General features: G+C 66.9%; 110 protein-coding genes, 2 tRNA genes and 1 pseudogene (2 of these 113 running past the window's edge). 48 read left to right on the forward strand and 65 right to left on the reverse strand.

Annotated features, from left to right (window positions below):
- Window positions 1-315 carry the beginning of a molecular chaperone HtpG gene (gene htpG, locus ACSFA7_RS09255; RefSeq protein WP_435499108.1) on the reverse strand. 1722 nt of this gene lie to the left of the window's left edge, so the window shows 315 of its 2037 coding nt (coding positions 1-315); the start codon lies at window positions 313-315; its stop codon lies off the left edge, out of view.
- A gap of 282 nt (window positions 316-597) precedes the next feature.
- On the opposite strand from htpG, the gene ACSFA7_RS09260 reads away from it, so the two are divergent.
- The 6 genes from ACSFA7_RS09260 (at window position 598) to ACSFA7_RS09285 (ending at window position 6224) form a co-directional block, all read left to right on the forward strand.
- A complete protein-coding gene (locus ACSFA7_RS09260; protein WP_435499109.1) occupies window positions 598-2880 on the forward strand; it encodes an SdrD B-like domain-containing protein in 2283 nt (760 codons plus the stop codon).
- 64 nt (window positions 2881-2944) lie between these two features.
- Window positions 2945-3556: a hypothetical protein gene (locus ACSFA7_RS09265; RefSeq protein WP_435499110.1), complete on the forward strand. Its 612-nt coding sequence runs from the start codon at window positions 2945-2947 to the stop codon at window positions 3554-3556.
- Window positions 3556-4215 (forward strand): hypothetical protein, encoded by a 660-nt coding sequence (locus ACSFA7_RS09270; RefSeq protein ID WP_435499111.1) that lies wholly within the window; start codon window positions 3556-3558, stop codon window positions 4213-4215. The genes ACSFA7_RS09265 and ACSFA7_RS09270 overlap by 1 nt, the downstream gene beginning before the upstream one ends.
- A 7-nt stretch (window positions 4216-4222) precedes the next feature.
- Window positions 4223-4708 (forward strand): hypothetical protein, encoded by a 486-nt coding sequence (locus ACSFA7_RS09275; protein WP_435499112.1) that lies wholly within the window; start codon window positions 4223-4225, stop codon window positions 4706-4708.
- Window positions 4705-5544 carry a COG1470 family protein gene (locus ACSFA7_RS09280; RefSeq protein ID WP_435499113.1) on the forward strand — a complete coding sequence of 280 codons (840 nt, stop codon included), beginning with the start codon at window positions 4705-4707 and terminating at the stop codon, window positions 5542-5544. The genes ACSFA7_RS09275 and ACSFA7_RS09280 overlap by 4 nt, the downstream gene beginning before the upstream one ends.
- The gene (locus ACSFA7_RS09285) at window positions 5541-6224 is read left to right on the forward strand and encodes a hypothetical protein (RefSeq protein WP_435499114.1); all 684 of its coding nucleotides are present in this window, start codon (window positions 5541-5543) and stop codon (window positions 6222-6224) included. Before ACSFA7_RS09280 ends, ACSFA7_RS09285 begins: the two co-directional genes overlap by 4 nt.
- 123 nt (window positions 6225-6347) lie before the next feature.
- Here the strand turns inward: ACSFA7_RS09285 and ACSFA7_RS09290 are convergent, their stop codons facing one another.
- Entirely contained in the window at window positions 6348-7385 is a 1038-nt protein-coding gene (locus ACSFA7_RS09290) for an ABC transporter substrate-binding protein (RefSeq protein ID WP_435499115.1), read from the reverse strand.
- Between the two features lie 72 nt (window positions 7386-7457).
- Window positions 7458-8369 carry a LysR substrate-binding domain-containing protein gene (locus ACSFA7_RS09295; protein WP_435499116.1) on the reverse strand — a complete coding sequence of 304 codons (912 nt, stop codon included), beginning with the start codon at window positions 8367-8369 and terminating at the stop codon, window positions 7458-7460.
- Between the two features lie 101 nt (window positions 8370-8470).
- Here ACSFA7_RS09295 and ACSFA7_RS09300 point away from each other — a divergent pair, with 101 nt between their 5' ends.
- Both ACSFA7_RS09300 and aqpZ read left to right on the forward strand, forming a co-directional pair.
- Window positions 8471-9481 carry a zinc-dependent alcohol dehydrogenase family protein gene (locus ACSFA7_RS09300; RefSeq protein WP_435499117.1) on the forward strand — a complete coding sequence of 337 codons (1011 nt, stop codon included), beginning with the start codon at window positions 8471-8473 and terminating at the stop codon, window positions 9479-9481.
- 180 nt (window positions 9482-9661) lie between these two features.
- Entirely contained in the window at window positions 9662-10369 is a 708-nt protein-coding gene (gene aqpZ, locus ACSFA7_RS09305) for an aquaporin Z (RefSeq protein WP_206176048.1), read from the forward strand.
- A 25-nt stretch (window positions 10370-10394) separates the two neighbouring features.
- Here aqpZ and ACSFA7_RS09310 read toward each other — a convergent pair whose 3' ends face one another.
- From ACSFA7_RS09310 to ACSFA7_RS09330, 5 genes are all read right to left on the reverse strand, one after another.
- Window positions 10395-10733, reverse strand: a complete 339-nt coding sequence (locus ACSFA7_RS09310; RefSeq protein WP_435499118.1) for a hypothetical protein — start codon at window positions 10731-10733, stop codon at window positions 10395-10397.
- A 124-nt stretch (window positions 10734-10857) separates the two neighbouring features.
- Complete coding sequence (locus tag ACSFA7_RS09315; protein ID WP_435499119.1) at window positions 10858-12252, reverse strand: sensor histidine kinase; 1395 nt, start codon at window positions 12250-12252, stop codon at window positions 10858-10860.
- The gene (locus ACSFA7_RS09320; RefSeq protein ID WP_013544025.1) at window positions 12249-12905 is read right to left on the reverse strand and encodes a response regulator; all 657 of its coding nucleotides are present in this window, start codon (window positions 12903-12905) and stop codon (window positions 12249-12251) included. Before ACSFA7_RS09320 ends, ACSFA7_RS09315 begins: the two co-directional genes overlap by 4 nt.
- Window positions 12906-13028: 123 nt before the next feature.
- Window positions 13029-14132, reverse strand: coding sequence for a winged helix DNA-binding domain-containing protein (locus ACSFA7_RS09325; RefSeq protein ID WP_435499120.1), 1104 nt, complete (start codon window positions 14130-14132; stop codon window positions 13029-13031).
- A 10-nt stretch (window positions 14133-14142) separates the two neighbouring features.
- Window positions 14143-14976 carry a pseudouridine synthase gene (locus ACSFA7_RS09330; protein WP_435499121.1) on the reverse strand — a complete coding sequence of 278 codons (834 nt, stop codon included), beginning with the start codon at window positions 14974-14976 and terminating at the stop codon, window positions 14143-14145.
- A gap of 81 nt (window positions 14977-15057) precedes the next feature.
- Here ACSFA7_RS09330 and ACSFA7_RS09335 point away from each other — a divergent pair, with 81 nt between their 5' ends.
- The 9 genes and pseudogenes from ACSFA7_RS09335 to ACSFA7_RS09375 all read left to right on the forward strand — a co-directional run bounded on the left by ACSFA7_RS09335 (window position 15058) and on the right by ACSFA7_RS09375 (window position 22792).
- Complete coding sequence (locus tag ACSFA7_RS09335) at window positions 15058-16128, forward strand: bifunctional nicotinamide-nucleotide adenylyltransferase/Nudix hydroxylase (RefSeq protein ID WP_435499122.1); 1071 nt, start codon at window positions 15058-15060, stop codon at window positions 16126-16128.
- 142 nt (window positions 16129-16270) lie between these two features.
- Window positions 16271-16450: pseudogene (locus ACSFA7_RS09340) on the forward strand (nicotinamide phosphoribosyltransferase domain-containing protein); the annotation flags it as partial.
- 332 nt (window positions 16451-16782) lie between these two features.
- Window positions 16783-16902, forward strand: a tRNA-Arg gene (locus tag ACSFA7_RS09345).
- Window positions 16871-17638: a hypothetical protein gene (locus tag ACSFA7_RS09350; protein ID WP_435499568.1), complete on the forward strand. Its 768-nt coding sequence runs from the start codon at window positions 16871-16873 to the stop codon at window positions 17636-17638. Before ACSFA7_RS09345 ends, ACSFA7_RS09350 begins: the two co-directional genes overlap by 32 nt.
- A 319-nt stretch (window positions 17639-17957) precedes the next feature.
- Window positions 17958-19112: an MGDG synthase family glycosyltransferase gene (locus tag ACSFA7_RS09355; protein WP_435499123.1), complete on the forward strand. Its 1155-nt coding sequence runs from the start codon at window positions 17958-17960 to the stop codon at window positions 19110-19112.
- Window positions 19109-19603 (forward strand): hypothetical protein, encoded by a 495-nt coding sequence (locus ACSFA7_RS09360; protein ID WP_435499124.1) that lies wholly within the window; start codon window positions 19109-19111, stop codon window positions 19601-19603. The genes ACSFA7_RS09355 and ACSFA7_RS09360 overlap by 4 nt, the downstream gene beginning before the upstream one ends.
- A complete protein-coding gene (locus tag ACSFA7_RS09365; RefSeq protein ID WP_435499125.1) occupies window positions 19600-20145 on the forward strand; it encodes a dual specificity protein phosphatase family protein in 546 nt (181 codons plus the stop codon). Before ACSFA7_RS09360 ends, ACSFA7_RS09365 begins: the two co-directional genes overlap by 4 nt.
- A gap of 90 nt (window positions 20146-20235) precedes the next feature.
- Window positions 20236-21366, forward strand: coding sequence for a zinc-binding dehydrogenase (locus ACSFA7_RS09370; protein ID WP_435499126.1), 1131 nt, complete (start codon window positions 20236-20238; stop codon window positions 21364-21366).
- 235 nt (window positions 21367-21601) lie between these two features.
- Complete coding sequence (locus ACSFA7_RS09375) at window positions 21602-22792, forward strand: tetratricopeptide repeat protein (protein WP_435499127.1); 1191 nt, start codon at window positions 21602-21604, stop codon at window positions 22790-22792.
- Here ACSFA7_RS09375 and kdpE read toward each other — a convergent pair.
- The 9 genes from kdpE to ACSFA7_RS09420 all read right to left on the reverse strand — a co-directional run bounded on the left by kdpE (window position 22789) and on the right by ACSFA7_RS09420 (window position 31490).
- Window positions 22789-23487 carry a two-component system response regulator KdpE gene (kdpE, locus tag ACSFA7_RS09380; protein ID WP_435499128.1) on the reverse strand — a complete coding sequence of 233 codons (699 nt, stop codon included), beginning with the start codon at window positions 23485-23487 and terminating at the stop codon, window positions 22789-22791. The two genes, ACSFA7_RS09375 and kdpE, sit on opposite strands and share 4 nt — an antisense overlap.
- Window positions 23488-23491: 4 nt before the next feature.
- Window positions 23492-26236, reverse strand: a complete 2745-nt coding sequence (locus ACSFA7_RS09385; protein WP_435499129.1) for a DUF4118 domain-containing protein — start codon at window positions 26234-26236, stop codon at window positions 23492-23494.
- 15 nt (window positions 26237-26251) lie between these two features.
- Window positions 26252-26386: a hypothetical protein gene (locus ACSFA7_RS09390; RefSeq protein ID WP_257864064.1), complete on the reverse strand. Its 135-nt coding sequence runs from the start codon at window positions 26384-26386 to the stop codon at window positions 26252-26254.
- Window positions 26376-26678 carry a hypothetical protein gene (locus tag ACSFA7_RS09395; protein ID WP_435499130.1) on the reverse strand — a complete coding sequence of 101 codons (303 nt, stop codon included), beginning with the start codon at window positions 26676-26678 and terminating at the stop codon, window positions 26376-26378. Before ACSFA7_RS09395 ends, ACSFA7_RS09390 begins: the two co-directional genes overlap by 11 nt.
- A 65-nt stretch (window positions 26679-26743) precedes the next feature.
- Window positions 26744-27340, reverse strand: coding sequence for a potassium-transporting ATPase subunit KdpC (gene kdpC, locus ACSFA7_RS09400; protein ID WP_435499131.1), 597 nt, complete (start codon window positions 27338-27340; stop codon window positions 26744-26746).
- Window positions 27341-27352: 12 nt separating this feature from the next.
- The gene (gene kdpB, locus ACSFA7_RS09405; RefSeq protein ID WP_435499132.1) at window positions 27353-29452 is read right to left on the reverse strand and encodes a potassium-transporting ATPase subunit KdpB; all 2100 of its coding nucleotides are present in this window, start codon (window positions 29450-29452) and stop codon (window positions 27353-27355) included.
- A gap of 10 nt (window positions 29453-29462) precedes the next feature.
- Window positions 29463-31271: a potassium-transporting ATPase subunit KdpA gene (kdpA, locus tag ACSFA7_RS09410; protein WP_435499133.1), complete on the reverse strand. Its 1809-nt coding sequence runs from the start codon at window positions 31269-31271 to the stop codon at window positions 29463-29465.
- Between the two features lies 1 nt (window position 31272).
- Window positions 31273-31371, reverse strand: coding sequence for a K(+)-transporting ATPase subunit F (kdpF, locus tag ACSFA7_RS09415; protein ID WP_019657711.1), 99 nt, complete (start codon window positions 31369-31371; stop codon window positions 31273-31275).
- Complete coding sequence (locus ACSFA7_RS09420; protein WP_435499134.1) at window positions 31368-31490, reverse strand: hypothetical protein; 123 nt, start codon at window positions 31488-31490, stop codon at window positions 31368-31370. The genes kdpF and ACSFA7_RS09420 overlap by 4 nt, the downstream gene beginning before the upstream one ends.
- Before the next feature lie 308 nt (window positions 31491-31798).
- Here ACSFA7_RS09420 and ACSFA7_RS09425 point away from each other — a divergent pair, with 308 nt between their 5' ends.
- From ACSFA7_RS09425 to ACSFA7_RS09445, 5 genes are read left to right on the forward strand one after another with little or no spacing between them, the layout of a single operon-like run.
- On the forward strand, window positions 31799-32902 hold the full coding sequence (locus tag ACSFA7_RS09425) for an efflux RND transporter periplasmic adaptor subunit (RefSeq protein WP_435499135.1): 1104 nt from the start codon (window positions 31799-31801) through the stop codon (window positions 32900-32902).
- A complete protein-coding gene (locus ACSFA7_RS09430; protein ID WP_435499136.1) occupies window positions 32899-35979 on the forward strand; it encodes a MexW/MexI family multidrug efflux RND transporter permease subunit in 3081 nt (1026 codons plus the stop codon). Before ACSFA7_RS09425 ends, ACSFA7_RS09430 begins: the two co-directional genes overlap by 4 nt.
- Window positions 35980-35981: 2 nt before the next feature.
- Window positions 35982-37415, forward strand: a complete 1434-nt coding sequence (locus ACSFA7_RS09435; protein WP_435499137.1) for an efflux transporter outer membrane subunit — start codon at window positions 35982-35984, stop codon at window positions 37413-37415.
- 32 nt (window positions 37416-37447) lie between these two features.
- Window positions 37448-38113, forward strand: coding sequence for a helix-turn-helix transcriptional regulator (locus ACSFA7_RS09440; protein WP_435499138.1), 666 nt, complete (start codon window positions 37448-37450; stop codon window positions 38111-38113).
- A 41-nt stretch (window positions 38114-38154) separates the two neighbouring features.
- Window positions 38155-38736, forward strand: a complete 582-nt coding sequence (locus tag ACSFA7_RS09445) for a superoxide dismutase (protein WP_093436500.1) — start codon at window positions 38155-38157, stop codon at window positions 38734-38736.
- A gap of 4 nt (window positions 38737-38740) precedes the next feature.
- On the opposite strand, the gene ACSFA7_RS09450 is transcribed toward ACSFA7_RS09445, so the two are convergent.
- Window positions 38741-39118: a VOC family protein gene (locus tag ACSFA7_RS09450; protein ID WP_435499139.1), complete on the reverse strand. Its 378-nt coding sequence runs from the start codon at window positions 39116-39118 to the stop codon at window positions 38741-38743.
- A 212-nt stretch (window positions 39119-39330) separates the two neighbouring features.
- On the opposite strand from ACSFA7_RS09450, the gene ACSFA7_RS09455 reads away from it, so the two are divergent.
- Both ACSFA7_RS09455 and ACSFA7_RS09460 read left to right on the forward strand, forming a co-directional pair.
- Window positions 39331-40311 (forward strand): Bug family tripartite tricarboxylate transporter substrate binding protein, encoded by a 981-nt coding sequence (locus ACSFA7_RS09455; RefSeq protein ID WP_435499140.1) that lies wholly within the window; start codon window positions 39331-39333, stop codon window positions 40309-40311.
- A 60-nt stretch (window positions 40312-40371) separates the two neighbouring features.
- The gene (locus ACSFA7_RS09460; RefSeq protein ID WP_435499141.1) at window positions 40372-41412 is read left to right on the forward strand and encodes an MBL fold metallo-hydrolase; all 1041 of its coding nucleotides are present in this window, start codon (window positions 40372-40374) and stop codon (window positions 41410-41412) included.
- A gap of 179 nt (window positions 41413-41591) precedes the next feature.
- Here ACSFA7_RS09460 and ACSFA7_RS09465 read toward each other — a convergent pair whose 3' ends face one another.
- From ACSFA7_RS09465 to ACSFA7_RS09485, 5 genes are all read right to left on the reverse strand, one after another.
- Window positions 41592-42782 carry an NHL repeat-containing protein gene (locus ACSFA7_RS09465; RefSeq protein ID WP_435499142.1) on the reverse strand — a complete coding sequence of 397 codons (1191 nt, stop codon included), beginning with the start codon at window positions 42780-42782 and terminating at the stop codon, window positions 41592-41594.
- 530 nt (window positions 42783-43312) lie between these two features.
- The gene (locus tag ACSFA7_RS09470; protein ID WP_206176078.1) at window positions 43313-43570 is read right to left on the reverse strand and encodes a hypothetical protein; all 258 of its coding nucleotides are present in this window, start codon (window positions 43568-43570) and stop codon (window positions 43313-43315) included.
- 30 nt (window positions 43571-43600) lie between these two features.
- Window positions 43601-44371 carry an SDR family NAD(P)-dependent oxidoreductase gene (locus ACSFA7_RS09475; RefSeq protein ID WP_435499143.1) on the reverse strand — a complete coding sequence of 257 codons (771 nt, stop codon included), beginning with the start codon at window positions 44369-44371 and terminating at the stop codon, window positions 43601-43603.
- Between the two features lie 59 nt (window positions 44372-44430).
- Entirely contained in the window at window positions 44431-44901 is a 471-nt protein-coding gene (locus ACSFA7_RS09480) for a hypothetical protein (RefSeq protein WP_435499144.1), read from the reverse strand.
- On the reverse strand, window positions 44898-45677 hold the full coding sequence (locus ACSFA7_RS09485; protein WP_435499145.1) for a Crp/Fnr family transcriptional regulator: 780 nt from the start codon (window positions 45675-45677) through the stop codon (window positions 44898-44900). Before ACSFA7_RS09485 ends, ACSFA7_RS09480 begins: the two co-directional genes overlap by 4 nt.
- Window positions 45678-45761: 84 nt before the next feature.
- Here ACSFA7_RS09485 and ACSFA7_RS09490 point away from each other — a divergent pair, with 84 nt between their 5' ends.
- The 7 genes from ACSFA7_RS09490 (at window position 45762) to ACSFA7_RS09520 (ending at window position 54126) form a co-directional block, all read left to right on the forward strand.
- The gene (locus ACSFA7_RS09490) at window positions 45762-47717 is read left to right on the forward strand and encodes an AMP-binding protein (RefSeq protein ID WP_435499146.1); all 1956 of its coding nucleotides are present in this window, start codon (window positions 45762-45764) and stop codon (window positions 47715-47717) included.
- The gene (locus tag ACSFA7_RS09495; RefSeq protein WP_257864045.1) at window positions 47714-48499 is read left to right on the forward strand and encodes an ABC transporter ATP-binding protein; all 786 of its coding nucleotides are present in this window, start codon (window positions 47714-47716) and stop codon (window positions 48497-48499) included. The genes ACSFA7_RS09490 and ACSFA7_RS09495 overlap by 4 nt, the downstream gene beginning before the upstream one ends.
- 2 nt (window positions 48500-48501) lie before the next feature.
- Complete coding sequence (locus ACSFA7_RS09500; RefSeq protein ID WP_307687156.1) at window positions 48502-49431, forward strand: branched-chain amino acid ABC transporter permease; 930 nt, start codon at window positions 48502-48504, stop codon at window positions 49429-49431.
- A 3-nt stretch (window positions 49432-49434) separates the two neighbouring features.
- A complete protein-coding gene (locus ACSFA7_RS09505) occupies window positions 49435-50499 on the forward strand; it encodes a branched-chain amino acid ABC transporter permease (RefSeq protein WP_013544061.1) in 1065 nt (354 codons plus the stop codon).
- Window positions 50500-50572: 73 nt separating this feature from the next.
- Window positions 50573-51904, forward strand: a complete 1332-nt coding sequence (locus ACSFA7_RS09510; protein ID WP_435499147.1) for an ABC transporter substrate-binding protein — start codon at window positions 50573-50575, stop codon at window positions 51902-51904.
- An 87-nt stretch (window positions 51905-51991) separates the two neighbouring features.
- The gene (locus tag ACSFA7_RS09515; protein WP_042577514.1) at window positions 51992-52804 is read left to right on the forward strand and encodes an ABC transporter ATP-binding protein; all 813 of its coding nucleotides are present in this window, start codon (window positions 51992-51994) and stop codon (window positions 52802-52804) included.
- Between the two features lie 74 nt (window positions 52805-52878).
- Entirely contained in the window at window positions 52879-54126 is a 1248-nt protein-coding gene (locus ACSFA7_RS09520) for a phenylacetate--CoA ligase family protein (protein WP_435499148.1), read from the forward strand.
- On the opposite strand, the gene ACSFA7_RS09525 is transcribed toward ACSFA7_RS09520, so the two are convergent.
- Window positions 54117-55136, reverse strand: a complete 1020-nt coding sequence (locus ACSFA7_RS09525; protein WP_435499149.1) for a hypothetical protein — start codon at window positions 55134-55136, stop codon at window positions 54117-54119. The genes ACSFA7_RS09520 and ACSFA7_RS09525 overlap by 10 nt on opposite strands.
- 110 nt (window positions 55137-55246) lie before the next feature.
- A complete protein-coding gene (locus tag ACSFA7_RS09530) occupies window positions 55247-56362 on the reverse strand; it encodes a citrate synthase/methylcitrate synthase (RefSeq protein ID WP_435499150.1) in 1116 nt (371 codons plus the stop codon).
- Between the two features lie 82 nt (window positions 56363-56444).
- Between ACSFA7_RS09530 and ACSFA7_RS09535 the strand changes: the two genes are divergently transcribed.
- Entirely contained in the window at window positions 56445-57608 is a 1164-nt protein-coding gene (locus tag ACSFA7_RS09535; RefSeq protein WP_435499151.1) for a citrate synthase, read from the forward strand.
- A 9-nt stretch (window positions 57609-57617) separates the two neighbouring features.
- On the opposite strand, the gene ACSFA7_RS09540 is transcribed toward ACSFA7_RS09535, so the two are convergent.
- A complete protein-coding gene (locus ACSFA7_RS09540) occupies window positions 57618-58190 on the reverse strand; it encodes a type 1 glutamine amidotransferase domain-containing protein (protein WP_435499152.1) in 573 nt (190 codons plus the stop codon).
- Between the two features lie 181 nt (window positions 58191-58371).
- On the reverse strand, window positions 58372-59556 hold the full coding sequence (locus ACSFA7_RS09545; protein ID WP_435499153.1) for a M48 family metalloprotease: 1185 nt from the start codon (window positions 59554-59556) through the stop codon (window positions 58372-58374).
- Window positions 59557-59758: 202 nt separating this feature from the next.
- Here ACSFA7_RS09545 and ACSFA7_RS09550 point away from each other — a divergent pair, with 202 nt between their 5' ends.
- Window positions 59759-60733, forward strand: a complete 975-nt coding sequence (locus tag ACSFA7_RS09550; protein WP_307612861.1) for a tripartite tricarboxylate transporter substrate-binding protein — start codon at window positions 59759-59761, stop codon at window positions 60731-60733.
- Window positions 60734-60884: 151 nt separating this feature from the next.
- Here ACSFA7_RS09550 and ACSFA7_RS09555 read toward each other — a convergent pair whose 3' ends face one another.
- The gene (locus ACSFA7_RS09555; protein WP_435499154.1) at window positions 60885-62993 is read right to left on the reverse strand and encodes a PQQ-dependent dehydrogenase, methanol/ethanol family; all 2109 of its coding nucleotides are present in this window, start codon (window positions 62991-62993) and stop codon (window positions 60885-60887) included.
- A 134-nt stretch (window positions 62994-63127) separates the two neighbouring features.
- On the opposite strand from ACSFA7_RS09555, the gene ACSFA7_RS09560 reads away from it, so the two are divergent.
- Complete coding sequence (locus tag ACSFA7_RS09560) at window positions 63128-64390, forward strand: helix-turn-helix domain-containing protein (protein ID WP_435499155.1); 1263 nt, start codon at window positions 63128-63130, stop codon at window positions 64388-64390.
- Between the two features lie 11 nt (window positions 64391-64401).
- On the opposite strand, the gene ACSFA7_RS09565 is transcribed toward ACSFA7_RS09560, so the two are convergent.
- The 7 genes from ACSFA7_RS09565 to ACSFA7_RS09595 all read right to left on the reverse strand — a co-directional run bounded on the left by ACSFA7_RS09565 (window position 64402) and on the right by ACSFA7_RS09595 (window position 72433).
- Window positions 64402-66861 (reverse strand): glucose/quinate/shikimate family membrane-bound PQQ-dependent dehydrogenase, encoded by a 2460-nt coding sequence (locus tag ACSFA7_RS09565; protein ID WP_435499156.1) that lies wholly within the window; start codon window positions 66859-66861, stop codon window positions 64402-64404.
- Between the two features lie 71 nt (window positions 66862-66932).
- Window positions 66933-68090 (reverse strand): ROK family transcriptional regulator, encoded by a 1158-nt coding sequence (locus ACSFA7_RS09570; protein WP_435499157.1) that lies wholly within the window; start codon window positions 68088-68090, stop codon window positions 66933-66935.
- A 13-nt stretch (window positions 68091-68103) separates the two neighbouring features.
- The gene (locus tag ACSFA7_RS09575) at window positions 68104-68904 is read right to left on the reverse strand and encodes an ATP-binding cassette domain-containing protein (RefSeq protein ID WP_435499158.1); all 801 of its coding nucleotides are present in this window, start codon (window positions 68902-68904) and stop codon (window positions 68104-68106) included.
- A gap of 1 nt (window position 68905) precedes the next feature.
- A complete protein-coding gene (locus ACSFA7_RS09580; RefSeq protein WP_435499159.1) occupies window positions 68906-70096 on the reverse strand; it encodes a sugar ABC transporter permease in 1191 nt (396 codons plus the stop codon).
- 108 nt (window positions 70097-70204) lie between these two features.
- Entirely contained in the window at window positions 70205-71227 is a 1023-nt protein-coding gene (gene xylF / locus ACSFA7_RS09585; protein WP_435499160.1) for a D-xylose ABC transporter substrate-binding protein, read from the reverse strand.
- Window positions 71228-71339: 112 nt separating this feature from the next.
- A complete protein-coding gene (locus ACSFA7_RS09590; protein WP_435499161.1) occupies window positions 71340-71969 on the reverse strand; it encodes a CHAP domain-containing protein in 630 nt (209 codons plus the stop codon).
- Between the two features lie 2 nt (window positions 71970-71971).
- Window positions 71972-72433, reverse strand: a complete 462-nt coding sequence (locus ACSFA7_RS09595; RefSeq protein ID WP_435499162.1) for a hypothetical protein — start codon at window positions 72431-72433, stop codon at window positions 71972-71974.
- A 153-nt stretch (window positions 72434-72586) separates the two neighbouring features.
- On the opposite strand from ACSFA7_RS09595, the gene ACSFA7_RS09600 reads away from it, so the two are divergent.
- Both ACSFA7_RS09600 and ACSFA7_RS09605 read left to right on the forward strand, forming a co-directional pair.
- Window positions 72587-73609 (forward strand): thiamine pyrophosphate-dependent dehydrogenase E1 component subunit alpha, encoded by a 1023-nt coding sequence (locus ACSFA7_RS09600; RefSeq protein WP_435499558.1) that lies wholly within the window; start codon window positions 72587-72589, stop codon window positions 73607-73609.
- Window positions 73600-74565 carry an alpha-ketoacid dehydrogenase subunit beta gene (locus tag ACSFA7_RS09605; RefSeq protein ID WP_435499163.1) on the forward strand — a complete coding sequence of 322 codons (966 nt, stop codon included), beginning with the start codon at window positions 73600-73602 and terminating at the stop codon, window positions 74563-74565. Before ACSFA7_RS09600 ends, ACSFA7_RS09605 begins: the two co-directional genes overlap by 10 nt.
- Before the next feature lie 40 nt (window positions 74566-74605).
- On the opposite strand, the gene ACSFA7_RS09610 is transcribed toward ACSFA7_RS09605, so the two are convergent.
- Window positions 74606-75376: an SDR family oxidoreductase gene (locus ACSFA7_RS09610; RefSeq protein ID WP_435499164.1), complete on the reverse strand. Its 771-nt coding sequence runs from the start codon at window positions 75374-75376 to the stop codon at window positions 74606-74608.
- A 124-nt stretch (window positions 75377-75500) separates the two neighbouring features.
- On the opposite strand from ACSFA7_RS09610, the gene ACSFA7_RS09615 reads away from it, so the two are divergent.
- A complete protein-coding gene (locus ACSFA7_RS09615) occupies window positions 75501-76427 on the forward strand; it encodes a LysR family transcriptional regulator (protein ID WP_435499165.1) in 927 nt (308 codons plus the stop codon).
- A 64-nt stretch (window positions 76428-76491) separates the two neighbouring features.
- Window positions 76492-77508 carry a Bug family tripartite tricarboxylate transporter substrate binding protein gene (locus tag ACSFA7_RS09620; protein WP_435499166.1) on the forward strand — a complete coding sequence of 339 codons (1017 nt, stop codon included), beginning with the start codon at window positions 76492-76494 and terminating at the stop codon, window positions 77506-77508.
- Window positions 77509-77517: 9 nt separating this feature from the next.
- Here the strand turns inward: ACSFA7_RS09620 and ACSFA7_RS09625 are convergent, their stop codons facing one another.
- Together ACSFA7_RS09625 and ACSFA7_RS09630 are read right to left on the reverse strand one after the other, a co-directional pair.
- A complete protein-coding gene (locus ACSFA7_RS09625; RefSeq protein WP_206176114.1) occupies window positions 77518-77841 on the reverse strand; it encodes a DUF1840 domain-containing protein in 324 nt (107 codons plus the stop codon).
- Window positions 77842-77853: 12 nt separating this feature from the next.
- A complete protein-coding gene (locus tag ACSFA7_RS09630) occupies window positions 77854-79125 on the reverse strand; it encodes a class I SAM-dependent methyltransferase (RefSeq protein ID WP_435499167.1) in 1272 nt (423 codons plus the stop codon).
- A gap of 116 nt (window positions 79126-79241) precedes the next feature.
- On the opposite strand from ACSFA7_RS09630, the gene ACSFA7_RS09635 reads away from it, so the two are divergent.
- From ACSFA7_RS09635 to ACSFA7_RS09660, 6 genes are read left to right on the forward strand one after another with little or no spacing between them, the layout of a single operon-like run.
- On the forward strand, window positions 79242-81626 hold the full coding sequence (locus tag ACSFA7_RS09635; RefSeq protein WP_435499168.1) for a bifunctional salicylyl-CoA 5-hydroxylase/oxidoreductase: 2385 nt from the start codon (window positions 79242-79244) through the stop codon (window positions 81624-81626).
- A 1-nt stretch (window position 81627) separates the two neighbouring features.
- Complete coding sequence (locus tag ACSFA7_RS09640) at window positions 81628-82107, forward strand: MarR family winged helix-turn-helix transcriptional regulator (protein WP_176661739.1); 480 nt, start codon at window positions 81628-81630, stop codon at window positions 82105-82107.
- Window positions 82104-82958 (forward strand): enoyl-CoA hydratase family protein, encoded by an 855-nt coding sequence (locus tag ACSFA7_RS09645; RefSeq protein WP_435499169.1) that lies wholly within the window; start codon window positions 82104-82106, stop codon window positions 82956-82958. The genes ACSFA7_RS09640 and ACSFA7_RS09645 overlap by 4 nt, the downstream gene beginning before the upstream one ends.
- Before the next feature lie 4 nt (window positions 82959-82962).
- Window positions 82963-84156 carry an acyl-CoA dehydrogenase family protein gene (locus ACSFA7_RS09650; RefSeq protein WP_435499170.1) on the forward strand — a complete coding sequence of 398 codons (1194 nt, stop codon included), beginning with the start codon at window positions 82963-82965 and terminating at the stop codon, window positions 84154-84156.
- Between the two features lie 5 nt (window positions 84157-84161).
- On the forward strand, window positions 84162-85784 hold the full coding sequence (locus tag ACSFA7_RS09655) for an AMP-binding protein (RefSeq protein ID WP_435499171.1): 1623 nt from the start codon (window positions 84162-84164) through the stop codon (window positions 85782-85784).
- Entirely contained in the window at window positions 85781-86179 is a 399-nt protein-coding gene (locus ACSFA7_RS09660) for a RidA family protein (RefSeq protein WP_125950506.1), read from the forward strand. Before ACSFA7_RS09655 ends, ACSFA7_RS09660 begins: the two co-directional genes overlap by 4 nt.
- Before the next feature lie 27 nt (window positions 86180-86206).
- Here ACSFA7_RS09660 and ACSFA7_RS09665 read toward each other — a convergent pair whose 3' ends face one another.
- Window positions 86207-87181, reverse strand: coding sequence for a GlxA family transcriptional regulator (locus tag ACSFA7_RS09665; protein ID WP_435499172.1), 975 nt, complete (start codon window positions 87179-87181; stop codon window positions 86207-86209).
- 118 nt (window positions 87182-87299) lie between these two features.
- Here ACSFA7_RS09665 and ACSFA7_RS09670 point away from each other — a divergent pair, with 118 nt between their 5' ends.
- Window positions 87300-87947 (forward strand): HD domain-containing protein, encoded by a 648-nt coding sequence (locus tag ACSFA7_RS09670; RefSeq protein WP_435499173.1) that lies wholly within the window; start codon window positions 87300-87302, stop codon window positions 87945-87947.
- A gap of 110 nt (window positions 87948-88057) precedes the next feature.
- Here ACSFA7_RS09670 and ACSFA7_RS09675 read toward each other — a convergent pair.
- From ACSFA7_RS09675 to rplN, 18 genes are all read right to left on the reverse strand, one after another.
- A tRNA-Met gene (locus tag ACSFA7_RS09675) sits at window positions 88058-88134 on the reverse strand.
- Window positions 88135-88152: 18 nt separating this feature from the next.
- On the reverse strand, window positions 88153-88551 hold the full coding sequence (rplQ, locus tag ACSFA7_RS09680; protein ID WP_013544103.1) for a 50S ribosomal protein L17: 399 nt from the start codon (window positions 88549-88551) through the stop codon (window positions 88153-88155).
- Between the two features lie 87 nt (window positions 88552-88638).
- Complete coding sequence (locus ACSFA7_RS09685; protein WP_009124827.1) at window positions 88639-89628, reverse strand: DNA-directed RNA polymerase subunit alpha; 990 nt, start codon at window positions 89626-89628, stop codon at window positions 88639-88641.
- A gap of 139 nt (window positions 89629-89767) precedes the next feature.
- Complete coding sequence (rpsD, locus tag ACSFA7_RS09690; RefSeq protein ID WP_009124826.1) at window positions 89768-90391, reverse strand: 30S ribosomal protein S4; 624 nt, start codon at window positions 90389-90391, stop codon at window positions 89768-89770.
- Between the two features lie 129 nt (window positions 90392-90520).
- Window positions 90521-90925, reverse strand: a complete 405-nt coding sequence (rpsK, locus tag ACSFA7_RS09695; protein WP_009124825.1) for a 30S ribosomal protein S11 — start codon at window positions 90923-90925, stop codon at window positions 90521-90523.
- Between the two features lie 12 nt (window positions 90926-90937).
- Complete coding sequence (gene rpsM / locus ACSFA7_RS09700; RefSeq protein ID WP_013544105.1) at window positions 90938-91303, reverse strand: 30S ribosomal protein S13; 366 nt, start codon at window positions 91301-91303, stop codon at window positions 90938-90940.
- A 23-nt stretch (window positions 91304-91326) separates the two neighbouring features.
- Window positions 91327-91440 (reverse strand): 50S ribosomal protein L36, encoded by a 114-nt coding sequence (rpmJ, locus tag ACSFA7_RS09705; protein WP_013544106.1) that lies wholly within the window; start codon window positions 91438-91440, stop codon window positions 91327-91329.
- 64 nt (window positions 91441-91504) lie between these two features.
- The gene (gene secY / locus ACSFA7_RS09710) at window positions 91505-92818 is read right to left on the reverse strand and encodes a preprotein translocase subunit SecY (RefSeq protein ID WP_176661733.1); all 1314 of its coding nucleotides are present in this window, start codon (window positions 92816-92818) and stop codon (window positions 91505-91507) included.
- A 27-nt stretch (window positions 92819-92845) separates the two neighbouring features.
- Window positions 92846-93277 carry a 50S ribosomal protein L15 gene (gene rplO / locus ACSFA7_RS09715; RefSeq protein WP_435499174.1) on the reverse strand — a complete coding sequence of 144 codons (432 nt, stop codon included), beginning with the start codon at window positions 93275-93277 and terminating at the stop codon, window positions 92846-92848.
- A gap of 11 nt (window positions 93278-93288) precedes the next feature.
- Window positions 93289-93474, reverse strand: a complete 186-nt coding sequence (rpmD, locus tag ACSFA7_RS09720; protein ID WP_009124818.1) for a 50S ribosomal protein L30 — start codon at window positions 93472-93474, stop codon at window positions 93289-93291.
- A gap of 26 nt (window positions 93475-93500) precedes the next feature.
- Window positions 93501-94019: a 30S ribosomal protein S5 gene (rpsE, locus tag ACSFA7_RS09725; protein WP_013544109.1), complete on the reverse strand. Its 519-nt coding sequence runs from the start codon at window positions 94017-94019 to the stop codon at window positions 93501-93503.
- A gap of 18 nt (window positions 94020-94037) precedes the next feature.
- Entirely contained in the window at window positions 94038-94403 is a 366-nt protein-coding gene (gene rplR / locus ACSFA7_RS09730; RefSeq protein ID WP_041944073.1) for a 50S ribosomal protein L18, read from the reverse strand.
- 14 nt (window positions 94404-94417) lie between these two features.
- Window positions 94418-94951: a 50S ribosomal protein L6 gene (gene rplF / locus ACSFA7_RS09735; RefSeq protein ID WP_435499175.1), complete on the reverse strand. Its 534-nt coding sequence runs from the start codon at window positions 94949-94951 to the stop codon at window positions 94418-94420.
- A gap of 24 nt (window positions 94952-94975) precedes the next feature.
- Window positions 94976-95371, reverse strand: a complete 396-nt coding sequence (gene rpsH, locus ACSFA7_RS09740) for a 30S ribosomal protein S8 (RefSeq protein WP_013544112.1) — start codon at window positions 95369-95371, stop codon at window positions 94976-94978.
- 20 nt (window positions 95372-95391) lie between these two features.
- Window positions 95392-95697, reverse strand: a complete 306-nt coding sequence (rpsN, locus tag ACSFA7_RS09745; protein ID WP_435499176.1) for a 30S ribosomal protein S14 — start codon at window positions 95695-95697, stop codon at window positions 95392-95394.
- A gap of 7 nt (window positions 95698-95704) precedes the next feature.
- Window positions 95705-96244 (reverse strand): 50S ribosomal protein L5, encoded by a 540-nt coding sequence (rplE, locus tag ACSFA7_RS09750; RefSeq protein ID WP_009124804.1) that lies wholly within the window; start codon window positions 96242-96244, stop codon window positions 95705-95707.
- An 11-nt stretch (window positions 96245-96255) separates the two neighbouring features.
- Window positions 96256-96588, reverse strand: a complete 333-nt coding sequence (rplX, locus tag ACSFA7_RS09755; RefSeq protein ID WP_130427180.1) for a 50S ribosomal protein L24 — start codon at window positions 96586-96588, stop codon at window positions 96256-96258.
- 13 nt (window positions 96589-96601) lie between these two features.
- The gene (gene rplN, locus ACSFA7_RS09760) at window positions 96602-96970 is read right to left on the reverse strand and encodes a 50S ribosomal protein L14 (protein ID WP_435499177.1); all 369 of its coding nucleotides are present in this window, start codon (window positions 96968-96970) and stop codon (window positions 96602-96604) included.
- A gap of 215 nt (window positions 96971-97185) precedes the next feature.
- Here rplN and ACSFA7_RS09765 point away from each other — a divergent pair, with 215 nt between their 5' ends.
- Window positions 97186-98355, forward strand: a complete 1170-nt coding sequence (locus tag ACSFA7_RS09765; protein ID WP_435499178.1) for an esterase-like activity of phytase family protein — start codon at window positions 97186-97188, stop codon at window positions 98353-98355.
- Window positions 98352-99209: a pyrroline-5-carboxylate reductase gene (gene proC / locus ACSFA7_RS09770; protein WP_435499179.1), complete on the forward strand. Its 858-nt coding sequence runs from the start codon at window positions 98352-98354 to the stop codon at window positions 99207-99209. The genes ACSFA7_RS09765 and proC overlap by 4 nt, the downstream gene beginning before the upstream one ends.
- Window positions 99210-99215: 6 nt before the next feature.
- Here proC and ACSFA7_RS09775 read toward each other — a convergent pair whose 3' ends face one another.
- The 5 genes from ACSFA7_RS09775 to ACSFA7_RS09795 all read right to left on the reverse strand — a co-directional run bounded on the left by ACSFA7_RS09775 (window position 99216) and on the right by ACSFA7_RS09795 (window position 105461).
- Window positions 99216-99683, reverse strand: a complete 468-nt coding sequence (locus ACSFA7_RS09775) for a MaoC/PaaZ C-terminal domain-containing protein (protein WP_435499180.1) — start codon at window positions 99681-99683, stop codon at window positions 99216-99218.
- A 13-nt stretch (window positions 99684-99696) separates the two neighbouring features.
- Complete coding sequence (gene ubiA, locus ACSFA7_RS09780; RefSeq protein ID WP_435499181.1) at window positions 99697-100557, reverse strand: 4-hydroxybenzoate octaprenyltransferase; 861 nt, start codon at window positions 100555-100557, stop codon at window positions 99697-99699.
- A gap of 82 nt (window positions 100558-100639) precedes the next feature.
- Window positions 100640-101221, reverse strand: a complete 582-nt coding sequence (locus tag ACSFA7_RS09785) for a Dps family protein (protein WP_435499182.1) — start codon at window positions 101219-101221, stop codon at window positions 100640-100642.
- A gap of 134 nt (window positions 101222-101355) precedes the next feature.
- Entirely contained in the window at window positions 101356-102321 is a 966-nt protein-coding gene (locus tag ACSFA7_RS09790) for a LysR substrate-binding domain-containing protein (RefSeq protein WP_435499183.1), read from the reverse strand.
- An 89-nt stretch (window positions 102322-102410) separates the two neighbouring features.
- Entirely contained in the window at window positions 102411-105461 is a 3051-nt protein-coding gene (locus ACSFA7_RS09795; RefSeq protein WP_435499184.1) for an autotransporter outer membrane beta-barrel domain-containing protein, read from the reverse strand.
- Between the two features lie 310 nt (window positions 105462-105771).
- Between ACSFA7_RS09795 and ACSFA7_RS09800 the strand changes: the two genes are divergently transcribed.
- Window positions 105772-106404 carry a LysE family translocator gene (locus ACSFA7_RS09800; RefSeq protein ID WP_435499185.1) on the forward strand — a complete coding sequence of 211 codons (633 nt, stop codon included), beginning with the start codon at window positions 105772-105774 and terminating at the stop codon, window positions 106402-106404.
- Between the two features lie 6 nt (window positions 106405-106410).
- Here the strand turns inward: ACSFA7_RS09800 and recG are convergent, their stop codons facing one another.
- The 3 genes in view from recG to ACSFA7_RS09815 are tightly spaced (at most 5 nt apart) and all read right to left on the reverse strand, a layout consistent with a single transcriptional unit that may run on beyond the window.
- Window positions 106411-108543 carry an ATP-dependent DNA helicase RecG gene (gene recG, locus ACSFA7_RS09805; protein WP_435499186.1) on the reverse strand — a complete coding sequence of 711 codons (2133 nt, stop codon included), beginning with the start codon at window positions 108541-108543 and terminating at the stop codon, window positions 106411-106413.
- 5 nt (window positions 108544-108548) lie between these two features.
- Window positions 108549-110045 carry a TIGR01777 family oxidoreductase gene (locus ACSFA7_RS09810; RefSeq protein ID WP_435499187.1) on the reverse strand — a complete coding sequence of 499 codons (1497 nt, stop codon included), beginning with the start codon at window positions 110043-110045 and terminating at the stop codon, window positions 108549-108551.
- Window positions 110042-110103, reverse strand: partial view of a DUF4166 domain-containing protein gene (locus ACSFA7_RS09815; protein WP_435499559.1) — the 3' end only. The gene runs 610 nt beyond the window's last position; only the last 62 of its 672 coding nucleotides appear in the window; its start codon lies beyond the right edge, outside the window; the stop codon is at window positions 110042-110044. The genes ACSFA7_RS09810 and ACSFA7_RS09815 overlap by 4 nt, the downstream gene beginning before the upstream one ends.

Here is a 110103-nt window from a genome sequence, read left to right on the forward strand (position 1 = left end):
CTTGGTGCCGCTCTTGGCGATCGTGCCCAGGTTGTCGATGGCTTCCTGGCGCGACAGGCCGATGCCCTTGTCGGTGATGGTGAGGGTGCGCGCGGCCTTGTCGAACGTGAGGCGCACGTCCAGGTCGGGCTGGTCTTCGTAGAGCTCGGGGTGGTCGAGCGCCTCAAAGCGCAGCTTGTCGCACGCGTCGGACGCGTTCGAGATCAGCTCGCGCAGGAAGATTTCCTTGTTGGAGTAGAGCGCATGCGTGACGAGGTGCAGCAGTTGCGCGACTTCGGCCTGGAAGGGGAGTTTGGTATTGGAAGAGTCAGCCATGAGGGAGAAATGTCGAGATCGAAAAAATTCTAAGTCGGCGCAGCGACCGAAAGACGACGCGGCGCCAACTTCTTCAGCTGAGGCGCGGTGTTCCAAAAACAACGATTGGGTTCGTAAACAGAGCAGCTTTTCACATTCGGGCCGGAACAATTTGGCATCGGCCACCAAAATTAGTACTTTCTATTGCTCAAAGTTACTGAAATTAACATTTGTGAATTACTCTCCGCACCCTGTGATTTGCAACCGGGGCCGCACCGCCCAAAGGAACGGAGATGTTGTTGGATGACGAGCGTGGCACTGTCGATTGCCGCCGGCCCGGCCGGAATGCCGTGGCGCCTCGTCGTCGCGCGGCTGGGTGCCGGCTGTGCCGCAATGCTCGCCTGTCTTGCACAGGCGCAGACCGCCCCGGGGAAGGCGGCAGCCGTGCCAGCCGCCGTGGCTGATGCCCGCATCCAGCCGATAGACCGCGCCCAGGCCGAGCAGGCGCGCCTGAAGGCGCTCATCGAGGCCGCCCCCAAGGCTTACCAGGACAACTTCATGAGCGCGCCGGAAGCTGGCGCCGTATCCGCCGACGACACAGCCGAAGAGCCCGAACAGCCGCAGGGTTTTCGCGCCTGGCTGGTCGAGAGCCGCATCGGCTTCGGCGATTCGAAGACCTCCGGCTACGGCCGGCAGCGCGCGGCCGAGTTCGGCCAGCGCCTCGAATACCGCCGCGAGACGCTCAACTACGGGGAGTTCGTGCTGCAGGCCGACGGCCGCCACCTGAGCGGCAACAGCCTGGCGAGCGGCAGCAGCATCGGATCGCTCGGCTACGCGCGGGACGCGAGCAGTGGTCGCATCACGCTGCGCAACCTCGGCTTTCCGATCACCCCGGAGACCTTCGCCGACAGCGCGGTGGGCGACATCTACAGCGAACTGACCGAGGGCCTGGGCCGCAACTACCGCCTTTCGCTCGGCAGCACCACGGTGCGCGGCGCATCGACGCGCATCTTCAACAGCGGCACCGATCTGCGCGCCGGCTTCGGCGAACGCGGCGCCCTGACCGGCGGCCCGTATCCCGGTTTCGAGAAGAACCAGGGCACGCTCGGCTGGCTCGGCATCACCCAGCGCCTGGGCGACAAGTGGCTCGCCGCCGCGCAGGTGGACCAGGCGCGCGACATTCCGGCTTACTACATCGACCCGCTCACCGGCCAGGGCTTCGGCGCGAAGAGCGTCACGAGCTGGGCCACGTCGCTGGGCTACGGCCGCGAGGTGGCGCAGAGCGGCGACTTCAAGGCCCGTGCCACGCTGCTCGGCAGCCGCACCCGCTCGCAGACGCCGGGCGTCGCCACCGGCGATTCGCAGGGGCTCTTCGTCGAGGCGAGCGCGCGCACCGGCCTCTATCGCCACGAGTTCGGCGCCTACACGGCAAAGCCGAACCTGTACTTCGGCGACTACGCCGTGGCCACCGGCACGCGCGGCGCCTACTGGCGCGTGGACCGCAACACGAGCCGCATGAGCTGGGGCGGCGGCCTCGACCACGAGCGCGCGCAGCCCGATGCCAACTTCAATCTCTCGGGCTACAGCCGCACCGGTGCGAACGGCAATTTCCAGTACCTGTTCGATCGCAACACGTCAGCCGGTGGCAGCGTGAGCGTCTACCAGACGCGCTATGAAAAGACCCCGGCCGCATCGGCCGGCAGCAACAGCACTGCCGACTCGCGCAGCCTCTACGGCAACGCCTTCTACCAGACGCGTTTCTTCGACCTGCCGCGCAGCCGCCTGAGCCTCACGGTGCGGCGCAACGAGCTGATCGTGCTCGGCGACCAGGCGGCCACCGGCCAGGAAGTGCAGTGGGAGCAGGACTGGGTCGGCGGACGCTACGAGAACATGCGCCCCGAGCTCACCACCACCCTGGGCTACGCGCACGACAAGAGCGGCGGCGTGGCGCGCGACTACCCGACGGCGGGCGTGCAGTTCCGCTACTGGCTCGACAGCAGCTTCAACATCTCCGGCAACCTGCGCTACACCTCGCAAAGCGGCGGCCTGTACACCAGCCGCGGCCTGTCGGGCTCGCTCATGGCCGAGAAGGAACTCGCCAAGGGCTGGCGCGTGGGCTTCGCGGCCAACTTCAACCAGGCGCGCGCCGCCGTGGTGCCCACGTCCATTTCCGGCCCGCAGCTCTACCGCAGCAACGACAAGACCGCCTATATCTACCTGCGCTGGGAGGGCAGCGCGGGTGCCGCCTTCCAGACCGCCGGCATGCGCGGCACCGGTACAGGCGCGGGCGGCGGCAGCGTGGCTGGGCGCGTGTTCTTTGACGCCAACCGCGACGGCGCGCAGCAGTCCGGCGAAGGCGGAGTCGCCAACGTCGAGGTGCAGCTGGACGGCCGCTACCGCACCACGACCGACCGCGACGGTCGTTTCGAATTCCCGTTGGTGACGACCGGTCGCCATCAACTGACGCTCACCCTCGACAGCGTGCCGCTCCCCTGGGGGGCGGCCGGCGACAGCGGCGTGAGCGTCAATGTTCCCTTGCGTGGCCAGGCCACCGCCGAGATCCCCGTGGTCAAGGTGGGCGAATGAGCGACGCGTTTCCCCCGGTCTTTTTCGTATGTCTCCTTTCATCTTTCTCAATCAAGGCAATTTCATGATCCGCAGTTCCATCGCCCATCGCATGCTCGCCATTTCCGTGGCAGCCGTCTCCCTCTTCACCGGCGGCGCCGCCATGGCCGAAAGCCAGTACGGCTCGGGCACCGGCACCATCACGGCGCAGGCCAATGTCAAGCTGAGCGTGGTCGTGCCCAAGCTCATCCTGCTGCGCGTGGGCGCAACCAACACCACGCAAGACACGGTGAGCTGGACGTCGGCCCTGAGCATCCCCGGCGTTGCGCCGACCACCCCCCTGGCCACGGCCGCCAACACCAACGTGGACTGGAGCGGCGCGGCCCCGACCGTGACCACCACCACCGCCGCAGGCGCGCTTACCGTGTACGCCTGGACCAACGCCGGCGCCGGCACCATCAACTGCGCAGTTGCCGCATGGAACGCCACCGGCGGCCCGACGAACGCCAACTTCACGGTGGCGACGACCGGCACGCTGCCGCACCCCGGCGCCAACCTCGGTGCCTGCGCCTCGACGCCGTTCCCCTCCAACACGGTGGCCACGGGCACGTGGACGTACGCTCTGGGTGGCACGCCGGCCAGCTGGACCGCGAACACGTACACCACCACCATCACCTACACCGCACAGGGCATCTGATGCATTTCCGGGCAGCGCACGTCGACGGATTCGGCCGCAAGGCACGGAGCCGGTGGCGCGGCCTGCTCGGGGCCGCGGTGCTGGCGGCGGGTACCGCCATGCCCGCGGGCGCGGTCATCACGACGGTGTCGGACTCCGGCGGCGTCTATGCCATTTCGCTGCGGGTCGGCTCCCTGAGCGGCGTCGATACCGTGGCCTTCAACGTGACCGGCACCAACGTGGGCCAGGCGCCCACGGCTGTGACCGGCTCGCAGACCATCGACGTCTCGGTCACGCCGATCCGGCCCACGACGACGTCGGGCACGGCACGGCCAGTGACGCTCAAGGTCGATTCGGTGGCAGGCCTCTCGTGCCAGTCGGGCGGCTGCGGCAGCACCATCATTCCCTTCAGCCAGATCAGCTGGGTTGCCAGCAACAACGGCAACGCCGCTTCGGGCGACATCCAGAACGGCCGCTTCAACGACACCAACAACCAGCAGATCGCGAGCTTCAACGCCAATGCGACCTTCTGCTCGTTCTGGCTCATCTTCTGCCTGGGCTACACCTACCAGTCGAACGCGATGAACGCGACACGGCTGCAGTTCAGCTACGACAACGACGTCGTCTACCCGGCCGGCAACTACAAGGGCACCGTGCGCTTCACGGCGTCCATGGAGTGACGCGCGCATGCACACCCTCCTGAGAACCGCCGCATGCGCCGGCCTCCTGCTGTGCCTGGCGCTTCCCGCCAGCGCGCTGGTCGCCCGGCTGGACGACTCCACCTCGCCCCGCGCCCAGGTCAACACCGACTTTCGCAGCGCGCAATCCATCGACGGCACCAGCTTCAATCTGCCGTTCGGGCGCATCGAATACCGACTCGCCACCGGGTCCTACATCGGCCGACGCGCGCGCATCTTCTACGTGATTCCCGCGGGCATTCCCGGCCTGCGCTCGCCTTCGGGCCTGCAGGTGCAATGGCGCGGCAACGGCGCCTTCGCAAGCGGCACCGCCCGCCCGGGCGAGCGCGTGCCGGTCTGGAGCGGCACCGTCGCCACGGCGTGGATGAACGAAACCTTCGACCTCACACTGCGCATCGATCCGCGCGAACTCCGCCTGCCATCGGGCGCCTCCCTGAGCTTCGAATCGATCTTCGAAATCGAGACCCTGCCATGAACAAGTTTCTGCTTCACACCCGCACGCTGCCGCAATGGCTGCGCGCCTCCTCTTTCTTCTTGCTGCTGGCCTGCGCCGGCGCCGCGACGGCCGCGCCATTCGAGATCGCCGTCTCCCCCTCGCGCTTCGAGGTGTCGGGCAAGAGCGGCGTGCGCCTGGGTCAGTCGCTGGACATCCACAACCTCGCGTCGGCCCCCACCGAGGTGTCGGTGCGCACCATCGACTGGAGCTACTCGGCCGACGGCAACATCACCTACCACGACGACCTGCAGCCCGGCAGCTGCCGGCCCTGGGTGGCGCTGGAGCGGCGCAGCGTGACGGTGCCGGCGCGCGGCAAGAAATCGTTCCGCTTCCAGATCGATCCGCCGGCGGGTTCGCCGCGCGGCGAGTGCCGCTTCATGATCGCCATCGAGGGCACCGAGCCCGCGCAGCAGACCATCATCCAGGGCGGCGGCGCCAGTCTGAGCCTGCCGGTGACGGGACGCATCGCGGTGGCGGTGTACCTCATGCTCGACGGCGCCGAGCCCAAGCTCGAGATGAAGCAGATCGCCAGCAGCGTGGCCAGCGGCAAGCGCCGCACCGTCGTGACCGTGACCAACACCGGCGACGCGCACGGCCGCCTCGAAGGCAGCCTGGACGCCACCGACAGCAAGGGCCGCGCCTTCGAACTGGTGCCCGAGGGCACGCCGATCCTGCCGGGCCAGACCCGCACGCTCGCGCTGGTGCCCAAGGCCGAGAGCGGCCAGCCCGCGCCGGAGCCGGTCTATCCCGTGAAGACCAGCGGCACGCTGGACTGGGACAAGGGCAGCTTCAAGGTGGACGCGGAGCTCAAGTGACACTGCGCGCGGACATGCGGCGCACCCGACCCGCCCGCACCGCAGTTCGCGGCATGGCGGCGATCGCCTGCGCGACGGGCATCGCCGCGACGATGCCCGTCGCGCGGGCGGACTCCAGCACGTCTGCCGCCGGCGCCAACGTTCCGCGCAGCACACAGGCAAGCCTGGACTTCACGATCGGCATCCAGAAATTCATCTTCTTTCGCATCGGCAACGGCGAACTCCCCACGCCCGGCGGTTCACCCAGCACCGTGACCTTCATGCTCACGCCCTCGATTCCCGGCGTTCCCACCACGCCCGCCGCCGGCAACAACACGGCGGTGAACTGGAGCGGCGCGGCACCGAGCTTCACGGTCACCCCCAGCGGCAACATGCTGCCCGTGGAAGTGCGCAGCAATGCCGGGCAGGTCACCCTGCGCGCCACCGCGACGGCACCGCTCGCCAACGGCGCGAACACCATTCCGCTGTCGGAAATCACGATCGCCTCCAGCGACGCCAACCTGCCCGCGCCGGCGATCCCCAATAGCGGCACGGGCAGCCCTGTGAACGTTGTCGGTACCAGCTTCAGCAACCTGGTGACGCAGCGCAACGCGAACTGGACCTTCTCTTACCTGAACTCGGCCAGCCGCACCGCCGGGACCTACAGCGGCACGGTCACGTTCACGGCCAGCACGCCCTGATCCGCAAGGCACTCATCCCTTCGCGAAACACCGCGGAACCGGCTTCGCCGGGCCGCTGGTGCAGCCCCCGGCAAGGTGAAAGGAGAAGCGAGGCGAAGTGCGCGGAGCCTGGGAGAAAGCCTTCTACCTCGGTTGTGACTCGACTTCGCGCGTCCAGCGATCGATCAGCCGCTTGCGCTCGGCCGCCTGCCCGTACTTCTGGAAGTCGTACTTGATGAGCTTCACATCGGCCATCGACGGAATGCGCGCATCGGGCTTGAAGGTCTTGTTGGCCGGCGACTGCAGGCTGCCTACCGTGCCGCCGATGGCCTGGCCCTTCGGGCTCATGAGCCAGTCGTAGTAGCGCTTCGCGTTCTCCTTGTTGCGCGCGCCCTTCACCAGCGCGATGCCGCCGATCTCGTAGCCCGTCCCCTCGCACGGCGCGGCGGTCTTCACCGGAAATTTGTCGTACCGCCAGCGCTCGAAGCCGAAGATGAAGCTCACGCCGATGGCCACCTCGCCCTTGGCCACGTTGGGCGCCTGCGCCTGGCCGCTGCGGGTGTAGCTGGTGACGTTTTTATGCAGCTTCTTCAGGTAATCGAAGGCCGCGTCCTCGCCCATCTGCTGCACGAGGCCCGCGATGATGGTGTAGGCCGTGCCGCTGGACGCCGGGTGCGAGATCTCGATCTCGCCCTTGTATTCGGGCTTGACCAAGTCGGCCCAGCACCTGGGTTCATGCAGCTTCTTCTTTTTGAGCACGTCGGTGTTGAAGCCGAAGCCGATCGCGCTCGTGTAGAAGCCGCCCACCATGTTCTGCGACAGCGCGTACTGCCGCACAGCCCAGTCGTGCAGGTCGTTGATGTAGGCCGGGCGATACGGTTCGAGCAGGCCCTGTTCCGCCGCCTGCAGGAACGGGTCGCCGGTGCCGCCCCACCAGATGTCGGTCTTGGGGTTCGCGGCTTCGGCGCGCAGCTGCGCACCGATCTCGCCAGTGCCCTTGTGCGCCTGCTGCACCTTGATGCCGGTCTCGCGCGTGAAGGCCGTGGCGGCCGCCTCGCACCAGCCCGCGTCGGTGCTGCACAGCGCATTGACCGTGCCCTGCGCGGCTGCGTGTTGCGAAGGCAGGAGAAGCGCCGCGAGGGCAACGGTGGCTGCGATGTTCCGGATGGCAAAGAGGCGCATGCGTTTCTCCTCGGGATGACGTGTTGTTTGTTCGAAGACGCAGGATAGCGCCCGCGTTGCAGATCACGACGATCACGGCGCGACCAGCAGCGGCGGCAGGTGCTCGGCCAGCCAGTCGATCACCACGCGCGTCTTGAACGGGAGGTAGCGGCTGCGCGCACGGATCACGTTCAGCTCGAAGCCGAAGGGCCTGGGTTCCTCGAACACGCGCACCAGCGTGCCGGCGGCGAGCGCATCGGCCGCGAGCCATGCGGGCAGGCGCGCCAGGCCCATGCCGCCGATGGCCGCTTCGAGCAGCACTTCGGCGCTGTCGCAGCGCAGGCGGGAAGGCAGCGCCACTTCGACGAGCCGGCCTTCGGCGTCGTGAAAGCGCCAGGTCGAGACCTGCCCGTCGCGCGCATAGAGCACGGCCTCGTGCGGTGCCTGCAGCGCATCGACGCCGCGGGGATGTCCGCGCTCGGCGAGGTACGCGGGCGCAGCGCACAGCACCATCCACTGCACGCCGACCGGCCGCGCGATCAGGTCCGAGGTGTCGGGCAACTCGCCGCTGCGGATCGCGAGATCGAGTCCCTCTTCGACCAGGTCCACGCGCCGGTCGCTGAACCCGAGTTCGAGCGAAAGCCCCGGATGCCGCCGGGCCAGCGCCAGCAACAGCGGCCCGATCTTGAGCCGGCCGAGCATCGCCGGCATGCTCAGGCGCACGAGGCCCGCTGCGGTGCTGCGCGCCACGTCGGTGAGCGCCTCGGCCGCGTCCAGCTCGGCCAGCGCGCGGCGGCAGCGCTCGTAATAGCCGTGGCCTTCCTCGGTGAGGCTCTGGCTGCGCGTGGTGCGCAGGAACAGCCGCGTGTCCAGGCGCGCCTCGAGCCGCGCGATGCTCTTGGCGACCGCCGAACGGGTGACGTGCAGCCGCTGCGCCGCGAGCGCGAAGCTGCCCGCTTCCACCGCCGCGACGAATTCCTCGATGCCTTGCAGGCGTTGGCTCATTGGATACTTTCAGGCGCCATCAAAGAGAAAATTATCCGCCACCGGATAGTTTTCATCGTCAATAGCATCAAGGCTTCGCTTTTTTCCTGGAGCCTCTTTCGATGCAAGAACCTGAAACGCTGCGCCGCTGGCAGCTTCCCCAATTCGGCCGCGCCCACCTCGCACAGGCCGAAGCGCCGCTGCCCGTGCCGGGCGCGGGCCAGATCCTCGTGCGGGTGGGCGCCGTTTCGCTCAACTACCGCGACCTGCTGATGATTCGCGACGGCATGGGCATGAAGCTCGATATGCCCTTCACGCCCGGCTCCGACATGGCGGGCACGGTGGTGGCCACCGGCGCAGGCGTGACGCGCTTCGCCGTGGGCGACCGCGTCGTCAACACCTTCTGGGGCGGATGGATCGACAGCCACTGGCACAGCGACGCCGTGCTCGCCGGCGGGCCCGGGCCGGGCATGCTCGCATCGCATGTGCTGATCGATGCGGCGTGGGCCGTGGCCGCGCCCGAGACCCTGAGCCTGGCCGAGGCCAGCACGCTGCCCTGCGCAGGCCTCACCGCATGGTTCGCGCTCGCCGAGACCGGCGGGCTGCGCGCGGGCGAGACGGTGCTGATCCACGGCACCGGCGGCGTCGCGCTGTTCGGCCTGCAGATCGCGCGGCTGCATGGCGCACAGGCCATCGTGGTGACGGGCAGCGAGGACAAGCGAGAACAGACGCTCGCGCTCGACGCCTCGCACGTGCTGCTGCGCGACAGCGACTGGTCCGCCGAAGTGCGCCGGCTCACGAACGGACGCGGCGCGGACCACGTGCTTGAACTGTCGAGCGGCCCCCACCTCGATCGCTCGCTGCAGGCCACCAAGCAGGGCGGGCGCGTGTCGATCATCGGCATGCTCGGCGGTGAAACGCTGAGCGCATCGTTCTACGCGATGGTGCTCGGCCGCGTGACGGTGCAGGGCATCGGTGTCGGCCATCGGCGCGCGCTTGAAGACCTGGTGCGCGCCATCGACATCAATGCGCTCAAGCCAGTGGTTGCAGCGCAGTACGAATTCGATGCGCTGCCCGCTGCACTCGACCACCTGGAACGCGGCGCATTCGGAAAGATCGTCATCACACTTTGAAGTATTGAGTCCTTCCGTTCACATGCAACGCAGTTGCGGCAGCGCACAAAACTTGCGCGATCCGTGAAGAGATTCCGTTCGCTGCAACGAGGTGCTCGACGCTCTCCATTTCTCGTTTCAGAATGCGCCCGCGCCCGGTTCTGGACCGTGCGCGCTTTCTCAACTTCAGGATGGAGCGTTATGGAACACAGTACCTACAAAAAATGGTCGGCCGAGTTCATTGGTACTTTCTGGCTCACGCTCGGAGGCTGCGGAAGCGCGGTCCTGGCAGCGGCCTTTCCGGGTGTCGGCATCGGCCTGCTCGGGGTCTCGCTGGCCTTCGGCCTCACGGTGGTGACAGGGGCTTATGCGCTGGGGCCGATCTCCGGCGGCCACTTCAATCCAGCAGTGTCGATCGGCCTTGCCGCCGCGGGCCGCTTCAAGGCCTCGCAACTCGCGGGCTACATCGTGTCGCAGGTGCTCGGCGCCATTGCGGCGGCCGGCATCCTCTATCTGATCGCCACTGGAAAACCGGGCGCGGACATCGGCGGCTTCGCCACCAACGGCTACGGTGAACACTCGCCCGGCAAGTACGGCCTGTACGCCGCCGCGCTGTGCGAAGTGGTGATGACGGCCGTGTTCCTGATCGTGATCCTCGGCTCGACGGCCAAGCGCGCAGCCGGCGGCTTCGCGGGCCTGGCCATCGGCCTGTGCCTCACGCTGATCCACCTGATCTCGATCCCGGTGACCAACACGTCGGTGAACCCGGCGCGCAGCACGGGCCCGGCCCTGTTCGGGCCGTCCTATGCGGTGTCGGAACTGTGGCTCTTCTGGGTCGCCCCCATTGCGGGCGCGATCATCGGCGCGGTGATCTACCGCGCCTTGCTCAGCAACGGCAACGACGACTGAGCGTCGCCGTCCCCGTCGACCGCAATCAGCTGCCGTTGGCCGACTTCACCAGCGGCAGCGAGGTCGACTGGCCGATCGATTCGGTGCCGGCGGGGTGCGAGGCGGCATAGGCGCCGGCTTGCACTTCGGTGTCCGAGACCTTGGACAGCATCGCGGGCGCGCTGGTCGACTGGCCGACGGACTCGGTGCCGCTCGGACGCGCAGCGGCCATCGCACCCGCCTGGACCTCCGGCTTTTCGGCCGAGTTCATCTGCAGCGGATGGAAGTCGGAGCCATCGGTCGTTTCGGCCGATGCATGGACGGTGCCCAGCGCTGCGAGCGCAGCGAAGGAACCAACGGCGAGAAGCTTGAAGGAAGTGCGCATGGTGTGTTCTCCGAGGGCAGGTTGTCTCCGGTCTCGTGCCATCACGCGAACTGCGTGCAGCAGGACCTGAGCGCACTCTAGGCAGCCTGACTGAGATGAGAGTGAGCGAAGAGTTAGCTGCGGCTTAGCGGAGCGATGACGGCAGATGCACCCGCGCCATGAGCCCCGGGCCGTCGTCCCGGTTGCGCAACTCGATGCGCATGCCATTGCGCTCGGCAGCGGTTCGCGCAATCGCCAACCCGAGTCCGCTGCCGCCGGCTGCGGCGCCGGGCACGCGGAAGAAGCGATCGAACACACGACCCATCGCTGACGGTGGAATGCCCGGCCCGTTGTCCAGCACATCGACCACCGCATGGCCCTCGACCTCGTGCAGCCGCACGTCGACCACGCCGCCTTCAGGCGCATAGCGCAGCGCGTTGTCGATCAGGTTGTCGAACACGCTGCGCAGTTCGGGCGCCGGCGCGGACACCACCGGCGTGATGCTGCCTTCGAAGCCCACGTCCACGCGCCGCGCATCGGCCAGCACCATCAGCTGGCTCACGCTCTCGCGCAGCAGCACCTCGATGTCGATGGCCTCGCGCGCCATGGCGCGCTGCGGCGCGTCCTGCCGCGAGAGGCTGAGCAACTGCTCGATCAGATGCTGCGCGCGCGTGACACCCGCTTCGAGCTGGTTGAAACGGTCGGTGGCCTCGCCGGCCGGCACGTGCGCGCGCAGGTTCTCGATCTGCAGGCCTATCGCGGCCATGGGCGTGCGCAGCTCGTGGGCGGCGTCCTGCACGAAGCGCCGCTGCGTGGCGAAGGCGCTGCGCACGCGCGACAACAGGTTGTTGAAGGCGCTCACCAGCGGCGCGATCTCGTCCGGCACGCGCGCGAGCGACAGCTCGGTGGGACTGCGCTCGTCCTGCGAAGCCACGTCACGCGCCACCGCGCGCAGCGAGCGCGAGGCCGCCGACACGATGAGCCAGAGGATCAGCAGCGTCAGCGGCAGCAACACCGCGATCGGCAGGCCTTCGAGCAGCGCGCGCTTCAGCACGCGGCGCTTCCGATAGTCCTCGTTCTGCAGCACCTGCACGCGCGGCTGGTCGGCGCGGGTGCCGGGCTCGGCGGTGTAGGCGCGCCAGTTCGCGCGCAATCGCGTGCCGGCATCCACATCGCTGAAACCGGGCCGGGGCTGCAGCGCTACCGGCAGCAAAGGCCACGACGTCGCGCGCAGCGTGCCGTCGGCATTCCAGATCTGCACGACGATGGCACCGTGCTCGAAGATGTCGTCGGTATGGAGCGGCTGCGGCGTCTTCTGCGGATCGCCCCCCCCATAGGACTCGGCCACCAGCCGCATCTGATCGTCGAGCGCGTTGTGGACCAGGTGGCCGTAGGCAATGAAGGTGAACCAGCCCGTGAGCACCGCCGCTGCAAGATGCAGCGTGATGAGCCAGAGCAGCAACTGCGTGCGCACCGACTTCGGGCGCCGCGATGCCTTGCGCGCAATCGGTTCGGCAGGCGGGCCCGGCGCGGCGCTCATGCCGCCACGCGCCACCCGAGCCCGCGCACGTTGCGAATCGACTCGGCGCCGAGCTTGCGGCGCATGCCGTGGATCAACACGTCGATCGCGTTGCTCGTCACTTCCTCGCCCCAGCCGTAGATGCGGTTCTCCAGCTGTTCGCGCGAGAGGATGGCGCCCGGCCGTTCGAGCAGCGCATGCAGCAGCGCGAATTCGCGCGCGGTGAGCGCCTCGCGCGCGCCGTTCACCAGCACCTCGCGGGTCGTGAGGTCCAGCTGCAGCACCCCGCTGCCCACCAGCGAATGCGCCGCGCCGTCGCGGCGCCGCACGATGGCCCGCATGCGAGCGAGCAGCTCGCGAAATTCGAAGGGCTTGAGCAGGTAGTCGTCGGCACCGAGGTCCAGGCTGTTGATGCGGTCGTCCAGGCCGTCGCGTGCGGTGAGCACCAGCACCGGTGTCGCGTCGCCACGCTCGCGTGCGCGCCGCAGCACATCGGTGCCGTCCTGCTTGGGCAGGCCCAGGTCGAGCAGCACGCAGGTGTAGCCGCCGTCGCCCAATGCGCTCTGCGCGAGCTCGCCGTCGCGCACCCAGTCGGCGGACCAGCCCGCGCCCTCGAGCGCCTGTTTCAGGCTGCGCCCGATCATTTCGTCGTCTTCCACCAAAAGCACGCGCATTGCGGCGACTCCTTGGGCCGCAAGGTAGCACGCGATCGGGATGATCGGTAGTGGGCCCTGCGCCGAGGCGCAGCGTAGGGGCGCAGTCTTAGGCGAAGCTTAGGCGCCATGCGGGCGCAAGGGTCACAGCACGCGGACGTCGTGCCGCTCGCCCTCGCCGTCCGTTGCAAAGGCCAGCAGGCGCATCGCCTCCTCCTGCACGCCGAGCCGGTCGGACTTGGACCAACGCATGAAAGGCTCCAACACCACCGTGGCCGTGTTCTTCGCCCGCTCGATCTTCCAGGTGCCCGTGACGAAGCCGTCGAGCAGCACCGTGCCGCGCACGATGCCGTTGATGGTGAACACGCGGGCGCGGTGCGACTCGCTCAGCACGCGGCTGCGATCGGCGTGCGAGAGCAGCAGGTTGTCCCATTCGGCGACCAGGCGCGGCGGCGCGGGGGTGTCGGGGTCGGGACGCGGCGCGCGCGGAAGATCGAACAGTTCCTGGCCCTGCTCACCAGTGAACACGCGCAGCTGCGGGCGCAGGCGCTCGGCCACGGCCTTCCAACCAGTGAGGCCCGACCACGCACCGGCGTCGGCGAGCGTGGCGGGGCCGAAGGCGGCCAGGTAGCGCAGCAGCAGGTCGTCCTGCGTGGCGGAAGTGACATCGGCGGCGGATTCGCCGAGCCACTGCCCGATGGGCTGCAACTGCGCGTTCTGGTGCGAGTTCCAGTTGCCCGCGGGCGGCAGGTGCACCAGCGGCACGTTGTTGCGGATGAGCGCGGCGAGCGAGGCGGGCGCCCGGTCTTGCCAGCGCAACGCGAGCGCCTGCCCGAGCTCGGTGCTGGTCAGCGGGCCTTCGTCCAGCAGCGCCTGCCCGGCCTTCACCACGGCGGCACGATCGATGCCTTCGAGGGCCCGTGAATGTTCGCCCGACAGTCCCCGCTGATGCACGGGTTCGAGCAGCGGACGCCATGCCAGCGCATCCGACGCGGCCATCAGGTGCAGGGTCGCGCGCAGCGTCGACATGCGCACGATGCGGCGCTTCTTCAGCGCGTCGGTGAGTTGCTCGCGGCGGAAGCCTTCGAGCCGGCTCCAGAGACCGATGTAGGGTGGGTTCGGCGCCTGCGCCTGCAGGCCGCCCAGTTTTTCGATGGCCTGCACGACCGTTGCCTTGCGCCGCTCCAGCAGCATCTGCCGCGCCAGCGTGGCCCGGTTCAGCGCGCGCTGGCTCAGCAGGGCGGCCATCAGTGAGGGCTCAGAATTTCTCGTGCGGCCCGAGGTAGCGCCACTGCCCCACCGGCAGGTTACCGAGCATCACCTTGCCGATGCGCACGCGCTTGAGGCCCACCACCTTGAGGCCGACCAGCTCGCACATGCGGCGGATCTGGCGTTTCTTGCCCTCGGTGAGCACGAAGCGCAGCTGCTCGGGGTTCTGCCATTCGACCCGCGCGGGCTTGAGCGCCTGGCCGTCGAGGCTCAGGCCATGCCGCAGCTTCGCGAGCATCGCCAGCGGGAAGACCGCCTGCACGTTCTGCGTGACGGGATCGTCGTCGTCCATGCGGATGAGCTGTCCGGTGGGCGCGGGCTGGCCCAGGCCGTGATAGGCCACGCGCACCAGGTACTCCTTCTCCATCACCGAGTCTTCGCCGATCAGCTGGCGTGCGATGCGGCCGTCCTGGGTCATCACGAGCAGGCCGATGGAATCGATGTCGAGACGCCCGCACGGCGCGAGGCCGCGCAACTGCTGAGGGCTGAAGAAGAAGCGCGCGTTGTCGTCCGCCCAGCGGTTCTGCGGCGTGAACAGCGTGACGGCGGGCTCGTGGCCGTCTTCGGCCTGCCCGCTCACAAAACCGATGGGCTTGTTGATCAGGATGGTGACCTGGTTCGCCTGCTGGCCCTTGGCGGCCTTGTCGATCTCGATGCGGTCCGACGGCGTGACCTTCACGCCCATCTCGGCCGGCTTGCCGTTCACCTTCACCCAGCCGTTGGCGATCCATTCGTCGGCCTCGCGGCGCGAGCACATCTTGAGTTCGGCCATGCGCTTGTTCAGGCGCACGGGAGCATGGGGGGAAGTGGAGGGCTCGGTCATCGGGGGTTGATCAATGTGCGGCACCGATGCTATCCTGAACCCAAGCGCAAGTTGATTGCGCCAATTTTGGGGGATTCCCAAGTGAGCACACGCAAGTTTCAATACACCATCGTCATCGGGCGTTTCCAGCCCGTCCATTTCGGTCACCAACGACTCATCGAAGAAGGCCTTCGCGCCGCCGATCGGGTCATCGTGGTGGTCGGCTCCGACCGCAAGCCGCGGAGCGTCAAGAACCCCTTCACCTTCGACGAACGCGAACGCATGGTGCGCGCCTGTTTGCGCGGCACCGAGCAGATGCGGGTGAGCGTCGTCGGCGTGGGCGACTCGCCTTACAACGACCAGATCTGGATCGCCTCGATCCAGTCGGCCGTCGACCGGCTGATCCAGCAGGACGGCCATGCACCTGCCAAGGCCAAGGTCGCGCTGGTGGGGCACCTGAAGGACGCGTCGAGCTACTACCTCAAGCTTTTCCCGCATTGGGAGTTCGTCGGCCAGCACAGCGTGGAGAGCCTCAACGCCACCGACGTGCGCGGCCTCTACTTCGATCCCGAGAACCGCGGCCAGCTCGCACCGGCCGACCTGCCCGACGGCACCGCCGCATTCCTCGAACAGTTCACGCACACCGCCGACTACGCCGAACTCTGCGAGGAGCGCGCCTTCCTCGTCGACTACCGCGACAAGTACCGCTATGCGGGCAGCGACTTCCCGCCGATCTACACCACGGTCGATGCCATCGTGGTCGAGGCCGGCCACATCCTGTTGGTGCAACGCAAGTTCCATCCCGGCAAGGGCACCTGGGCACTGCCCGGCGGCTTCGTCGGCCAGCATGAGCGGCTGCAGGATGCGGCCATCCGCGAGCTGAAGGAAGAAACCCGCCTGAAGGTGCCCGTGCCCGTGCTCAACGGCAGCATGAAGGCGAGCCACGTGTTCGATGCGCCCGACCGCTCGCAGCGCGGCCGCACGATCACGCACGGCTTCTTCTTCGAGCTGGCGCACAACCAGTGGACCGGTCTTTCGGATGTGCGCGCCGACGACGACGCAGCCGAAGTGCGCTGGGTGCCGATCGCAGAGTTCCTCGACATGCAGGACCGCATCTACGAAGACCACTTCTTCATCGCGAATCATTTTTTGGGTGGCCTGGGCAAGAACTGAACGACCAGGCTTTGTCAGCAAGAACGGCCCCGGTTGACGGGGCCCACGTGAAAGGAGCTTTCACATGAACCGCAACCTCACCTCCTCGCCCCTGGGCAACAACCTGCTGCTGCGCACCGACTCCTACAAGGTGTCGCACTGGATGCAATATCCGCCCGGCACGCAGACCGTCCACAGCTACATCGAATCGCGCGGCGGCATCTTCAGCCACTCGCTGTTCTTCGGCCTGCAGGCGTATCTGCGCGAATACCTGCAGACGCCGGTCACGCTCGCCGATGTCGACGAAGCCGCGGCAATGATGGCCGTGCACGGCGAGCCCTTCAACCGCGAAGGGTGGCTGCGGCTGATCGAGAAGCACGGCGGTCTGATGCCGGTGCGCATCCGCGCCGTGCCCGAGGGCAGCGTGCTGCCGGTGCACAACGTGCTCGCGACCATCGAAAATACCGACCCCGAGTTCTTCTGGGTCACGAGCTTTCTCGAAACCGAATTGCTGCGCGCGATCTGGTACCCGACCACGGTGGCCACGCTTTCTGCAGCCGCGCGCACCACGCTGCTGCGCTACCTCGAAGCGACCTGCGACGACCCGCAAGGCCAGATCGCCTTCAGGCTGCACGACTTCGGCGCGCGCGGCGTGTCGAGCCTCGAATCGGCGGCGCTCGGCGGCATGGCGCACCTGGTCAACTTCATGGGCACCGACACCTTGGCCGCCTTGGTCGCGGCGCGTCGCTACTACGACTGCGACGTGGCGGGTTTCTCGATTCCCGCGGCCGAGCACAGCACCATCACGGGCTGGGGCCGCGACCATGAATCGGATGCGTACAGCAACATGGTCGACCAGTTCGGCAAGCCCGGCGCCACCTTCGCGGTGGTGAGCGACAGCTACGACATCTTCAATGCCTGCGCGCGCATCTGGGGCGACGAGCTGAAGGCGAAGGTGGTGGCCTCGGGCGCGACGCTGGTGGTGCGGCCCGACTCGGGCGATCCAGCCGAGACCACGCTCAAGGTGGCGCAGATTTTGGCCGACCGTTTCGGCACCACGACCAATACCAAGGGCTTCCGCGTGCTGAACAACGTGCGGATCATCCAGGGCGACGGGGTGAACCTCGACTCGTTGCGGCTGTGCCTGTCGAACTTCTTTCACAACGGCTTCTCGACGGAGAACATCTCCTTCGGCATGGGCGGCGGGCTGCTGCAGCAGGTCAATCGCGACACCATGCAATGGGCGATGAAGTGCTCGGCGATGCAGGTGAACGGCGAGTGGCGCGATGTCTACAAGTCGCCGGTGGGCGATGTGAGCAAGGCGTCGAAGAAGGGACGGCTCGCGCTGGTGCGGAACGCGCGCGGTGAAGTGGAGACGGTGCGCGAAGAAACGCTTGCGGATGGGCAGGTGGATCTGCTGCAAACGGTGTTCGAGAACGGGCGCATCGTCACGAACACCACGTTCGATGCGATCCGCGAGCGGGCGGCGATTGGGGTGAATCAGTTCGTCACCTCGCGGGCGCCGCTCTGAAGATTTTTCGGGGTGGTGCACAGGCCACCGGGTACTCCCCTCCGCGAATGTCCTCCGGCCTGCGGCCTCCCCCTTGATTTCGCTGCGGGGAGCACCCGATGCCCTGCGCCCTGGGGCACGCTGCTGGTGATCGGCGATCGACGACCGCTCTGAAGCGCTCGCGCTGATGGTGGGCTCTGTTTCGCGAAATCAAGGAGGAGGCGAAGCCGGGGGACATTCGCGAAACAGAGCCCACCGTCGGCGCGAGTGCCGCCCCGAACAGCAGGCCTCGAGGCAGTGCCACATGGCATGTCCATAATCCGCCCAGACAGCCGAACCCATGACCAAACTCCTGATCCTCAGCGTGAGCGCCGGCAACGGCCACGTGCGTGCAGCACAGGCGCTTGCCGCCACCGCCCAGTCCCTCGCCCCGCCCTGCACGGCGGTCCACACCGACGCCATGGCCCATGTGGCCGGCGGCTTTCGCAAGGTCTACACCGACTGGTACATCCAGCTCGTGAACCGCGCGCCCGAGCTGTGGTCGTACCTGCACCAGCGCACCGACACCACGCCGCACCATGCGCCCTCGCAGCGCCTGCGTCGCGGCATCGAGCGGCTGAGCACCGGCGCGCTGGTGCGCGAGATCCGGCGCGAGAAGCCCGATGCCGTGATCTGCACGCACTTCCTGCCCGCGGAGCTTTTGATGCGCGAACGCAACCGCGGGCGCATCGACTACCCAGTGTGGCTGCAGATCACCGACTACGACCTGCACAACATGTGGCTCGTGCCGGGCATGGCCGGTTACCTGGCCGCGACGGAAGAGGTCGCCTTCCGCCTGCGCGCGCGCGGCATTCCCGCGGACCGCATCCACGTGACCGGCATTCCCGTGATGCCGGCGTTCTCCGAGCCCGACGTGCCGGCGCTCGCGCGCAACACCTGCGCTACAGAACTCAGGCTCGATCCGTCGCGGCCCGTGTTGCTGATGGCCTCGGGCGGTGCCGGCGTGGGCGATCTGCCGAGCATGGTCGAGCGCGTGCTCGGTCTCGGCGGGCATGACGGAAAACAGGGCAACTTCCAGGTCATCGCGGTCGCGGGCCGCAACGTCGAAGCGCACGGCAAGCTGCAGGCGCTGGCGGCGCGCCATCCGGGCCGCGTGGTGGCCGTGGGCTTCACCAACGAGATGCACAAGCTGATGGCCGCAGCCGACCTGGTGGTCACCAAGCCCGGCGGCCTCACGGTGTCCGAGTGCCTCGCGCTCGGCAAGCCGATGCTGCTGATCTCGCCGATTCCCGGACAGGAAGAACACAACGCCGGCTTCCTGATGGAAGAAGGCGCCGCCTGGCTCGCCTACGACGCCATCGGCCTCGACTACAAGGTCGCGCGCCTGATGGCCGACCCCGCCAAGCTCGCGAACATGGCCGCGCGCAGCCGCGCGCTCGGCAAGCCGCAGGCCGCGCGGGCCGTGCTGCAGCACGTGCTGGGTGCCGTAGCGTGAGCGGCGAGACCGAAAAAACCGGCGTGGGCCGCACGCTGGGCTACCTCGTGTGGGTGGTCGTGATGGCCTTCTTCTTCGCCAACGCCGAGATCCAGATCGAAGGCGGCGCGGGCTGGGCCACGTCGCTGCCCACCTGGCGCATCGAGAACAGCATCTGGCTCGACCTGTTCTGGGGCGGCCGCGCGATGACCGGCTACCACGCCTGGGTGTTCACCTTCATGGCACTGGTGTTCTTCTCGCCGCTGGCGTTCAACGGCAGGTGGACCTGGCGCAACGTGGGGCTCGCGGTTGCGGGGCTGATCGTGTTCTGGGTCTGCGAAGACTTCCTGTGGTTCATGATCAACCCGGCCTTCGGCTGGGCGCGCTTCAACCCGGTCGATGCGTTCTGGCACAAGCACTGGCTGTGGGGCGCGCCGGTCGACTACTGGGGCGGCCTTGCGGTGGCGGCGTTGATCCTGACGGTGCGCCATTGGCGTCGTCGCACGCGATGACAGCGGCAACCGGTACCGACGACCTGCGCCCCGGCCACTGGGCCGATCCGCTGGACGAGCTTCAGGTCGAGAACCTGCACCGCATCACACCCACGCTCTACCGCAGCGCGCAGCCGCGGCGCGCGAACGTGGCGGCGCTGCAGTCGCTGGGCATCCGCACCATCGTGAGCCTGCGGTCGTTCAACGACGACAAGAAGGTGTTCGCGGGCAGCGGCATCCGGCTGGTGCGCGTGCCGATCAACACCTGGTCCATCGACGATGCCAAGGTGCTGCGCGCGCTGGTCGCCATTCGCGAAGCCGAAAAGCAGGGCCCGGTGCTGATCCACTGCATGCACGGCGCCGACCGCACGGGCGTGGTGGCGGCCGTCTACCGCATGGCGGTGCAGGACTGGGACAAGGACAGCGCGCGCCACGAAATGCTGCGCGGCGGCTACGGCTATCACACGCTGTGGCGCAACATCCCGCGCTACATCGAGCGGCTCGATCCGCTCAAGATGCGCCACGCATTGGCCCATGCCCCGGTGATTCCGGTGGTGTCCTGAAGGCGCCTGCAGCTTTCGCACCCCGCTCCTATACTGGCCGCCCCGTGGCCGATGGCCATCTCCGAACGACCTTTCACAGGGGCTTCTTCCATGGCACTCCAACTGCGCTCCCTCGTCCGCTCGAACGGCGAACTCGAACTCTCGCTGCACGACGAACCGATCCCCGAACCCAAGGCCGATGAAGTGATCGTGCGCGTCGAGGCGTCGCCGATGAACCCGTCGGACCTGGGCCTCCTGTTCGGCGCCGCCGACATGACCACCGCGAAGGCATCGGGCACCGCGGACCGCCCGGTCGTCACCGCTATCGTTCCCGAACGCGCCCGGCCTTCGATGGCAGGACGGCTCGACCAGTCGATGCCCGTCGGCAACGAAGGCGCAGGCGTGGTGGTCAAGGCCGGATCGTCACCGGCCGCGCAGGCGCTGCTCGGCAAGACCGTGGCCGCCATCGGCGGCGCGATGTACTCGCAATACCGCGCCTTCCCTGCCGCGCAATGCCTCGAACTGCCCGCGGGCACGACGCCGGCCGAAGGCGCTTCATGCTTCGTCAACCCGCTCACCTCGCTGGGCATGGTCGAGACGATGCGGCGCGAAGGCCACAAGGCGCTGGTGCACACGGCGGCCGCCTCCAACCTCGGGCAGATGCTCAACAAGATCTGCCAGAAGGACGGCATCGACCTCGTCAACATCGTGCGCAAGCCCGAACAGGAAGCGCTGCTGCGCGGCATCGGCGCGAAGTACGTGTGCAACGCGACCTCGCCGACCTTTCTGGAAGACCTGACGCAGGCGCTGGTCGACACCGGCGCCACGCTCGCCTTCGACGCCACCGGCGGCGGCAAGCTCGCGGGCCAGATCCTCGGCTGCATGGAAGCGGCGCTGAACCGCACCGCCAAGGAATACAGCCGCTACGGCTCGACCACGCACAAGCAGGTCTACATCTACGGCGGCCTGGACCGCAGCCCGACCGAGTTCGTGCGCAACTTCGGCATGGCCTGGAGCATGGGCGGGTGGCTGCTGTTTCCGTTCCTGCAGAAGCTGGGGGCGGAAGGCACGCAGCGGCTGAAGGCGCGTGTGGTCGCTGAACTGAAGACGACGTTCGCGAGCAAGTACACGCGGGAGATTTCACTGATCGAAGCGCTGCAGCTCGATGCGATCGGGGTGTATGGCAAACAGGCTACGGGGGAGAAGTTTTTGCTGAATCCGAACAAGGGAATGGCGGGCTGATTCTTTCCCTTGGCGAAGGGCGCCCGGTATGCGGTGCGCGGTGCGCGCCGCATACCGGGCTTGAGGGTGAGCGGGTGCCCTGCATCTCTCAAACCATCCTGCAAAATCGAAGCCGGAGGGAGTCTTTCCTTCCGCGCAGTGCATGAAGAAGAACAGACGAAAAAGCGCACTGCTTCTCCGGCAATCCGGTGGTGCCCTCGGCTCGCAGCAGCCTGCGCCACCTCAATGAATGATCATGAAATTCAAGACAAAGCAGCTCCTCAGGAGCCTCTTGCTTGCCGCGCCGCTGTGCGTGGCCACACTGCCCGCCACCGCCGGCTGGGACGAGGGCTATGCCGCCTACAAGAGCGAGAACTACGCAGCCGCGCTCAAAGAGCTTCGTCCGCTGGCCGACAAGGGCGACGCGAAGAGCCAGTTCACTCTGGGCCTCATGCATGAGCACGGCAGGGGCGTGGCCAGGAACGATCGCGAGGCCGCCGCGTGGTACCGCAAGGCCGCGGAGCAAGGCCATGACAGCGCGCAAGCGAACCTCGGCACGATGTACGGCGAGGGCCAGGGCGTCCCCGAGGACAAGCAGCAGGCCTTCGCCTGGACGCGCAAGGCGGCCGAGCAGGGCCTGAAGTCGGCGCAGTTCAACCTCGGCGTGATCTATGAGAAAGGCGAAGGCGTGACCGCGGACCCGCGCGAAGCAGCCGCCTGGTATCGCAAGGCCGCGGACCAGGGGCACCTGGGCTCGCAGTTCAACCTGGCGGTGATGTACGAAGACGGGGAAGGCATTGCCAAGGACGAGCGCGCCGCGGCGGCGTGGTACCTCAAGGCAGCGGCGCAAGGCCAGAAGGATGCACAGACCAATCTGGCCATGATGCTCAACGAGGGACGCGGCGTTCCGAAGGACGAGCGCGCGGCCGTGGCGTGGTCGCGCAAGGCGGCCGCGCAGGGGGTGGCCAACGCGCAGTTCAACCTGGCCGTGGCGTATCACAAAGGCACCGGAGGCCTCACCGCAGATGTGCGGGAAGCCATCGTCTGGTACCGCAAGGCCGCGGAGCAGGGCTCGCGCGATGCGCAGTTCAACCTGGGCCTGATCCTCGGCGACGGCCTGGGCGTGCCGCGAAACTACGCAGAATCTTCGGCCTGGTATCTGAAGGCTGCGGCGCAGGGCGACGCCGTCGCGCAGAGCAAGCTGGGCCAGGCTTACCGCGCCGGCCACGGCGTGCCGAAGAACATCGTCGCCGCCTACGCGCTCAACGACGTGTCGGCCACGCTGGACGACTCGGACACCAACGAGGCCCCACGCAACCGCGACAAGCTGATCAAGTTCATGAACCCCGGCGAACTCGCACAAGCCAGGGCACTGGCGCAGCGCATGTTGGATGCGAACGTCGGGCTGATCGCCGCACTCGACCAGCACTTGGCGGCCAAGCGCTAGACCACCAACCGATACCCCACCGCCGTTTCGGTCAGCAGATGCTTGGGCTGCGCCGGATCGGTCTCCAGCTTCTGCCGCAGATGCCCCATGTAGATCCGCAGGTAGTGGCTCTGGTCCGTGTGCGACGGCCCCCACACCTCGCGCAGCAACTGGCGCTGCGTGAGCACGCGGCCTGCATTGGCGACCAGCACGGAGAGCAGCCGGTACTCGGTCGGCGTCAGGTGCACTTCGGCGCCAGCGCGGCGCACGATGCGGGCGGCGCGGTCGAGTTCGATCTCGCCGAAGCGGAAGACGGCCTCGGCGGGCTCGTCGTTGCCGCCGCCGGCTGCGCGCGGGCGGCGCAGGTTGGCGCGCACGCGGGCCAGCAGTTCGCCGGTGCCGAAGGGTTTGGTCAGGTAGTCGTCCGCGCCGGCGTCGAGGGCGGCGATCTTGTCGGCCTCGTCGGTGCGGGCGGACAGCACGATGATCGGCACGGCCGACCAGCCGCGCACGTCGCGGATCAACGAGACGCCATCGCCATCGGGCAGGCCCAAGTCGAGCACCAGCAGATCGGGCTGCCGCGTGCCGGCTGCGGCGAGGCCGTCGCGCAGTGTGCCGGCCTCGTGCACCAGCCAGCCCTCGGCCTCGAGCGCGCCGCGCACGAAGCGGCGGATCTGCGGCTCGTCCTCGATCACGATGGCGGTGGGGGATGGCATGGCTTCAGAGTTGGGCTTCGGCGGGTTCGGGCGGCTCGCGGCGCGGCAGGGTCACGGTGAATTCTGCACCGCCGTCGCGCGCATTGGCAGCGGTGATTTCGCCGCCGTGCGCGCTCACCACCGCGCGGCAGATCGCCAGGCCCAGCCCGACGCCCGGCGTGGCCGATTCGGCTTCGCCGCGGGTGAATTTGTCGAACAGCTTCTGTTCGCGACCCAGCAGCGCGGCGGGCAGGCCGGGGCCGTGGTCGCGCACCGTGAGCACCAGCGTGCCGGGCTCGGCGCGTGCGCCCACCACGATGGGCGGCGCGCCGTATTTGGTGGCGTTCTCCAGCAGGTTGACGAGCACGCGCTCGATCAGCACGGCATCGAATTCGACCAGCGGCAAGTCCGCATCGAGCGCGGTCTGCACGACAGCGTCACCCAGCGACGTGCGCGCCGCGCGGATCGACGAGCCCACCACTTCCTCGACCGACTGCCAGTCGCGCCGCAGGTTGACCGCGCCGCCCGCGATGCCGCTTTCGAGCCGCGCCATGTCGAGCAGGTTGTTGACCAGCGCATGCAGCTCGTGCGCCTGCGCGACGATGGCGCGCGCCGCGTTGTTGTGTTCCTCGGGCGGCAGCGTCTGCAGCGATTCGGCCAGCGCGATCAATGCGGTGAGCGGCGTGCGCACGTCGTGCGAGATCGCGCCGAGCAGGGCGTTGCGCAGCCGCTCCGACTCCATCTCGACCACGGCCTGCTGCGCCACCTCGACGTAGTGCACGCGCTCCAGCGCGATCGCGATCTGCCGCGCCAGCGTGTCGAGCTGTTGTGCCTGCTCCGGAATCAGCAGCCAGCGCGGCTGCGAGGGCGACAGCGCCAGCACGCCGCGCACGCGCATCGGCGCCTGCAGCGGCACGTAGTGCCACGGCTGTGCAGCCAACGTGGCGGTCGCAAGGCCCGCGGGCTGGCCGTGGCGGAAGGCCCAGTCGGCCACCTGTGCGTCGAAGCCCTCCGGTGGGTCCTTCGGCAGCACGAGCTGGTCGGCCGCGTCGGTTACCAGCACCAGCGCATGGCCGCCGAAATGGCCCTGCACCGCTGCAGCGCCGAGCGTGACGACCTGCGTGCTCTCCAGCGCGGCCGAAAGCTCGCGCGTGAGCTCGAACAATGAGCGGGCGCGCCGCTCGCGGCTGGTCGATACGCCGGCCGCAAAGCGCAGCCCCGCGGTGAGCTGCCCCACCAGCAGCCCGACGCCCAGCATGATCGCGAAGGTCAGCACGTACTGCACGTCGCTCACCGCGAACGACAGGCGCGGCGGCACGAAGAAATAGTCGAATGCCGCGACGTTGAGCAGCGCCGCCAGCGCCGAAGGCCCGCGGCCGAAGCGCATCGCGACGCCGACCACGCCGAGCAGGAACAGCATCACGATGTTCGAGAGCTCGAGCACGCCGGTCAGCGGCGTGCAGACCAGCGTGAGCGCCACGCTGGTGGCCGTCGCCCAGGCGTAGCCGGGCCAGTGGATGGGCGCCTTCTCGTGATCGTCGTCGTCGGCACGCGGGGTGTTGAGCGGCGTACGCGCCAGGCGGCGCGCGCTGTCGGCGCGGCCGACCTCCAGGATGTCGAGCGCGGGCGCACGCTGCGCCAGCGCACGCGGCAACGGGATCGCTGCGGCCGGCCACCAGCGGCGCCAGCCGCTCGCCGGCTCCGAGCGTCCCATCACCAGCGTCGCGCAGTTGAGCCGGCGGGCCTGCTCGGACAGTTGCTCGGCCACGTCGGAACCCGTGAGCACCGCGGTGGCCGCGCCCAGTTCCTCGGCCAGCTTGAGAACCGCGAGGATGCGGTCGCGCTCCGCGGCGGCCAGGCGCTGCAGCCGGGGCGTCTCGACGTACGCCGCATGCCAGCGCACATTCAGCTGGCCCGCGAGCCGCGCCGCGGTGCGCACCGTCTGTGCCGCGCCTTCGTGCGGACCGACGCACGCGAGGATCGCGCCCGAGGTGTTCCAGGCCTGCAGCGCGCCGCCGTGTCCGTTGCCGGCCGCGCCCGATTGTTCGACCCGCCAGCCGCGCACGTCGTCTTCCACATGCTCGGCGGTGCGGCGCAGCGCAATCTCGCGCAGCGCGATCAGGTTGCCCTTGCGAAAGAAGTTCTGCGCAGCACGCTCGGCCTGCTGAGGCAGGTACACCTTGCCGGCTGCGAGCCGCGCGGTGAGTTCATCGGGCGTGACGTCGACCAGCACCACTTCGTCGGCCTCGTCGAGCACGGTGTCGGGCACTGTCTCGTGCACGCGCACGCCGGTGATCGCACCGACCGTGCCGTTGAGGCTCTCGAGGTGCTGCACGTTGAGCGCCGACCAGACCTCGATGCCCGCGGCCAGCAACTCCTGCACGTCCTGCCAGCGCTTGGCGTGACGGGAACCCGGGGCGTTGGTGTGGGCCAGCTCGTCGACCAGCAGCACGGCGGGCTTGCGCACCAGGGCGGCGTCGAGGTCGAACTCGGCAAGCGTGCGGCCGCGATAGGCCAACTCGCGCAGCGGCAGCGTGTCGAGCCCCGCGAGCAGTGCGGCGGTTTCGCTGCGGCCGTGCGTCTCGACCACGCCGATGAGCACGTCGCGCCCCGCGGTGCGCTCGCGCTGGGCGGCGCTCAGCATCGCCCAGGTCTTGCCGACGCCGGCGCTGGCGCCGAAGTAGATGCGCAGCTTGCCGCGCAGCGCACGCGCCTCGTCATTGCGCAGCTGCGCAATCAGGGCATCGGGGTCGGGGCGGGTGTCGGGCATGGATGGCTGCGCAGGTTATCGCATCGGACCGCCCTTGCGGCGCTTGGCCTCGTGCCGCCGCGCGGTGCGCGAGAGCACCCACCAGGCAAAACCAAGCGGCACGAACAGCGCCGCGAGCGCCAGCAGCGCGTGAAAGAGGTCAGTGACCATCGCGCAGGCCGCAGCGCGTCAGGTGCTCGCGCCAGCTCACGAGCCGGCCGATCTCGCCCGAGGGCACGCACTCGATCAGGCGGTGCAGCACCTCGGCGTAGCTGGTGATGGGCAGGCGGATCATCAGTCGCACGCAAGGTGCATCGCTCTCCTGCGAGCAGAGCGCGTGCAGCAACGGTTCGCAGCGCACCACGCCCGCATCGGGGCAGCCCGCGATGCTGCGGCGCACGCGCAGCGCGTCGGCGCAACAGACGGTGACGTCGAGCACGTAGAACGGGCTCGTGGCTGTCATGGGAGCGTGCGTTCGCAGCACGCCAGGGTGTTCACGATAGGCGGCATAGGCCATGTTTTTTCTCCTCAACGCGCAGTCGAAGAAGTTGAAGCATCGAGCGCGAGATTCAGTGCAAGAACGTTGACGCGCGATTCACCGAGCAGGCCCCAGAGCGCGCCCTGGGTGTTCTTCTCGATCAGCGCGTTGATCTGGTCGATCGGCACCCCGCGCACGCGCGCGATGCGGGCTGCCTGGTAGTGCGCGGCGGCGGGGCTGATGTCCGGGTCGAGCCCGCTGGCCGAAGCCGTGACGAGGTCGACCGGCACCGGCGCGGTGTTGCCCGGATCCGCGGCGCGCAGCGCTTCGAAGCGCGCCTTGATCGCATCGGTCAGCGCCGGGTTGAGCGGGCCCTGGTTCGCGCCACCCGAGGCGCTCGCGTTGTAGGGCTGCGGCGCGGTGGCCGACGGGCGGCCCCAGAAGTGCTTCGGATCGCTGAAGTTCTGGCCGATGAGCTTCGAGCCGACGGTCGTGCCGTCGAGCACGATCAGGCTGCCCGCCGCCTCCTTCGGAAACACCGCCTTGGCGGCGCCGGTGACGGCCATCGGATAGATGAGCCCGGTGAGTGCGCTCAGCAGTGCGAAGAGCACGATGGCGGGGCGAAGAATGCTGCTGTTGTTGTTCATGAGAAATGCTCCTCAGACCAGATGGACGGCCACAAGCAGCCAGTCGATCAACTTGATGCCGATGAAGGGGACGAGCAGGCCGCCCAGGCCGTAGATGGCCAGGTTGCGGCGCAGCAGCGCGGCAGCGCCCACCGGCCGGTAGCGCACGCCCTTGAGCGCGAGCGGGATCAAAAACACGATGACGAGCGCGTTGAAGATCACCGCCGAAAGAATCGCCGACGACGGGCTCGCCAGGCGCATCACGTTGAGCGCGCCCAGCTGCGGGTAGGTCGAGACGAAGATCGCCGGAATGATCGCGAAGTACTTCGCCACGTCGTTGGCGATCGAGAAAGTGGTGAGCGAACCGCGCGTCATCAGGAGCGCCTTGCCGGTCTCCACCACTTCGAGCAGCTTGGTCGGGTTGGAGTCCAGGTCGACCATGTTGCCGGCCTCCTTCGCGGCCTGCGTGCCGCTGCCCATGGCCACGGCCACGTCGGCCTGCGCGAGCGCGGGCGCATCGTTGGTGCCGTCGCCGGTCATCGCGACCAGGCGGCCTTCGAGCTGGTAGCGGCGGATCAGCGCGAGCTTGTCCTCGGGCGTGGCTTCGGCGAGGAAGTCGTCCACGCCCGCTTCGGCGGCGATGGCCGCGGCGGTGAGCTTGTTGTCGCCGGTGATCATCACCGTCTTGATGCCCATGCGGCGCAGTTCGGCAAAGCGCTCCTTGATGCCGGTCTTGACGATGTCCTTGAGCTCGACCACGCCGAGCACACGGTCGCCCTCGGCCACGGCCAGCGGCGTGCTGCCGCGGCGCGCGGTTTCCTCGGCGGCGCGCAGCATCTCGGCGGGCATGCTGCCGCCCATCGATTCGACATGCCGGCGGATCGCATCGACCGCGCCCTTGCGCAGCAGCACGGCGTCGGTGTCCAGGCTGTTGGGCGCGGCCGGCAGGTCCACGCCGCTCATGCGGGTCTGCGCGGTGAAGGGCACGTAGCGCGCGATCTCGACGGCAGAGACCTCCAGGCCATCGCGGCGCGCGAGCTCCACGATGCTGCGGCCCTCGGGTGTTTCATCGGCCATCGAGGCGAGCATCGCGGCGCGGGCGAGCCGGCCCTTCGGCACGCCCGGCGCGGGCAGGAAGGCGCTGGCCTGGCGGTTGCCGTGGGTGATGGTGCCGGTCTTGTCGAGCAGCAGCACGTCGACGTCGCCGGCCGCTTCCACCGCGCGGCCCGAGGTGGCGATCACGTTGGCCTGCATCATGCGGCTCATGCCGGCCACGCCGACGGCCGAGAGCAGGCCGCCGATGGTGGTCGGGATCAAGCAGACGAGCAGCGCCACCAGTGCGGTGAGCGACACCACGGTGCCTGCGCCCGCGGCCTCCACGCTGAACACCGAGAACGGCAGCAGCGTGACGGTGACCATCAGGAACACGAGCGTGAGCGCCACTAGCAGGATCGTCAGCGCGATCTCATTGGGCGTCTTCTGGCGCTTGGCCGCTTCGACCATGCCGATCATGCGGTCCAGGAACGACTCGCCCGGGTTCACCGAGATGCGCACCACCAGCCAGTCGGACAGCACGCGGGTGCCGCCGGTCACGGCCGAGAAGTCACCGCCCGATTCGCGCACCACGGGCGCCGATTCGCCGGTGATGGCGCTCTCGTCGACCGAGGCCACGCCTTCGATCACTTCGCCGTCCAGCGGGATCACGTCGCCGGTCTCGACCAGCACGACGTCGCCCTTGCGCAGGTTGGGCGCCTGCTCGGGCAGCCACTGGCCCCCGTGATGCGGCTCCGTCAGTTTCTTGGCCCAGGTGTCCTTGCGAAGACCGCGCAGCGACGCGGCCTGCGCCTTGCTGCGGCCTTCGGCGAGGGCCTCGGCGAAGTTCGCGAACAGCACGGTGAACCACAGCCAGATGGTCACGGCGAGCACGAAGGCGGGCTTCATGCCGGTGTCGCCCGGGAAGCTCAGCGCATGCACCCAGAGCAGGCTGGTGAGGATGCTCCCGATGTAGACGATGAACATCACCGGGTTGCGCCACTGGGTGCGCGGGTTCAGCTTGGCGAAGGCGCCCCAGAGGGCGGGCTTGACCAGCGCTGCATCGAACAGCGAGAGAGAGGTTTTGGTGTTGGCAGTCATGGTGGGCTCCTTATTTCCAGAGCACCAGGTGTTCGACGATCGGCCCGAGAGCCAATGCCGGCACGTAGTTGAGCAAGCCGACCAACAGCACGGTGCCGATCAGCAAAGAGACGAACAGCGGGCCGTGCGTGGGCAGCGTGCCGCTGGTGACGGGCAGGCGCTTCTTGGCGGCCAGCGAGCCGGCAATGGCCAGCACCGGCACGATCATCGCGAAGCGGCCGAGCCACATGGCCAGCCCGAGCAGGCCGTTGTAGAAGGGCGTGTTGGCCGAAAGGCCGGCGAAGGCGCTGCCGTTGTTGTTGGCAGCCGAGGTCAGCGCGTAGAGGATTTCCGAGAAGCCGTGCGCGCCCGGGTTCGCGATGCCGGCCTTGCCGGCGCCCGCGATCACCGCCACCGCGGTACCGGCCAGCACCAGGATGGGCGTGACCAGGATGGCGATGGAGATGAGCTTCATCTCGCGCACTTCGATCTTCTTGCCCAGGTACTCGGGCGTGCGGCCGATCATGAGGCCCGCGATGAACACCGCGAGCATCGCGAAGATCAACATGCCGTAGAGGCCGCTGCCGACGCCGCCGAACACCACTTCGCCGAGCTGCATGAGCACCATGGGCACCATGCCGCCGAGCGGGGTGAGCGAGTCGTGCATCGCGTTCACTGCGCCGCACGAGGCGGCCGTGGTCACGGCGGCGAAGAGGGCCGAGGCGTCGATGCCGAAGCGCACTTCCTTGCCTTCCATGTTGCCGCCGCTCTGCAATGCGCTGGACATCTGGTCGACGCCGAGCGCGCCGAACAGCGGGTTGCCTGCCTGCTCGGCCGGCGTGACCACCATCACCGCGACGACGAACATGATCGTCATCGCCGCGAGCACGGCCCAGCCCTGGCGCATGTCGCCGACCACATGGCCGAAGGTGAAGCACAGTGCCGCCGGGATCAGGAAGATCGCTATCATCTGCAGCAGGTTGCTGAGCGCTGTCGGGTTCTCGTACGGATGCGCCGAGTTGGCGTTGAAGAAGCCGCCACCGTTGGTGCCGAGCATCTTGATCGCTTCCTGCGACGCGACCGGACCCATGGCGAGGGTCTGCTTCTTCGTGGTGGCGTCTTCCATCACCGGGGCGCCCTTCTCGTCCTTGAGCGCCTGGCCGTCCGCGCCAGCCTTGGGCTGCTGGAAGGCGGTGGTCTCGACGGTGTCGACGGCCTTGTAGGCGTCGAAGTTCTGGATCACGCCCTGGCTTACGAAGAACACCGCGAGCACGAACGACAGCGGCACCAGCACCCACAGCGTGACGCGGGTGATGTCGGCCCAGAAGTTGCCGACCATGCCCTTGCTCCCCGCGCCGTCGCCCCGACGCGCGAAGCCGCGCACCAGTGCGAAGGCCACCGCGATGCCGGTGGCGGCCGAGAAGAAGTTCTGCACCGTGAGGCCGAGCATCTGCGTGAGATAGCTCATGGTCGATTCACCGGCGTAGCCCTGCCAGTTGGTGTTGGCGACGAAGCTCACGGCGGTGTTGAAGGCCGAGTCGGCCGACACTCCGCCCATGCCGGCCGGGTTGAGCGGCAGCACGCCCTGCAGGCGCTGCAGCGCGTAGACGACGATGGCGCCCACAAGGTTGAAGGCCAGGAGCGCCAGCGCATAGGTGCGCCAGTTCATCGAACGCTCGGGGGCGGTGCCCGCGAGCTTGTAGAGCGGCGCCTCGACGCGCTGCATCCAGCGCGGTACGCGCTCGTTGCAGAGCGCGGCGAGGAATTTGCCGACGGGCCAGGCCAGCATGGCGAGTGCGGCGAGGAAGAGGGCCAGCAGGCCCCAGGCGGACGCGGTCATTTCAGAATTCCTCGGCGCAGATCAGCGCGAAGACGAGATAGGCGAAGAGGACGACGGCGATGAGCGCGCCGAATCCGTAAAGGACTTCGAGGCTGATCACGATGCTTCTCCGTTGCCGGTTTTCGGCGGGTTCGGCCCCTCGAGCCTGTTCAGCCCGACGACCATGGCCGCCACCACGACCCATAGCGCCAGCAAGGCGCTCATCCAGACGATGTCCATTCAATTGCTCCTGGAGCGAAACACAAGGCTTCAGTCTCGGCAGACGTCCGTAAAAACGGGGAACAGAGTCGGCGGGGGCGCATAAAGAAAGCGTAAAAACGCGCGCCCTGCGCGCCGCTTCCACGTCTTTTCTCCAAGCCCCGGCTGTCACAAAGCCGCGTACCCGCCCGTCTTCAGGGCAGGCGCCGGACCGCGAAACCCGCGGATAGCCCGGCCCTATCGGGGTCATTGCGCCGTCTTGCTCGACAGCGCCTTCGACGGCATTCAATAATCAAAGAATTAACTTTGATAAATAACGGATCGAGATCATGAACACACGATCAAGGGCCTGGCTGGTCGCCGGCTTCGCGTTACTGGTGGTGGGGGCGGCCGGCTACGGGCTCGTCAAACTGAGACCGGCACATGCAGCGGGCGGCGGCATGCCGCCGGCCAAGGTGGCGGTGGCCGCGGCGCGGCCGACGGAGATGGCGCGCTTCCTGAGCGGCATCGGCACGCTGGAGGCCAACCGGCAGGTCGAGGTGCCGGCCGAGGTGGAGGGGCGCGTTGCGAAGATCCTCTTCACGCCGGGCACCGAAGTGCGCGCCGGGCAACTGCTCGTTCAACTCAACGACGCGCCCGAGCAAGGCGACCTCGAACGCCTGACCGCCCAGCGCGCCAACGCCAAGGCCCTGCTCGAGCGCACGCGCCGCCTGCTGCCGCAACAGGCCGCCACGCAGGAGCAGATGGAACAGGCCCAAGCCGGCTTCGACCAGGCCAGCGGCGAGCTGCGGCGCGTGCAGGCGCTGGTCGAGCAGAAGCGCATCAAGGCGCCGTTCGACGGCGTGCTGGGCATCCGCAAGGTCAACCTCGGCCAGTTCGTGCGGGCCGGCGACACGCTGGTGTCGCTCACCGATGGCCGCACGCTGTTCGCGAACCTCACGTTGCCCGAGACCGCGCTGCCGGCGCTCAAGCGCAACCAGGCGGTGTCGCTTGCGGTCGATGCGTACCCAGGCCGTGTGTTCCAGGGGAGATTGAGCGCCATCGAGCCGCAGATCGGCAGCGACACCCGCACCGTGCGGCTGCAGGCCACCGTGGACAACACCGACGGCGCGCTCACGCCCGGCATGTATGTCAACGGCAAGGTCGCGCTGCCTTCGCGCACCGACGCGATCACCGTGCCGGAAACCGCCATCACCTACAGCACACACGGCGACTCGGTCTTCGTCGTACGCCCCGCCGAAAAAGGCGATGGCTTCACGGCACACCAGGTGTTCGTGAAGGCGGGCGACCGGCAGGACGGCCTCGTCGTCATCGAACAGGGCCTGAAGGCCGGCGAGAAGGTCGTCACCTCGGGCCAGCTGCGCCTGTACACCGGCGCCGCCGTCGCGCCGGCCGGGAAGGACACGCTCGCCCTCACGGAGCGCAAGTCATGAAGTTCACCGACCTCTTCGTGCGCCGGCCCGTGCTGGCGCTGGTGGTGAGCACGCTGATCCTGCTGCTCGGCGCCCGCGCCCTGGGTGACCTGCCGGTGCGGCAATACCCGCTCACCGAGAGCACCACGCTCACCATCACCACGCAGTACCCCGGCGCCTCGCCGGAGCTGATGCAGGGTTTCGTCACGCAGCCGATCGCGCAGGCGGTGGCGACCATCGAGAACGTCGACTACCTCTCGTCGTCTTCCACGCTCGGTCGCAGCGTGATCAGCGTGCGCATGAAGCTCAACGCCGACGCCAACCAGGCGCTCACGCAGGCGATGGCGCAGGTGAGCCAGGTCAAGTACCGGCTGCCGGCCGAGGCCTTCGATCCGGTCATCCTCAAGTCATCAGGCGAAGCGACCGCGGTGGCGTATGTCGGCTTCTCGAGCAAGACGATGCCGGTGCCCGCGCTCACCGACTACCTCTCGCGCGTGGTGCAGCCGCAGTTCGCATCGATCCCCGGCGTCTCGGGCGTCGAGGTGTCGGGCGGGCAGACGCTCGCGATGCGCGTGTGGCTGGACGCCAACCGCATGGCCGCGCGCGGCATCTCGGCCGGCGAGCTGGCCGACGCCTTGCGGCAGAACAACGTGCAGGCCGCGCCCGGGCAGGTGAAGGGCCTCTTCGTCGTCTCGAACATCCGCGTGAACACCGACCTGGTGAACGTGGCCGAGTTCCGCGACATGGTCATCAAGCGCGAGGGCGACGCCCTCGTGCGGCTGGGCGACGTGGCCACGGTGGAACTCGGTGCGGCCAGCGCCGACAGCAGCGCGACGATGGACGGCGACAAGGCCATCTACCTCGGCCTGCAGGCGGCGCCCAACGGCAACCCGCTGGTGATCGTCAAGCGTATCCGCGATCTCCTGCCCGGCATCAAGCAGAACATGCCGCCGGGCGTGGAGGTGCAGTTGCCCTTCGAGCTCGCGCGCTTCATCGAGGCCTCGATCGACGAGGTGCAGAAGACGCTGCTCGAAGCCATCGCCATCGTGGTGCTGGTGATCTTCCTGTGCCTCGGTTCGCTGCGCGCGGTGCTGATTCCGGTGGTGACCATTCCCTTGTCGATGCTGGGCGCGGCGGCACTGATGCTGCTGTTCGGCTTCAGCATCAACCTGCTCACGCTGCTCGCGATGGTGCTGGCCATCGGCCTCGTGGTGGACGACGCGATCGTGGTGGTGGAGAACGTGCACCGCCACATCGAGGAAGGCAAGTCGCGCGTGCAGGCCGCATTGATCGGCGCCCGCGAAGTGGCCGGCCCGGTGATCGCGATGACGCTCACGCTGGCCGCGGTGTATGCGCCCATCGGCCTCATGGGCGGCCTCACCGGCTCGCTCTTCAAGGAGTTCGCCTTCACGCTCGCGGGTGCGGTGGTGGTGTCGGGCGTGATCGCGCTCACGCTGTCGCCGGTGATGAGCTCGTTCCTCTTGCCGCAGGACGCCACCGGCAGCCGCATGGCGCGCTATGCGGAGTCGTTCTTCCACAAGCTCGCTTCGGCCTATGGCCGGCTGCTCGACGTGTCGCTGCACCACCGCTGGGTGACTGGCCTCTTCGCAGCCGCGGTGCTGGTGAGCCTGCCCTTTCTCTACAACGCTTCGCAGCGCGAGCTCGCGCCCGGTGAAGACCAGGCCATGGTGCTGACCGTCATCAAGTCGCCGCAGCACGCCAACATCGACTACGTCGAGAAGTTCGGCCAGAAGTGGGACGACGTGTTCGCCGCGCTCCCCGAGAACACCGGCCGATGGCTCATCAACGGCTCGGACGGTGTGTCGAACAGCATCGGCGGCGTGCAGCTGTCCGACTGGGCCGACCGCAAGCGCAACGCCGACCAGATCCAGGGCGAGGTGCAGGCGAGCATGGGCGAAGTGGAAGGCAGCAATATCTTCGCGTTCCAGCTGCCCTCGCTGCCCGGCTCCACCGGCGGGCTGCCGGTGCAGATGGTGATCCGCAGCGCGGGCGACCACCGCGCGGTGTTCGAGGCGATGGAAACGCTCAAGACCGCGGCGCGCGAGAGCGGCAAGTTCGCCGTGGTCGACAGCGACCTGGAGTTCAACAACCCGGTGACCGAGGTGCGCGTGGACCGCGCCAAGGCCAACAGCATGGGCGTGACGATGAAGGCCATCGGCGACACGCTCGCGGTGCTGGTGGGCGAGAACTACGTCAACCGCTTCGGCATGGACGGTCGCTCCTACGACGTGATCCCGCAGTCGCCGCGCGACCAGCGGCTCACGGCCGAAGCGCTGTCGCGCTACTTCGTGAAGAGCGCGAGCGGCCAGCCCGTGCCGCTCGCAAACCTGGTGACGCTCTCGACCAGCGTCGGGCCCAACAAGCTCACGCAGTTCAACCAGCTGAACGCCGCGACCTTCCAGGCGATTCCGATGCCGGGCGTGACCATGGGCGACGCGGTGGCGTTCCTGAGCGAAGAGGCCAGGAAGCTGCCCGCCGGCTTCAGCTACGACTGGCAGTCGGATGCGCGCCAGTTCACGCAGGAGGGCTCGGCGCTGGTGGTGGCCTTCGTGTTCGCGATCATCGTGATCTACCTGGTGCTGGCCGCGCAGTACGAGAGCCTGCGCGATCCACTGATCATCTTGATCAGCGTGCCGATGTCGATCTGCGGCGCCCTGGTGCCGCTGGCGCTGGGCTTCGCGACCATCAACATCTACACGCAGATCGGTCTGGTGACGCTCATCGGGCTCATCAGCAAGCACGGCATCTTGATGGTGGAGTTCGCCAACGAGATCCAGGCGCGCGACAACCTGGCGCGGCGTCCCGCCATCGAACAGGCTGCGCGCATCCGGCTGCGCCCGATCCTGATGACGACCGCCGCGATGGTGGTCGGCCTGGTGCCGCTGCTGTTCGCAAGCGGCGCGGGGGCCAACAGCCGGTTCAGCATCGGCCTGGTGATCGTGGTCGGCATGCTGGTGGGCACGCTCTTCACGCTGTTCGTGCTGCCCACGATGTACACGCTGCTGGCGCGCGACCACCGCACGGTGGGGCGCTCGCAGCGCACCGCCGAACTCGACGCACTGGTCGAAGGAGCATGACCATGACAACAAGACTCTTCAACACCGCACCCTTTGTGCTCAGCGCGCTGGTGCTGGCGGGCTGCGCGGTCGGACCGACCTACACCGCGCCGTCGGATGCACCCGTCGCCATCTCGGCACCCGAGCGCTCGCTGTTCGCCAACGATGCGGTGCAGCGCGACTGGTGGCGCCAGCTGGACGATCCGCAGCTCGATGCACTCATCGAACGCGCGCTCGCCGGCAACCACGACATCCGCATCGCACAGGCACGGCTGCTGGAAGCCCGCGCCTCGCAGACCGAGGCCGAGCTGGACCGCCTGCCCGTCGTCACGATGGGCGCGAGCAAGACGCGCAGCATCGCGCAGGGCAACAGCGGCGCGCAGCCCGATGTGCGTTCACTGGCGCAAAGCAGCCGTGCAGGCTTCGATGCCTCCTGGGAGATCGACCTGTTCGGCCGCCTCAAGCGGCTCGACGAGGCCGCCACCGCTCGCACCGAAGCCAGCGCGGCCGACCTCGAACAGGTGCGCATCGTGGCCGTGGCCGAGCTGGCCCGCAACTACTACGAGATGCGCGGCGCCGAGCAGCGCCTGGCGGTGACGCGCCGCACGCTCGACAGCCTGCGCAGCAGCCTGCGCGTGACCGAGGCGCAGGTTCAGACCGGCCGCGGGCTCGAAGGCGACCTCGCGAGTGCGCAGGCCAACGTCGCGACCACCGAGAGCCAGTTGCCCGCATTCGAGACCACACGCCGCCAGGCCGCGTACCGCGTGGCGGTGCTGGCAGGCCTGCGCCCCGCCGAGCTCGAACCGATGCTGCAACCGCGGCAGCTGCGCGTGCTCGACAAGCGCCTGCCCATCGGCGACCTGGGCGACCTGCTGCGGCGCCGGCCCGACGTGCTGCGCGCCGAGCGGGGCCTTGCGGCCAGCACGGCCGATGTGGGTGCGACGACGGCCGAGCTGTATCCGCGCTTCGACATTGGCGGGTTCCTCGGCTTCATTGCACTGCGCGGATCGGACCTCGGCAGTTCGTCCAGTCGGGCCTTCAGCGTGACGCCGGGCGTGAGCTGGCCTGCCCTGCGGCTGGGCTCGGTCAAGGCCCGCGTGCGCGGCGCCGAGGCGCGTGCCGAAGGCGACCGCGCTCTCTACGAGCAGGCCGTGCTGCGCGCCATCGAGGACGTGGAGGGCGCCCTCACCGGCTACGGCCAGAACCAGCAGCGCTTGCAATCGCTGGTGCAGGCCGCGGCTCGCAGTGGCCGCGCCGCCGAACTAGCCGAAGTCCGCTACCGCGAAGGCGCCGCGCCCTACCTGAGCGTGCTCGATGCGCAACGTACATTGCTGCGTGCGCAGGACGCCGTGGCCGAGGCCGAGACCGCCTCGTACACCAGCCTCGTCGCGCTCTACAAGGCGCTCGGCGGCGGGTGGCAAGCACCCTCGGATGCGAAGGGAGGGCCAGCCGCCTGACAATCGCCCTACCAAGAACCCACGAAACGTCCATGTCCGCCCCCATCGACGCCAAGCCCGCCTGGATGCCGCACCAGCCGGCAGACCGCATCCTCTCCACGCTCAAGACCCGCGGTGCGCTCGGTATTCCCGACATCGCCAAGGTGCTGAACGTCACGGTGGAAGCGGTGCGCCAGCAGATGGCCAAGCTGGAGACCGAGGGCCTGGTCGATGCGGAAAGCCGCCCGAGCGGCCGCGGCCGGCCGACGCAGATCTGGCGGCTCACCGGCGAAGGTCACAAGCGCTTTCCCGACACGCACGCCGAAATGACGGTGCAGATGATCAGCGCCGTAATCAGCGTGTTCGGCCAGAAGGGCATGGACCAGCTGATCGATGCGCGCGAGAACACCATGCGCGCCAACTACACCGAGGCCATGCGCGGCGCGCGCAGCCTCAAGACGCGGCTCGAGCGGTTGGCGGAAATCCGCAGCCGCGAGGGCTACATGGCCGAGTTCCGGCCCGAGGGCGACGGCTTTCTCTTCATCGAGAACCACTGCCCCATCTGCACCGCGGCGCAGGCCTGCACGGGTTTCTGCCGCAGCGAGCTGCAACTCTTTGACGAAGTGCTGGGGCCCGAAGTGACCGTCAGCCGCGTCGAGCATGTGCTCGCGGGTGCGCGGCGCTGCGCCTACCAGGTCAGCCCGAAGCCGCGAACCTGAACACCGGACAACGATTTACCCACAACCCCAAAGGAACCACGATGGAACACAAGCTCCCACCCCTGCCCTATGCGCTCGACGCACTGGCACCCGAGTACTCGCAGGAAACCCTCGAGTACCACTACGGCAAGCATCACAACGCCTACGTGGTGAACCTCAACAACCTGCAAAAGGGCACCGAGTTCGAAGCCCTCACGCTGGAAGAGATCATCAAGAAGGCCAGCGGCGGCATCTACAACAACGCCGCCCAGATCTGGAACCACACCTTCTTCTGGAACTGCATGAAGCCCCAGGGCGGCGGTGCACCGACAGGCGCGCTGGCCAAGGCCATCGATGCCAAGTGGGGAAGCTACGACGCCTTCAAGGAAGCCTTCGTGAAGTCGGCTGTCGGCAACTTCGGTTCGGGCTGGACGTGGCTGGTGAAGAAGGCCGACGGTTCGGTGGACATCGTGAACACCGGCGCTGCCGGCACGCCGCTGACGACTGCGGACACCGCACTGCTGACTGTCGACGTCTGGGAACACGCCTACTACATCGACTACCGCAACCTGCGTCCGAAGTTCGTCGAGACCTTCCTGGCCAAGCTGGTGAACTGGGACTTCGTCGCCAAGAACTTCGGCTGATCGATCAGCCGTTGATCAGGTTCAGGATGTTCCCATCGGGGTCCTTGAACCACGCGACCTTCATGTCGCCCATGACATGGAGGTCGCCTTCGAGTTTCGTATCGGGCATGTCGTAGTGCTCGAAGCGCACGCCCTTGGCCTTGAGCGCAGCGACGAGGCGCTCGATGTCCGCGCCGACCTGCCAGGTCACGGCCGTCGCCTGGTTCGTGCCGGCGAACGACGAGCGGTACACATTGATGCGCGTGTTGCCGCTGCGGTAGACCACGACTTCGTCGCCCTCCGCGTCGACTTGGGCGAGGCCCAGCGTTCCTTCGTAGAAGCGGCGGGCCACCGCGAGGTCTTTCACCGCGAGGTTGGCCGTCGCATCGATGTTTCCGAGCATGGGTGTCTCCTTTGTGTGGATCGATATTTCATGTTCGGCGCCCAAACGCCCCTGTCAAGTCGCCGCCGTCTGATACGGGACCCATCGCGAACCACGAAAACAGCGCCGCGGCGCTTGCGGCACACTGCACCCTTGGTGCAGTGAGGCCAAAAGACCTCCATCGCCACTGCTGCAACCCCCGCTCCGATTCGTCCAGACAAAGAGACAAACCCATGATCCGCAAACTCACCCGCTCGCTGGCACTTGCGCTGGCACTTCCCCTGGCTTTTGCGGCAGTTGCCGTGCACGCGCAAAGCTACCCCGCCAAGCCCATCCGCATGATCGTGCCCTTCCCGCCCGGCGGCGGCACCGACATCCTGGCGCGCCTGGTCGCGCAGAAGCTCACCGAGGCCAACCACTGGACCGTGGTTCCCGACAACCGCGGCGGCGCCGGCGGCACCATCGGCATCGCCGAGGCCGCGCGTGCCGCGCCCACGGGCTACGACATCGTGATGGGCCAGAAGGACAACATGGTCGTCGCGCCCTGGCTCTACAAGAACCTGAGCTACAACCCGGTGAAGGACCTCACGGCCGTGGCCCACGTGGCCTACACGCCGGTGGTGATCGTCACGCAGGCCAATTCGAAGTTCAAGACGCTCGACGACGTGGTGAAGGCCGCGCGCGCCGCGCCCGACACCGTCACCTACGGCTCGCCCGGCAACGGCACCACCATCCACCTGGCCGGCGAGATCTTCAACAGCGCCGCCAAGATCAAGATGCGCCACGTGCCCTACAAGGGCTCCAACGCAGCCATGATGGACGTGCTCGCGGGCAACGTCGACCTGATGGTGTCGTCGGTGCCCTCGGCCATGGCACAGATCAAGGCCGGCAAGCTGCGCCCGCTGGCCGTCACCTCCGCCAAGCGCAGCACCTCGCTGCCCGAGACGCCCACCGTCGCCGAGCTCGGCTACAAGGGCTTCGACGTGAGCACCTGGTATGGCGTCTTCGTGCCGGCCGGTACGCCGAAGGACATCGTCGCCACGCTCAACACCGAGATCAACAAGCTCCTGGCCACGCCCGAAATGAAGGCCGCCATCGTCGCCCAGGGTGCAGAGCCCGAGAGCATGACGCCCGACCAGTTCGGCACGCTGCTGAAGACCGACTACGAGAAGTGGAAGGGCATCGTGCAGGCCTCGGGCGCGACCATCGAATAAGCCTTCGCGTCGCAGAATGGTGTCTCCACAACGGGCCGCTACGACGGCATGGAGACACCGATGGCATTTCTTCGCGAGAACTCACGCACCCTGCTGCTGAAGACAACCGCCCTGGCAGCGGTTGCCGCGTTCATCCAGGGCTGCGCGCAAACGCCGGCGCAGCAACAACCTCCTTCGGAAGCCACCGTGGCCGCGCACGTCGCCGCAGCCACGCGCACGGCCGGCACCGACCTCACGCCGTTCCTGTCGCTGTGCAAGCCCGCGCCCGCCGCGCAGCCGCCGCAGGCCGAGCTGGACAAGGGCCTGAAGGCGCTCATCGACAAGCCCGCACCGCCGCCGGGCAAGGCCTTCGACAATCTCTACTTCGTAGGCGCAGACTGGGTCAGCGCCTGGGCCATCAAGACCTCGGACGGCATCATCCTCATCGATGCGCTCAACAACCAGATGGAGGCGGCCGCGCTCATCGAAGGCGGCATGCGCAGGCTCGGGCTCGATCCGGCGCAGATCAAGTACGTGGTCGTCACGCACGGCCACGGCGACCACTACGGCGGCGCGCCCTACCTCGCCCAGAAGTACCGCGCCCGCGTGGTGATGAGCGAGGCCGACTGGACGATGACCGAGACGAAGCTCGAATTCGCGACACCGGTCTGGGGCGCACCGCCCAAGCGCGGCGCGGGCGACGTGTCGGTGAAGGACGGCGACCGCCTCACGCTCGGCGACACCACCGTCACGCTGTACATCACGCCGGGCCACACCATGGGTACGATCTCGCCCGTGTTCGATGTGAGCTCGAACGGCCAGAAGCACCGCGCGATGCTCTGGGGTGGCACCGCCTTCAACTTCGGCAAGAACCTGCCGCGGCTGGAGAGCTACATCGGCGCCACGCGGCGCATGGACACCGTGGTGAAGGCGCAGAACGTCGATGTGCTGCTGTCGAACCACTCGGCCATGGACAGCTCGCAGACCCGGCTGGCGGCGCTGCGGCAGCAGCCAGCGAACGGAGCCAATCCCTTCGTGATCGGCACGCCCGCGGTGTCGCGTGCGTTGAACGTGATGGGTGAATGCGCGCAGGCGCAGCGGGATCGGTTCGCGCTGCAGTGATGTCTTGCTCCCTCTCCCGTGGGAGAGGGTTGGGGTGAGGGCCCGCGGCGCAGCGAAGTCCGATGTCTCTTGAGGGGCCCATACCGCTGTTTCCACTTCTTCGAAGCTGACATTGGTGAGCCTGCGTGCTGGACGTACTGCGAGGAAGCATTCCTGCGCTGCGCGCCGGCAAGTGCACCTCAGGGAGCACGGATTGGTGTGACCTTGCGAATCAGGTTGCCGAAGGTATCGGCCACGTACAGGTTGCCGCCAGCATCCACCGTCACCCCATAAGGCCGCTTGAATGTGGCGGCCGCGCCAATGCCGTTCTGCGCGCCCAGCACACCGGGCTGGCCGGCGAGTGTGGAGACCACGCCCGCCGGTGTGATCTTGCGCAGCAGGCTGTTGTCCGTGTCGGCCACGTAGACATTGCCGTCGCTGTCCACTGTCAGGCCCCCTGGCATATTGAAAGATGCCGAGCTGCCGGGCCCATCGGTCGCGCCGATCTGACCTGAACCAGCCAACGTCGTGACCACGCCGCCAGGCGTGATCTTGCGGATCCGGTTGTTGCCGCTGTCGGCAACGTAGACGTTGCCGACAGCGTCAGTCGCTATGCCATACGCCTGCCCGAAAGATGCCGCAGTCCCCGTGCCGTCGGCGAAGCCTGCAGTGCCCGAGCCGGCCAGCGTGGTGACGTCGCCGGCAGGCGTGATCTTGCGGACAACGGCGCCGATGAATTCGAGCACGTAGATGTTGCCTTCGGCGTCCGTGGCAACCGACGAAGGGGTATTGAACGTGGCAGAGGTGCCGTGGCCATCGAGCGAGCCGATGGCGCCACTGCCCGCGAGCGTGGTCACGTCGGCTGCGGGCGTGATCTTGCGGATGCGGTTGCCGCCGAATTCCGCAGCATAGGCATTGCCCGTGGAGTCCAGCGCAAGACCGGACAGGCCCGAGAACGAGGCTGCCGTGCCGTTGCCGTCTTGCGAAGTACCGCTGCTGCCACCGCCCGCAAATGTCGTGACATCGCCAGCGGGCGAGATCTTTCGCACAAGGTTCGTTGCCGTATCCGACACGAGCAGGTTGCCGCTCTTGTCGACGACCACGCTGTACGGGAGGTAGAACGACGCCGCGCTGCCGTTGCCATTGACCGAGCCGATCGTGCCTGACCCAGCGAACGTGGACACCTGAGCCACCGCCGCCGAACAGGCGACCGTCACATCGACGACGTCGGCCGAGGCGTTGCCGCTGCCCTTGGTCACAGTGCAGAACTGCCACAAGGGCTGGGTGCGCACGCTGACCGCATAGGCCGAACCTTCGGTGAGCACGGTGACAAAAGTGAACTTGCCGTCGGCCGCGAGTTTCAGGTCGTCGCCTGCATTGTTCTGAAGCACCAAGCTGCCAGTGAGGCCGCTGACTGAACCTCCGACGGTGTAGGAAGGTGCTGGTTGCTGCTCCGATGCAGGTACATCGACTGTAGTTGGGGGCTGTGCCGACACAGGAAACGAGGCTGATAACCCGCCGCCTTCGCCCCCGCCACATGCCGAAAGTACCAGGGCCACCATTGCTGCACCGCTCCATGCGGCACAACGCCCGAACTGTCCAAATTGAATCATTACCAAGTCCGTAACTTTAGTTACACGAACTGTAGGCGTGGCCCTGCCGGAGGTGAATACCTGAGAACAGGTAGATTCTTGGCACTGACTGGTTGTGGCCGTACTCCGACTTCCCAAGATTCGCTCATGGACGGCCAGCGTACGGTGCTTGCCGCCAATCCAAATAGCTCAGGCCGCAGTACTCACCCTTATCAAGATGGACGCAAAAATAGGCGCCACCCGCAAGAGCCGTGTGCATGCCAGGGCCGCAACCCTCACCCTAGCCCTCTCCCCAAGGGGAGAGGGGACAAGTCAGCGACAGGTGCGCTTCAGTCCGGTACGAACTTCGTGTTGAAGATATCCACGTCCGAGGCATCCTCGAACGTCGCCACCTGTCCCATCTTCCCATCGCTCATCCTGCACGCCGAGAACAGGCTGTAGCGCCCCTTGAAGTAGAACTCGTCCATCACGATCAGCGCGTATGGGTACGGCACGAAGACCTGGTGTTCGAAGATGACGCGATGCACGTTCCTCGGCGACGGAAAGAGCTTGTAGTCGTTGGTGTCGATCGACTTTGCGGTGGCCATGGTCGTGCGCGCTTTCGGTGTTGAGGGCGTTCAGGCCGGGTCGCGCACGTCGGCCACGGGGTTCGCGCCGAAGTCCTCGCGCGCCAGGTACTTGAGCACCTTGGCGGCCGCGGTGGCGGGGCTGTCGAGCCGGCCTTCTTCCTTCATGCTCACGAAGCGCGTGCGGTCCGGGAAATTCTCCGCCGATGCGCCGCGCAGCTGCACCTGCATGTCGGTATCGATGATGCCGGGCGCGAGCGAGACGATGCGCGCGCCGTTCGGCGCGGCCGCTTCCTCGAGCGCCACGGCCTGAGAGAAACGGTCCATGCCGGCCTTGGCGGCGCAGTAAGGTGCCTGGCTGCCCATCGCGTTGCGGCCGAGGCCCGACGAGATGTTCAGCACCTTGCGCGCGCCGCGCCATTCGCGCGTGGCGTTGAGGAACGCGGCGGTCAGCAGCATCGGCGCTTCGAGGCCGATGCGCAGTGCCAGCGACAGCTCGCCAGTCACGGCGCCGGCCAGCGGCGCCGGGTTGCCGACGGTGCCTGCGTTGTTGATGAGGGTCACGCTGTCGAAGCGCTGCGCGTCGAGGGTCTTGAGCCATGCCGACACGCGGGCCGATGCGGCGACGGGGTCGGACAGGTCCTGCTCCCATTGCATGAGTTCGGCGCCGGCCGCCTTGGCGACATCAGCCAGTTGCGCATCCTGCTTGCGCGAAATGCCGAGCACCACGTGGCCTGCTTGCAGCAGCTGTTCGGCCATGGCACGGCCCAGGCCGCGCGAGGCGCCGGTGATCAAGGTGAGGTGGGAAGCGGAAGCGGTCATCGGGAAAGTCTTTCTTGAACGAAGGCGGGGAGGTTAGCGTTATCGAGAGCCCCTCGGGCTCAACCGGTACGGAATTGCTTGCGGAGGAACGCGCGGTGCCGCGCGATGTGCTGCAGCTGCGCGGGCGCGATGGTGCCGCCGAGGTCGACTTCGTCCGCCCCGTTGAGCACCGCATTGGCATTCGTCATCGCACGCGCGACGACTTCTTCCTCGCTCACACCGAGCTGCGCCGCGAGGTCGAGCGCCACGCGCCGCATGGCGCGCTGCGAAAGCATCCACATCGCGCCAAAGCGATCCCATGCGAGGGCGGCTTCTTCGGCCTTCTCGCGGTCCGCAAGGATTTCGCTGAGCGGCTTGGCAAGGATCTCGTCGAGCGCATCGATCTTCTCGGTCAACGCTTCGTTGCGCGCGATGGCTTCCTCGAGCGTCGTGCCGGTGTCTTCCGCTTTTGCTTTCGGCACATCGGCCGGTGGAATGAAGGCTGCTTCCGCGTTCGCGGGCACCACCTGAATCTGGTCTTTGAGGGTCATGAGGTTTCCGTTTCCGCCGAGGCGTTCTTCTTGTTCGACATCGCGCTCACACGCAGGCCCGGCAGGTCGAGCACGCGCAGGCCACCGTACTCCACGCGGATCAGCCCCTGCGCCGAGAGCCCGTTGAGCGCCTCGTTCACGCGCTGGCGCGAGAGGCCCACGAGGTAGGCCAGCTCCTGCTGCGTGATGCGCAAGACCTCGCCCACGCCCGGGTACAGCACCGGATTGAACAGCGACACCAGGTTGCGTGCCACGCGCGCATCGGGGTTGTTGAGCCGGTCGATCTCCAGCGCCGCGATGAACTGGCCGAGCCGTTCGTTCAGCTGGTTCATCACGAAGCGGTTGAAGCCGATGGAGTGATCGAGCAGCCAGTGGAAGCTCTCGATCGGCAGCCCCGCCACCACGCTGCGGCGCAGCGCCTGGATGTTGTAGCGGTAGGGCTCGCGCTTCATCACCGTGCCTTCGCCGAACCAGCCACCGGGCGGAACGCCGGTGTAGGTGACCGAACCGCCATCGGCGTTGTCGTTGCTCATCTTGAGGAGCCCCTCGACCACGCCGAACCAGTAGGTGGGCGAGCGGCCGACGCGGCAGACCAGGTCGCCGGGCTCGGCCTCACCCACCACCAGCGCGGCCTCGGCGCGGCGACGCTCGGCGGGCGTGAGCGTGGGCAACCAGGGGATACCGCCGAGCTCCGCTGCATTGGCGGGACGCACGCGGTCCTTGATCGAATTGCCAGGCGTGCCAAGAGGACTCTGGTTGAGATTGCCGTGAGGCATCGGGAAACTCCGGGGAGTAGTGTCCCTAGGATTGTCGTCGGAACGACAAGCGGGCGTCAAAGTGAGGCCTACGATCCGCCCACTGTGCAAACAAACGACCCCACCTTCCCCCGGCTGCTGCTCGCGCACGCCCAGGCCCAACCCGAGTCGCCCGCGGTGCGCGAGAAAGACCTCGGCATCTGGCAGACCTGGACCTGGAACACAGTGGCAGAGGAGGTGCGCGAGATGGCCTGCGGCCTCGCGAGCCTCGGCTTCAAGGCCTTCGACAACCTGGCCATCGTGGGCGCCAACCGGCCGCACCTGTACATGGCGGTGGTCGCGGCGCAGAGCCTGCGCGGCGTGCCGGTGCCGCTCTACCAGGACGCGGTGGCCAGCGAGATGGTCTTCATGCTGCAGGACGCGGCCATCGATTTCGTGATCGTCGAAGACCAGGAGCAGGTCGACAAGCTGCTCGAGTGCCGCGAGCTGCAGAAGGATCAGCAGCACGGCATCCGCCACATCATCTACGACGACCCCAAGGGCCTGCGCCACTACGACCAGCCCGGACTCATGAGCTACGAGCAGCTGCGTGCGCTGGGCCGCGAGTTCGACAAGGCCAACGTCGGCTACTACGACCGCGCGGTGGCGGGCGGCGAAGCGACCGACGTCGGCGTGATCCTCTACACCTCGGGCACCACCGGCCGCCCCAAGGGCGTGTGCCAGACGCATGCGAGCTTCATCGCGGCAGGCCGCGGCGGCGTGCAGACCGACAGGCTCGGCCCCGGCGACAACATCATGAGCTACCTGCCGATGGCCTGGGTGGGCGACCACCTGTTCTCGGTGGCACAGTGGCTGGTGGGCGGCTTCACGCTCAACTGCCCCGAGTCGGCCGAGACGGTGATGAACGACATGCGCGAGATCGGCCCGAGCTACTACTTCGGCCCGCCGCGCACTTTCGAAGGGCTGCTCACGGCCGTGTCGATCCGCATGGAAGACGCGGCACGTCCGAAGCGCTGGCTCTATGCGAAATTCATGGCGCTCGCGCAGCGCGTGGGCGCCGACATCCTCAACGGCGCGCCGGTGAGCACGGGCGACCGGTTCATGTACGGCCTGGGCAACCTCTTGATCTACGGGCCGCTGCGCAACGTGCTGGGCATGAGCCGCATCCGCGTGGCCTACACGGCCGGCGCGGCCATCGGGCCCGACCTGTTCCGCTTCTACCGCTCCATCGGCGTGAACCTGAAGCAGTTCTACGGCCAGACCGAGACCTGCGCCTACGTGTGCCTGCAGCAGGACGGCAAGGTCAAGCTGCAGACCGTGGGCACCGCCGCACCGGGGATCGAACTGAAGATCGCCGAAGACGGCGAGGTGCTGGTGCGCGGCGTCTCGGTGCTCAAGGAGTACTACAAGCGCCCCGACGCCACCGCCGAAGTGCTCGATGCCAACGGCTATTTCCACACCGGCGATGCGGGCGTGCTCGACAGCGAAGGGCACCTGCGCATCATCGACCGCGCGAAGGACGTGGGCCGGCTCGTGAGCGGCGCGATCTTTGCGCCCAACTACATCGAGAACAAGCTCAAGTTCTTCCCGCAGATCAAGGAAGCCGTGTGCTTCGGCAACGCGCGCGACGAGGTTTGCGCGGCCATCAACATCGACTTCGAGGCCGTGGGCAACTGGGCCGAGCGCCGTGGCCTGGCCTATGGCGGCTACGTCGACCTGGCCGGCAAGCCCGAAGTGCTGGCGCTCATTGCCGAATGCATCGGCAAGGTCAATGCCGACCTCGCGAGCGAAGACGGCATGGGCGAGACCCAGATCGCGCGCTTCCTCGTGCTGCACAAGGAGCTGGACCCCGACGACGACGAGCTGACCCGCACCCGCAAGGTGCGCCGCGGCTTCATCGCCGAGAAATACGCGGTGCTGGTCGATGCGCTCTACGGCGGCAAGACCGAGCAGTACATCGAGACCCAGGTCAAGTTCGAGGACGGACGCACAGGCATGGTGAGTGCCACGCTGAAGGTCGTCGAGGCCAAGACCTTCCCCATCGTGAAGGCAGCGGCATGAGCTCCCGTAAAACAGGCGAGGTCATCCTCGACGTGCAGAACATCTCGCTGAGCTTCGGCGGCGTGAAGGCGCTGACGGACATCAGCTTCAACGTGCGCGAGCATGAAGTGCGCGCCATCATCGGCCCCAACGGCGCGGGCAAGAGCTCGATGCTGAACTGCATCAACGGCGTCTACTGGCCGCAGCAAGGCTCCATCACCTTCCGAGGCCAGACCTTCAAGCACATGAACTCGCGCCAGGTGGCCGAGATGGGCGTGGCGCGCACCTTCCAGAACCTGGCGCTGTTCAAGGGCATGAGCGTGCTCGACAACATCATGACGGGGCGCAACCTCAAGATGAAGAGCGGCCTGCTCGCGCAGGCCTTCCGCTGGGGACCGGCCGAACGCGAAGAGCTGCGGCACCGCGAGTTCGTCGAGCACATCATCGATTTCCTGGAAATCCAGGCGCACCGCAAGACACCGGTGGGCCGCCTGCCCTACGGCCTGCAGAAGCGCGTGGACCTCGGCCGCGCACTCGCGATGGAGCCGCAGGTGCTGCTGCTCGACGAGCCGATGGCCGGCATGAACGTCGAAGAAAAGCAGGACATGAGCCGCTTCATCCTCGATGTGAACGACGAGTTTGGCGCGACCATCGTTTTGATCGAGCACGACATGGGCGTGGTGATGGACATCTCCGACCGCGTGGTGGTGCTGGACTACGGCAAGAAGATAGGCGACGGCACGCCGGATGAAGTTCGGAACAACGAAGACGTGATCCGGGCGTACCTCGGCGTGGAGCATTGACCATGGGATTTTTCCTCGAAACCCTCTTCGGCGGCCTCATGGTCGGCATGCTCTATTCGCTGATCGCCATCGGCTTCGTGCTGATCTACAAGGCCTCGGGCGTCTTCAACTTCGCGCAGGGCGCGATGGTGCTGTTCGCGGCGCTGGCGATGGCGCGCTTCTCCGAATGGTTCCCGCTGTGGTTCGGCTTCCAGAGCCTCATCCTCGCGAACATCCTGGCCTTCATCGCCGCGATGGCGGTGATGGTCGTGGTGGCCTGGCTCATCGAGCGGCTCGCGCTCAGCAAGCTGGTGAACCAGGAGGGCATCACGCTCCTGATGGCCACGCTGGGCATCGCCTACTTCCTCGACGGCGTGGGCCAGACGATCTTCGGCAACGACATCTACAAGATCGACGTGGGAATGCCCAAGGAACCGCTGATGGTGCTCGAAGGCACTTTCCAGGGCGGCCTGCTGCTGAGCCAGGAAGACTTGGTGGCCGCAGCGGTGTCGGCAGCGCTCGTGGTGGTACTGGCCATCTTCTTCCAGAAGACCGCCACCGGCCGCGCGCTGCGCGCGGTGGCTGACGACCACCAGGCCGCGCAGTCCATCGGTATTCCGCTCAAGCGCATCTGGGTGATCGTGTGGTCGGTCGCCGGCTTCTCAGCGCTGGTCGCCGGGATCATCTGGGGCTCCAAGCTGGGTGTGCAGTTCTCGCTCTCACTGGTGGCGCTGAAGGCGCTGCCGGTGGTGATCCTCGGTGGGCTCACTTCGATTCCGGGCGCAATCATCGGTGGCCTGTTGATCGGCGTGGGCGAGAAGCTGTCTGAAATTTATCTCGGCCCCATGCTCGGTGGCGGCATCGAGATCTGGTTCGCGTATGTGCTCGCACTGGTCTTCCTGCTGGTTCGTCCGCAGGGCCTGTTCGGCGAAAAAATCATCGATCGGGTCTGAGCAATGTTCTACAGAGAAAACGGCCAGTTCAAGTCAAGCTACAGGGCCGACCAACAGATCCTTCCGATCGCGCAGGACCGCATCGCGATGCTGGTGCTGCTGCTCGTCGCATTCATCGTCGTGCCGCTGGGCGTGTCCGACTACTGGATGCGCGCCATCCTCACGCCCTTCCTGATTCTGTCGCTCGCAGCCTTGGGTCTCAACATCCTGGTCGGCTACTGCGGCCAGATCTCTTTGGGCACAGGCGCCTTCATGGCGGTGGGCGCGTACGCGGCCTACAACTTCCAGGTGCGCATCGACGGCATGCCGCTCATCGCCTCGCTGCTGCTGGGCGGCCTGTGCGCGACGGTGATCGGCGTGCTCTTCGGCATTCCGAGCCTGCGCATCAAGGGCCTGTACCTCGCGGTGGCCACGCTCGCAGCGCAGTTCTTCACCGACTGGGCGTTCCTGCGCATCCAGTGGTTCACCAACAACTCGTCCTCGGGTTCGGTGAGCGTGGCGGGGCTCAACGTGTTCGGCGTGCCGATCGAGTCGCCGGTGCAGAAGTACCTGTTCTGCCTCATCTTCGTGGTGGTGTTCGCGCTGCTCGCGAAGAACCTGGTGCGCAGCGCCATCGGCCGCGAGTGGATGGCGATGCGCGACATGGACGTGGCCGCCGCGGTGATCGGCATCCGCCCGGTGTACGCCAAGCTCACGGCCTTTGCGGTGAGCAGCTTCATCGTTGGTGTGGCCGGCGCGCTGTGGGGCTTCATTCACCTGGGCGCGTGGGAGCCGGCGGCGTTCAGCATCGACCGCTCGTTTCAGTTGCTCTTCATGGTGATCATCGGCGGGCTCGGCTCGATCATGGGCAGCTTCTTCGGCGCCGCCTTCATCGTGCTGCTGCCGCTCTTCCTGAACCAGTTGCCCGCGTGGCTGGGGTTCTCGATTTCCACCGCGCTGGCCTCGCACCTGGAGACCATGATCTTCGGCGCGCTGATCGTGTTCTTTTTGATCGTCGAGCCGCACGGCCTCGCGCGGCTGTGGTCTACCGCCAAAGAGAAGTTGCGGCTCTGGCCCTTCCCGCACTGACAACGCTTTTCGAGAGTTCCGTTCGTTCGTTCGTAAAAACCCGGCACCGAGGTGCCCACAAAAGGAGACAGGCATGAAACTGAAATCGCTCGCTCTGACCGCCGCCCTGGTGGCCAGCACCCTCGGCGCCATGCTCGCGCCATCGATCGCCACCGCGCAAGCCAAGGAGCAGTTCTTCCCGCTCCTGGTGTACCGCACCGGCCCCTACGCGCCCAACGGCACGCCATGGGCCAACGGCAAGCAGGACTACATCAAGTACGTCAATGCCACCGGCGGCATCAACGGCGTGAAGATCGCCTACGAAGAGTGCGAGACCGGCTACGCCACCGACAAGGGCGTGGAGTGCTACGAGCGCCTGAAGGGCCGCCCGGGCGTTGCGCTGTTCGATCCGCAAGCCACCGGCATCACCTTCGCGCTGACCGACAAGGTGCCCACCGACAAGATCCCGCTCATCACGCTGGGCTACGGCCTCTCGGCCTCGCAGGACGGCGGCGTGTTCAAGTGGAACTTCCCGCTGATGGGCAGCTACTGGACCGCAGCGGACATCCTGATCCAGCACATCGGCAAAAAAGAAGGCGGCATGGACAAGCTCAAGGGCAAGAAGATCGCCCTCGTGTACCACGACTCGCCGTTCGGCAAGGAGCCGATTCCGCTGCTGCAGGAGCGCGCCAAGCAGAACGGCTTCGAGCTCTCGCTGATCCCGGTGACCGCACCCGGCGTGGAACAGAAATCGGCCTGGCTGCAGGTGCGGCAATCGCGCCCCGACTTCGTGCTGCTGTGGGGCTGGGGCGTGATGAACTCCACCGCCCTGAAGGAAGCCGTGGCCACGGGCTACCCGCGCGAGAAGATGTACGGCGTGTGGTGGGCCGGCGCCGAACCCGACGTGAAGGATGTGGGCGCCAACGCCAAGGGCTACAACGCACTCGCGCTCAACACTTCGGGCACGCAGCCCAAGGTGATCCAGGACATCCTGAAGCAGGTGCACGACAAGGGCCAGGGCACGGGTCCGAAGGAAGAAGTGGGCTCGGTGCTCTACACGCGCGGCGTGATCATCCAGATGCTGACCATCGAGGCCGTCAAGCGCGCGCAGGAGCGCTTCGGCAAGGGCAAGGTCATGACCGGCGAGCAGGTGCGCTGGGGCATGGAGAACCTCGCGCTCGACCAGAAGAAGCTCGATGCGCTGGGCTTCTCGGGCGTGATGCGTCCGGTGAGCACCTCGTGCCAGGACCACATGGGCTCGACCTGGGCGCGCGTGCACACCTGGGACGGCGCCAAGTGGGGCGGCATGTCCGACTGGTACGAGGCTGACGAACAGATCATCAAGCCGATGGTGAAGTCTGCCGCCGACAAGTACGCCGGTGAAAAGAAGCTGACGCGCCGCGAGGCCGCCGACTGCCAGTCTTGATGCACTGATGCGCCGTGGCGGCTCGCAGGAGCCGCCATTCGCAAGGACAGCCTTTGCGCTGTTCTTGCGAATGCTTCGGACCACACCATGAGCGAACCCAACATCCTTCTCAACGTCAACGGCATCGAGGTCATCTACAACCACGTGATCCTCGTGCTCAAGGGCGTGTCGCTCACCGTGCCCGAAGGCGGCATCGTGGCGCTGCTCGGCGGCAACGGCGCGGGCAAGACGACCACGCTGCGCGCGGTGAGCAACCTGCTCGCAGGCGAGCGCGGCGCGGTGACCAAGGGCACCATCGAGCTGCGCGGCGACCGCATCGAGGCCCTGTCGCCGGCCGAGCTGGTCAAGCGCGGCCTCATCCAGGTGATGGAAGGTCGCCACTGCTTCGCCCACCTCACGATCGAAGAGAACCTGATGACCGGCGCCTACACGCGCACCGATGGCAAGGCCGCGGTGCAGCAGACGCTGGACAAGGTGTACGCATATTTCCCGCGCCTGAAGACACGGCGCACCTCGCAGGCGGCCTACACCTCGGGCGGCGAGCAGCAGATGTGCGCCATCGGCCGCGCGCTGATGGCCAACCCGACGATGGTGCTGCTCGATGAACCCTCGATGGGCCTCGCGCCGCAGATCGTCGAGGAGGTGTTCGAGATCGTGAAAGACCTCAACACCAAGGAACACGTGACCTTCCTCCTGGCCGAGCAGAACACCAACATGGCGCTGCGCTACGCCGACTACGGCTACATCCTGGAGAACGGCCGCATCGTGATGGACGGCGAGGCCAAGAGCCTGCGCGAGAACGAGGACGTGAAGGAGTTCTACCTTGGCGTGGGCGGCGCGGACCGCAAGAGCTTCAGGGATGTGAAGAGCTACAAGCGGCGCAAGAGGTGGCTCGCTTGACGGGTCGAACCAACACCCACGAACCCGACATCCGCCTGGCGGAAGAACCGAACTGAAAGATGAAGGGTACGGACATGACCGACCACTACGACAAGCTCGAAATCCGCGATCCCGCAGAACGCGAGCGCGACCTGCTCGCCGCACTTCCGAAGCAGATCGCGCAGGCGCAGACGGCAACCTCCGCGTTCCAGAAGATCCTCGACGGCGTGAAGCCCGCGGACGTGACGACGCGCGACGCGCTCGCGAAACTACCGGTCACGCGCAAATCGGAATTGCTCGACCTGCAGAAGGCACGCCGTGCCGACGATCCGTTCGGCGGCTTCGCATCGATCGTGCGCGGCCCGCGCATGCCGCGCGTGTTCGCGAGCCCCGGCACCATCTACGAACCCGAAGGCGAGGCGCGCGACTACTGGCGCACCGCGCGTGCACTGCATGCGGCGGGCTTTCGCAGCGGCGAACTGATCCACAACAGCTTCAGCTACCACATGACCCCCGCGGGCTCCATCATGGAGAGCGGCGCGCGCGCGATGGGCTGCACCGTGTTCGCGGGCGGCACCGGGCAGACCGAGCAGCAGCTCGAAGCCATCGTCGACCTCAAGCCCGAAGGCTATGCGGGCACGCCGAGCTTCCTGAAGATCCTGCTGGAGAAGGCCGAGGAGAAAGGCCAGCAGTTGCCTTCGCTCACCAAGGCCCTCGTCTCCGGCGAAGCCTTTCCGCCCAGTCTGCACGACTGGATCGCCGCCCATGGCGTGAAGGGCACGCAGTGCTACGCCACCGCCGACCTCGGCCTCATCGCCTACGAGACCAGCGCACGCGAAGGCCTGGTGATCGACGAGGGCGTACTGGTCGAGATCGTGCGCCCCGGCACGGGCGACCCGGTGCCTGACGGTGAAGTGGGCGAGATCGTCGTCACCAGCTTCAATCCCGACTACCCGCTGGTGCGCTTCGGCACCGGCGACCTCTCGGCCGTGCTCGCGGGCACCTGCCCTACGGGCCGCACCAACAAGCGCATCAAGGGCTGGCTCGGCCGCGCCGACCAGACCACCAAGGTGCGCGGCATGTTCGTACATCCGTCGCAGGTGGCGGAGATCGCGCGGCGCTTTCCGGAGATCGTGCGTGCGCGCCTCGTGGTGTCAGGCGAGATGGGCGACGACCAGATGACCTTCAAGCTCGAATGCGCGGGTGCGCCGGCCGGGCTCGATGCGCGCATTGCCGATGCGGTGCGCGAGGTGACCAAGCTGCGCGGCACCATCGAGCTGGTGGCACCGGGCACGCTGCCGAACGACGGCAAGGTGATCGAGGACGCGCGCAGCTACAAGTAGCGGCGGTAGAACCGGCGCGTGATGGCGCGCGTGAGCGCCACCACCAGCGCCGCATAGACCAGCGCGAGCGCCACGGTGGCGCCAATGGTCCCGAGTGTGTTCGACATGCGCATGGAGCTCGTGTATGCAAGAAAGAACCACGCGATCGCGATGACGAGGCTCATCACCTGCACCAGCACGAAGGCCGACACGGACGCGGCCACGGCCCTGAAAGGCCGCGCCAGCGACATGCCAGCCCGCGTGCCGAGCCAGCCACCCCAGAACGCGAGCGCAAAGGCCGCGAGCCACGGCAACACCAGGGTGAGCAGCAACCTGAGCGCGTTGTCACCCGACGGAAAAAGCCAGTTGGACACCGCCAGGCTGCTCCACAGTTGCATCGACGCGAACACCGCGGCGATCAGCCACACGACGGCACGGCGCGGCGGTGCGCCGGAGACCTCGAAGGCCGCATCCTCCGGTGCGCGAACTGCCACGTCCTGGCCGCGGCTTCGGCTCAGCGCGAGGCGTGCTGCAAGCCAAATGCCGAGCACCAGCACCGTCAGCTGGACAACGGACTGCAACAGCATGGCGGCGCCCATGCCGAGATAAGGCGAGTAGCCGGAGAACTCTTCGAAGCGGCCGCCGAGCATGAACAGCGTCCTGATCTTGAAGAACAGCGGTGTCAGGCCGTAGTAGCTGAACGCGACCACGAGTGCCCACACCGTTGCGAAGCGCAGCCTCGCATCGTGCGCCAGCGCCACGTTCTCCACGCCAAGCCTTTCGAGCGCATTGCGTGCGTGGCTCCAGGCGAGCACGGCCGACAGCGTCCAGGGCACCGCGAGGCCGGCCAGCATGCTGATCCAGACCTCCGGTTGCGCGTAGGCACTGCGGATCTGCTCGACGTCGGGCGTGAACCGCGTCAGCAGCACGACGGTGCTGATGACGAACATGGCCACATCGAGCCCCACTGCGATCAGCGCGAAGTCGCGGGGCAAGCGCAGCGCGCGCTCGTCGGAAGGGTTCACCGTCATAGGAATACTTTCGCCTTGCGTCATGCATGCCGCGGTCGGCATGCGAAGACAACGAGGGTACCGGATGACGGTGCGACGGCGCGTGGGCCTTGCGTTTGTCTCTCTCGGGATCAGTGCGCGAGCGCGGCTTCGGCCTCTTCGGGTGCAGGTCCGACGTACACGGACTGCGGACGAATGAGCCGGCCCTTCTTCACCTGCTCTCGCGCATGCGCCACCCATCCGCTCACACGGCCGGCCGCGAACACGCAGGTGAAGCTCTCGCGGCCGAAGCCCAGCGCTTCGAGCAGCAGCGCGGTGTAGAACTCGACGTTGGTTTCCAGCGCGCGGTCGGGCTTCTTCTCGCGCAGGATCGCGAGCGCGGCCTGCTCCGCGGCTTCGGCCAGTTCGAAGCGCGCGGCGTTGACGCTGCCCTCGACACTCAGCCGGCGCAGCGCGCCCTTGAGCGCATCGGCGCGCGGATCGCGCACGCGGTAGATGCGGTGGCCGAAGCCCATCAGGCGCTGGCCGCTGGCCACCGCGCCTTCGAGCCAGTGGCGCGCGTTGGCGGCCGTGCCGATGGCATCGAGCGCATCGAGCACCGGGCCGGGCGCGCCGCCGTGCAGCGGGCCCTTGAGCGCGCTGATGCCGGCGAGCACGGCCGATGCCAGGCCCGCGCCCGTCGATGCCACCACGCGCGCCGCGAAGGTCGAGGCGTTGAGGCCGTGGTCGCACACGGTGACGAGGTAGGTGTCGAGCGCCGCGGCCTGCGCGGCCGTGGGCGTGCGGCCGTGGAGCATGCGCAGCATGTCGACGGCGTACGGCAGCGATTCGTCGGGTGCGAGGGCCTGCACGCCGAGGCGCCAGCGCATCACGGCCGCCGTGTAGACCGCAGGCGCCGCGACCAGCCGCAGCGCGGTGGCGAGGTCGTCGCCATCGGGCAGCCGCGCAAGCAGCGCGCGCACCGCTTCGATGGGCGGCATCTTGCGCAGCACCGCATCGTCGTTGGGCTGCAGGCGCTCGAAGGCTTCGCGGCGTGCGCGGCCGAGCGCACTGCGCAAAGCCTCTGCATGGGGCACGGTGTCGAAGAAGCTCTGGAACAGCAGCGCCACCACGTCTTCATAGCGCCAGCGCTGCGCGATCTCGTCGAGCTGGTGGCCGCGGATCACCAGCCGGCCGGCGGCGCCGTCCACCTCGGACAGCACCGTGTGCGCGGCCACCACACCTTCGAGGCCATCGTCGTTGTTCATCGTTTCGTACTCCTGGGTTATCACGATGACATCGATTCTGTCGGCGCTAACATTGACGTCAATCTTGATCTATTCCATCAACATGACCAAGGCTCCCCTCTGGCTCCCCGCCGCCGAAGCGCTCGAACTGATGCAGGTGCGCCCGCAAACGCTCTACGCGAGCGTGAGCCGCGGCCGTATCCGCGCCAAGCCCGATGCGGCGGACCCGCGCCGCAGCCTCTATCACCGCGACGACGTGCAGCGCATCGCGACCCGCACGCGCGGCAGGCGCAGCAGCGAGACGGTGGCGAGCGAGGCCATCCAGTGGGGCGAGCCGGTGCTTCCCTCCGCGGTGTCGACAGTGGCCGAGGGGCGGCTCTGGTATCGCGGGCAAGACGCTTGCGAGCTCGCCGAACACGCAACGCTCGAAGATGTCGCAGGGCTGTTGTGGGAGAGCGCGCCACCGCGCTTCGTGGCTACGACCTCGGCATCGGTTCATTCGAAGGCGGCGACGCCGTCGCAGGCAGGTTTGCTCGCACTCGCGGCTCGCGCCGCCATCGATCCGCCTTCGCGCGGCCGTTCACGCAGCGTGCTGCAGGTTGAGGCGGCGGATGTGATCGGCACGCTCGCCGATGCCCTGCTCGGCCCATCGACCGCGCAACCGGCGCACCTGCACACGCGGCTTGCCGCCGCATGGCGCCGTCCGCGCGCGGCCGACGTGCTGCGCCGCGCGCTCGTGCTGATGGCCGACCATGAACTCAACGCATCGACCTTCGCGGCACGCGTGACCGCCTCCACGGGCGCATCGCTTGCGGCCTGCCTGCTCACGGGCCTCTCCACGCTGACCGGGCCTTTGCACGGCGGCGCGGCGGCAGCCGTTCAGGCATTGATGCGCAGCGTCGCCGCGCTCGGCAGCGAAGCCGCGGTGCGCGAATGGCTGGCACACGACCGGCCGCTCGCGGCCTTCGGGCATCCGCTCTATCCCGCCGGTGATGCGCGCTGCACCGCGTTGCTCGAGGTCATCGAACTGCCGCCGGCCTTCGCATCGCTGCGCGCCACCGGCGAAAAGCTGCTGGGCGAGGCGGCGAACATCGACTTCGCACTCGCGGCCATGGCGACGGTGCACAAGCTGCCGGCCGATGCGCCGCTGATGCTGTTCGCGCTGGCACGCACGGTCGGCTGGACGGCGCATGTGCTCGAACAGCAGGCGAAGGGGCAGTTGATCAGGCCGCGCGCCCGCTATACGGGGCCCGACATCGCGCGCTGAGCGCGGCGCTCAATGCAGGGCGGCCTCGTACGCCAGCTCGAACATCTTCGTCATCTCCCGATTGAAGGCCGGCAGGTCGTCGGGCTTGCGGCTCGTGACGAGCTCGCGGTCGACTACCACTTCGGCATCGCTCCACTTCGCGCCCGCATTGCGCAGGTCCGCGCGCAGCGACGGCCACGACGTCATCTTCCTGCCCTTGACGCCGCCGGCATCGATCAGCGTCCACGGGCCGTGGCAGATCGCGGCGATGGGCTTGCCCGCTTCGACGAAGGCGCGCACGAAGGCCACGGCCTTGGCGTCGATGCGCAGGGTGTCGGGGTTGACGACGCCGCCCGGCAGCAGCAGCGCGTCGAAATCTTCGGCCTTCGCGTGCTCGAGCGGCACATCGACCTCGAAGGGGTCGGCCGCCTCGTGGTGGTGCCAGCCGCGCACGCTGCCGTCCACGGGGGACACGATCTGCGTGTGCGCGCCGGCACGGTCGAGCGCCTGGCGCGGCTCGGTCATCTCGACCTGCTCGAAGCCGTCCGCAACGAGGATGGCGACCTTCATTCCGTCGAGGGACGAGGTGGTGATGGTGGGCATGGGAATGTGCTCCTTGTGAGTGCGTTTCGGGACCAACGAAACTTCACCCTAGGGCGCTCGCACGTCCCACGCATCGGCGTGCGTCGGGTCTGCCTGTCGGACAGTTCGACGGGCGGCAACCTTCTCTTACGACGCTTTACCGCGCACCTGTACTTGCGTACCTGGCGCGCTGGTCGGTCGATTACTTCCGGCAGGCAACCGGCAGCGCCTTGGCGGGCAGGCCGTCGCCGGCCGTGCAATGCCATTCGACGCCGTCGTCGACAGCCGAGGGCTCCATCTGCAGCGTGCCCTTGGGGGTCTTCACCTCCACCACCATGGTGTCGGGGTCGAGCTTCAGGGCCGAACCGTCGGGCAGGGTTTCCGGCGCACCGGCGGCCTCGAGGGAATCGGGAATCTCCTGCTTCTCCTTGTAGTAGGTGCCGAGCGTCTCGCGCACCGGCGCAGCCTGGAACCATGCCTGCGAGACGACCGCGCGCGTCTGATAGTCCTGGTAGGCCGGGATCGCCACCGCAGCCAGGATGCCGATGATCGCAACCACGACCATCAACGCCAACACGCCGCCGCCCGCACGCCCGGTGTTGGGCACGAAGATCGCGAGCACATAGGCCAGTGGATTGCGGCCGGGCAGCTTGGCCGCCGGATCGATGGTGCGCGCCACGCGCTTGGTGAGCCAGGGGTAGCCGCCGATCAGCTCGTGGAACGACGCCCAGAAGCCGCTGTTGCCCGCCGACTGGTCGGCATAGCGCTGCAGGTCGACGTTGCGCCACTGCTGCGCGCCGGCAGCCAGCGCCACGAGCGCGCGGGGCGCCGAGTCGGGCTCCTCGCAGCAGGCGGCGCCGTGCAGGTCGCAGGTGTATTCCTGCGCACGCGAATAGGCCGCGCCCAGGAGCGGCAACCAGAGCACCGGCATGCGCCAGACGTGGCCGGTGAGGTGACCGCGCTTGATATGGCCGAGCTCGTGGCCGATGTAGAAGTTGATGCCGTCGGGCTGGGTTTCCATCGCATCGACCACGTCGGACAGCAGCACGACGAAGTCGCGCCCGAAGAAGCGGGTGGCAAAAGCGTTGAAGATGCCGTCGCCGTGCAGCAGGTAGGCCTCGGGCGGGTTCTCGATGCCCAGGTAGCCACAGCAGGCCTTGAAGCGCGCATGCAACTCGGGCAACTGGGTGGGCGAGAGCTTCACGGCCGTGCCCTTGATCCAGGCGATGACGGCCGACTGTACAAATACATAGGCAATGAAGCCGAGCAGCACGTAGATGAGCGCGAGGCCCAGGGTGCCGAGCACCAGCAGCCCCCAGACGAGCACGCCCAGGCCGAGCGTGATGTTGCCGAGCCAACGCTCGCGCGGGTAGACCCATGGATCCATTGGAATTTCCTCCTCGGTGCGGCCCCGGGGGCCGCGTTGTTGTGGTTGTTTTTCGCGCCCCCTGGCGCGGCTTTCGCGCAGGGATCATGCCCCAGAAGGGTCGGATTCAGATACGAACCTAAGGGCTATTCGGGATTGGTCAGGCGATGGTCAGCCTATAAGATCGCGGCCGATTTTCAATCTCAACCGTCCCGGAGACTTCATGAAGAAATTGCTTGCCCTTACCGCGATCGCCGCTGCCGCTGTCGGCGCTCACGCCCAGGATTTCCCCGCAGGCAAGACCGTCACGCTGGTGGTGCCTTTCGCAGCCGGCGGCCCGACCGACCGCGTCGCGCGCGACCTGGCCGAAGCCATGCAGAAGACGCTGGGCACCACCATCGTGGTGGACAACACCGCCGGCGCCGGCAGCTCCATCGGCACCGCCAAGGTGGCGCGCGCCAACCCCGACGGCTACACGCTGCTCCTGAACCACATCGGCATGTCCACGATGCCGGCGCTCTACCGCAAGCTCCCGTTCAACGTCGAGACCGACTTCGAATACCTGGGCATGGTCAACGAAGTGCCGATGACGCTGATCGGCAAGCCCGGCCTGCCGGCCAACAACTACAAGGAGCTGACGGCCTGGATCGACGCCAACAAGGGCAAGATCAACCTGGGCAACGCCGGCCTGGGCGCCGCCTCGCACCTGTGCGGCCTCCTGTTCCAGAGCGCGATCAAGGTCGAGATGACGCCGGTTCCCTACAAGGGCACGGCCCCCGCCATCGCCGACCTGCTGGGCGGCCAGATCGACCTGCTGTGCGACCAGACCACCAACACCACCTCGCAGATCGAGGCCAAGAAGGTCAAGGCTTACGCCGTGACCACCGCCAAGCGCCTGACCACCCCCGCGCTGAAGGACCTGCCCACGCTGTCCGAATCGGGCCTGAAGGACTTCGAAGTGTCGATCTGGCACGGCATGTACGCCCCCAAGGGCACGCCGGCACCGGTGCTCAAGAAGTTGAACGAAGCCATCACGGCCGCCATGAAGGACCCGGGCTTCATCAAGCGCGAAGAAGCGCTGGGCGCGGTGATCACCACCGACAAGCGCACCCAGCCGGCCGAACACAAGAAGTTCGTCTCGGCTGAAATCGCCAAGTGGGGTCCGATCATCAAGGCTGCCGGCGTTTACGCCGACTAGCTGTTGATCGCCCCCAGGCTGCGCGCACTTCGTGTCGCTTCGCCAACCCCCTACCGGGGGCAACACCTGAGGCCCGGCAGAGCCGGTTCCTCGGTGTTCCGGGAATGAATCCATAAAAGCCGCAGGTCTCCGGACCTGCGGCTTTTTCTTTCTACTTCGGCCGGATCGCGTCCGCCGTCCCCTGGATGAACGCCTTGATGCTCTCGATGTCATCGCCCGAGAGCTTGCCCGTGAAGTCGGGCATGCCGCGCGCCATGGCCGGGCCCTTGAGGATGAACTTGTCCAGGTTCTCGATGTAGGCCGAATCCATGTAGCCGAGGTTGGGGATGTTGCCGCCGCGGTCCACGCCCGGCACGCCGTGGCAGAACACGCAGTTGCTCACATAGAGCATCGTGCCGGCCTGCACCTTGGCGGGGTCGTACTTCACGCCCTGCACCAGCTTGCTCATGCGGTACTGCACGAAGTCCGGCATCTTGGCGGTGCCGCCGACGGCGAAGGTGTAGACCGTGCCCGGCCCCTGCTTCTCGGTGGCGCGCTGCGCAAGGCCGTACACCCCGCCCCAGCCTACGGCCACCGACACGTACTGCTTGCCATCGACCATGTAGGTCGAAGGCGCCGCGACCACGCCGGTACCGGTGGGTGTTTCCCACAGCTTCTCGCCAGTCTTCGCGTTGTAGGCCAGCAGGCGCCCGTCGGCCGTGCCCTGGAACACGAGGTTCCCCGCGGTGGTGAGCGTGCCGCCGTTCCAGGGCGAGGCGTAGTCGACGCCCCAGGCTTCCTTCTGAGTCACCGGGTCCCAGGCGACGAGGCGGCCGAAGGGCTTGCTCTTGGGCGGCTCGGCGTTGGCGAACATGCCGGTGTTCCAGCCCAGCGCCCCATGCGGCCGGCCGGGCACGTTCTCGTCGAACTTCCAGGCCTTGTCGTCCATCAGGTTGATCGGCACGTGCTGGGCGGGCAGGTACGCGTACCCCGTCTGCGGGTTGAACGACATCGGGTGCCAGTTGTGCGCGCCGAAGGGGCCGGGGATGCTGTCGCCGGGCCTGGTGTTCTCGCGCGCGGCGGCGATCTCGATGGGGCGGCCGTTCTTGTCGTAGCCCGTGGCCCAGTTCACCTCGACGAAATTCTTCGCCGAGATGAACTTGCCGTTGGTGCGGTCGATGACGAAGAAGAAGCCGTTCTTGGGCGCATGCAGCAGCACCTTGCGTGCCTTGCCGCCGAGCTTGACGTTGGCCAGGATCATCGACTGGGTCGATGTGTAGTCCCAGTTGTCGCCGGGCGTTTCCTGGTAGTGCCACACGTACTTGCCGGTGTCGGGGTCGAGTGCCACCACCGAGCCGAGGTAGAGGTTGTCGCCGCCCTTGGGGCTGCGCGCCTTGTGCGCCCACGGCGAGCCGTTGCCGGTGCCCACGTACATCAGGTTGAGCTCGGGGTCGAAGGCGAAGCTGTCCCACGCGGTGCCGCCGCCGCCGGCCTCCCAGTACTTGCCGCTCGGGTCCCAGGTCTTGGCGGCGCGCGCCATCGATTCGTCCTCGAAGGGCTTGGACGGATCGCCCGGCACCACGAACCAGCGCCACTTCTGGTCGCCGGTCTTCGCGTCGTAGGCGGTGACGTAGCCGCGCACGCCGTACTCGGCGCCGCCGTTACCGATGATCACCTTGCCCTTGAAGACGCGCGGCGCGCCGGTGATGGTGTAGCTGCCCTTCTGCCCGTCGATGGTGTTCTTCTCCCACACCTTCTGGCCCGTGGCCGCATCGAGCGCGATGAGCCGGCCGTCGTAGGCGGCCACGTAGACGCGGCCTTCGTACAGCGCCACGCCGCGGTTCACCACGTCGCAGCAGCCCCTGAAGCCTTTGGACTTGTCGACCTGCGGATCGAAGGTCCAGAGCTTCTGCCCGGTGCGCGTGTCGATCGCATGCACCACGCTCCACGAGGCGGTGACGTACATGATGCCGTCGACCACCAGCGGCGTGGCTTCCACGCCGCGCGTGGATTCGAGGTTGTACGACCAGACCAGCCCGAGCTCTTTCACGTTGCCGGCGTTCACCTGGTCGAGCTTGCTGAAGCGCGACTCGGCGTAGTCCAGGCCGACGCTCGGCCAGTCGGGGGTTTTCTGTGCCGCGTTGGCGCGCACGAAGTTGCCGTCGACCTTCTTGACTGCGGCGGCGGCACGGTCCTGCGGACTCTGGGCCGCAGCCATCGATGCGCCCAGGCACAGCAATGCGCCGGCCAGCAGGCGCAGCCCGGTGGTGGTTTTCTTCATCGTGGGTCTCCTTATGCTGCAAGGATCGTTCGCGCTGCGCCGTCGTTCATCTTCGGGATTTCCCCAATCGAGCCTTGTTCCATTGCGGAACACATTCGACGGGGTTCCCCGAATCCTGGGAGGCATCGAACGACATGGCCCTCGAAAAATTCGACAGGCTCGGCACGGCGAATGCGCCGCACCAACTTTTCGCCAACACGCCCGCGCAGCGCGTGGCGCTCGCGCGGCGGCAATTCTTCGAGGAAGGCGTGCGGCCCTCGGGCCTCATCGGCGAGGCGGTGCTGCAGTCGTGGATGCGCTGCACACGCACGCATGCCGACCGGCAGCGCATCGTTCCCTTCGATGCCGTCACACCGAGCCGCCTGCACGCCACGCTCGCGCGCAACCGCGAGCTGCTCGATGTCGCGCGGCAGGAGCTCGGGCAGATGGAGCACGCGCTCGCCGGCACCGACTGCCGCGTGATCCTCACCGACCACGAAGGCGTGGTGGTGCACGTCACGCACCAGCCCGCCGCCGCGCACCAGCCGGTGCTGCGCAAGACCGCGCGCGTGGGCGTGAACATCTCCGAGCGCATCGTTGGCACGACCGCACCCGGCATCGTCGCCACCACAGGGCAGGCCTGCACCGTCGATGGCGCGGAGCACTACTTCGACGTGCTGCGCGAAATGCAGTGCGCAGCCGCGCCGATCCGCGATGTGACGGGGCGATTGGCCGGCGTGCTGGACCTCACGGTGGAGGCGCGGCGCTTCGGGTTCGATGCGGCGTCGATGGTGTCGCTCTATGCGACGACGATCGAGAACCGCCTGCTGCAGGCGCAGTCGCGCGACCACCTCATCCTGCGTTTCCAGGCGAGCCCGACGCTGCTTGGCACGCCGCTGGAGGCGCTCGCGGGCATTGCGCCGGACGGCACCATCGCGTGGCTCAACAACGCCGGCGCGCGGTTGCTCGGGCGCTTGCCCGAAGCGGCCGGCGAGCGCGATGTCGAATGCCTGTTGGGGCATGACCTTGCGAGCCTGTTGCGGCTGGGGCGCCGTGAATCTGCGCAGCCGCTGCGGCTCGCGAGTGGTCTTGGCGTGTGGGTGCTGGCGCATCTGAAGGGCGCGAACGGCGTGGACTTCAAGCACGCGGTGGCGATGCCTGGCCTGCATGCGTCGACGCCTGTCGAGCACACGGCCGCCGCGGCCACTGACAGCGAAGACGGCACAGCCGCAACCGATGACGAGCAGGTGCCGCATGCCGAAACCTTGCGCGAACACAGCCGCAAGCTGATCGAGGAAACGCTCGCTGCGCATGGCGGCAACGTGTCCCAGGCCGCGCGCCAGCTCAACGTGTCGCGCGGCACGCTGTACCGCCGAATGCGCGGCTGGCGCGACAGCGATATGCCTGCAGCCGACTGACGCGCCTGTCTTCAGCGCTTGGGCAGCGCGTAGGCGATCACATGGTCCCCGGTCCGCGTACCGAGCGAACCATGCCCACCCGCAGCCACCACCACGTACTGCCGCCCATCGCTGCCGCGGTAGGTCATCGGCGTGGCCTGTCCGCCTGCGGGCAGCCGGCTGCGCCACAGCTCCTTGCCGTTGCCCACGTCGTACCCGCGCACGTACTGGTCGAGCGTGCCCGACAGGAAGGCCACGCCACCCGCGGTCATCACAGGCCCGCCGAGATTCGGCACGCCCATCGCGAACGGCAGCGGCAATGGCGAGCTGTCGCGCACCGTCCCGTTCTTGTGCATCCAGATGACCTTGCCGCTGCGCAGGTCCGCCCCCGCCACGTGCCCCCAGGGCGGCGCCTGGCACGGCAGCCCCAGCACCGAGGTGAACGGGTTGAGCTTGATCGCGAACGGCGCGCCGAAGTTTTCATTGAGCGCGGGCAGGCTGCCGGTCGGCTGCCCCTTGCCCTGCACATAGCGCGTGGTGTCGTCCGCACGCGGCACCAGTCGCGACACGAAGGCCAGCGACGCCGGCGTGGTGAAGGCGATCTGCCGCTGCGGATCGACCGCGATGCTGCCCCAGTTGAAGACGCCGAAGTTGCCGGGGTAGATCAGCGAGCCCTGTGTCGACGGCGGCGTGAAGCGGCCTTCGTAGCGCAGCCGGTGAAACGCGATGCGGCACGCGAGCTGGTCGAACACCGTCGCGCCCCACATGTCGGCCGGCGTCAGCGCGGGCGGATCGAACGAGAGCCCCGACACCGGCTGCGTCGGCGCGGTGCGGTCGCCCGTGGCCGCGCCCTGCGGCGCGGGCCGCTCGTTCACCGGCACGATCGGCTTGCCGTTGCGCCGGTCGAGCACGAAGAGTTCGCCCTGCTTGGTCGGCTGCACCAGCGCCGGGATGGTCTCGCTGCCCACGCGCAGGTCGATGAGGCTCGGCTGCGCGGGCACGTCGTAGTCCCAGAGGTCGTGGTGCACCGTCTGGAAGCTCCAGCGCACGCGGCCGTTCGCCAGGTCGAGTGCCACCACCGACGACGAATAGCGCTCCGCGCCCTCGGTGCGCTTGCCGCCCCACTGGTCCGGCGGCTGGTTGCCCGTGGGCACGTAGACCAGTCCCAGCGCCTCGTCCACGCTGGAGATCGACCAGCTGTTGGGCGAGTTGACGGTGTAGGTGCGGTCGGCCGCGATGGGCGCGGTTTCTTCGGGGCTGCCCGAATCCCAGTTCCACACCAGCGCGCCGGTGTTCACGTCGAAGGCGCGGATCACGCCCGAGGTTTCCTTGGTCGAGACGTTGTCGAGCACCGTACCGCCCACCACGATCAGCGAGCGCGTCACGACGACCGGCGAGGTCGAGTAGTACGCGCCCAGGCTCACGTTGGGCATGTTCTTCCAGAGATCGATCTGCCCGCTGCCGCCACCGAAAGCGAGGCAAGGCTTGCCGTTCTCGGGGTTGAGCGCGAGGACGCGGCCGTCGGCGGTGGGCATGAAGAGCTTCGCGTCGCAGTCGCCCGTGGGTGCCGAAGGCGAAGGCGCCGGTTTCGATGCGGCGGTGGTTGAGGCCGCGCTGCCCGCGTAGTAAGACAGGCCCCGGCAGGTCAGATGCTGCAGCGCGAGCGGACGCTTGATCTCGGGCGTGTAGCGCCAGAGCTGCTCGCCCGTGGTCGCGTTGAGCGCCACCACCGCCTGGTGCGGCGTGCAGAGGAACAAGCGCTCGCCGATCTTCAGCGGCGTGACTTCGAAGGTCGTCTCTTCCGGATCGCCGGGCTGGCCGCGCACATCGCCGGTGCGAAAGTGCCAGGCCTCCTCGAGCTGCCCGACGTTGGCCGGCGTGATCTGGTCGAGTGCCGAATAACGCTGGCCGAAACCGGTGCCGCCGTAAGCGGTCCAGTCGTCCTTCGGCGGAGGCGGACTGGCGAGCGCGGTGGCCGTTGCGTTGCTCGGCGCATCGGGCAACGGCGCGATGCCCTCGATGCGGCCGGGCTCGCGCGTCCACGAGAACACGGCAGCCAGCAGGAAAGCCGCGAGCACCACGCCGAGCACGCCGCGCGCACGGCCGATGCCCGTTGCATCGCGGCGTGCAAGCGAGCGCGCGACCCACGGCGTGAGGAGGAACAGGCCGACCACGAAGAACACATCGCCGCGCGCGGCCAGCGGCCACCAGTCGAAGCCCACTTCCCACAACGCCCACACGAGCGTGAGCAGCACCACCGCCGCATAGAACAACAACCCGATGCCGCCACCACGCCTGAGCAGCAAGGCCGAGGCGATGAGCCCGAGCCCCGCCACGAGGTAGTACCACGAGCCGCCGAGTGCGATGAGCCATGCGCCCGCGACCACGAGCGCGAGACCCGCAAGGCCGATGAGCACGGCGATCACGACAAGCAATGCGGAGGACGACGAGGACTCGGCGGGTTGGGTGAACTGGGCGGAGGAACGCGTCATGGCCTGGACTCCTGGAGGCGGAATACTTGAACGTTAGGGCATCGATCGCGCGGCGCGCGTAGGCCGATGGCTCAGGCCGCAGCGGAAACCTGTGCGGCACGCGCGCGGCGCGTTCTCGCATCGGGTTGCAGCGGCCTTAAGTATTCGTGCAATGCCAGTGCCGCAGCGCCGACCGCGGGTGCGAGCTCCGCATAGCGCGCGATGCGCAGCCCGGGCGCCGGCATGCCCGCGCCGTCCGCATGGTGCTTCACTGCCTCGAACGCGGCCTGCACGAAGCCGCGATGCGCTGCGCATGACTTGCCGCCGAGCACGATCGCGCGCGGATTGAAGGTCACCCACAGGTTCTGCAGCAGCACACCGAAGAAGGCCGCGGCGCGCGGCATGTCCACGCCCTCGCGCTCCAGCGTGCGCGAGCCGAAGAAGGCCTCGGCACAACCGCGCCGGCCACACGAGCACAGCGGACCGTCGAGTTCGAGAATCGTGTGGCCGATCTCGCCCGCCATGCCCTGCGCACCGGTGAAGAGGCGGTCGTTCAGCACCACGCCCGCGCCCACGCCGACATCGCAGCTCACGAAGATCAGCGGATCTTCGCCCTCGCCCGCGGCGAATTCGTATTCGCCGAGCACGGCCGCATCGGCATCGTTCTGCAATTGCACGGTGACGTGGGGCAGGCCCACGGCGGCGAACGACTTTTCGAGCGCGGGCAAGAGGCTCACGTTGCGCCAGCCGAGGTTGGGCGCGAAGCGGACGACGCCGGTGCAATCGTCCACCGCGCCCGGCACGCACACGCCGATGCTCGACAGGCGCAGGCCCAGCGCATCAAGCTGCTTGTGCGCGGCCGAGGCCATGCGCGCCACCTGCGCGCAGACGCCGGCGGGCGATCCGTCGGTGAGCCCGTGGGTATTGGAGTACAGCACCTCGCCCTGCAGCGAGACGCACACGAGCCGCACGGTTTCCACCGCAATCTCCACGCCCATCAGAGCGCGCACGCCGACATTGATCTGCAGCGGCGTCGAGGGCCGGCCGAGCCCGTCGTTCACCGCCGCATCGGATTCCTTGAGCCAGCCTTCATCGAGCAGCTCGCGCACCAGCAGGCTCACGGTGGACTTCGTGAGGCCGCTCTCGGTGGCCAGCCGAGCACGCGAGAGCCCCGGCTGCGCGCGCAGCAACCGCAGCAGCACGCTGCGGTTCATGCGCTTCAAGAGCTGCTGGTCGCCGATGGTCTTCATGTCGCCGAACGGTTCAGGCGGTCACTGCGGCTGTTGCTGCGTGATGCGCCTGCTCTTTGCCCTCGGGACGCTTGCCCGCGATGATCATCCCGAGCACCTCGTCTTCGGTGACGTCTTCGGTGCGGTAGGTGCCCACGAGCTTGCCGTTCTTCATGACCGCGAGGCGGTCGCTCAGCGAGAACACGTCGGGCATGTCATGCGTGATGAGGAAGATGCCCACGCCATCGGCCTTGAGCTGCTTCACGAGGCCGCCGACCATCGCGGTCTCTTCGGGCCCGAGCGCTGCGCACGGCTCGTCCATGATGAGGATGCGCGCATTGAAATACAGCGCGCGCGAGATCGCCACCACCTGCCGCTGGCCACCCGAGAGACGGCGCACCGGCACGCGGATGTTGGTGAAGTTCTTGTTTAGGCGATGGAACACCTTGCGCGCCTGCACTTCCATGAAGTGGTCGTCGAGCGTGTTCCAGCGCGTCATCTTCTCGCGGCCGAGGAAGAGGTTGGAAACGGAGTCGAGGTTGTCGGCGAGCGCGAGCGTCTGGTAGATGGTCTCGATGCCCTGGCCCTGCGCCTCGGCGGGGGTGCGGATGTTGACCTTCTCGCCCGCGATGAGCGTGTCGCCCGAGTCGATGGGGTAGGCGCCCGCGAGCATCTTCATCAGCGTGGACTTGCCCGCGCCGTTGTGGCCGAGCAGCGCGACCACTTCGCCGGGGTAGAGGTTCACGCTCACGCCGTCCACGGCCTTCACGCCGCCGAAGGATTTGCGGATCTCGCGCAGCTCGACGAGGGGTTTGGAGGTGTCGATGTCGGCCATGTCAGTTCTCCCCGAACTTGCGGCGGTACAGCACGTCGAACACCACCGCCACGATCAGCACCTGGCCGATGATGACCATGCGCTTGCCGATGGGCACATCGAGCAGCAGCATGCCGCTGTCGAGCGACTGCATGATGAGCGCGCCCAGCACCGAGCCGAAGATCGAGCCGCTGCCGCCCGCGAGCGCCGTGCCGCCGATGACGGCCGCTGCGATCACGTAGAGCTCCATGCCGGTGCCCAGCGAATTGGTGCCCGCGTTGAGTCGCGCGATCGACACGATGGCCGCGACGGTGACCAGCACCGCCAGCAGCGCGAAGAGCATCAGCGTCACGCGCTTGACCGGAATGCCCACGAGCGCCGCCGCATCGGGGTTGCCGCCCATCGCGAACACATAGCGCCCGAAGCGCGTGCGGTGCACGATGAACGACAGCACGATGGCGACCACTGCCCAGATGAGCACCGGAATCGGAATGCCCTGCGGCTCCGACTTGGACGAGATCTGGTAGTTGTTCATGACCGCTGCGAAGCCGAAGACCACCGCCACCGGCACAGCCGTGATGAGTACGTCGAGCCAGAGCGCCTCGGTCGGCATCTCGTAGCGCTGGCGCGCGCGGCGCTTCTGCACCATGCGCCCGAAGAGCACGAGCGCCACCAACGCCGCGATCACCCAGCTTGCGGTGGTGCCGACGCCGCCGTCATAGCCGCCGCCCAGGCGCTGGAAGAATTCGTCGTTCACGGGTTGCGTCTTGCCGTCGGCCACGAGGAAGGCCGCGCCGCGGAACGACATCAGGCCGCCGAGCGTGACCACGAACGAGGGCACGCCGAGCACGGCCGTGAGCCAGCCCTGATAGATCGACACCAAGAGCGCCACCGCCAGGCCCGCGAGGCAGGCCGTAGGCCACGACCAGCCCGAGGTGTATTGAAGGTACGCGATGAGCACACCGACGAAACCCATCACCGAGCCGACCGACAGGTCGATGTGGCGCGCCACGATGATCAGCACCATCACGGTGGAGACGATGCCCACCACGGCGGTCTGCTGCGCGACGTTGTAGAGATTTTCGGGCGAGAGAAACACGCCGCCCGACATGATGCTGAAGGCCACCGCCATGACGACCAGCAGCACGCACATCAGGATCAGGCGCAGGTCGACGCCCGTGCGGCGCCACCATCCCGGAGTTTCATTGCTCATTTTTTGGATACCCCCGCAAAGCGGATGCGCGACCGCGTTCCGGCCGGGCATCGAGAGCCCGGCCTGACGCTTGCATCGCGCGGATTGACGACTGGCGGTTTGGCTTGCTTACTTGCAGGCCGCGGGTGCGCTGGCAGCCTGGACGCCCTTGCAGAGCTCGTCCTTCTTGATCCAGCCGGCCTTGACGATCACGTCGAGGTTGTCGCGCGTGATCGGCACCGGCGTGAGCAGGCGCGAGGAGAGCGAGATCTTCTTCGCGCCGCCGGCCCATGGCGCGGCCTTCTCGACCGGCTTGCCGCCCGCGAGCGCGACGGCGGCGCTGGCGGCTTCGCGGCCGAGTTCGCGCGAGTCCTTCCAGATGGTGGCGGTCTGCGTGCCGAGCGCCACGCGGTTGAGCGCGGCGAAGTCGGCGTCCTGGCCCGACACCGGCACGCCGCGCAGGCCCTTGGCCGTGAGCGCCGCGACGGCGCCGCCGGCGGTGCCGTCGTTGGCAGCCACCACCGCGTCGACCTTGTTGGCGTTCTTGGTGAGGATCTGCTCCATGTTCTTCTGCGCGACCTCGGGCTTCCAGCCTTCGGTGTACTCGTCGCCGACGATCTTGATGTCGCCCTTCTTGATGGAGGCCTCGAGCACCTCCTGCTGGCCGGCGCGCAGGAAGTCGGCGTTCGGGTCGCTCGGCGAGCCCTTGATGATCACGTAGTTGCCCTTGGGCTTGACCTTGAGCACCTCGCGCGCTTCCATGCGGCCGACCTCGACGTTGTCGAAGGTGATGTAGAAGACGCCGGGCGCTTCGATCAGGCGGTCGTACGCGACGACAGGCACCTTCTGACGCGTGGCCTTGGTGATGGCGGGCAGGATCGCGTCCTTGTCCATCGCGAGCACGATGAGCGCCTTGGCACCCTTGGACATCAGGCCCTCGATGTCGCCCAACTGCTTTTCGGGCGAGCCGCCCGCGTCGGCGCTGATGTACTTGGCGCCGAGCTTTTCGAGCTGCGCCTTGATGGCCGCCTCGTCAGTCTTCCAGCGCTCTTCCTGGAAGTTGGACCAGCTCACGCCGACCACGGTCTGGGCCAGTGCGCTCACGGCGGTGAGGCCGAAGGCCATGGCGGCCAAAGTTTGTTTGAGTTGCATCGGTGTCTCTCCTGCCGTGTAAGAAATTAGTTAGTTTGAAAGGCGAACTAACTATCCCATCTGGTACGCAGGATTGGCATCGGGGAATTCCCGAGCGCCAGAATGCAACGAATCAGTGCGGAGCGGGCGTCGATGAAGGGGCTGCGGCCACCCGGAGCCAGCCCAGTGCGCTGCCCGCCATCTTCCAGCGGCCATCGACGGCCTCCAAGACAAAGCGGGCCCGGCTGCCCGAGAACGGGCCGGGGTTCTGCTGGACGATCTCGACCTCGCGTTCGGTCACGCCCGCAACGATCGCGACGTGGCCGTACGGATTGAAAAGCGTGGGCGGAAAAATGACGAGGTCGTCGACCTGCGGCTTCTCGGCCTCGCCGTTGCGGTACTGCACGAGCCCGCGCTTCGGGTTGAGTGCGCCCTGCGGCGTTTTCGCGTCGAAGAGATCCTTCGCGTTGCCGAAGGCGTCCGGCATGCGGTGGTTGAAGCGCTCGAAATAGTAGCGCTTGACGAACTCCACGCACTGGTACTTGATGCCCAGGTTGTAGCCGTCGCGCGAGAGATTGCGGCCTTCCGAGTTGTTGACGCCGCCGTTGTAGTAGACCTTCACGCCGTTGAACTCGTCGACCACGGCGCCCACCTCCTGGCCGGGGTTGAGGTTGGTGTAAGTCACGACGCGATAGCCGGCGGCGGCCAGCAGCGCGGCGCCCGCCACGGCGAGCAGCAGGGTGCGCAGGCGGATCGTGGCCATGTTCAGCACCCGCACACCTGCACGATCGGCCGGCCCTGCGGCGCGCCGCCATCCACGGAGGCCCGGAGTTCGCCGGCGTAGCAAGAGCCCTCGGACGGCGGATCGGGGTGGTTGGCGCAGGTCGGCGCAAAGGGCACTTCGCGCGAGCGGATGGTGACCACCGCACCGTCGCTGCGGTAGGTGTTGACCCAGTCGCGGCCGATCTTCTTGCTGCGGGCATTCGAGAGCTCGCGTTCACGCCCGTTCAGCACGACGCGCACTTCCTCGGCCGTGCTCGATGCAAGGACCGTGTCGAAGGACGGCGGCACGCCCGAGCGGCCGGCGGGCACCAGCGCGCAGGTGCAACGCTCGCCCTGCAGTGGCACGATGCGCTCGGCCGGCAATGGCGTCAGCAGGGGTGGATGTTGCGGCGATTGAGCGGTGCCCGTTGTTGGCAGAGCCAGCAATGCAGCGAGGGACAGCATGGGGAGAAACGGAAGATGCATGGGCGCCAAGGTTAGCGCCCGACGATAGGGGCGCCGCGCCCGCACGGCCAGTGCCGAAGGTCACTCCCGCGAATGCCTCGCCGCGAGTCCTCGGGCATGATCGCGAGTACAAAAAAAGCACTGGAGACACCGATGGACCCGAGCATTCCCCCCGGCGCCGGCGAGGCGCTGTACCGCACGATGGTGCGCATCCGCGCCTTCGAGAACGCCGCCGAAACTGCAAGCCAGGGCGGCGTGAGCGCCTACGGCCAGCAGGCCGGCGCCGCCGCGAAAGTGCGCGGCCCGCTGCACCTCTCGACCGGACAGGAGGCCGTGCCCGCAGGCGTGTGCGCGCACCTGCGCACAAGCGACTACCTCACCTCTACCCACCGCGGCCACGGCCACACGCTGGCCAAGGGCGCAGACCTCACCCGCATGATGTGCGAGCTCTTCGGCAAGGCCACGGGCTTCAATGGCGGCAAGGGCGGCTCGATGCACATCGCGGATTTCTCGGTCGGCATGCTCGGTGCCAACGGCGTGGTGGCGGCGGGACTGCCGATCGCGGTTGGCGCGGCGCATGCGCAGAAGCTGATGAAGAAAAGTGACGACATCACTGTCTGCTTCTTCGGCGACGGTGCGATCAACCGCGGCCCCTTTCTCGAAGCACTGAACTGGGCGCGCGTGTACGAGTTGCCGGTGCTCTTCGTCTGCGAGGACAACCGTTGGAGCGCGACCACCGCGAGCGGGCCGATGACGGCCGGCGACGGCGCCTCGGCGCGCGCCGCATCGATGGACATCGCGGCCACGCAGGTCGATGGCAACGACGTGTTCGCGGTGCACGAGGCTGCCGCGCGGCTCGTGAATGAAGTGCGCGGCGGCGCCGGGCCGCGCCTGCTGCATGCGCTGACGTACCGCGTGAAAGGGCATGTGTCGGTCGATCTCGCGGCCTACCGCGATCCGACCGAGCTGGCCGCGGCGCTCGAAACCGACCCGATCGCGCGCACGCGCGGCCATCTGCTCTCGACGGGCGTGAGCGCGGCCACGCTCGACGCCATCGAGAACGCGGCGCGCGACGAAGTCGATACCGCGCTGGCCATCGCCGATGCAGCGCCCTGGCCTGATGCGAGCGACGCATTCACCGACGTGCAGACCACTGGAGCGGGCCAATGGCATTGAGCAAGGAACTGAGTTACGCCGAAGCCGCCGTGCTCGCCGTGCAGCGCGAGATGGAAGCCGATGCACGCGTGGTCGTGCTCGGCGAAGACGTGGGCCGCGGCGGCATCTTCGGCCAGTACAAGGGGCTGCAGCAAACCTTCGGCACCGAACGCGTGATCGACACGCCGATCAGCGAGGCCGCGATCATGGGTGCCGGCGTGGGCATGGCACTCGCGGGGCTGCGTCCGGTCGTGGAGATGCGCGTGGTCGACTTCGCGCTCTGCGGCATGGACGAACTGGTGAACCAGGCCGCCAAGAACCGCTTCATGTTCGGCGGCCAGGGCCGCGTGCCGCTGGTGGCGCGGATGCCGGGCGGCATCTGGGACGCGTCGGCCGCGCAGCATTCGCAATCGCTCGAAGCGTGGTTCGCGCACCTGCCGGGCGTGGTGGTGGTGAGCCCTTCGACGCCGCAGGACAACTACGGGCTGCTGCGCGCTGCGCTGCAATGCGGCGACCCGGTGGTCTACATCGAGCACAAGACGCTGTGGGGCCTGCGCGGCGAAGTCGATGAAGACATCGCCGTGCCGCTCGGCAAGGCGGCCCGCGTGCGCGAAGGCAATGCGCTCACCCTCGTGAGCTGGAGCCGGCAGATGCAGGCCTGCGCTGCAGCGTGCGATGCGCTCGCGGCCGAAGGCATTGCGGTGGACCTGGTCGACCTGCGCACGCTGTGGCCGTGGGACCGCGAGACGGTGCTCTCCTCGTGCGCGCGCACCGGGCGATTGCTGGTGGTGCACGAGGCGGTGCAGGCCGCGGGCTTCGGTGCGGAGATCGCGGCCAGCGCCGCGGAGGCTACGGGCTGCCGCATCGCGCGGCTGGGCGCGCCGCGCATTCCGGTCGGCTACTCGCCGGTGCTGGAAGTGCAGTCGCGCGTCGGCGTGGAGGCCATCGTGGCAGGCGCGAAGAAGCTCTTGGGCTGACGCGGCGGGCTCATCGCGCCCGCCGCGTCAGAGCCGGGGATCAGGCCGTGTACCCGCCGTCGACGCTCAGGCTCGCGCCGGTGACGAAACCGCCGTCCGGGCCCACGAGGTAGGCGACCATGCCGGCGATCTCTTCGGCGCGGCCGTGGCGCGGCAGGGCCATGACGTCGTGCATCGAGCTGGCGCGCGGTCCGCTGGCGGGGTTCATGTCGGTATCGACCGGGCCGGGCTGCACGTTGTTCACCGTGATGCCGCGCGCGCCCAGGTCGCGTGCCAGGCCGCGCGTGAGGCCGACGATCGCGGCCTTGCTCATCGCGTAGACGCTGGCGCCGGCCGCCGGCACGCGCTCGGCGTTGATGCTGCCGATGTTGACGATGCGCCCGCCATCGCCCATGTGGCGCGCGGCGGCTTGCGCGGCGACGAACACGGCGCGCACGTTGACGTCCACGGTGCGGTCGAAATCCGCGAGCGAGAAGGTGTCGAGCTCGCCGCCGAGGTAAACACCGGCGTTGTTGACGAGGATGTCCAGCCGGTCGAAGGCGCTCGCGCCCTGCGCGACGGCGGCCGACAGCGCGGCGGCATCGCCGGCGTCGGCGCGGATAGCCAGTGCCCGGCCGCCGGCGGCCTGGACCTCGGCCGCCAGCTTGTCGGCTTCGGCTTGGGCGCTCACATAGGTGAAGGCCACGGCGGCGCCGTCGCGCGCCAGGCGGCGCACGATGGCCGCGCCAATGCCGCGCGAACCGCCGGTGACGAAGGCGGCCTTGCCGGCCAGGACGGGAGAAGAAGAGGAGGTGGAAGCGGTGGAAGCCATGATTTTTTCCGTTGGATCAGTGGAGGAATGACTTCAGTGTCGGGATTCCACTCCCTTCCCGGTAGTCATCAATCAAGGCAATCAAATTCAACCAAAAGTTGAAGATGAGATCGAAAATGGACGCATGGAACCGCTCAATCACCTCGAGTCCTTCGTCCAGAGCGCGGAGGGCGGCAGCTTCTCGGCGGCGGCCCGGCGCCTCGGGCTCACGCCGGCCGCGGTCAGCAAGAATGTGGCGCGGCTCGAGGCGCGGCTGGGCGTGCGCCTCTTCCAGCGCAGCACGCGCCGTCTCACGCTGACCGAGGGCGGGGAGCGCTTCCTCGCGCAGATCGGCGGGCCACTCGCCACGCTGCAGGAAGCGGTGGCGGGCCTGGCCAAGGACGACGGCCAGCCGTCCGGGACCCTGAAAGTGAGCATGGGCCAAGCCTTCGGGCGCGAGTACGTGCTGCCGATGATGGGCGACTTCCTGGCGCGCTATCCGGCCATCCTGCCCGACTGGTACTTCGACAACCAGCAAGTGGACCTGGTCGGCGAGGGCTTCGATGCTGCCATCGGCGGCGGCATCGAGCTGTCGCCCGGCATGGTGGCGCGCGAGCTGTCGCGCATCCACGTGGTGGCGGTCGCCTCGCCGGCCTACCTGGCGGGGCGCGAACTGCCCGGGCAACCCGCCGACCTGGCGCAACTCGACGCGCTGCTGCGGCGCTCCTCGCCCACAGGGCGGTTGCGCAGCTGGACGCTGCAGCATGCGGGCGGTCAACAGGCCACGGTGGAGCTGCCGCGGCCGCGCGCGATCTTCAACGACCCCGAGGCGATCGCGCATGCCGCGCTGATGGGACTGGGCGTGGCCATGCTGCCGATGCCTTTCGTCGAGCGGGGCCTGCGCAGCGGCGAACTGGTGCGGCTGCTGCCCGAATGGCATTTCGACGCAGGCGTGGTGTGGCTCTATTACCCGAGCAAGAAGCTGCTGCCGCCCAAGACGCGCGCGTTCGTCGACTTCGTGCTGGAGCGCTTTCGCAGCGAGCGCTTCGCCGAGCGGATGCAGGTGGCCTGAAAGCGCCGGTTCCCGGGGTTTTCACTCGCGGCGACCGGGATGGTTCACCTGTACAAACACGCGCATGAACTTATCTTTCAAAACGAATCGCCGGGCCGCGCTGACGGCGTCGGCCGCTGCCGCCATCGCCCTGATGGCGCCCGCCGCGTGGGCCCAGGGCACCTGGCCGACCAAGCCCGTGCGCATCGTCGTGCCCTTCGCGGCCGGCGGCACCACCGACATCCTGGCGCGGGCCGTCGCGCCCGAGCTCTCCAAGGCCTTCGGCCAGCAATTCATCGTGGACAACCGCGCGGGCGCGGGCGGCAACGTGGGCGCCGAGATCGTGGCGCGCGCACCGAACGACGGCTACACGCTCCTGATGGGCACGGTGGGCACGCACGGCATCAACCGCGCGCTGTACCCCAAGCTGCCCTTCGACCCGATCAAGGACTTCGTGCCGATCACGCTGGTGGCGGCCGTGCCGAACGTGATGGAGATGAACGCCGACAAAGCCAAGGCGCTGAACATCCACAACGTGCAGGACTTCATCAAGTACGCCAAGGCGAACCCGGGCAAGCTGAACATGGCATCGAGCGGCAGCGGCACCTCGATCCACCTGGCGGGCGAGCTCTTCAAGAGCATGACCGGCACCTTCATGGCGCACATCCCGTACAAGGGCTCGGGCCCGGCGCTGCTCGACATGGTGGGCGGCAATGCCGACGTGATGTTCGACAACCTGCCCTCGTCGATGGCGCAGATCAAGGGCGGCAAGCTCACCGCGCTGGCCGTGACCAGCTCGCAGCGCTCGCCGGCGCTGCCCGACCTTCCGACGGTAGAGGAAGCGGGCGGGCCGACGCTCAAGGGATTCGAGGCGAGCTCATGGTTCGGCCTGCTGGCGCCGGCCGGCACCTCGCCTGAGATCGTGAACCGGATTCAGCAGGAAGTGGCCAAGTCGCTCGGCACGCCCGCCATCAAGGAGAAGATGCTCGCGCAGGGTGCGATCCCGAGCGGCAATTCACCGGCCGACTTCACCAAGCTCATTGCGAGCGAGCATGTGAAGTGGGCGAAAGTCGTCAAGGACTCCGGCGCAAAGGTCGACTGACCGGGACGCTCAGGTCTTCCAGGTCACGTCCTTCTTGTCGGCCAGGGAGTCCTTGAGCATGTGAAGCAGGGGGGCTGCACGCTGGTGCAGTCCTACATGCTGCTTCTCGGCGTCGCTGGTGTGGCCTTCGACGGCGTAGTCGTCGTTGTTGTGGGCATTGCTGCCCTCGCGGGCCAGTGCGGCCTCGAGCGCGGAGATGGCGCCTGGAATCTGCTCGACCGTGACGATGCCTTGCGGCGCGGCCGACTTGCCGATGATGTCGAGCAGTTGGCGCGCGTGCACTTCGAGCATCACGAAATCAGCGGAAGCCCGGGACTGGAACCGATAGAGCATGGTGTTTCTCACTCACTTGTAGATGTAGTCACGGGCAAAAGGGTACACCGATTGCGCGCCGCGCAAGACGTCTGCGCGCCCTACATTGCCGTCAGGCTTTGTCGACAACATCTGGTGCAGGGAGATCCATCCCTGCTCGAAACTCATGGCAGAACCCGCCAGGTACAGGCGGTAGGCGCGCAGTACGCGCTCCGCGTTCTCGCCCTGGCGGCCGCCGCTGCGCTGCAGCACCTCGCGCGCGGTGTCCAGCTGCGCCTCGAGCGCATCCGACCAGGCCCAGAGCGTGCGCGCATAGTGCGGGCGAAGGCTCTCGGTGTCGACCATCTCCAGGCCCGCCGCCGCTGTCTCGCGCAGCACGTGCGTCACGTGCAGCAACTCGCCGCCGGGGAAGATGTACTTCTCGATAAAGTCGCCCATGCCCGCGCCCAGCTGCCGATAGTTCAGCTCACCCGAGGTGATGCCGTGGTTGAGCACCAGGCCGCCCGGCTTGAGCAGCGTGTGGATCTTTCGGAAGTACGTTGGCATGTTGGCCGCGCCTACGTGCTCGAACATGCCCACGGAGGAAATCTTGTCGAACGGCTGGGCGTCCGGCAGCTCGCGATAGTCGCGCAACTCCACGCGAACCCGGCCTTGCAGGCCCCTTTCCTCGATGAGCCGCTGCACATGCGCGTGCTGGTTCCTGGACAGCGTGATGCCAGTGGCGTCCACGCCGTAGTGCTCCGCGGCCCACAGCAGCAGCGCGCCCCAGCCGGAGCCGATGTCCAGGTAGCGCTCGCCCGGCTGCAGCATCAGCTTGCGGCAGATGTGGTCGAGCTTGGCCTCCTGCGCCTCGGCCAGCGTGAGCTCGGGCGTGCGGAAGTAGGCGCATGAATACACGCGGCGCGGATCGAGCCACAGTGCGTAGAAATCGTCGGAAACATCGTAGTGGAACTCGATCTGCGCGGCGTCCTTGCGCAGCGAATGCGAGCCGCGCGACTTGGCGCGGTGCTGCAGCCGGCTCCACCAGCTGGTGTCGGTCTCCGCCGGGTTGCCGGGCAGCATGCCGACGGTAGCGTCGATCAGGTCGCGCATGGCGCCCTCGATCTGCACCTTCCCCTCGACATAGGCCTCCCCGATGGCGCCCACCTGCCGGGCGGCCAGCTTGGCCAGCACCGTCCACTCCTTGAAAGCCAGCGTGACGCGAGCTCCCGCCTGAGCAACGCGCCGGCCATCCGGCAGTTCCAGCGCGATGGGGACAGGCAGCGAAGCCAGCTGCGACTCGATCTTGGGTATCAAGTTTTGCATGGGGCCCATGGTATTGATTTTTGCAAGTGTTTGCATCCGTCTCTACACGGCCTTCTGCAGGACCCGTTACGAAACCAGCATTGACAGCAGATTGTTTATGTCTAAACTATTCAACCATGAACAGCCTCAGTCCGCTCCAATCCGCTCCCGCCTCGGACCTCCAGCGCATCCTGTGCATCGGCGGCGGTCCGGCGGGTTTGTATTTCGCGCTGTTGATGAAGGCGCGCAACCCTGCGCTGCAGATCACGGTGGTGGAACGCAACCGCCCTTTCGACACCTTCGGCTGGGGCGTGGTGCTGAGCGATCAGACGCTGGGCAACCTCAAGGCGGCCGATGCCGACACCGCCGCGCTGATCGGCAACGAGTTCCATCACTGGGACGACATCCAGGTCTTCTTCAAGGGCGGCCAGGTGCGCTCGGGTGGTCACGGCTTCTGCGGCATCGGGCGCAAGCGCCTGCTCAACATCCTGCAGGAGCGCTGCCTCGCGCTGGGCGTGGACCTCGTGTTCGAAACCGACGCCACCGACGACCAGGCGATCGCCGCGCAGTACAAGGCCGACCTCGTGATCGCGAGCGATGGCCTCAACAGCCGCATCCGCCAGCGCTATGCCGACGTGTTCAAGCCCGACGTCGACCTGCGCAACTGCCGCTTCGTGTGGCTGGGCACGCACCAGACCTTCGACGCCTTCACCTTCGCTTTCGAGGAAACCGAGCACGGCTGGTTCCAGGCGCATGCCTACCAGTTCGACGACAAGACCTCCACCTTCATCGTCGAGACGCCCGAAGCCGTGTGGAAGGCCCACGGCCTCGATCAGATGGAGCAGCCCGAGGCCATCGCCTTCTGCGAGAAGCTGTTTGCCAAGTACCTGGGCGGCCACTCGCTGATCAGCAATGCCACGCACCTGCGCGGCTCGGCCAACTGGATCCGCTTTCCGCGTGTGGTGTGCGAGCGCTGGACGCACCGCATCGACGTCGAAGGCCGCTCGGTGCCTGTTGTGCTGATGGGCGACGCCGCGCACACGGCACATTTCTCGATCGGCTCGGGCACCAAGCTCGCGCTCGAAGATGCGATCGATCTCGCGAACGAATTCGAGCAGGGCGGTACCGTCGACCACGTGCTCGAAGGCTACGAGGCGCGCCGCAGCGTCGAGGTGCTGAAGATCCAGAACGCCGCGCGCAATTCGACCGAGTGGTTCGAGAACGTGCCGCGCTACACCGGCATGCAGATCGAGCAGTTCGCCTATTCGCTGCTCACGCGCTCGCAGCGCATCAGCCACGAGAACCTGCGCGTGCGCGACACACAATGGCTCGGCGGCTACGAGCAGTGGCTCGCAGGCGGCAAGGCGATGGCGCCGATGCTCATGCCGTACAAGGTGCGCGGCCTCACGCTCAAGAATCGCATCCTGGTCTCGCCGATGGCGACCTACAGCGCAGTCGACGGTGTGCCGCAAGATTTCCTGCTGGTGCACCTGGGCGCGCGCGCACTAGGCGGCGCAGCGATGGTGTTCGTCGAGATGACAAGCCCGACGCCCGAAGGCCGCATCACGCCGGCCTGCACTGGCCTCTACAACGACACGCAGCAAGCGGCCTTCAAGCGCATCGTCGATTTCGTGCACACGCAGTCGAGCGCGAAGATCGCGATGCAGCTCGGCCACAGTGGCCCGAAGGGTTCGACGCGCGTGGGCTGGGAAGGCACCGACGAACCGCTCGAAGACGGCAACTGGCCGGTGCTCGGCGCCAGCGCATTGCCCTATGGCGAGCAGAACCAGTTGCCGGCCGCGATCACGCGCGCCGAGATGGACACGCTGCGCGACCAGTTCGTCGATTCGACCCGCCGCGCCGTCGAATGCGGCTTCGACTGGCTCGAGCTGCACTGCGCACACGGCTACCTGCTGTCGGCCTTCATCAGCCCGCTCACCAACCAGCGCACCGACGAATACGGCGGCGACATCGAGGCGCGCTGCCGCTACCCGCTCGAAGTGTTCCGCGCGATGCGCGCCGTGTGGCCTGAGGACAAGCCGATGAGCGTGCGCATCTCCGCGCACGACTGGGCGCCCGGCGGCAACACCGACGCCGATGCGGTCGTGGTCGCGCGCCTCTTCAAGGAAGCCGGCGCCGATTTCATCGACGTGTCTTCGGGCCAGACCACCCGTGCCGCCAAGCCGGTCTACGGCCGCATGTACCAGACGCCGTTCTCCGACCGCATCCGCAACGAGGTCGGCATCGCGACCATCGCGGTGGGCGCGATCACCGATGCGGACCAGGCCAACAGCATCATCGCGGCCGGCCGCGCGGACCTCTGCGCCATCGCGCGCCCGCATCTCGCGGACCCCGCGTGGACGCTGCACGAAGCCGCCAAGCTGCAGAGCCGCGACGTCGATTGGCCCAAGCAGTACCTGAGCGGCCGCGACCAGATGTACCGCGAGATCGTCAAGCAGCAGCAGATCGCCGTGGCCAACGCCGCGATGGCCGCCGCGCCAAACCCCGAGGAGACACACTGACATGGACCTCGAAGCGCGCGCGCACAGCGAACACCCCGAAGCCTTGCGGCTCTGGCTGCGGTTGCTCACCTGCACCCAGCTCATCGAGAAGCAGGTGCGCAACGAACTGCGCTCGCAGTTCGCAACCACGCTGCCGCGCTTCGACCTGATGTCGCAACTCGAGCGCTCGCCCGACGGCCTCAAGATGAACGAGCTCTCGCGCCGGATGATGGTGACGGGCGGCAACGTCACCGGCATCACCGACCAGCTCGTGACCGAGGGGCTGGTCGAGCGCATCAACGTCGAAGGTGACCGGCGCGCCTGGCGAGTGCGCCTCACGGCGCGCGGCCGCAAGCTCTTCAACGACATGGCGCAGCAGCATGAGGACTGGATCGTCGGAGCCTTCGCGGGTCTGACGGGCAAGGAAATCGCGCAGCTGCACAAGCTGCTCGGCAAGGTGAAGCAGCACTCACACAACCAATTGATGGCGGAGACCGAATGAAGCACTACATCGGCGCAGGCAATCCCATGCGCGCGCAATTCGAAGCGAAGGCAGCCTACAAGGCCAAACACTTCGCATGGAGCTACGAGGCCGGCGTCGGCACCGTCACGCTGAACCGGCCGGAGCGCAAGAACCCCCTGACCTTCGACTCGTACGCCGAGCTGCGCGACCTGTTCCGCGCGCTGAACTACGCGACCGACGTGAAGGCGATCGTGGTGACCGGCGCGGGCGGCAACTTCTGCTCGGGCGGCGACGTGCACGAGATCATCGGACCACTCACGGGCATGCGCATGCCCGAGTTGCTCGAGTTCACGCGCATGACGGGCGACCTGGTGAAGGCGATCCGCGCGTGTCCGCAACCGATCGTGGGCGCCATCGACGGCGTGTGCGCCGGTGCCGGCGCGATGATCGCGCTGGCCTGCGACCTTCGCTACGGCTCACCTTCGACGCGCACCGCGTTCCTCTTCACCCGCGTGGGCCTTGCCGGCGCAGACATGGGTGCGTGCGCACTGCTGCCGCGCGTGATCGGCCAGGGCCGTGCATCGGAACTGCTCTTCACAGGCCGCGCGATGACGGCGCAGGAAGGCCATGCCTGGGGCTTCTTCAATGCGCTGCACGAAAGCGATGCACTGCTCGAAGCCGCCACCAAGATGGCGCGCGAACTGGCCGAAGGCCCGAGCTTCGCGCATGGCATGACCAAGACGATGCTGGCGCAGGAATGGTCGATGACCATCGACCAGGCGATCGAGGCCGAAGCGCAGGCGCAGGCGATCTGCATGCAGACCGAAGACTTCAAGCGCGCCTACGAAGCCTTCGCGGCGAAGCGCAAGCCGGTGTTCGGTGGGGACTGAAGCCATGATGACGAAAATCCCTGCACCGCCTTCGACCGCGCATCTCGCGCTGCCCTTCTTCGATGAAGCGCATCGTGCGCTCGCACGCGATCTGCTGCCCTGGTGCACAGCGCAGGAGATCGATGAGCGCGATGACCGCGCGGCTTGCCGCGAATGGGTGCGACGCCTGGGCGACGGCGGCTGGCTGCGCTACGCCGTGCCCGGCAGCGCAGGCGGTGCGCTGGAGCGCCTCGATTCGCGCGCGCTCGTGCTGCTGCGTGAGACGCTGGGCTATCACTCACCATTGGCCGACTTCGCCTTCGCGATGCAGGGGCTCGGCAGCGGCGCAATCACGCTCGCGGGCACTCCGGAGCAGCAATCGCACTACCTGACAGCGGTCGGCAAGGGCGACAAGATCGCAGCCTTCGCATTGAGCGAACCCGACGCAGGCTCGGACGTGGCCGCGATGGCCATGCGCGCCGAGCCCACGGCCGACGGCTGGCTGCTGAATGGCCAGAAGACCTGGATCAGCAACGGCGGGATCGCCGACTTCTATTGCGTGTTCGCGAAGACCGATCCGACGGGCGGCACGCGCGGCATCACCGTCTTCATCGTCGATGCGACGACGCCCGGCCTCGACACCTCCGAGCACATCGACGTGATGGCGCCGCACCCGCTCGCCACGCTGCGCTTCGAGAACTGCGTCGTGCCGCGCACCGTGCAACTCGGCGAACTCAACGGCGGCTTCAAGCTCGCGATGCGCACGCTCGACATCTTCCGTGCATCGGTTGCGGCCGCGGCGCTCGGCATGGGCCGTCGCGCACTCGCCGAAGCCATCGCGCATGCGAAGGGCCGCCGCATGTTCGGCCAGACGCTCGCCGACTTCCAGCTCACGCAGGCCAAGCTCGGCGAGATGGCCGCGCTGATCGACAGCGCCGCATTGCTCACCTACCGCGCCGCATGGATGCGCGACGACGCCGAGCAGCGCGGCGCAGCGGCCGTGGGCGATGTCTCCGCTGCTGCTGCGATGGCCAAGATGTGCGCCACCGAAAACGCGAGCCGCGTGATCGACATGGCGCTGCAGATGCACGGCGGCCTCGGCGTGAAGGTTGGCACGAAGATTGAAAGCCTCTACCGCGACATCCGCTCGCTGCGCATCTACGAAGGCGCGACGGAGGTCCAACAACTGATCATTGGCAAATCCGTTCTGCGGGGATAAATACCGTGTCTGCCCAAGTCGACCGCTTCGTTCACGACCGCCTGCCGCCTGCCGAGCAGTTGCCGGTCTTTCGCTACGACCTGCCTGAGCTGCAGCTACCCGACCAGTTGAACCTCGTGGAGGAACTGCTGGACAAGGCCGACGCCAATGGCTTCGGCGACAAGCCGATGCTGCGCTCGCCGGCCGGCACGCTCACGTACAAACAAGCGGCCGTCGAGGTCAACCGCATCGCACAAGTGCTGACCGAGGACCTCGGGCTCGTGCCCGGCAACCGCGTGCTGCTGCGCGGCGGCAACTCGGTGGCGATGGCGCTCGCGTGGCTTGCGGTGGTGAAGGCTGGGTTGATTGCGGTGGCGACGATGCCGTTGCTGCGCGCCAAGGAGCTCGGCGAGATCATCGAGAAGGCGCGCCCCGTTGCCGCGCTGTGCGACGGTCGTCTGCTCGACGAATTGGCGACGGCGCAGAAGGAGCATCCGGTGCTTGCGACGGTGATCGCATTCAACAAGCCCGACGCGACGGACTCGCTCTCCGCACGCGCCGCCGGCAAGAGCGGTGTCTTCACTGCGTGCCCCACGGCGGCCGACGACATCGCGTTGCTCGCCTTCACCTCGGGCACCACGGGCAAGCCCAAGGCGCCTGTCACCACGCACCGCGATGTGCTCGCGATGTGCGAGACCTGGCCACGCCACGTGCTCAAGGCGCGCAGCGACGACATCGTGGTGGGCTCGCCGCCGCTGGCCTTCACATTCGGCCTGGGCGGCTTGCTCGTGTTTCCGATGTGGGCCGGCGCCTCGGTGTACTTCGCCGATGCACCGTTCACGCCTGAAGGACTGGTGAAGCTCATCAACGAGATCGGCGCGACCATCTGCTACACCGCACCCACGTTCTATCGCCAGATGGCGCCTTTCGTGCGGCAGCACGGCATGCCCAGCTTGCGCATCAGCGTGAGCGCGGGTGAGGCGCTGCCGGATGCGACGCGCCAGCTGTGGAAGGAATCCTCTGGCATCGAGATGCTCGACGGCATCGGCGGCACCGAGGTGTTTCACATCTACATCTCTGCAGCGGGCGACGCGGTGCGCAAGGGCGCGGTCGGCAAGGCAGTGCCTGGCTTCACCGCGAAGGTGGTGGACGACAAGGGCAACGAGGTGCCGCACGGCACCGTCGGCAAGCTCGCATTGCAGGGGCCGGTCGGCTGCCGGTATCTGGACGATCCGCGCCAAGCCGACTACGTGAAGAACGGCTGGAACTACCCCGGCGATTCGTTCGTGCAGGACGACGACGGCTACTTCTTCTACCAGGCGCGCGCCGACGACATGATCATCACTGCCGGCTACAACGTCGGCGGGCCGGAGGTCGAGGACGCCCTGCTCAAGCACCCTGCGGTCGCCGAGTGCGGCGTGATCGGCAAGCCCGACGCCGACCGCGGCATGATCGTGAAGGCCTTCTGCGTGCTCAAGCCCGGCAACGAAGGCGATGCAGCCCTCGTGAAGGCGCTGCAGGACCATGTGAAGGCCACCATCGCGCCCTTCAAATACCCGCGGGAAATCGAGTTCGTGACGGTGCTTCCGCGCACCGAGACCGGCAAGCTCCAGCGATTCAAACTGAGACAACTCAACAGCACACCATGATCAACAAACTCCTGCAGCCCGAAGGCTGGCTGCCTCCCAAGGGCTATGCGAACGGCGTTGCCGCGCGCGGCACCATGCTGTTCATCGGCGGCCAGATCGGCTGGAATGCGCAGCAGCAGTTCGAGTCGGACGACTTCATCGACCAGTGTGGCCTCGCGCTGCGCAACATCGCCGAAGTGCTGCGCGCGGGCGGCGCGGGCCCGGAGCACATGGTGCGCATGACCTGGTACGTGACGGACCGCGACGAGTACAGCCGCCGGCTTGCCGAGCTGGGCCCGGTCTATCGCGATGCGATGGGACGCAACTTCCCGGCGATGACCTGCGTGCAGGTGGCGGCGCTCGTCGAGCACCGCGCGAAGGTCGAGATCGAGGTCACGGCGGTCATTCCGGACTGATCGTTTTTCTTCTTCGCCGTGCCGTCGTCAGCCGGCGGCGTGCGCGTAGCGCTTGCGGTACTCCGCCGGCGTGATGCCGACCTGGCGCTGGAACGCGCGCCGCAATGTGTCGGCATCGGCAAATCCACATTGGGCGGCCACCTGCTTCGGCGCGGCATCGCCGGCCTCGAGCAGTCGGCGTGCGGCGGAGACGCGAATGCCTTCCACCCAGGCTGCGGGTGTGGCCCCGACCTCTTGCGTGAACAGCCGCGCGAAGTGGCGAGGGCTCAGGCTCATGCGTCCGGCCAAGTGGGCGACGCTGTGGTCCTCTGCGGGGTTCGCCGCGATCCAGCGCTGCACCTCCTGCAGGGCTGATCGGCCGGTGAGCGCAGCTTCGCCCTTGCGGCTGAACTGCATCTGGCCACCGGGGCGCTTGAAGAACATCACGAGCTGGGCGGCGACCTTCATGGCGATCTCGCGGCCGAGGTCTTCCTCGACGAGCGCCAGCGACAGGTCGAGGCCCGCCGTCACGCCCGCGGCCGTGCGAAGGCGCCCATCACGCACATGGATCGCATCGGCATCGACCTGCACCGCCGGGAAGGCCTGTACCAGTTGATCGGCCACCGCCCAGTGCGTCGTGACTCGCCTGCCATTGAGCAACCCCGCTTGAGCCAGCACGAAAGCACCGCTGCAGACCGAACCGAAACGGCGCGCCTTGGGCGTGAGCTCGCGCAGCCATGCGGTGACATCGAGGTTGGTTGCCGCGCTCGCGGCATGCGGCGTTCCCGCCACGAGGAGCGTGTGGATCGGCTCGCCGATGTCCTCGCCGATGACGGCGTCGGGCATGAGCCGCACACCCGATGAACTGCGGATCGCGCCTGGCTGGCTCGCAATGACGCGCAACCTGTAGGCCTCGGTGCGCGCCTGCACGTTCGCCTCGGCGAACACATCGAGCGGGCCGGAGACGTCCAGCAACTGGACGCCGGGCATGGCGAGGATCGCAATGGTCTTCGTGGCGGGCATGGTTGTTCTCTCTCGTGTCTCTTTCGACGCTGCAATGGCAGTATTTGCCACCTCACGTCTATTGAAGACACTGTAGCCGACTCCTAAAGTTGTTCTCACACTCACAGGAGAAATCCACATGGCTTTGACGACAACGATCGAAGGGGTCCGCATCCCCGACAGCAAGCTGGCAGGCGAGATCACCGAACTGGTCCGCGACACGGCGCCCTCGCTGCTGTTCCACCACTCCAGCCGCGTCTATTACTTCGGCGCACTGGCCGGCAAGCGCCGCGGCCTGACCTTCGACCCCGAGCTGCTTTATGCAGGCGCGATGTTCCACGACATGGGGCTGGTGAAGGCGCACAGCAGCACGAACGAGCGTTTCGAGGTCGATGGAGCGAATGTGGCGCGCGACTTTCTTCGCGGCCACGGGATCTCGCAACAGGACGTCGAACTGGTCTGGACCGCGATCGCGCTGCACACGACGCCGGGGATTCCGCAGCACATGCATCCGGTCGTGGCGCTGGTGACGGCCGGCGTCGAGATGGACGTGCTGGGACTGACCTATCCGGAGTACAGCGAAGCCGAGCGCACGCAGGTCGTGCATGCGCACCCACGCACCGAGCACTTCAAGGAAGACATCATCCAGGCCTTCTACGATGGCATCAAACACAAGCCGGAGACCACCTTCGGCAACGTGAAGGCCGATGTGATCGCGGACAAGGAGCCGCATTTCCATCGCGGCAATTTCTGCAGCGTGATTCGCTGTTCAGCCTGGCACGGTTGAGATTTCAGAGGAATCCGGTAAATAAAAAAGCCCTCATTGCGAGGGCTTGATTCATTCAATTCACTGACCCAAGAAAAAAGGCCCTTTGAAATTCAAAGGGCCTTTTAAATTGGTTGCGCGAGCAAGATTTGAACTTGCGACCTTTGGGTTATGAGCCCAACGAGCTACCAGGCTGCTCCATCGCGCGGCAAGATGGAATTATACCTTATTCAGCAGCGCCTTGCTCGGCATCTGCTTCTTTAATTTCAGGACGGTCGACCAGTTCGACCAGAGCCATCGGCGCGTTGTCGCCCACGCGGAAACCCATTTTCAGAATGCGCGTGTAGCCGCCCGGACGTGCCGCGAACCGCGGGCCCAGATCGGCGAAGAGCTTGACGACGCTGTCGCGGTCGCGCAGACGGTCGAAGGCCAGGCGCTTGTTGGCAAGCGTGGGCTTCTTGGCGAGCGTGATCATCGGTTCGATGACGCGGCGCAGTTCCTTGGCCTTGGGAACCGTGGTCTTGATGACTTCATGCTCGATGAGCGAATTCATCATGTTCTGCAGCATCGCAAGGCGGTGCGAGCTGGTGCGGTTGAGTTTGCGAAGTCCGTGTCCGTGACGCATGGTGCTTTTCCTTTACTTTATTAAACAGGCAGCCGTATCAGGTACTGCCCGGGCACGAGCCCTCATGGGCTCAATTCAAAACAAAAATCAACGCTTGTCGAGACCGGCCGGCGGCCAGCTTTCAAGCTTCATACCCAAGGTCAGACCGCGCGAAGCGAGGACTTCCTTGATTTCGTTGAGCGACTTGCGACCCAGGTTCGGGGTCTTGAGCAACTCGTTCTCGGTGCGCTGGATCAGGTCACCGATGTAGTAGATGTTCTCGGCCTTCAGGCAGTTGGCCGAACGCACGGTGAGCTCGAGCTCATCGACAGGGCGCAGCAGGATCGGATCGAATTGCTGTGCGCTGCGCGGTGCCGGTGCATCGAATGCAGCCAGTTCGCCGCCTTCGAGCTGCGCGAACACTGCGAGCTGCTCGACCAGGATTTTAGCCGAGGCGCGAACTGCATCTTCAGCGGTGATGGCACCGTTGGTTTCGATCTCGACCAGGAGCTTGTCCAGGTCGGTACGCTGTTCGACGCGGGCGCTTTCGACCGTGTAGCTCACGCGCTTGACGGGCGAGAACGACGCGTCGAGAACGATGCGGCCAATCGACTTGGTCGGCTCGTCGGCGTAGCGGCGCATCGTGCCGGGTACGTAGCCGCGACCCTTTTCGACCTTGATCTGCATGTCGAGCTTGCCGCCTTGCGACAGGTGCGCGATCACGTGGTCGGGATTGATGATCTCGACGTCGTGCGGGGTCTGGATGTCCGATGCCAGGACCGGGCCTTCGCCGTCCTTGCGCAGGCTCAGCGTGACTTCGTCGCGGTTGTGGAGCTTGAACACCACGCCCTTGAGATTCAGAAGGATGTTGACGACATCTTCCTGCACGCCGTCGATCGACGAGTACTCATGCAGAACGCCAGCGATCGTGACTTCGGTGGCCGAGTAGCCGACCATGGACGACAGCAGAACGCGACGCAGCGCGTTGCCGAGCGTGTGGCCGTAGCCGCGCTCGAAAGGTTCGAGCGTGACCTTCGCCTTGTTGGCGGCAAGTTGCTCGACCTGGATGGTCTTGGGTTTCAGCAGGGTGGTTTGCATGCAGACTTCCTCTCAATACCCCCGGCTCGTTACACCGGTAAGGCTGGTGAAGCACCTGACCCGCAACAAAGCGCGGGGCAGGAACGTGAACAACAAAAACTTGTTTCCCACACACGCGAGGTGTGCGGGAACAAAAAAATCAACGCGAATACAGTTCGACGATCAGCGATTCGTTGATGTCGGCTGCGAATTCGTCGCGATCGGGCACCTTCTTGAAGGTACCTTCGGCCTTGTCGGCGTTCACATCGACCCAAGCCGGGATACCGACTTGCTGGGCGAGTTGAAGGGCTTCGACAATGCGGTTCTGCTTCTTCGACTTGTCGCGCACGGCGATCACGTCGCCGGTCTTGACCAGGTACGACGGGATGTTGACCGACTGGCCGTTCACCGTGATCGCCTTGTGCGACACGAGTTGGCGTGCTTCAGCGCGGGTCGAGCCGAAGCCCATGCGGTAGACGACGTTGTCCAGGCGCGATTCGAGAATGAACAGCAAATTGGCGCCGGTGTTGCCACGGCGGCGGTCGGCTTCTTCGAAGTAGCGGCGGAATTGCTTTTCCAGCACGCCGTACATGCGCTTGACCTTCTGCTTTTCACGCAGTTGCAGACCGTAGTCCGACGTGCGCTGACCCGAAGTACGACCGTGCTGGCCGGGCTTGGAATCGAACTTGGCCTTGTCCTGAATGGAGCGGCGGGCGCTCTTCAGGAACAGGTCGGTGCCTTCACGGCGGGAAAGTTTGGCCTTGGGGCCGAGGTAGCGTGCCACGAGTATTCCTTTGTGTCATCTGCCGCAGTTGCCTGCGGGAGCCATCGGCGGGACGCAGATGGCGGTGGGCTTAGTTAAAAAACAAATGCGCAGCCGCTCGAAAGCTGGCTGCGCCTTGCGGACTGACGATCAGATGCGGCGACGCTTCTGGGGACGGCAGCCGTTGTGCGGAACGGGAGTCACGTCGGCAATGGAATTGATCCGGATGCCGAGCGCAGCCAGTGCGCGCACCGACGATTCGCGACCAGGGCCCGGGCCCTTGATCTCGACGTCGAGGTTCTTGATACCTTGTTCGACAGCAGCACGGCCAGCCACTTCGGAAGCGACCTGCGCAGCGAACGGGGTCGACTTGCGCGAGCCCTTGAAGCCCTGGCCACCCGACGAAGCCCACGACAGGGCGTTGCCCTGGCGATCGGTGATCGTGATGATGGTGTTGTTGAACGAGGCATGCACGTGGGCGATACCGTCCGCAACGTTCTTGCGAACCTTCTTGCGAACGCGCTGTGCGGCGTTGTTTGCAGGTGCTTTAGCCATGCTGGTCTATCCTTATTTCTTCAGGGACTGCGCAGCCTTGCGCGGACCCTTGCGGGTGCGGGCATTGGTGCGCGTGCGCTGGCCGCGCATCGGCAGGCCGCGACGGTGACGGAAGCCGCGATAGCAGCCGATGTCCATCAAACGCTTGATGTTCATCGTCGTCTCGCGACGCAGATCGCCTTCGATCGTGAACAGAGCGATCTGATCGCGGATCTTCTCGAGATCGGCGTCGGTCAGATCCTTGATCTTCTTCGAATATTCGATGCCGCTCGCTTCGCAGATTTGACGGGCGCGGGTGCGACCGATACCGAAAATGGCGGTCAGGCCGATTTCAGCGTGCTTGTGCGGCGGGATGTTGATGCCAGCAATACGTGCCATGTGCGTCCTCTAATACTCTTCAATCAACCCTGGCGCTGCTTGTGGCGCGGGTCGGTGCAAATCACACGCACCACACCTTTACGGCGGATGACCTTGCAATTACGGCAGATGGTTTTGACCGAAGCCGAAACTCTCATTTCATTCTCCTAAAACTGTTTAACGTGGCGGACTACCGCCCGATCTCAATACTGAATCACAGCCCTACGATGTCTTGAAGTTCGCCTTCTTCAGCAGCGATTCGTACTGCTGGGACATCATGTAGTTTTGCACCTGGGCCATGAAGTCCATCGTGACGACCACGATGATCAGCAGGGAGGTACCACCGAAGTAGAACGGCACGTTGTACTTCAGGATCAGGAACTCGGGCAGCAGGCAGACGAAGGTGATGTACACCGCGCCGGCCAACGTCAGGCGAACCAGAATCTTGTCGATATAGCGAGCGGTCTGATCACCCGGGCGAATGCCAGGAATGAATGCACCACTCTTCTTCAGGTTGTCGGCCGTTTCCTTGCTGTTGAACACGAGCGCCGTGTAGAAGAAGCAGAAGAAAACGATCGCGGCAGCGTACAGCAGCACGTAGATCGGCTCGCCCGGACGCAGTGCGTTGGCAATGTCCTTGATCCAGCGGAAGCCGCCTTCACCGGTGCTGAACCAGCCGACCACCGTTGCGGGCAGCAGGATGATCGACGAAGCAAAGATCGGCGGAATCACACCGGCCATGTTCAGCTTCAAGGGCAGGTGCGACGACTGGCCACCATAGACCTTGTTGCCGACCTGGCGCCGCGCATAGTTCACGAGGATCTTGCGCTGGCCGCGTTCGACGAACACCACGAAGTAGGTCACCAGGACCACGACCGCGATGATGAAGAGCGCAACGATCGGATTCATGGCACCGGTGGTCACCAGCGAGCCCAGACCTGCCACGGCACTCGGCAGACCTGCCGCGATGCCTGCAAAGATCAGGATCGAGATGCCATTGCCCAGGCCGCGTTCGGTGATCTGCTCACCGAGCCACATCAGGAACATGGAACCTGCCGTCAAGCTCACCATCGCGGTGATGCGGAAGCCGAAACCGGGGGCGATCACCAGACCGGCCGACGATTCGAGAGCCACTGCGATGCTGAACGACTGGAACAGTGCCAGACCGAGCGCGCCGTAGCGCGTGTACTGCGTGATCTTGCGGCGGCCGGCCTCGCCTTCCTTCTTCAATTGCTCGAAGGTCGGAAGCACGTAGGTCATCAGCTGCATGATGATCGACGCCGAGATGTACGGCATGATCCCCAACGCGAACACGGTGAAGCGCGACAGCGCCCCGCCCGAGAACATGTTGAACAGGCTCAGAATGCCGCCCTGCTGGCCCTGGAAGAGCGCTGCCAGCTGGTCCGGGTTGATACCCGGCACAGGAATGTGCGCGCCAATCCGGTAGACCACGAGCGCGAGCAGCAAAAAGACGAGCCGACGACGTAGGTCGCCGAACTTGCCTGTTTTTGCGATCGTTGCCGCGTTAGTTGCCACGAAGAACTTCTTTCAGTCCGATGGTGATCAGGCGACGCTGCCGCCGGCTGCTTCGATCGCAGCCTTGGCGCCAGCGGTTGCACCCACGCCCGTCAGCTTGACGGCCTTGGTGAGTTCACCGGTCTTGACGATCTTGACGACCTTAGCGAGCTGGCCCACGAGGCCGGCTTGCTTCAGTGCCAGGACATCCACTTCGGCCAGGCCGAGCTGCTCGAGAGCAGCCAGCGTGACTTCGGCGTTGAACTTCAGCAGGTGCGACTTGAAACCACGCTTGGGCAGGCGACGTTGCAGCGGCATCTGACCGCCTTCGAAACCAACCTTGTGGAAGCCACCAGCGCGCGACTTCTGGCCCTTGTGACCGCGACCTGCGGTCTTGCCGATGCCAGAGCCGATACCACGGCCGACGCGGCGCTTCGCGTGCTTGGCGCCGGCTGCCGGCTTGATGCCATTGAGTTCCATATCAGTCTCTCTTACAGAACTTTGACCAGATAACTGATCTTGTTGATCATGCCGCGCACCGCAGGGGTGTCTTGCAGCTCGCTCACGCTGTTGAGCTTGCGCAGGCCGAGGCCGCGCACGGTCGCGCGATGCGATTCCTTGGTGCCAATCGGGCTCTTGACCAATTGCACCTTGAGGGTTTGTTGTTGCGTCGTCATTTGAATGCTCTTCCGATTGCTTGCGCTCAGGCGAAGATTTCTTCGACGGTCAGGCCACGCTTGGCAGCCACTGCGGACGCGGTCGTCGAGTTCTTCAACCCGTCGAGCGTGGCGCGAACCATGTTGTAGGGGTTCGACGAACCATGGCTCTTGGCCACGATGTCGGTGATGCCCATGACTTCGAACACGGCGCGCATCGGGCCGCCGGCGATGATGCCGGTACCCTTCGGGGCGGGAATCATGACGACCGAAGCGGCACCATGGTGACCCGTCACGCGGTGATGCAGCGTGCCGTTCTTGATCGAGATCTTGGCCAGGTTGCGGCGGGCTTCTTCCATCGCCTTTTGCACGGCAGCGGGCACTTCCTTCGACTTGCCCTTGCCCATGCCGACGCGGCCTTCGCCGTCGCCCACCACGGTGAGTGCTGCGAAACCGAGGATACGACCACCCTTCACCACCTTGGTGACACGGTTGATCGCGATCATCTTCTCGCGCAAACCGTCTTCAGGGCCTTCGTTCTGCGTTCTTGCTTGAATCTTTGCCATTTTGAATCTCGTGTCCGGTTAGAACTGCAGACCGGCTTCGCGGGCCGCCTCGGCCAGCGCCTTGACGCGGCCGTGGTACGCAAAACCTGCGCGGTCGAAGGCGACCTTCTCGACGCCGGCAGCCTTCGCCTTTTCAGCGATGCGCTTGCCGACGGCGGTGGCTGCAGCGGCATTGCCGCCCTTGCCCGAACCGCCGAGCGAGGTACGCATTTCGGCTTCGGCCGTCGATGCGGTTGCAATCACCTTGGTGCCGTCGTCGGAGATGACGGTGGCATAGATGTGCAGGTTGGTGCGATTCACCGTCAGACGGGCCACGCCCTGCGTCGCGATACGGATGCGGGTCTGGCGCGAGCGGCGAAGACGCTGTGCTTTTTTGGTCAACATCATTTTGCTGCCCCTTACTTCTTCTTGGTCTCTTTGATCACGATCTTCTCGTCCGAATAACGGATGCCCTTGCCCTTGTAAGGCTCAGGCGGACGAACAGCGCGGATCTCAGCGGCGATTTGACCAACGCGCTGACGGTCAGCACCCTTGATCACGATTTCGGTCGGGGTCGCAGTGGCCACCGTGATGCCTTGCGGCATATCGATGTTGACCGGGTGCGAATAACCGACTTGCAGGTTCAACTTGTTGTTGGACGCTGCGGCCTTGTAGCCGACGCCGACCAGGTTGAGCTTCTTCTCGAAGCCCTTGGTCACGCCAACCACCATGTTGTTCACCAGCTGACGGATCGTGCCGCTCATCGCATTCGCTTCACGCGATTCGTTGGCCGGCTCGAAGTTCAGCTTGCCGTCATTGCTGACGATCTTGACCAGGGGGTTACGTGCAAGGTTGAGCGTACCGCCCGTGCCCTTGACGCTGATCTGGTCTTCCTTGATCGATACATCCACGCCTGCGGGGATGGTGATCGGCATTTTTCCTACTCGGGACATTTCAGTGACTCCTCGATGTCTCGGTTAGGCGACGTAGCACAGAACTTCGCCGCCGACACCGGTGGCGCGCGCCTTGCGGTCGGTCATCACACCCTGGGGGGTCGTGACGATCGCAACGCCGAGGCCGTTCTGGACTTGCGGAATGGAAGCACTGGCCTTGTAGACACGCAGGCCAGGACGGCTCACGCGCTCGATGCGCTCGATGACCGGACGGCCAGCGTAGTACTTCAGGACGATTTCAAGTTCGCTCTTGCCGGCTTCGGTCTTGACCTGGAAGCCGTCGATGTAGCCCTCGTCCTTCAGGACTTGTGCGATCGCGATCTTCACCTTGGAAGACGGGACCGACACGGTGGGCTTCGCCACCATCTGCGCGTTACGGATACGCGTCAGCAGGTCGGCAATGGGATCACTCATGCTCATGTTGTTTGCTCCTGCCTGGCTTACCAGCTGGCCTTGGTGACACCGGGGATGTCGCCAGCGAAAGCCAGTTCACGGATCTTGGCGCGGGCCAGACCGAATTGACGGAAGGTGCCACGGGGGCGACCGGTGATTTCGCAACGGTTGCGCTGACGCGTGGGGTTCGCGTTGCGCGGCAGCTTCTGCAGGCCCAGGCGGGCAGCAGCGCGCTCTTCGTCGCTCTTCTTCACGTCGTTGGAAATTGCCTTCAGTTCCGCGTGCTTCGCAGCGAACTTGGCAACCAGCTTGTCGCGCTTGAGTTCGCGCTGGATCAGAGATTGTTTAGCCATGTTCGCCTCAGTTCTTGAACGGGAAACGGAAACCAGCGAGAAGCGCCTTGGCTTCTTCGTCGGTCTTGGCCGTCGTCGTGATGCTGATATTGAGACCGCGCAGGGCATCGACCTTGTCGTACTCGATCTCAGGGAAAATGATCTGTTCCTTGACGCCGATGTTGTAGTTGCCACGGCCGTCGAACGCACGGCCGGAGATGCCGCGGAAGTCGCGAACACGCGGCAGCGCGATGGTCACGAAACGGTCCAGGAACTCATACATCTGCACGCCACGCAGCGTGACCATGCAGCCGATCGGTTGCATTTCGCGGATCTTGAAACCGGCGATAGCCTTCTTCGACTTGGTGACCACGGGCTTCTGGCCGGCGATCTTGGTCAGGTCGGCGACAGCGTTGTCGAGAACCTTCTTGTCGGCGACTGCTTCACCCACACCCATGTTCAGGGTGATCTTGGTGAGGCGGGGGACCTGCATCGGCGACTTGTAGCCGAACTTTTCCGTCAGGTCTTTCGCGATCTTTTCGCGATAGTGTTGTTGGAGACGTGCCATGTGAGTACCTCTTAGGCGAACTTGATTTCGTCGCCGCTGGACTTGAAGACGCGAACAGCCACGCGCTTGCCGTCAGCACCCTGGGAAATCTTGATGCCCACGCGATCGGCCTTGCCGGTCGCGGCATTGAAGATCGCCACGTTGGATTGGTGAATGGGCATGGACTTCTCGACGATGCCACCGGTCGTACCCTTGAGCGGGTTCGGCTTGGTGTGCTTCTTCACGAGGTTCAGGCCTTCGATGACGACGTGCGAGTCGTCCTTGCGAAGCGAGACGGTACCGCGCTTGCCTTTGTCACGACCGGCCAACACGATGACCTGGTCGCCTTTGCGAATCTTGTTCATGGCGTTGTTGTCCTTAAAGAACTTCGGGTGCCAGCGACACGATCTTCATGAACTTCTCGGTGCGCAGCTCGCGCGTCACCGGTCCGAAGATGCGGGTGCCGATAGGCTCCAGCTTGGCGTTGAGCAACACTGCTGCGTTGCCGTCGAACTTGACGAGCGAACCGTCGGTGCGACGGATGCCCTTGGCGGTGCGGACCACCACTGCACTGTAGATCTCGCCCTTCTTGACGCGACCACGTGGAGCGGCTTCCTTGATGCTGACCTTGATGACGTCGCCCACGCTGGCATAACGCCGCTTGGAGCCACCGAGCACCTTGATACACAGGACGGATTTCGCGCCCGTGTTGTCGGCCACTTCGAGCCGGGATTCAGTTTGGATCATTTCTTGATATTCCCAACTTGTACCGATGAGCCTCCAGGAGGGAGACACCGCGGTCAGTCTTGGGCCCGTCGTCGGCACCTCGAACCACTCGAGGCACTTCCGCTTTGGGCTGAAAGCTTCGCCTTTTGGAAGCGAAGCCCGCGATTATTGCAGGCACTTCTGCCGATGTCAACCGGCTCATTACACCACCATGTGCTGGCACTAGACTTCGGAGCGTGCGCGCCACTCCCAAAACCCTTCTTTCGCCCCCTCTTCCCACTCGCCGCAGCCTCCTGGGGGGCGCGGCTGCCGTGCTGGCGCTGGGCCTCGCCGGCTGCGGGAGCGCAACGCCAGTTCCAGGCACCGGGCGCCTGCGGCGCATCGCCGAGGCACGCTGGGCGCACAGGCTGCATATAGAAGACACCACGGCAGGCGGCCTCTCGGGCATCGACTACGACACCACACGAGGTGAGTACCTGCTTATCAGCGATGACCGGTCAGACCTCGCCCCCGTTCGCTACTACACAGCCCGCTGGCCCCTGCCGCAAGCCGCCCCGCCAGAGCCGACGGCCGTTGTTCAGCTGCAACGCCCCGGCGGTGGCCCCTGGCCCGACCGCCGCCACGCGATCAACGGACTCCCGCTTCCCGACCCCGAAGCCATCCGCCTGCGCCCATCCACCGGCACCTTGCTCTGGAGCAGCGAAGGCGACATCGCCCGTGGTTTCAGCCCCGCACTGTATGAGTCGGCGCGCGACGGCCGCTTCTTGCGCGAATTTGCGCTGCCCGCCATGTTCACGCCTGATCCGGCCCGACGCCGCGGCCCGCGCGACAACCTGACTTTCGAAGGGATCGCCCTCACGCCCGACGGCCGTTTCGCCTGGCTCTCGATGGAAAACGCCCTGATCCAGGATGGCCCCATTCCCAACGTCGGCACGCCCGGCGGCCCCTGCCGCTTCACCCAGGTCGACCTGGAGACCGGCCTGGCCACCCGCCAGATGGCCTACGTCCCCGATGCCATCCCCCTGCGTCCCCTCATCCCCGGCAGCTACGCGGACAACGGCGTGAGCGAGGTGCTGATGCTCGATGCGCACCGCATGCTGGTGCTGGAGCGCGCCTACGCCTCCGGCGCCGGCAACTCGCTGCGCCTCTACGAGATCGACACCCGCGCCGCCAGCGACGTGCTCACCATCGACGCGCTCCTACCGGGCAACCACCAGCCCGTCGCCAAGACCCTGGTGGCCGATTTCGCCGCACTCGGCCTCTCCCGCCTCGACAACACCGAGGGCATGTGCTGGGGACCGCCGCTGCCCAACGGCAACCGCCTGCTGGTGGTCGTGAGCGACGACAATTTCAATCCGCTGCAAGTGACCCAGTTCGCCGCCTTCGAATACATCGACCGACCATGACCATCGCCGTGACCTTCCTGCCCCGCACCGCTCCTGCGCCGCTGCCGCCCATCGCCTTCATCGGCGGCGGCAACATGGCCAGCGCCATCATCGGCGGACTGATCCAGCAAGGCACCCCGGCCGACGCGTTCGAGGTGGTCGAGCCCTTCGAGGCGGCGCGCACGAAGCTCGCGCAGTCCTTCGGCATCACGGCAGAGGCCGAGGCCGGCGAGGCCCTTTCGCGCTGCGCCGTCGTGGTGTGGGCCGTCAAGCCGCAAGCCTTCGCCGAAGCCGCCAAGCCGGTGCGCGCGTTCGCCGGGGAGGCGCTCCACCTGAGCGTGGCCGCGGGCATTCCGTCGGACAGCATCGCCCGCTGGGTCGGCACCGAACGCGTGGTGCGCGCCATGCCCAACACGCCCGCGCTGGTCGGCCAGGGCATGACCGGCCTTTTCGCGCGGGCGGACGTCACCGGCGCCGATCGCGCGCTCGTCGGCCAGTTGCTCACGCCCACGGGCGAGCTGCTCTGGGTCGATGCCGAACCCGCGCTCGATGCGGTCACCGCCATGTCCGGCTCGGGCCCGGCCTACGTGTTCTATTTCATCGAGGCGATGACCGAGGCCGGCATCGAGATGGGCCTCACGCCCGACCAGGCGCAGCGCCTGGCCATCGGCACCTTCACCGGCGCCTCGGCGCTGGCGCACAGCGCGACCGAGCCGCCTTCGGTGTTGCGGGAGCGCGTGACCTCCAAGGGCGGCACGACCTACGCCGCGATCACCTCGCTGGAAGGCGCGGACGTCAAGGCGCAGTTCAAGACCGCCATTCGCGCCGCGCAGAAGCGAGCGGCCGAGCTGGGCGAGGAATTCGGGCGCGATTGAAGCTGCTCAGCCGGCGAGCGCGCGCGGCCCGAGAAAGAACAGCCACTCGGCCGCCAGCGTGACGGTACCGTCCTCGAGTTCGAGCAGCACCTCTTCCTTCAGCAGAAAGCCATCTTCTCCCTTGGGCGTCGCGCCAAGAACGCGCACCCGCGCCCGGAAGCGCGCGCCCACGGGCATCGGCCTGACAAAGCGCAGGCGGTCGAAGCCGTAGTTCAGCGCGTGGTTCGAATCGAACGGCAGCAGCGTGCGCATCGCCTCGCCGGTCAGCCGGATCAGGTGCGCGACCTGGAAGAAGCCCGGCACGATCGTTCCGCCGTAGTTCGCCTCGCGGGCCGCGCGCTCCGGATCGAGGTGGATCCATTCGTCTTCGCCATCGCCCGACAGCACCGCGTACCGGTCGACCATCTCTTGGGTGATGACGTGCCACTCGGACAAGCCCTCCTGGCCGATTTTCTGCGTCAGGCGGTCGAGCATGTGCGTTCTTCTTTCAGCGAATGGCGTAGCCGGCGACGACGCCAACGAACACCGTGAAGCCGAGCCAATGGTTCAGCCTGAAGGCCTTGAAGCAGCCGTCGCGCGTGCGATCGCGAATCAAGCGCCAGTGCCAGAGCGCCTGCCCCGCGGCGATCGCGATCCCCGCGAAGAACAGCATGCCCAACGACCGACTGGCGCCGGCCCACGCCCAGACCGCCAGGAAGATCGCGTAGCTCAGCATCACCGCCGCCACGTCGAAGCGGCCGAAGGTGATGGCCGAGGTCTTCATGCCGATCTTGAGGTCGTCGTCGCGGTCGACCATCGCGTACTCGGTGTCGTAGGCCAGCACCCAGAACAGGTTGCCGGCCAGCAGCCATGCGGCGAACACGGGCACGGTGGACTGCACCGCCGCAAAGGCCATCGGAATGCCGAAGCTGAAGGCAATGCCCAGCACCGCTTGCGGGATCGAGACGAAGCGCTTGGCGAAGGGATAAATCAGCGTGATGGCCAGCGCCGCGAACGACCACAGCACCGTCACCCGGTTCGTGGTGAGCACCAGCCCGAAGGCCATCAACGCCAGCACGGCGCCGAGCGCGAGCGCTTCCTTGACCGATATCGCGCCGCTGGTCACAGGCCGCTGGGCGGTGCGCTTCACATGGCGGTCGAAGTCGCGGTCGGCCACATCGTTGACGCAGCAGCCCGCGCTGCGCATGAGGAAGGTGCCGAGCGTGAACACCACGACCAGCTGCCAGCCCGGCCAGCCGTCGGCCGCAAACCAGAGCGCGCCCAGCGTGGGCCAGAGCAGCAACAGCCAGCCCGCGGGGCGGTTCCAGCGGATCAGGTCGAGGTAGAGCGCGAGACGGCGTGCAAGCATGCTGCAGAAAAGACGGACGAAAAAAGAGCGGCCATTGTGCCGCTCTCGGTTTCGTGTCCCGGATTCCGGGATGGCAGCGAGCTCAGTCCTCGAGCAGCGAGCGCAGCATCCAGGCGGTTTGATCGTGCACCGTGCAGCGCGCGGTCAGCATGTCGGCGGTCGGGTCGTCGCCGGCCTCTTCCGCCACGGGGATGAACTCGCGCGCGATGCGCGACACGGTCTCGTGGCCCTTGACCAGGATGCGCACCATCTCCATCGCCTTGGGCGGGGTCTGCGGCACGTCGGGCACGGTGGAGATCTTGCTGAACTCGGCATACGAGCCCGGCGCGTAGTGGCCGAGGGCGCGGATGCGTTCGGCGAGCACGTCGGTCGCGCCCCACAGCTCGGTGTACTGGCCCATGAACATCGCGTGCAGCGAGTTGAAGTGCGGACCGGTCACGTTCCAGTGGAAGTTGTGGGTCGTGAGGTACAGCGTGTAGGTGTCCGCCAGCACGCGGCTCAGGCCTTCGGCGATGGCCGCGCGGTCCTGGCGCTCGATGCCAATGTTGATGATCGGCGCGTTGCGGCTGCCGGACTCCTGCGCGACGATGGCGCCGCCCTTCTTGGGCACCTTGCCCGAGGAGGCGGTCGACGCTGGCTTGGTTTTCTTTGGAGCTTTGGCCATGGCGAGTGGTCTTTCTTCAAGTTGAGAGGAACATGTCGATTCTCGAAGCCGGCACGCGGCTTCGCAACAGCGTCACTCTATCCCAGCGATCAACGATTCAAAACGGCCGGCACGTAGGCCAACGTCGCAAATCGTCAGGACAAACGCTTGACGCCCGACAGCTCGCAGGCATAGATGGCATTGCGCAACGCGGCAATGGCCTCGTAGCGCGTGAAGGTGCGCCGCCATGCGAGCACGACGCGGCGCGTGGGCGGATCGCGGTCGTGCGCATCGCGCACCGGCAGGTAGCGCACCATCTGCTCGGAGTCCTTCTTGCCCTTGGCCTTGGGCTTGAGCGCCTCGGCCGGCACCGACAGGCGCGGCACCAGCGTCACGCCCATGCCCGAGGCCACCATGTGCTTGATGGTTTCGAGCGACGAGCCCTCGAAGCTCTTGCGGATGCCTTCGGCATTGCTGGAGAAACGCGCGAACTCGGGGCACACCTCGAGCACGTGGTCGCGAAAGCAGTGGCCGGTGCCCAGCAGCAGCATGGTCTCGTTCTGCAGTTCTTCCGAGGTGATCGATTCGCGGCCGGCGAACTTGTGATTGACCGGCAGCGCGGCCATGAAGGGCTCGTCGTACAGCGGCGCCATCGCAAGGCCGGTGTCGGGGAATGGCTCGGCCATCACGGCGCAGTCGATCTCGCCGGCGCGCAGCATCTCCAGCAGCTTGGCGGTGAAGTTCTCCTGCAGCACCAGCGGCATCTGCGGCGTGCGCGCGATCACCTGGCGCACCAGGTCGGGCAGGAGGTACGGGCCGATGGTGTAGATCACGCCCAGGTTCAGCGGGCCGGCCAGCGGGTCCTTGCCGCGCTTGGCGATCTCCTTGATGCTGGCGGCCTGGTCGAGCACGCTTTGCGCCTGCTGCACGATCTGCTCGCCCAGCGGCGTGACGGTCACTTCGCCCGCGCTGCGCTCGAAGAGCTTGACCTCGAGTTCGTCCTCGAGCTTCTTGATGGCCACCGAGAGGGTCGGTTGGGAGACGTAGCAGGCCTCGGCCGCCTTGCCGAAGTGCCGTTCGCGGGCTACTGCGACGATGTATTTGAGTTCGGTGAGAGTCATAGCTTGCGTCAATTATGCGCAAGCCTCCGTGACCCGGCGTTGTCAGGGGTCGATGCCGTCATCATCCTGCCCCCCGACGGATCGCCCCCTCACCACTTCACGCGCATGCCCAGGCTCGCATTGATGCCGCTCTTCACCCGCGCATTGCCGCCCGAGGCGAAGAGCTTGCCCACTTCCGCGTACAGGCTGGTCCGCTCGCCGACGGCCAGTGTGGCACCGCCCGCGAGTTCGGTGCTGGTGCCGCCGGTGCGGGTGCCGATGTCGCTCCAGCCCGCGGGTCCGATGAAGCGCGCGACGTCCGTGCCGCTGGAAGTGCGGTAGACGTTCAGCCGCGCGTACGGCTGCAGCACGCCGGCGCCGGCGCCGGCGGCGATCTGGCCCTTGAGCCGCACGCCGGCGCGAACCGTCCAGCCGCTGTCGGTGTCCTGCGAGACGCGGGCGCCGAGGAGCGTCACGTCGTCGAGGTTCACACGCTGGTGCACCAGTTGAAGTTGCGGCTCGATCTTCCAGTCGCTGCCGAGCGCAAAGCTCTGGCCCACCTCCAGCGACAGCAGCGTGCTCTTGCCCTTGCCGGAAGCCGAGGGCGAACTGTCGAGAGACCCTGTGGTGTAGCGGTGGCGGCCGCCCTGCAGCACCGCATCGGCGTAGAAGCCGGCGTCGCTCGTGAAGTTGCCATACAGGCCGAGGTAGTCGCTGCGCAGGTCGTTGCTGCCGACGGCGAGGTCGAACACGCCGCGCGCAAAGCCGCGGGTGCGGGCATCGCCTTCGAGCCGGCCGACGTACACGCCGGCGCGCCAGTTGCGGTTGGCCCACAGGTCGGTGCCGGCCTGCAGGCCCGTGAGGCGTCCCTCGCTCCTCGGGCTCACGGTGCCCTGCTGGCTGATATTGATGTTCGTGCTGATGACGCGGCCCCAGGCGCTGCGCAGCGGAGCGCCGGCCTCGTCGCCCGCATCGTTGCGACCGGTCCGGGCGTCGTCGTCGCCCGTGCGCACGCGCGAGCTGCCCAGCATGGCGAGGTTGCCCTGGCGCAGTTGCTCGGGCAGCGCGGCGAGCATCGGGACTTCGGTGCGGTAGGCGGGCTGCTGCGATCCCGGGAACGGCGCCGTCGAACGCAGGTACCAGTTTTCACCTGCGCCATTGACGTCGGCCGCATGCAGCCGGTACTCGTAGGCGCCCGCGTCCACATGGCCGCCCGCCAGGGCGAAGGCGTCCTTGGTGGTTTGCGCCGTCGTCGACGCACCATTGATCGCGCTGATGAGTTCGACGCCGTTGCCGATGGTCATGGCGCCGAGGCTGCCGAAGTTGGCGATCTGCACCGACGTGCGTCCGCTGGCGCTCGCACCCGCGCCGTCGAGGATCAGCCGGTCGCTCGCGGGGCTGCCGATTCCGGGGACGATACCCAGCCGCAGCGTGCCGTTGTTGCCCACATAGGCGCCGGTGATGGTGAGCGTTGTTCCCGGCGCTGCGCCGACCAGCGACACCACGCCGCTGTTCGCAAGCGACGGCAGCTTCTGGCTGAAGCCGGCAAGGTCGAGCGTGCCGCCCGCCCCCACGCTGTGCGCCGACGCGCCGCTGAAGGCGTTGACCGCCCCCGCCTTGAGCGTGCCGCCGTTCACCGCGGTGCTGCCCGTGTAGCTGTTCTGCCCGCTCAGGGTCAGCGTGCCGGCGCCGAGTTTCTCGAGGCTGCCCGCATAGACCCGCGTGCTGCGCGCCGCCTCGCGTGCCGCGCCGGTCGCGTATTCGCTGCGGTCCGCATCGCTCGCGCCGCCGGGCAGGCCCGCGGTCCAGCCGCGCGTCTGCCTGGTCGTTTGCCAAGCGGCGGCCTCGGCGGCGTCTTCCGCGCGACGTGCACGGATCGCAACATCGGAGATGTCGTTCGACCAGGTGTCGTTTTGCCCCTGCGTGTTGACTGCGAACGGCCCGATGAACTGGCCCGGCCCGTTCATCGCACGCCGCAGGCTCGGCGTGCCCCAGCCGTTGACCACGTCGGGCACCTTCACCTGCTGGCCCGCCTCGGGGTTGGCCATCGTGCCGGTGCCGGTCGCATCGATGATCGTCGCGTTCTGGGTCGCGGTGGTCTTCAGCACGGTGAGCACCTGCTCGTTGGTCATGTAGCTGAAGCGCTCCATGATCAGCGCGAGCGCGCCCGAGGCATGCGGCGCGGCCATCGATGTGCCCGACAAGGATGCATAGCCGCCGGCCAGCACCGTGCCGTTGATCTGGTAGCCCGGTGCCGTGACGCAGGTCCACTTCGCCACGCCGCACTTGTTGTAGCGCTGCGTGCCCGGCACGTTGACGGAGCCGTCGGCATTGAAGGTCTGCCCGATGTTGCTCAGCGCGGAGACGGCAAGCCAGTTCTTTTCAAGCTCGGGATTGAAGTACGGCGAGGCCGCCCGCGGGCTGGGGTTGAGCCAGCCGCCGTTGCCCGCGCTGAACACCATCAGCGTGCCTGTCTTCGCGGCATCGAACGCGCCCTGGATCCAGGTGTTGTTGGCCACGTAGTAGCCGTTGGCGGTGTGCAGCTGCGCGAGGGTGTTGTACTGCTCGCCCGTCGGCGGACTGCCCCAGCTCGTGCTGATGATGCGCACGCCCTGCGCGTTCGCCGCCCGGTAGGCATCGGCGATGTGCTGGTTGTCGACCGTGATGACCGCCGAATCGCCGGGCAGCGGCCGACCGAAGTTGGCGCCGTCGGTCTTGGCCGTGTTGGCCACGAAGAGGTCCGCATTGAAGGCCACGCCGTGCATGTTCTCCACGGCGGCACCGCCATCACGGCTCGCGGCGATGGTGCCGCCGACGTGCGTGCCATGGCGGTCGTTGTATGCGCCGTTGTAGGCGCCGGGAATCGCGCCCACCGGCACACCGTGATAGCGCGAGACCGGGAACTCGGGATGCGAGGCGTCGTAGCCCGAATCGACCTCGCCGATCTTGATGCCCGCGCCGCTCACGCCCCCGGCGTAGGCGTACTCGGTGCCCATCGCGATCAGGCCCCAGTCGCGCATGAACTCGGCGGTGCGCCAGCTGGCCGGCGCACCGATCATTCCCGGGTCTCCGGCATAGGTCTGGAGGGCCCATGCGGGGTGCGATGCGAGGCCGGCAACGGCCATGGCGAGCGCGAGTCTGTTCATCCTCTTGGAAGTCATTGCGACTTTCCTCCGTGCAGTGTGTTGTTGGAATATTCAGCGTGCGAACCACTTCCGAAACGCGTGCAAGACGCGAACCAGTAGCGAAAAAGTCTGAAGAAAAATGCAGCGCTGCGCAGCCATCGAAAGCCGCGCGGAAAAGCATCGCGGCGCAGTCTAGAAAACAAGTCGCGCAACAAGAACCCCGCGTAAACACCATGGCGCTAATGCAGCGTTGTTGCATCTGCAGGCTTTCGTCGTACACATCCGCAAGCCTGCGGATAATGGCGAACCTTCGTCATCGCAGTTATTTGCGTAGCAGGATGCAACCATGAGCTTGTCCACCTACCTCTTGTTCCTTCCGGCCTGCTTTGCCATCAACATGGCCTTCGGCCCCAACAACCTGCTGTCGGTCACCAACGGTGCGCGGCACGGCGTGTCGCCCGCGGTGATCGCGGCCAGCGGGCGCCTCGTGGCCTTCGCGCTCATGATCGCCGTGGCGGGCCTGGGCATGGGGGCGGTGCTGGTGGCCTCGGAGCTGGCCTTCGATGTCATCAAGTACATCGGCGCCGCCTACCTGGTGTGGATCGGCATCCGCCTGTTGCGCGCACCGGCGCCGACAGCCGATGTGCAGGCGCGCGATGCGGCAGCACCGCCTTCGCTGCGCGCGTTGGCGCGGCAGGAGTTCACCGTGGCCGCCGGCAACCCGAAGGCCATCCTGGTGTTCACCGCGTTCTTCCCGCAGTTCGTGGTGCCCGGCGCCTACGCCTCCAGCTATGTGCTGCTGGGCGCGACCTTCCTGGTGTTCGAACTGGTCGCGATCGCGCTCTACGCGATGCTGGGTGCGCGCATGCGCCGGCTCGCAAACGGCAGCCGCGCGATGCGCTGGTTCAACAAGGTGAGCGGCAGCATGATGGTCGGCTTCGGCTTGATCCTCGCCTTCACCCGTCGCCCCACGGCGTAAGGCCGCTCAAGCCTTCAGGTATTCGGCCTTGGTGCCGAGCCACCGGTCGATGTGGCGCTGGGCCAGCTCGGCGTGCTTCTGGAGCATCACTGGCGCGAGTTCGCGGGCCCAGTCGAGCAACAGCGTGTCGGTGGTGAGGTCGGCGAAGCGCAGCAACGGCGCGCCCGACTGCCGCGCGCCGAGGAATTCGCCGGGGCCACGAATCTCCAGGTCGCGCCGCGCGATCTCGAAGCCGTCGCCCGTCTCGGCCATCGCCTTGAGCCGCGCGCGCGCCGCCTCGCCCACGCGGCCGCTGTCGCCCGGCGCGTAGAGCAGCACGCAGGCCGAGGCCGCGGCGCCGCGGCCCACGCGGCCGCGCAGTTGATGCAGTTGCGAGAGCCCGAAGCGCTCCGCATGCTCGATCACCATCAGCGAGGCGTTCGGCACATCGACGCCCACTTCGATCACCGTCGTGCTCACCAGCACCTGGATCTCGTTGGCGGTGAAGGCCGCCATCACCGCCTGCTTCTCGGCCGTCGGCATGCGCGAATGCAGCAGGCCGACGTGGATGGCTTCGCCGAGCGTTTCGGCGAGTTCGTCGCGCGTCTCGGTGGCGTTGCGCAGGTCGACCGCCTCGCTCTCCTCGATCAGCGGACACACCCAGTAGACCTGCCGGCCCTGCGCGATCTGCGCCTGGATGCGGTCGATCACCTCGTCGCGCCGGTGGTCCGCCACCAGCTTGGTGACGATGGGCGTGCGGCCCGGCGGCAGCTCGTCGAGCGTGGAGACGTCCAGGTCGGCGTAGTAGCTCATCGCGAGCGTGCGCGGGATCGGCGTGGCGCTCATCATCAACAGGTGCGGCTCGAGATGGCCGACGGCCTTGCCGCGCAATGCAAGGCGTTGCGCCACGCCGAAGCGATGCTGCTCGTCGATGATCGCGAGCGCGAGGTTCTTGAAGCGCACTTTCTCCGAGATGACGGCGTGCGTGCCGATGACCAGCGCGGCCTCGCCGCTCTCGACCGCGGCCGACATCGCGTCGCGCTCTTTTTTCTTCTGGCTGCCGGTGAGCCAGGCCACGCGCAGGCCGCGCGCGGCCAGCAGCGGATCGAGCCAGCCCACGAGCTTGCCGAAATGCTGGGCCGCGAGGATTTCGGTCGGCGCCATCAGCGCGCACTGGAAGCCCGCGTCGATGGCGCGCGCCGCCGCGAGCGCTGCCACCACGGTCTTGCCCGAGCCGACGTCGCCCTGCAGCAGCCGGTGCATCGGGATCTCGCGGCCGAGGTCGCGCGTGATCTCCTCGCCCACGCGCTGCTGCGCACCGGTGAGGCCGAAGGGCAGCACGGCGAGCAGCTGCGAATGCAGCGACGTCACCACGGGTTCCGGCGGTGAAGGCAGCAACGGCGCACGCTGGGCCGCGCGCTCCAGCCGGGCCTGCAGTTGCGAGAGCTGTTGCGCGAGCAGTTCCTCGGCCTTGATGCGCTGCCAGGCCGGGTGGCTGTGGTCTTCGAGCGTCGCCATCGCCACGTCGGGCGTGGGGTAGTGCAGGAAGGTGAGCGAGCTGCGCAGGTCCCACGCGCCGCGCAGGCCGATCTGCACCGGAATCGTCTCGTCGAGCACCGCACGCGCCAGGCCCGAGCGCACCTCGCGCCGCAGCACCGGCTGCGCGAGGCCGGCGACGGTCGAATAGACCGGCGTGAGCGCCTCCGGCAGCGAAGTGCCCGCGGCCTTGACCGTGGGATGCATGATCTGCCGCCCCACGAAGCCGCCGCGCATCTCGCCCCGCACGCGCACCCGCGCGCCGACCGCGAGCTGCTTCTGCTGCGAGGGGTAGAAGTTGAAGAAGCGCAGCTGGCAGGTGTCGCTGCCGTCGTCGATGGTGGCGATCAGCTGGCGGCGCGGGCGGTACACCACCTCGCACTCGGTGACCACGCCTTCGACCTGCGCCATGTCGCCGTCGCGCGTGTCGGCGAGTTTCACGATGCGGGTCTCGTCCTCGTAACGCATCGGGAGATAGAGCGCGAAGTCGATGTCGCGCACAAGGCCGAGCTTGCGCAGGGCGCGCTGCACGAGGCTCAGGCCCGAGCCGGGCGGCTGCGGCGGCGACGGCGCGGTGGCGGCGTCTGCGGACGTGGAGGGGACTTTCTTGGCGGGCACGGGCAAGGCTTCTATCGTGGCCGGCAAAGGTCCGTCAAGGCGCCGCGGGCGTCGGGGAACGCGAAGCGGAACCCTGTCTGCAGCAGGCGGGCCGGCACCACGCGCTGGCCTTCGAGCAGCAGGTCGGCCTGTTCGCCGAGCAGCAGCTTGACGGACGCGGCGGGCGTCGGCATCCAGAAGGGACGGTGAATGACGCTCGCGGCAACGCGCGTGAAGTCTTCTTGGCTGAGCGCGCCGGGTGCGGTGAAGTTGAAGGCCTGCGCGGTCGCTGGACTGTCGGCTCCCGCCTGCTCGGCAGCGCTCCACACATGGGCCATGGCACGGATGACGTCGTGTACGTGCACCCACGACAGCCACTGCCGCCCGCTCCCCAGCCGTCCGCCCATGCCCAGCGCGACGGGCAGCAGCAGTTGCGGCAGCGAGCCTTGGTGGCCGAGCACGAAACCGAAACGCATGCAGGCGACGTCCACACCATACGCCGTCGCGGCCTGCGCCGCCTTCTCCCATCGTTGGCACAACGTCGACATGAAGATGTCCTGCGGCGGCGCGTCTTCCGTCAGTTCGGCGGCATCGCCTTGCGGCTGCACGCCGTAGTAGCCGATGGCCGAGCCCGACAGCAGCAGCCAGGGCTTGCGCGGGCGGGTGGCGATCCATGCGACCAGCGTGCGGGTGAGCCCTTCCCGGCTTTGCAGCAACTGCTGTTGACGCCGTTCGCTCCAGCGCTGCCCGAGGATGCGCGCACCTGCGAGGTTGATGACCACATCGCACGGGTCGGTCTCGGGAATCTGGTCGAGCCGCTGCACGCAGCGCACCGCGCCACCGAAGCTCCATGCGGCCGAGCGCGCGTCGCGCGTCCAGACCGTCACGGCATGGCCGTCGGCCAGCAGGTGGCGCACGAGGATCTGGCCGATGAAGCCGGTGCCGCCGGTCACCAGCACGCGCTGCGGCCGCGTGCCGAAATGCACCGGCGCCTCGGCGGCTCGCGTCTCTTCCTGCGCCGTGCGTCGGAACAACGCACGTGCCGCGAGCCCGTCGCGCAGCCCGGAGATACCGACACCCACGCCGCACAGCGCGAGAAAAGCGCCCAGCCAGCCTTGCGGCTGCCACACCAGCGCCGTCGGCTGCGCCGCCCAGTCCATCGCATTCATCGCCAGCAGCGCGATGAAGGCGCCGGCGTTGATGGCCAGCACCGTGTGCGTGACGCGCTCGGTCGGCGGCAGGAGGCGGCTGCCGTCCTCGATCACGAAGTCCCACAGCGTGAGCACGATCTCCACGCCGAACACCGCCAGCAGCACCCACGCCCACACGCCATGCCAGGCCCACGACGACAGCCCGATGAACATCGCGCAGTAGATCGACGAGCGCACCGCATGGATCGCCAGCTCGCGCCGCGCCGTGTTGCGCTGCGCGAGCGCCTCGGTGCCCTCGTGGTGATAGAGCGTGTCGAAGGCGCCCATCAGCCCCTGCGCGGCCATGAGCTGCAGCGCCAGCAGGTGCGTGTCGATCATGCGGCGGCCGCCCCCGGGTCGGCCACTTCCTCGAACACGCCGACCTGCGTGAAGGTCG

The sequence above is a fragment of the Variovorax trehalosi genome (assembly GCF_051216415.1).
Classification (GTDB): domain Bacteria; phylum Pseudomonadota; class Gammaproteobacteria; order Burkholderiales; family Burkholderiaceae_C; genus Variovorax.

Excerpts from the sequence above, each read along its gene's own strand:
- ACSFA7_RS09260 (WP_435499109.1), top strand. The coding sequence starts at position 598 with ATGACGAGCGTGGCACTGTCGATTGCCGCCGGCCCGGCCGGAATGCCG.
- ACSFA7_RS09265 (WP_435499110.1), top strand. The coding sequence starts at position 2,945 with ATGATCCGCAGTTCCATCGCCCATCGCATGCTCGCCATTTCCGTGGCA.
- ACSFA7_RS09270 (WP_435499111.1), top strand. The coding sequence starts at position 3,556 with ATGCATTTCCGGGCAGCGCACGTCGACGGATTCGGCCGCAAGGCACGG.
- ACSFA7_RS09275 (WP_435499112.1), top strand. The coding sequence starts at position 4,223 with ATGCACACCCTCCTGAGAACCGCCGCATGCGCCGGCCTCCTGCTGTGC.
- ACSFA7_RS09280 (WP_435499113.1), top strand. The coding sequence starts at position 4,705 with ATGAACAAGTTTCTGCTTCACACCCGCACGCTGCCGCAATGGCTGCGC.
- ACSFA7_RS09290 (WP_435499115.1), bottom strand. The coding sequence starts at position 7,385 with ATGCGCCTCTTTGCCATCCGGAACATCGCAGCCACCGTTGCCCTCGCG.
- ACSFA7_RS09295 (WP_435499116.1), bottom strand. The coding sequence starts at position 8,369 with ATGAGCCAACGCCTGCAAGGCATCGAGGAATTCGTCGCGGCGGTGGAA.
- ACSFA7_RS09300 (WP_435499117.1), top strand. The coding sequence starts at position 8,471 with ATGCAAGAACCTGAAACGCTGCGCCGCTGGCAGCTTCCCCAATTCGGC.
- aqpZ (WP_206176048.1), top strand. The coding sequence starts at position 9,662 with ATGGAACACAGTACCTACAAAAAATGGTCGGCCGAGTTCATTGGTACT.
- ACSFA7_RS09310 (WP_435499118.1), bottom strand. The coding sequence starts at position 10,733 with ATGCGCACTTCCTTCAAGCTTCTCGCCGTTGGTTCCTTCGCTGCGCTC.
- ACSFA7_RS09315 (WP_435499119.1), bottom strand. The coding sequence starts at position 12,252 with ATGAGCGCCGCGCCGGGCCCGCCTGCCGAACCGATTGCGCGCAAGGCA.
- ACSFA7_RS09320 (WP_013544025.1), bottom strand. The coding sequence starts at position 12,905 with ATGCGCGTGCTTTTGGTGGAAGACGACGAAATGATCGGGCGCAGCCTG.
- ACSFA7_RS09325 (WP_435499120.1), bottom strand. The coding sequence starts at position 14,132 with ATGGCCGCCCTGCTGAGCCAGCGCGCGCTGAACCGGGCCACGCTGGCG.
- ACSFA7_RS09330 (WP_435499121.1), bottom strand. The coding sequence starts at position 14,976 with ATGACCGAGCCCTCCACTTCCCCCCATGCTCCCGTGCGCCTGAACAAG.
- ACSFA7_RS09355 (WP_435499123.1), top strand. The coding sequence starts at position 17,958 with ATGACCAAACTCCTGATCCTCAGCGTGAGCGCCGGCAACGGCCACGTG.
- ACSFA7_RS09365 (WP_435499125.1), top strand. The coding sequence starts at position 19,600 with ATGACAGCGGCAACCGGTACCGACGACCTGCGCCCCGGCCACTGGGCC.
- ACSFA7_RS09370 (WP_435499126.1), top strand. The coding sequence starts at position 20,236 with ATGGCACTCCAACTGCGCTCCCTCGTCCGCTCGAACGGCGAACTCGAA.
- ACSFA7_RS09375 (WP_435499127.1), top strand. The coding sequence starts at position 21,602 with ATGAAATTCAAGACAAAGCAGCTCCTCAGGAGCCTCTTGCTTGCCGCG.
- kdpE (WP_435499128.1), bottom strand. The coding sequence starts at position 23,487 with ATGCCATCCCCCACCGCCATCGTGATCGAGGACGAGCCGCAGATCCGC.
- ACSFA7_RS09385 (WP_435499129.1), bottom strand. The coding sequence starts at position 26,236 with ATGCCCGACACCCGCCCCGACCCCGATGCCCTGATTGCGCAGCTGCGC.
- ACSFA7_RS09390 (WP_257864064.1), bottom strand. The coding sequence starts at position 26,386 with ATGGTCACTGACCTCTTTCACGCGCTGCTGGCGCTCGCGGCGCTGTTC.
- ACSFA7_RS09395 (WP_435499130.1), bottom strand. The coding sequence starts at position 26,678 with ATGACAGCCACGAGCCCGTTCTACGTGCTCGACGTCACCGTCTGTTGC.
- kdpC (WP_435499131.1), bottom strand. The coding sequence starts at position 27,340 with ATGAACAACAACAGCAGCATTCTTCGCCCCGCCATCGTGCTCTTCGCA.
- kdpB (WP_435499132.1), bottom strand. The coding sequence starts at position 29,452 with ATGACTGCCAACACCAAAACCTCTCTCTCGCTGTTCGATGCAGCGCTG.
- kdpA (WP_435499133.1), bottom strand. The coding sequence starts at position 31,271 with ATGACCGCGTCCGCCTGGGGCCTGCTGGCCCTCTTCCTCGCCGCACTC.
- ACSFA7_RS09420 (WP_435499134.1), bottom strand. The coding sequence starts at position 31,490 with ATGGACATCGTCTGGATGAGCGCCTTGCTGGCGCTATGGGTCGTGGTG.
- ACSFA7_RS09425 (WP_435499135.1), top strand. The coding sequence starts at position 31,799 with ATGAACACACGATCAAGGGCCTGGCTGGTCGCCGGCTTCGCGTTACTG.
- ACSFA7_RS09430 (WP_435499136.1), top strand. The coding sequence starts at position 32,899 with ATGAAGTTCACCGACCTCTTCGTGCGCCGGCCCGTGCTGGCGCTGGTG.
- ACSFA7_RS09435 (WP_435499137.1), top strand. The coding sequence starts at position 35,982 with ATGACAACAAGACTCTTCAACACCGCACCCTTTGTGCTCAGCGCGCTG.
- ACSFA7_RS09440 (WP_435499138.1), top strand. The coding sequence starts at position 37,448 with ATGTCCGCCCCCATCGACGCCAAGCCCGCCTGGATGCCGCACCAGCCG.
- ACSFA7_RS09445 (WP_093436500.1), top strand. The coding sequence starts at position 38,155 with ATGGAACACAAGCTCCCACCCCTGCCCTATGCGCTCGACGCACTGGCA.
- ACSFA7_RS09450 (WP_435499139.1), bottom strand. The coding sequence starts at position 39,118 with ATGCTCGGAAACATCGATGCGACGGCCAACCTCGCGGTGAAAGACCTC.
- ACSFA7_RS09455 (WP_435499140.1), top strand. The coding sequence starts at position 39,331 with ATGATCCGCAAACTCACCCGCTCGCTGGCACTTGCGCTGGCACTTCCC.
- ACSFA7_RS09460 (WP_435499141.1), top strand. The coding sequence starts at position 40,372 with ATGGCATTTCTTCGCGAGAACTCACGCACCCTGCTGCTGAAGACAACC.
- ACSFA7_RS09470 (WP_206176078.1), bottom strand. The coding sequence starts at position 43,570 with ATGGCCACCGCAAAGTCGATCGACACCAACGACTACAAGCTCTTTCCG.
- ACSFA7_RS09475 (WP_435499143.1), bottom strand. The coding sequence starts at position 44,371 with ATGACCGCTTCCGCTTCCCACCTCACCTTGATCACCGGCGCCTCGCGC.
- ACSFA7_RS09480 (WP_435499144.1), bottom strand. The coding sequence starts at position 44,901 with ATGACCCTCAAAGACCAGATTCAGGTGGTGCCCGCGAACGCGGAAGCA.
- ACSFA7_RS09485 (WP_435499145.1), bottom strand. The coding sequence starts at position 45,677 with ATGCCTCACGGCAATCTCAACCAGAGTCCTCTTGGCACGCCTGGCAAT.
- ACSFA7_RS09495 (WP_257864045.1), top strand. The coding sequence starts at position 47,714 with ATGAGCTCCCGTAAAACAGGCGAGGTCATCCTCGACGTGCAGAACATC.
- ACSFA7_RS09500 (WP_307687156.1), top strand. The coding sequence starts at position 48,502 with ATGGGATTTTTCCTCGAAACCCTCTTCGGCGGCCTCATGGTCGGCATG.
- ACSFA7_RS09505 (WP_013544061.1), top strand. The coding sequence starts at position 49,435 with ATGTTCTACAGAGAAAACGGCCAGTTCAAGTCAAGCTACAGGGCCGAC.
- ACSFA7_RS09510 (WP_435499147.1), top strand. The coding sequence starts at position 50,573 with ATGAAACTGAAATCGCTCGCTCTGACCGCCGCCCTGGTGGCCAGCACC.
- ACSFA7_RS09515 (WP_042577514.1), top strand. The coding sequence starts at position 51,992 with ATGAGCGAACCCAACATCCTTCTCAACGTCAACGGCATCGAGGTCATC.
- ACSFA7_RS09520 (WP_435499148.1), top strand. The coding sequence starts at position 52,879 with ATGACCGACCACTACGACAAGCTCGAAATCCGCGATCCCGCAGAACGC.
- ACSFA7_RS09525 (WP_435499149.1), bottom strand. The coding sequence starts at position 55,136 with ATGACGGTGAACCCTTCCGACGAGCGCGCGCTGCGCTTGCCCCGCGAC.
- ACSFA7_RS09530 (WP_435499150.1), bottom strand. The coding sequence starts at position 56,362 with ATGAACAACGACGATGGCCTCGAAGGTGTGGTGGCCGCGCACACGGTG.
- ACSFA7_RS09535 (WP_435499151.1), top strand. The coding sequence starts at position 56,445 with ATGACCAAGGCTCCCCTCTGGCTCCCCGCCGCCGAAGCGCTCGAACTG.
- ACSFA7_RS09540 (WP_435499152.1), bottom strand. The coding sequence starts at position 58,190 with ATGCCCACCATCACCACCTCGTCCCTCGACGGAATGAAGGTCGCCATC.
- ACSFA7_RS09545 (WP_435499153.1), bottom strand. The coding sequence starts at position 59,556 with ATGGATCCATGGGTCTACCCGCGCGAGCGTTGGCTCGGCAACATCACG.
- ACSFA7_RS09550 (WP_307612861.1), top strand. The coding sequence starts at position 59,759 with ATGAAGAAATTGCTTGCCCTTACCGCGATCGCCGCTGCCGCTGTCGGC.
- ACSFA7_RS09555 (WP_435499154.1), bottom strand. The coding sequence starts at position 62,993 with ATGAAGAAAACCACCACCGGGCTGCGCCTGCTGGCCGGCGCATTGCTG.
- ACSFA7_RS09560 (WP_435499155.1), top strand. The coding sequence starts at position 63,128 with ATGGCCCTCGAAAAATTCGACAGGCTCGGCACGGCGAATGCGCCGCAC.
- ACSFA7_RS09565 (WP_435499156.1), bottom strand. The coding sequence starts at position 66,861 with ATGACGCGTTCCTCCGCCCAGTTCACCCAACCCGCCGAGTCCTCGTCG.
- ACSFA7_RS09570 (WP_435499157.1), bottom strand. The coding sequence starts at position 68,090 with ATGAAGACCATCGGCGACCAGCAGCTCTTGAAGCGCATGAACCGCAGC.
- ACSFA7_RS09575 (WP_435499158.1), bottom strand. The coding sequence starts at position 68,904 with ATGGCCGACATCGACACCTCCAAACCCCTCGTCGAGCTGCGCGAGATC.
- ACSFA7_RS09580 (WP_435499159.1), bottom strand. The coding sequence starts at position 70,096 with ATGAGCAATGAAACTCCGGGATGGTGGCGCCGCACGGGCGTCGACCTG.
- xylF (WP_435499160.1), bottom strand. The coding sequence starts at position 71,227 with ATGCAACTCAAACAAACTTTGGCCGCCATGGCCTTCGGCCTCACCGCC.
- ACSFA7_RS09590 (WP_435499161.1), bottom strand. The coding sequence starts at position 71,969 with ATGGCCACGATCCGCCTGCGCACCCTGCTGCTCGCCGTGGCGGGCGCC.
- ACSFA7_RS09595 (WP_435499162.1), bottom strand. The coding sequence starts at position 72,433 with ATGCTGTCCCTCGCTGCATTGCTGGCTCTGCCAACAACGGGCACCGCT.
- ACSFA7_RS09600 (WP_435499558.1), top strand. The coding sequence starts at position 72,587 with ATGGACCCGAGCATTCCCCCCGGCGCCGGCGAGGCGCTGTACCGCACG.
- ACSFA7_RS09605 (WP_435499163.1), top strand. The coding sequence starts at position 73,600 with ATGGCATTGAGCAAGGAACTGAGTTACGCCGAAGCCGCCGTGCTCGCC.
- ACSFA7_RS09610 (WP_435499164.1), bottom strand. The coding sequence starts at position 75,376 with ATGGCTTCCACCGCTTCCACCTCCTCTTCTTCTCCCGTCCTGGCCGGC.
- ACSFA7_RS09615 (WP_435499165.1), top strand. The coding sequence starts at position 75,501 with ATGGAACCGCTCAATCACCTCGAGTCCTTCGTCCAGAGCGCGGAGGGC.
- ACSFA7_RS09620 (WP_435499166.1), top strand. The coding sequence starts at position 76,492 with ATGAACTTATCTTTCAAAACGAATCGCCGGGCCGCGCTGACGGCGTCG.
- ACSFA7_RS09625 (WP_206176114.1), bottom strand. The coding sequence starts at position 77,841 with ATGCTCTATCGGTTCCAGTCCCGGGCTTCCGCTGATTTCGTGATGCTC.
- ACSFA7_RS09630 (WP_435499167.1), bottom strand. The coding sequence starts at position 79,125 with ATGCAAAACTTGATACCCAAGATCGAGTCGCAGCTGGCTTCGCTGCCT.
- ACSFA7_RS09635 (WP_435499168.1), top strand. The coding sequence starts at position 79,242 with ATGAACAGCCTCAGTCCGCTCCAATCCGCTCCCGCCTCGGACCTCCAG.
- ACSFA7_RS09640 (WP_176661739.1), top strand. The coding sequence starts at position 81,628 with ATGGACCTCGAAGCGCGCGCGCACAGCGAACACCCCGAAGCCTTGCGG.
- ACSFA7_RS09645 (WP_435499169.1), top strand. The coding sequence starts at position 82,104 with ATGAAGCACTACATCGGCGCAGGCAATCCCATGCGCGCGCAATTCGAA.
- ACSFA7_RS09650 (WP_435499170.1), top strand. The coding sequence starts at position 82,963 with ATGATGACGAAAATCCCTGCACCGCCTTCGACCGCGCATCTCGCGCTG.
- ACSFA7_RS09660 (WP_125950506.1), top strand. The coding sequence starts at position 85,781 with ATGATCAACAAACTCCTGCAGCCCGAAGGCTGGCTGCCTCCCAAGGGC.
- ACSFA7_RS09665 (WP_435499172.1), bottom strand. The coding sequence starts at position 87,181 with ATGCCCGCCACGAAGACCATTGCGATCCTCGCCATGCCCGGCGTCCAG.
- ACSFA7_RS09670 (WP_435499173.1), top strand. The coding sequence starts at position 87,300 with ATGGCTTTGACGACAACGATCGAAGGGGTCCGCATCCCCGACAGCAAG.
- rplQ (WP_013544103.1), bottom strand. The coding sequence starts at position 88,551 with ATGCGTCACGGACACGGACTTCGCAAACTCAACCGCACCAGCTCGCAC.
- ACSFA7_RS09685 (WP_009124827.1), bottom strand. The coding sequence starts at position 89,628 with ATGCAAACCACCCTGCTGAAACCCAAGACCATCCAGGTCGAGCAACTT.
- rpsK (WP_009124825.1), bottom strand. The coding sequence starts at position 90,925 with ATGGCTAAAGCACCTGCAAACAACGCCGCACAGCGCGTTCGCAAGAAG.
- rpsM (WP_013544105.1), bottom strand. The coding sequence starts at position 91,303 with ATGGCACGTATTGCTGGCATCAACATCCCGCCGCACAAGCACGCTGAA.
- rpmJ (WP_013544106.1), bottom strand. The coding sequence starts at position 91,440 with ATGAGAGTTTCGGCTTCGGTCAAAACCATCTGCCGTAATTGCAAGGTC.
- rplO (WP_435499174.1), bottom strand. The coding sequence starts at position 93,277 with ATGGAACTCAATGGCATCAAGCCGGCAGCCGGCGCCAAGCACGCGAAG.
- rpmD (WP_009124818.1), bottom strand. The coding sequence starts at position 93,474 with ATGACGACGCAACAACAAACCCTCAAGGTGCAATTGGTCAAGAGCCCG.
- rpsE (WP_013544109.1), bottom strand. The coding sequence starts at position 94,019 with ATGGCAAAGATTCAAGCAAGAACGCAGAACGAAGGCCCTGAAGACGGT.
- rplR (WP_041944073.1), bottom strand. The coding sequence starts at position 94,403 with ATGTTGACCAAAAAAGCACAGCGTCTTCGCCGCTCGCGCCAGACCCGC.
- rplF (WP_435499175.1), bottom strand. The coding sequence starts at position 94,951 with ATGTCCCGAGTAGGAAAAATGCCGATCACCATCCCCGCAGGCGTGGAT.
- rpsH (WP_013544112.1), bottom strand. The coding sequence starts at position 95,371 with ATGAGCATGAGTGATCCCATTGCCGACCTGCTGACGCGTATCCGTAAC.
- rpsN (WP_435499176.1), bottom strand. The coding sequence starts at position 95,697 with ATGGCTAAACAATCTCTGATCCAGCGCGAACTCAAGCGCGACAAGCTG.
- rplE (WP_009124804.1), bottom strand. The coding sequence starts at position 96,244 with ATGGCACGTCTCCAACAACACTATCGCGAAAAGATCGCGAAAGACCTG.
- rplX (WP_130427180.1), bottom strand. The coding sequence starts at position 96,588 with ATGAACAAGATTCGCAAAGGCGACCAGGTCATCGTGTTGGCCGGTCGT.
- rplN (WP_435499177.1), bottom strand. The coding sequence starts at position 96,970 with ATGATCCAAACTGAATCCCGGCTCGAAGTGGCCGACAACACGGGCGCG.
- proC (WP_435499179.1), top strand. The coding sequence starts at position 98,352 with ATGACCATCGCCGTGACCTTCCTGCCCCGCACCGCTCCTGCGCCGCTG.
- ACSFA7_RS09775 (WP_435499180.1), bottom strand. The coding sequence starts at position 99,683 with ATGCTCGACCGCCTGACGCAGAAAATCGGCCAGGAGGGCTTGTCCGAG.
- ubiA (WP_435499181.1), bottom strand. The coding sequence starts at position 100,557 with ATGCTTGCACGCCGTCTCGCGCTCTACCTCGACCTGATCCGCTGGAAC.
- ACSFA7_RS09785 (WP_435499182.1), bottom strand. The coding sequence starts at position 101,221 with ATGGCCAAAGCTCCAAAGAAAACCAAGCCAGCGTCGACCGCCTCCTCG.
- ACSFA7_RS09790 (WP_435499183.1), bottom strand. The coding sequence starts at position 102,321 with ATGACTCTCACCGAACTCAAATACATCGTCGCAGTAGCCCGCGAACGG.
- ACSFA7_RS09795 (WP_435499184.1), bottom strand. The coding sequence starts at position 105,461 with ATGACTTCCAAGAGGATGAACAGACTCGCGCTCGCCATGGCCGTTGCC.
- ACSFA7_RS09800 (WP_435499185.1), top strand. The coding sequence starts at position 105,772 with ATGAGCTTGTCCACCTACCTCTTGTTCCTTCCGGCCTGCTTTGCCATC.
- ACSFA7_RS09810 (WP_435499187.1), bottom strand. The coding sequence starts at position 110,045 with ATGATCGACACGCACCTGCTGGCGCTGCAGCTCATGGCCGCGCAGGGG.